The sequence below is a fragment of the Variovorax sp. 22077 genome (assembly GCF_052044195.1).
GTDB classification, from domain to species: Bacteria; Pseudomonadota; Gammaproteobacteria; order Burkholderiales; family Burkholderiaceae_C; genus Variovorax; species Variovorax atrisoli.
In genome coordinates this window covers 1-110,734 of the sequence record NZ_JBQEQC010000026.1, presented here as the reverse complement: position 1 = coordinate 110,734, position 110,734 = coordinate 1, and the positions used below count along the sequence as shown (strand labels likewise).

Annotated in this window: 105 protein-coding genes and 3 pseudogenes; 44 read left to right on the top strand and 64 right to left on the bottom strand. The window is 63.7% G+C overall.

Annotation, left to right across the window (positions count from 1 at the left end):
* Positions 1-125: 125 nt before the first annotated feature.
* The 3 genes from ACTJLF_RS29200 to ACTJLF_RS29190 form a co-directional block, all read right to left on the bottom strand.
* Positions 126-1,382 carry an MFS transporter gene (locus tag ACTJLF_RS29200; RefSeq protein ID WP_440884435.1) on the bottom strand — a complete coding sequence of 419 codons (1,257 nt, stop codon included), beginning with the start codon at positions 1,380-1,382 and terminating at the stop codon, positions 126-128.
* 11 nt (positions 1,383-1,393) lie between these two features.
* Entirely contained in the window at positions 1,394-2,188 is a 795-nt protein-coding gene (locus tag ACTJLF_RS29195) for a hypothetical protein (RefSeq protein ID WP_440884434.1), read from the bottom strand.
* Positions 2,189-2,412: 224 nt separating this feature from the next.
* Entirely contained in the window at positions 2,413-3,195 is a 783-nt protein-coding gene (locus ACTJLF_RS29190) for an aminoglycoside adenylyltransferase family protein (RefSeq protein WP_440884433.1), read from the bottom strand.
* Between the two features lie 545 nt (positions 3,196-3,740).
* Here ACTJLF_RS29190 and ACTJLF_RS29185 point away from each other — a divergent pair.
* A complete protein-coding gene (locus tag ACTJLF_RS29185) occupies positions 3,741-4,739 on the top strand; it encodes an AAA family ATPase (RefSeq protein ID WP_440884432.1) in 999 nt (332 codons plus the stop codon).
* A gap of 13 nt (positions 4,740-4,752) precedes the next feature.
* Positions 4,753-7,278, top strand: a complete 2,526-nt coding sequence (locus tag ACTJLF_RS29180; protein WP_440884431.1) for a S8 family peptidase — start codon at positions 4,753-4,755, stop codon at positions 7,276-7,278.
* A gap of 96 nt (positions 7,279-7,374) precedes the next feature.
* Here the strand turns inward: ACTJLF_RS29180 and ACTJLF_RS29175 are convergent, their stop codons facing one another.
* The 3 genes from ACTJLF_RS29175 to ACTJLF_RS29165 form a co-directional block, all read right to left on the bottom strand.
* Positions 7,375-7,722 carry an isochorismatase family protein gene (locus tag ACTJLF_RS29175; RefSeq protein WP_440884436.1) on the bottom strand — a complete coding sequence of 116 codons (348 nt, stop codon included), beginning with the start codon at positions 7,720-7,722 and terminating at the stop codon, positions 7,375-7,377.
* Positions 7,723-7,800: 78 nt separating this feature from the next.
* On the bottom strand, positions 7,801-7,983 hold the full coding sequence (locus ACTJLF_RS29170; RefSeq protein ID WP_440884430.1) for a hypothetical protein: 183 nt from the start codon (positions 7,981-7,983) through the stop codon (positions 7,801-7,803).
* Positions 7,984-8,003: 20 nt separating this feature from the next.
* On the bottom strand, positions 8,004-9,845 hold the full coding sequence (locus ACTJLF_RS29165) for a hypothetical protein (protein ID WP_440884429.1): 1,842 nt from the start codon (positions 9,843-9,845) through the stop codon (positions 8,004-8,006).
* A gap of 118 nt (positions 9,846-9,963) precedes the next feature.
* Between ACTJLF_RS29165 and ACTJLF_RS29160 the strand changes: the two genes are divergently transcribed.
* The 3 genes from ACTJLF_RS29160 (at position 9,964) to ACTJLF_RS29150 (ending at position 12,769) form a co-directional block, all read left to right on the top strand.
* Positions 9,964-11,292: a phosphoribosyltransferase-like protein gene (locus ACTJLF_RS29160; protein WP_440884428.1), complete on the top strand. Its 1,329-nt coding sequence runs from the start codon at positions 9,964-9,966 to the stop codon at positions 11,290-11,292.
* Between the two features lie 181 nt (positions 11,293-11,473).
* Entirely contained in the window at positions 11,474-12,622 is a 1,149-nt protein-coding gene (locus tag ACTJLF_RS29155) for a reverse transcriptase family protein (protein ID WP_440884427.1), read from the top strand.
* 12 nt (positions 12,623-12,634) lie between these two features.
* The gene (locus ACTJLF_RS29150; RefSeq protein WP_440884426.1) at positions 12,635-12,769 is read left to right on the top strand and encodes a hypothetical protein; all 135 of its coding nucleotides are present in this window, start codon (positions 12,635-12,637) and stop codon (positions 12,767-12,769) included.
* Positions 12,770-12,797: 28 nt separating this feature from the next.
* Here the strand turns inward: ACTJLF_RS29150 and ACTJLF_RS29145 are convergent, their stop codons facing one another.
* Entirely contained in the window at positions 12,798-14,375 is a 1,578-nt protein-coding gene (locus ACTJLF_RS29145) for a hypothetical protein (RefSeq protein WP_440884425.1), read from the bottom strand.
* Positions 14,376-14,671: 296 nt separating this feature from the next.
* The gene (locus tag ACTJLF_RS29140; protein ID WP_440884424.1) at positions 14,672-15,448 is read right to left on the bottom strand and encodes an HNH endonuclease; all 777 of its coding nucleotides are present in this window, start codon (positions 15,446-15,448) and stop codon (positions 14,672-14,674) included.
* Between the two features lie 202 nt (positions 15,449-15,650).
* Between ACTJLF_RS29140 and ACTJLF_RS29135 the strand changes: the two genes are divergently transcribed.
* Entirely contained in the window at positions 15,651-16,406 is a 756-nt protein-coding gene (locus ACTJLF_RS29135; protein ID WP_440884423.1) for a hypothetical protein, read from the top strand.
* Here the strand turns inward: ACTJLF_RS29135 and ACTJLF_RS29130 are convergent.
* From ACTJLF_RS29130 to ACTJLF_RS29105, 6 genes are all read right to left on the bottom strand, one after another.
* Entirely contained in the window at positions 16,363-16,851 is a 489-nt protein-coding gene (locus ACTJLF_RS29130) for a DUF488 domain-containing protein (protein WP_440884422.1), read from the bottom strand. The genes ACTJLF_RS29135 and ACTJLF_RS29130 overlap by 44 nt on opposite strands.
* 355 nt (positions 16,852-17,206) lie before the next feature.
* Positions 17,207-17,977: an NYN domain-containing protein gene (locus tag ACTJLF_RS29125; RefSeq protein ID WP_440884421.1), complete on the bottom strand. Its 771-nt coding sequence runs from the start codon at positions 17,975-17,977 to the stop codon at positions 17,207-17,209.
* A 109-nt stretch (positions 17,978-18,086) separates the two neighbouring features.
* The gene (locus ACTJLF_RS29120) at positions 18,087-18,755 is read right to left on the bottom strand and encodes a hypothetical protein (protein WP_440884420.1); all 669 of its coding nucleotides are present in this window, start codon (positions 18,753-18,755) and stop codon (positions 18,087-18,089) included.
* A gap of 136 nt (positions 18,756-18,891) precedes the next feature.
* Complete coding sequence (locus ACTJLF_RS29115) at positions 18,892-19,797, bottom strand: NAD(P)-dependent oxidoreductase (RefSeq protein ID WP_440884419.1); 906 nt, start codon at positions 19,795-19,797, stop codon at positions 18,892-18,894.
* 217 nt (positions 19,798-20,014) lie between these two features.
* On the bottom strand, positions 20,015-21,730 hold the full coding sequence (locus ACTJLF_RS29110) for a hypothetical protein (protein WP_440884418.1): 1,716 nt from the start codon (positions 21,728-21,730) through the stop codon (positions 20,015-20,017).
* Positions 21,727-22,344 carry a lytic transglycosylase domain-containing protein gene (locus ACTJLF_RS29105; protein ID WP_440884417.1) on the bottom strand — a complete coding sequence of 206 codons (618 nt, stop codon included), beginning with the start codon at positions 22,342-22,344 and terminating at the stop codon, positions 21,727-21,729. The genes ACTJLF_RS29110 and ACTJLF_RS29105 overlap by 4 nt, the downstream gene beginning before the upstream one ends.
* A 460-nt stretch (positions 22,345-22,804) precedes the next feature.
* On the opposite strand from ACTJLF_RS29105, the gene ACTJLF_RS29100 reads away from it, so the two are divergent.
* The 3 genes from ACTJLF_RS29100 (at position 22,805) to ACTJLF_RS29090 (ending at position 24,390) form a co-directional block, all read left to right on the top strand.
* Complete coding sequence (locus tag ACTJLF_RS29100) at positions 22,805-23,566, top strand: hypothetical protein (protein ID WP_440884416.1); 762 nt, start codon at positions 22,805-22,807, stop codon at positions 23,564-23,566.
* An 80-nt stretch (positions 23,567-23,646) separates the two neighbouring features.
* Positions 23,647-24,090 carry a hypothetical protein gene (locus ACTJLF_RS29095; protein ID WP_440884415.1) on the top strand — a complete coding sequence of 148 codons (444 nt, stop codon included), beginning with the start codon at positions 23,647-23,649 and terminating at the stop codon, positions 24,088-24,090.
* Positions 24,091-24,168: 78 nt separating this feature from the next.
* Positions 24,169-24,390 (top strand): hypothetical protein, encoded by a 222-nt coding sequence (locus tag ACTJLF_RS29090; protein ID WP_440884414.1) that lies wholly within the window; start codon positions 24,169-24,171, stop codon positions 24,388-24,390.
* Between the two features lie 335 nt (positions 24,391-24,725).
* On the opposite strand, the gene ACTJLF_RS29085 is transcribed toward ACTJLF_RS29090, so the two are convergent.
* The gene (locus ACTJLF_RS29085) at positions 24,726-25,088 is read right to left on the bottom strand and encodes a winged helix-turn-helix transcriptional regulator (RefSeq protein WP_440884413.1); all 363 of its coding nucleotides are present in this window, start codon (positions 25,086-25,088) and stop codon (positions 24,726-24,728) included.
* A 101-nt stretch (positions 25,089-25,189) separates the two neighbouring features.
* Here ACTJLF_RS29085 and ACTJLF_RS29080 point away from each other — a divergent pair, with 101 nt between their 5' ends.
* Positions 25,190-25,918 carry an SDR family NAD(P)-dependent oxidoreductase gene (locus ACTJLF_RS29080; protein ID WP_440884412.1) on the top strand — a complete coding sequence of 243 codons (729 nt, stop codon included), beginning with the start codon at positions 25,190-25,192 and terminating at the stop codon, positions 25,916-25,918.
* 242 nt (positions 25,919-26,160) lie between these two features.
* Here ACTJLF_RS29080 and ACTJLF_RS29075 read toward each other — a convergent pair whose 3' ends face one another.
* Positions 26,161-27,135 carry a GlxA family transcriptional regulator gene (locus tag ACTJLF_RS29075; RefSeq protein ID WP_440884411.1) on the bottom strand — a complete coding sequence of 325 codons (975 nt, stop codon included), beginning with the start codon at positions 27,133-27,135 and terminating at the stop codon, positions 26,161-26,163.
* On the opposite strand from ACTJLF_RS29075, the gene ACTJLF_RS29070 reads away from it, so the two are divergent.
* The 3 genes and pseudogenes from ACTJLF_RS29070 to ACTJLF_RS29060 all read left to right on the top strand — a co-directional run.
* Complete coding sequence (locus tag ACTJLF_RS29070) at positions 27,134-27,829, top strand: DJ-1/PfpI family protein (RefSeq protein WP_440884410.1); 696 nt, start codon at positions 27,134-27,136, stop codon at positions 27,827-27,829. The two genes, ACTJLF_RS29075 and ACTJLF_RS29070, sit on opposite strands and share 2 nt — an antisense overlap.
* 15 nt (positions 27,830-27,844) lie before the next feature.
* The gene (locus ACTJLF_RS29065; protein ID WP_440884409.1) at positions 27,845-28,816 is read left to right on the top strand and encodes a tripartite tricarboxylate transporter substrate-binding protein; all 972 of its coding nucleotides are present in this window, start codon (positions 27,845-27,847) and stop codon (positions 28,814-28,816) included.
* Positions 28,817-28,949: 133 nt separating this feature from the next.
* Positions 28,950-29,259, top strand: a pseudogene (locus tag ACTJLF_RS29060) (ABC transporter ATP-binding protein); the annotation flags it as partial.
* Between the two features lie 28 nt (positions 29,260-29,287).
* Here ACTJLF_RS29060 and ACTJLF_RS29055 read toward each other — a convergent pair.
* From ACTJLF_RS29055 to ACTJLF_RS29030, 6 genes are all read right to left on the bottom strand, one after another.
* Entirely contained in the window at positions 29,288-30,190 is a 903-nt protein-coding gene (locus tag ACTJLF_RS29055) for a hypothetical protein (protein ID WP_440884408.1), read from the bottom strand.
* A 248-nt stretch (positions 30,191-30,438) separates the two neighbouring features.
* The gene (locus ACTJLF_RS29050) at positions 30,439-30,678 is read right to left on the bottom strand and encodes a hypothetical protein (RefSeq protein ID WP_440884407.1); all 240 of its coding nucleotides are present in this window, start codon (positions 30,676-30,678) and stop codon (positions 30,439-30,441) included.
* Between the two features lie 417 nt (positions 30,679-31,095).
* Complete coding sequence (locus ACTJLF_RS29045) at positions 31,096-32,076, bottom strand: PDR/VanB family oxidoreductase (RefSeq protein WP_440884406.1); 981 nt, start codon at positions 32,074-32,076, stop codon at positions 31,096-31,098.
* 29 nt (positions 32,077-32,105) lie between these two features.
* The gene (locus ACTJLF_RS29040; RefSeq protein ID WP_440884405.1) at positions 32,106-33,131 is read right to left on the bottom strand and encodes a Bug family tripartite tricarboxylate transporter substrate binding protein; all 1,026 of its coding nucleotides are present in this window, start codon (positions 33,129-33,131) and stop codon (positions 32,106-32,108) included.
* Between the two features lie 91 nt (positions 33,132-33,222).
* Positions 33,223-34,503 carry a Rieske 2Fe-2S domain-containing protein gene (locus tag ACTJLF_RS29035; protein ID WP_440884404.1) on the bottom strand — a complete coding sequence of 427 codons (1,281 nt, stop codon included), beginning with the start codon at positions 34,501-34,503 and terminating at the stop codon, positions 33,223-33,225.
* Between the two features lie 34 nt (positions 34,504-34,537).
* Complete coding sequence (locus tag ACTJLF_RS29030) at positions 34,538-35,107, bottom strand: MarR family transcriptional regulator (protein WP_440884403.1); 570 nt, start codon at positions 35,105-35,107, stop codon at positions 34,538-34,540.
* Positions 35,108-35,413: 306 nt separating this feature from the next.
* Between ACTJLF_RS29030 and ACTJLF_RS29025 the strand changes: the two genes are divergently transcribed.
* The gene (locus ACTJLF_RS29025; protein ID WP_440884402.1) at positions 35,414-36,067 is read left to right on the top strand and encodes a helix-turn-helix domain-containing protein; all 654 of its coding nucleotides are present in this window, start codon (positions 35,414-35,416) and stop codon (positions 36,065-36,067) included.
* Between the two features lie 256 nt (positions 36,068-36,323).
* Here the strand turns inward: ACTJLF_RS29025 and ACTJLF_RS29020 are convergent, their stop codons facing one another.
* Positions 36,324-37,241 carry a LysR family transcriptional regulator gene (locus ACTJLF_RS29020; RefSeq protein WP_440884401.1) on the bottom strand — a complete coding sequence of 306 codons (918 nt, stop codon included), beginning with the start codon at positions 37,239-37,241 and terminating at the stop codon, positions 36,324-36,326.
* A gap of 96 nt (positions 37,242-37,337) precedes the next feature.
* On the opposite strand from ACTJLF_RS29020, the gene ACTJLF_RS29015 reads away from it, so the two are divergent.
* Positions 37,338-38,366 (top strand): Kelch repeat-containing protein, encoded by a 1,029-nt coding sequence (locus ACTJLF_RS29015; RefSeq protein ID WP_440884400.1) that lies wholly within the window; start codon positions 37,338-37,340, stop codon positions 38,364-38,366.
* A 43-nt stretch (positions 38,367-38,409) separates the two neighbouring features.
* On the top strand, positions 38,410-39,510 hold the full coding sequence (locus ACTJLF_RS29010) for an aldo/keto reductase (RefSeq protein ID WP_440884399.1): 1,101 nt from the start codon (positions 38,410-38,412) through the stop codon (positions 39,508-39,510).
* A gap of 186 nt (positions 39,511-39,696) precedes the next feature.
* Here ACTJLF_RS29010 and ACTJLF_RS29005 read toward each other — a convergent pair whose 3' ends face one another.
* Positions 39,697-40,308: a TetR/AcrR family transcriptional regulator gene (locus ACTJLF_RS29005; protein WP_440884398.1), complete on the bottom strand. Its 612-nt coding sequence runs from the start codon at positions 40,306-40,308 to the stop codon at positions 39,697-39,699.
* A gap of 104 nt (positions 40,309-40,412) precedes the next feature.
* Here ACTJLF_RS29005 and ACTJLF_RS29000 point away from each other — a divergent pair, with 104 nt between their 5' ends.
* From ACTJLF_RS29000 to ACTJLF_RS28985, 4 genes are all read left to right on the top strand, one after another.
* A complete protein-coding gene (locus ACTJLF_RS29000) occupies positions 40,413-41,378 on the top strand; it encodes an SDR family oxidoreductase (RefSeq protein WP_440884397.1) in 966 nt (321 codons plus the stop codon).
* A complete protein-coding gene (locus tag ACTJLF_RS28995; protein WP_440884396.1) occupies positions 41,378-42,430 on the top strand; it encodes an alpha/beta hydrolase family protein in 1,053 nt (350 codons plus the stop codon). The genes ACTJLF_RS29000 and ACTJLF_RS28995 overlap by 1 nt, the downstream gene beginning before the upstream one ends.
* Before the next feature lie 493 nt (positions 42,431-42,923).
* Positions 42,924-43,181 (top strand): helix-turn-helix domain-containing protein, encoded by a 258-nt coding sequence (locus ACTJLF_RS28990; RefSeq protein ID WP_354413398.1) that lies wholly within the window; start codon positions 42,924-42,926, stop codon positions 43,179-43,181.
* A 42-nt stretch (positions 43,182-43,223) separates the two neighbouring features.
* Entirely contained in the window at positions 43,224-43,601 is a 378-nt protein-coding gene (locus tag ACTJLF_RS28985) for a VOC family protein (RefSeq protein ID WP_440884395.1), read from the top strand.
* 530 nt (positions 43,602-44,131) lie between these two features.
* Here the strand turns inward: ACTJLF_RS28985 and ACTJLF_RS28980 are convergent.
* Entirely contained in the window at positions 44,132-44,257 is a 126-nt protein-coding gene (locus tag ACTJLF_RS28980) for a hypothetical protein (RefSeq protein WP_354413397.1), read from the bottom strand.
* Positions 44,258-44,358: 101 nt separating this feature from the next.
* On the opposite strand from ACTJLF_RS28980, the gene ACTJLF_RS28975 reads away from it, so the two are divergent.
* Entirely contained in the window at positions 44,359-44,583 is a 225-nt protein-coding gene (locus ACTJLF_RS28975) for a helix-turn-helix domain-containing protein (RefSeq protein WP_354413395.1), read from the top strand.
* A gap of 84 nt (positions 44,584-44,667) precedes the next feature.
* On the opposite strand, the gene ACTJLF_RS28970 is transcribed toward ACTJLF_RS28975, so the two are convergent.
* From ACTJLF_RS28970 to ACTJLF_RS28930, 9 genes are read right to left on the bottom strand one after another with little or no spacing between them, the layout of a single operon-like run.
* Positions 44,668-45,657: a Bug family tripartite tricarboxylate transporter substrate binding protein gene (locus ACTJLF_RS28970; RefSeq protein ID WP_440884394.1), complete on the bottom strand. Its 990-nt coding sequence runs from the start codon at positions 45,655-45,657 to the stop codon at positions 44,668-44,670.
* Positions 45,658-45,670: 13 nt separating this feature from the next.
* Complete coding sequence (locus ACTJLF_RS28965) at positions 45,671-46,072, bottom strand: nuclear transport factor 2 family protein (RefSeq protein ID WP_440884393.1); 402 nt, start codon at positions 46,070-46,072, stop codon at positions 45,671-45,673.
* Complete coding sequence (locus ACTJLF_RS28960) at positions 46,069-46,860, bottom strand: fumarylacetoacetate hydrolase family protein (RefSeq protein WP_440884392.1); 792 nt, start codon at positions 46,858-46,860, stop codon at positions 46,069-46,071. The genes ACTJLF_RS28965 and ACTJLF_RS28960 overlap by 4 nt, the downstream gene beginning before the upstream one ends.
* Before the next feature lie 3 nt (positions 46,861-46,863).
* On the bottom strand, positions 46,864-47,619 hold the full coding sequence (locus tag ACTJLF_RS28955; RefSeq protein WP_440884391.1) for an ABC transporter permease: 756 nt from the start codon (positions 47,617-47,619) through the stop codon (positions 46,864-46,866).
* Positions 47,616-48,485: an ABC transporter ATP-binding protein gene (locus tag ACTJLF_RS28950; protein WP_080647981.1), complete on the bottom strand. Its 870-nt coding sequence runs from the start codon at positions 48,483-48,485 to the stop codon at positions 47,616-47,618. Before ACTJLF_RS28950 ends, ACTJLF_RS28955 begins: the two co-directional genes overlap by 4 nt.
* Positions 48,437-49,213: an ABC transporter permease gene (locus ACTJLF_RS28945; RefSeq protein ID WP_019658606.1), complete on the bottom strand. Its 777-nt coding sequence runs from the start codon at positions 49,211-49,213 to the stop codon at positions 48,437-48,439. Before ACTJLF_RS28945 ends, ACTJLF_RS28950 begins: the two co-directional genes overlap by 49 nt.
* Positions 49,214-49,225: 12 nt before the next feature.
* Positions 49,226-50,242, bottom strand: coding sequence for an ABC transporter substrate-binding protein (locus ACTJLF_RS28940; RefSeq protein ID WP_354413385.1), 1,017 nt, complete (start codon positions 50,240-50,242; stop codon positions 49,226-49,228).
* A gap of 30 nt (positions 50,243-50,272) precedes the next feature.
* The gene (locus ACTJLF_RS28935; RefSeq protein WP_440884390.1) at positions 50,273-50,818 is read right to left on the bottom strand and encodes a VOC family protein; all 546 of its coding nucleotides are present in this window, start codon (positions 50,816-50,818) and stop codon (positions 50,273-50,275) included.
* A gap of 24 nt (positions 50,819-50,842) precedes the next feature.
* Positions 50,843-52,573 (bottom strand): FAD-dependent monooxygenase, encoded by a 1,731-nt coding sequence (locus ACTJLF_RS28930; protein WP_440884389.1) that lies wholly within the window; start codon positions 52,571-52,573, stop codon positions 50,843-50,845.
* A 122-nt stretch (positions 52,574-52,695) separates the two neighbouring features.
* Between ACTJLF_RS28930 and ACTJLF_RS28925 the strand changes: the two genes are divergently transcribed.
* From ACTJLF_RS28925 to ACTJLF_RS28915, 3 genes and pseudogenes are all read left to right on the top strand, one after another.
* Positions 52,696-53,343 (top strand): TetR/AcrR family transcriptional regulator, encoded by a 648-nt coding sequence (locus tag ACTJLF_RS28925; protein WP_440884388.1) that lies wholly within the window; start codon positions 52,696-52,698, stop codon positions 53,341-53,343.
* Between the two features lie 322 nt (positions 53,344-53,665).
* A pseudogene (locus ACTJLF_RS28920) lies at positions 53,666-54,019 on the top strand (IS21 family transposase); the annotation flags it as partial.
* Between the two features lie 474 nt (positions 54,020-54,493).
* Complete coding sequence (locus tag ACTJLF_RS28915; protein ID WP_440884387.1) at positions 54,494-55,345, top strand: AraC family transcriptional regulator; 852 nt, start codon at positions 54,494-54,496, stop codon at positions 55,343-55,345.
* 68 nt (positions 55,346-55,413) lie between these two features.
* Here ACTJLF_RS28915 and ACTJLF_RS28910 read toward each other — a convergent pair whose 3' ends face one another.
* From ACTJLF_RS28910 to ACTJLF_RS28895, 4 genes are all read right to left on the bottom strand, one after another.
* Positions 55,414-55,965: a Fur family transcriptional regulator gene (locus ACTJLF_RS28910; RefSeq protein WP_440884386.1), complete on the bottom strand. Its 552-nt coding sequence runs from the start codon at positions 55,963-55,965 to the stop codon at positions 55,414-55,416.
* Between the two features lie 121 nt (positions 55,966-56,086).
* Entirely contained in the window at positions 56,087-57,556 is a 1,470-nt protein-coding gene (locus ACTJLF_RS28905) for an efflux transporter outer membrane subunit (protein ID WP_440884385.1), read from the bottom strand.
* On the bottom strand, positions 57,543-60,635 hold the full coding sequence (locus ACTJLF_RS28900) for an efflux RND transporter permease subunit (RefSeq protein WP_440884384.1): 3,093 nt from the start codon (positions 60,633-60,635) through the stop codon (positions 57,543-57,545). The genes ACTJLF_RS28905 and ACTJLF_RS28900 overlap by 14 nt, the downstream gene beginning before the upstream one ends.
* 11 nt (positions 60,636-60,646) lie before the next feature.
* Positions 60,647-61,789 (bottom strand): efflux RND transporter periplasmic adaptor subunit, encoded by a 1,143-nt coding sequence (locus ACTJLF_RS28895; RefSeq protein ID WP_440884383.1) that lies wholly within the window; start codon positions 61,787-61,789, stop codon positions 60,647-60,649.
* A gap of 347 nt (positions 61,790-62,136) precedes the next feature.
* On the opposite strand from ACTJLF_RS28895, the gene ACTJLF_RS28890 reads away from it, so the two are divergent.
* From ACTJLF_RS28890 to ACTJLF_RS28860, 7 genes are all read left to right on the top strand, one after another.
* Positions 62,137-64,449, top strand: a complete 2,313-nt coding sequence (locus ACTJLF_RS28890) for a TonB-dependent siderophore receptor (RefSeq protein WP_440884382.1) — start codon at positions 62,137-62,139, stop codon at positions 64,447-64,449.
* Between the two features lies 1 nt (position 64,450).
* Positions 64,451-64,981: a hypothetical protein gene (locus ACTJLF_RS28885; RefSeq protein WP_440884381.1), complete on the top strand. Its 531-nt coding sequence runs from the start codon at positions 64,451-64,453 to the stop codon at positions 64,979-64,981.
* The gene (locus ACTJLF_RS28880) at positions 64,962-65,363 is read left to right on the top strand and encodes a hypothetical protein (protein WP_440884380.1); all 402 of its coding nucleotides are present in this window, start codon (positions 64,962-64,964) and stop codon (positions 65,361-65,363) included. The genes ACTJLF_RS28885 and ACTJLF_RS28880 overlap by 20 nt, the downstream gene beginning before the upstream one ends.
* A gap of 509 nt (positions 65,364-65,872) precedes the next feature.
* Positions 65,873-66,403 (top strand): sigma-70 family RNA polymerase sigma factor, encoded by a 531-nt coding sequence (locus ACTJLF_RS28875; protein WP_440884379.1) that lies wholly within the window; start codon positions 65,873-65,875, stop codon positions 66,401-66,403.
* On the top strand, positions 66,382-67,380 hold the full coding sequence (locus ACTJLF_RS28870) for a FecR domain-containing protein (protein WP_354426284.1): 999 nt from the start codon (positions 66,382-66,384) through the stop codon (positions 67,378-67,380). Before ACTJLF_RS28875 ends, ACTJLF_RS28870 begins: the two co-directional genes overlap by 22 nt.
* Before the next feature lie 228 nt (positions 67,381-67,608).
* The gene (locus ACTJLF_RS28865; protein ID WP_440884378.1) at positions 67,609-70,038 is read left to right on the top strand and encodes a TonB-dependent siderophore receptor; all 2,430 of its coding nucleotides are present in this window, start codon (positions 67,609-67,611) and stop codon (positions 70,036-70,038) included.
* A 27-nt stretch (positions 70,039-70,065) separates the two neighbouring features.
* Positions 70,066-71,208 carry a PepSY-associated TM helix domain-containing protein gene (locus ACTJLF_RS28860; protein ID WP_440884377.1) on the top strand — a complete coding sequence of 381 codons (1,143 nt, stop codon included), beginning with the start codon at positions 70,066-70,068 and terminating at the stop codon, positions 71,206-71,208.
* A gap of 567 nt (positions 71,209-71,775) precedes the next feature.
* Here the strand turns inward: ACTJLF_RS28860 and ACTJLF_RS28855 are convergent.
* Positions 71,776-72,507 carry a GNAT family N-acetyltransferase gene (locus tag ACTJLF_RS28855; protein WP_354413358.1) on the bottom strand — a complete coding sequence of 244 codons (732 nt, stop codon included), beginning with the start codon at positions 72,505-72,507 and terminating at the stop codon, positions 71,776-71,778.
* 14 nt (positions 72,508-72,521) lie between these two features.
* On the bottom strand, positions 72,522-72,938 hold the full coding sequence (locus ACTJLF_RS28850) for an MAPEG family protein (RefSeq protein ID WP_354413355.1): 417 nt from the start codon (positions 72,936-72,938) through the stop codon (positions 72,522-72,524).
* Positions 72,939-73,032: 94 nt separating this feature from the next.
* Between ACTJLF_RS28850 and ACTJLF_RS28845 the strand changes: the two genes are divergently transcribed.
* Entirely contained in the window at positions 73,033-74,010 is a 978-nt protein-coding gene (locus tag ACTJLF_RS28845; RefSeq protein WP_354413353.1) for a GlxA family transcriptional regulator, read from the top strand.
* A gap of 162 nt (positions 74,011-74,172) precedes the next feature.
* Here the strand turns inward: ACTJLF_RS28845 and ACTJLF_RS28840 are convergent, their stop codons facing one another.
* Positions 74,173-75,072: a DapH/DapD/GlmU-related protein gene (locus ACTJLF_RS28840; protein ID WP_440884376.1), complete on the bottom strand. Its 900-nt coding sequence runs from the start codon at positions 75,070-75,072 to the stop codon at positions 74,173-74,175.
* Positions 75,073-75,392: 320 nt separating this feature from the next.
* A complete protein-coding gene (locus tag ACTJLF_RS28835) occupies positions 75,393-76,055 on the bottom strand; it encodes a winged helix-turn-helix transcriptional regulator (RefSeq protein WP_440884375.1) in 663 nt (220 codons plus the stop codon).
* Between the two features lie 163 nt (positions 76,056-76,218).
* On the opposite strand from ACTJLF_RS28835, the gene ACTJLF_RS28830 reads away from it, so the two are divergent.
* Both ACTJLF_RS28830 and ACTJLF_RS28825 read left to right on the top strand, forming a co-directional pair.
* Positions 76,219-77,079: a hypothetical protein gene (locus ACTJLF_RS28830; protein WP_440884374.1), complete on the top strand. Its 861-nt coding sequence runs from the start codon at positions 76,219-76,221 to the stop codon at positions 77,077-77,079.
* A gap of 84 nt (positions 77,080-77,163) precedes the next feature.
* Positions 77,164-78,258: an NmrA family NAD(P)-binding protein gene (locus ACTJLF_RS28825; RefSeq protein ID WP_440884373.1), complete on the top strand. Its 1,095-nt coding sequence runs from the start codon at positions 77,164-77,166 to the stop codon at positions 78,256-78,258.
* A gap of 73 nt (positions 78,259-78,331) precedes the next feature.
* Here the strand turns inward: ACTJLF_RS28825 and ACTJLF_RS28820 are convergent, their stop codons facing one another.
* The 4 genes from ACTJLF_RS28820 to ACTJLF_RS28805 form a co-directional block, all read right to left on the bottom strand.
* Positions 78,332-79,906: a hypothetical protein gene (locus tag ACTJLF_RS28820; RefSeq protein ID WP_440884372.1), complete on the bottom strand. Its 1,575-nt coding sequence runs from the start codon at positions 79,904-79,906 to the stop codon at positions 78,332-78,334.
* Between the two features lie 73 nt (positions 79,907-79,979).
* A complete protein-coding gene (locus ACTJLF_RS28815) occupies positions 79,980-80,144 on the bottom strand; it encodes a hypothetical protein (RefSeq protein WP_440884371.1) in 165 nt (54 codons plus the stop codon).
* Between the two features lie 287 nt (positions 80,145-80,431).
* Positions 80,432-81,778 carry a sigma-54-dependent transcriptional regulator gene (locus tag ACTJLF_RS28810; RefSeq protein WP_440884370.1) on the bottom strand — a complete coding sequence of 449 codons (1,347 nt, stop codon included), beginning with the start codon at positions 81,776-81,778 and terminating at the stop codon, positions 80,432-80,434.
* Entirely contained in the window at positions 81,763-83,229 is a 1,467-nt protein-coding gene (locus ACTJLF_RS28805) for a sensor histidine kinase (protein ID WP_440884369.1), read from the bottom strand. The genes ACTJLF_RS28810 and ACTJLF_RS28805 overlap by 16 nt, the downstream gene beginning before the upstream one ends.
* 423 nt (positions 83,230-83,652) lie before the next feature.
* Between ACTJLF_RS28805 and ACTJLF_RS28800 the strand changes: the two genes are divergently transcribed.
* The 3 genes from ACTJLF_RS28800 (at position 83,653) to ACTJLF_RS28790 (ending at position 86,507) form a co-directional block, all read left to right on the top strand.
* Positions 83,653-85,401 (top strand): hypothetical protein, encoded by a 1,749-nt coding sequence (locus ACTJLF_RS28800; RefSeq protein WP_440884368.1) that lies wholly within the window; start codon positions 83,653-83,655, stop codon positions 85,399-85,401.
* A 119-nt stretch (positions 85,402-85,520) separates the two neighbouring features.
* The gene (locus ACTJLF_RS28795) at positions 85,521-85,739 is read left to right on the top strand and encodes a hypothetical protein (RefSeq protein ID WP_080647974.1); all 219 of its coding nucleotides are present in this window, start codon (positions 85,521-85,523) and stop codon (positions 85,737-85,739) included.
* 252 nt (positions 85,740-85,991) lie between these two features.
* On the top strand, positions 85,992-86,507 hold the full coding sequence (locus tag ACTJLF_RS28790; RefSeq protein WP_126186137.1) for a DUF2867 domain-containing protein: 516 nt from the start codon (positions 85,992-85,994) through the stop codon (positions 86,505-86,507).
* Positions 86,508-86,593: 86 nt separating this feature from the next.
* On the opposite strand, the gene ACTJLF_RS28785 is transcribed toward ACTJLF_RS28790, so the two are convergent.
* The 9 genes from ACTJLF_RS28785 to ACTJLF_RS28745 all read right to left on the bottom strand — a co-directional run bounded on the left by ACTJLF_RS28785 (position 86,594) and on the right by ACTJLF_RS28745 (position 95,054).
* The gene (locus tag ACTJLF_RS28785) at positions 86,594-87,007 is read right to left on the bottom strand and encodes a VOC family protein (RefSeq protein ID WP_026346859.1); all 414 of its coding nucleotides are present in this window, start codon (positions 87,005-87,007) and stop codon (positions 86,594-86,596) included.
* 90 nt (positions 87,008-87,097) lie between these two features.
* Complete coding sequence (locus ACTJLF_RS28780; RefSeq protein WP_440884367.1) at positions 87,098-88,165, bottom strand: threonine ammonia-lyase; 1,068 nt, start codon at positions 88,163-88,165, stop codon at positions 87,098-87,100.
* Positions 88,165-89,148 carry an N-carbamoyl-D-amino-acid hydrolase gene (locus ACTJLF_RS28775; RefSeq protein WP_019658533.1) on the bottom strand — a complete coding sequence of 328 codons (984 nt, stop codon included), beginning with the start codon at positions 89,146-89,148 and terminating at the stop codon, positions 88,165-88,167. Before ACTJLF_RS28775 ends, ACTJLF_RS28780 begins: the two co-directional genes overlap by 1 nt.
* A gap of 157 nt (positions 89,149-89,305) precedes the next feature.
* The gene (locus ACTJLF_RS28770; RefSeq protein WP_019658534.1) at positions 89,306-89,986 is read right to left on the bottom strand and encodes an amino acid ABC transporter permease; all 681 of its coding nucleotides are present in this window, start codon (positions 89,984-89,986) and stop codon (positions 89,306-89,308) included.
* 12 nt (positions 89,987-89,998) lie between these two features.
* Positions 89,999-90,682 (bottom strand): amino acid ABC transporter permease, encoded by a 684-nt coding sequence (locus ACTJLF_RS28765; RefSeq protein ID WP_440884366.1) that lies wholly within the window; start codon positions 90,680-90,682, stop codon positions 89,999-90,001.
* Entirely contained in the window at positions 90,679-91,437 is a 759-nt protein-coding gene (locus tag ACTJLF_RS28760) for an amino acid ABC transporter ATP-binding protein (protein WP_019658536.1), read from the bottom strand. Before ACTJLF_RS28760 ends, ACTJLF_RS28765 begins: the two co-directional genes overlap by 4 nt.
* Before the next feature lie 30 nt (positions 91,438-91,467).
* The gene (locus ACTJLF_RS28755; protein ID WP_440884365.1) at positions 91,468-92,325 is read right to left on the bottom strand and encodes a transporter substrate-binding domain-containing protein; all 858 of its coding nucleotides are present in this window, start codon (positions 92,323-92,325) and stop codon (positions 91,468-91,470) included.
* 62 nt (positions 92,326-92,387) lie between these two features.
* Positions 92,388-93,875, bottom strand: a complete 1,488-nt coding sequence (gene hydA / locus ACTJLF_RS28750; protein ID WP_440884364.1) for a dihydropyrimidinase — start codon at positions 93,873-93,875, stop codon at positions 92,388-92,390.
* Positions 93,876-94,136: 261 nt separating this feature from the next.
* Positions 94,137-95,054, bottom strand: coding sequence for a LysR family transcriptional regulator (locus ACTJLF_RS28745; protein WP_020723448.1), 918 nt, complete (start codon positions 95,052-95,054; stop codon positions 94,137-94,139).
* Positions 95,055-95,190: 136 nt separating this feature from the next.
* On the opposite strand from ACTJLF_RS28745, the gene ACTJLF_RS28740 reads away from it, so the two are divergent.
* The 4 genes from ACTJLF_RS28740 to ACTJLF_RS28725 all read left to right on the top strand — a co-directional run bounded on the left by ACTJLF_RS28740 (position 95,191) and on the right by ACTJLF_RS28725 (position 99,068).
* The gene (locus tag ACTJLF_RS28740) at positions 95,191-95,850 is read left to right on the top strand and encodes an aspartate/glutamate racemase family protein (protein ID WP_019658540.1); all 660 of its coding nucleotides are present in this window, start codon (positions 95,191-95,193) and stop codon (positions 95,848-95,850) included.
* A 31-nt stretch (positions 95,851-95,881) separates the two neighbouring features.
* Positions 95,882-97,330 carry an FAD-binding oxidoreductase gene (locus tag ACTJLF_RS28735; RefSeq protein WP_440884363.1) on the top strand — a complete coding sequence of 483 codons (1,449 nt, stop codon included), beginning with the start codon at positions 95,882-95,884 and terminating at the stop codon, positions 97,328-97,330.
* A gap of 105 nt (positions 97,331-97,435) precedes the next feature.
* Positions 97,436-98,368 carry a 2-hydroxyacid dehydrogenase gene (locus tag ACTJLF_RS28730; protein WP_354327533.1) on the top strand — a complete coding sequence of 311 codons (933 nt, stop codon included), beginning with the start codon at positions 97,436-97,438 and terminating at the stop codon, positions 98,366-98,368.
* 148 nt (positions 98,369-98,516) lie between these two features.
* Positions 98,517-99,068 carry a hypothetical protein gene (locus ACTJLF_RS28725; protein ID WP_440884362.1) on the top strand — a complete coding sequence of 184 codons (552 nt, stop codon included), beginning with the start codon at positions 98,517-98,519 and terminating at the stop codon, positions 99,066-99,068.
* A gap of 154 nt (positions 99,069-99,222) precedes the next feature.
* Here the strand turns inward: ACTJLF_RS28725 and ACTJLF_RS28720 are convergent, their stop codons facing one another.
* Both ACTJLF_RS28720 and ACTJLF_RS28715 read right to left on the bottom strand, forming a co-directional pair.
* Positions 99,223-99,549 (bottom strand): EthD family reductase, encoded by a 327-nt coding sequence (locus ACTJLF_RS28720; protein ID WP_440884361.1) that lies wholly within the window; start codon positions 99,547-99,549, stop codon positions 99,223-99,225.
* A gap of 60 nt (positions 99,550-99,609) precedes the next feature.
* Entirely contained in the window at positions 99,610-100,152 is a 543-nt protein-coding gene (locus tag ACTJLF_RS28715; RefSeq protein WP_440884360.1) for a carboxymuconolactone decarboxylase family protein, read from the bottom strand.
* Between the two features lie 58 nt (positions 100,153-100,210).
* Between ACTJLF_RS28715 and ACTJLF_RS28710 the strand changes: the two genes are divergently transcribed.
* On the top strand, positions 100,211-100,534 hold the full coding sequence (locus ACTJLF_RS28710; RefSeq protein WP_440884359.1) for a winged helix-turn-helix transcriptional regulator: 324 nt from the start codon (positions 100,211-100,213) through the stop codon (positions 100,532-100,534).
* Positions 100,535-100,934: 400 nt separating this feature from the next.
* On the opposite strand, the gene ACTJLF_RS28705 is transcribed toward ACTJLF_RS28710, so the two are convergent.
* Positions 100,935-101,732, bottom strand: coding sequence for an AraC family transcriptional regulator (locus ACTJLF_RS28705; RefSeq protein WP_440884358.1), 798 nt, complete (start codon positions 101,730-101,732; stop codon positions 100,935-100,937).
* Positions 101,733-101,834: 102 nt separating this feature from the next.
* Between ACTJLF_RS28705 and ACTJLF_RS28700 the strand changes: the two genes are divergently transcribed.
* Positions 101,835-102,647 (top strand): sulfite exporter TauE/SafE family protein, encoded by an 813-nt coding sequence (locus tag ACTJLF_RS28700; RefSeq protein ID WP_440884357.1) that lies wholly within the window; start codon positions 101,835-101,837, stop codon positions 102,645-102,647.
* A gap of 50 nt (positions 102,648-102,697) precedes the next feature.
* Here ACTJLF_RS28700 and gcvA read toward each other — a convergent pair whose 3' ends face one another.
* Complete coding sequence (gcvA, locus tag ACTJLF_RS28695; RefSeq protein ID WP_440884356.1) at positions 102,698-103,633, bottom strand: transcriptional regulator GcvA; 936 nt, start codon at positions 103,631-103,633, stop codon at positions 102,698-102,700.
* A gap of 127 nt (positions 103,634-103,760) precedes the next feature.
* Here gcvA and ACTJLF_RS28690 point away from each other — a divergent pair, with 127 nt between their 5' ends.
* Complete coding sequence (locus ACTJLF_RS28690) at positions 103,761-105,107, top strand: aminotransferase class III-fold pyridoxal phosphate-dependent enzyme (protein WP_440884355.1); 1,347 nt, start codon at positions 103,761-103,763, stop codon at positions 105,105-105,107.
* 93 nt (positions 105,108-105,200) lie between these two features.
* Here the strand turns inward: ACTJLF_RS28690 and ACTJLF_RS28685 are convergent, their stop codons facing one another.
* The 5 genes and pseudogenes from ACTJLF_RS28685 to ACTJLF_RS28665 all read right to left on the bottom strand — a co-directional run.
* Positions 105,201-106,094 (bottom strand): NAD(P)-dependent oxidoreductase, encoded by an 894-nt coding sequence (locus tag ACTJLF_RS28685; protein WP_019658551.1) that lies wholly within the window; start codon positions 106,092-106,094, stop codon positions 105,201-105,203.
* Positions 106,095-106,103: 9 nt separating this feature from the next.
* Positions 106,104-107,555 carry an aldehyde dehydrogenase family protein gene (locus tag ACTJLF_RS28680; RefSeq protein WP_440884354.1) on the bottom strand — a complete coding sequence of 484 codons (1,452 nt, stop codon included), beginning with the start codon at positions 107,553-107,555 and terminating at the stop codon, positions 106,104-106,106.
* 24 nt (positions 107,556-107,579) lie between these two features.
* On the bottom strand, positions 107,580-109,001 hold the full coding sequence (locus tag ACTJLF_RS28675) for an amidase (protein ID WP_440884353.1): 1,422 nt from the start codon (positions 108,999-109,001) through the stop codon (positions 107,580-107,582).
* Positions 109,002-109,005: 4 nt separating this feature from the next.
* The gene (locus ACTJLF_RS28670; RefSeq protein ID WP_019658554.1) at positions 109,006-110,499 is read right to left on the bottom strand and encodes an ABC transporter substrate-binding protein; all 1,494 of its coding nucleotides are present in this window, start codon (positions 110,497-110,499) and stop codon (positions 109,006-109,008) included.
* Positions 110,500-110,553: 54 nt separating this feature from the next.
* Positions 110,554-110,734: pseudogene (locus tag ACTJLF_RS28665) on the bottom strand (peptide ABC transporter ATP-binding protein); the annotation flags it as partial.

Genomic DNA, 110,734 nt, shown 5'->3' with positions numbered 1-110,734 from the left:
GAACAGCACCGCCACGGCGACCAGCACCCACAGCAGGCCGTTGCCGCCGCCGCCGCCATTCTCCACGGTGGCGTGCGCATCGCCGGGCAGCGGCGCGTGGAGCGTGGCGGACACGGAATCCCTGTTCATGCGGCGGCTCCCTCGAGTGCGGCGGCGCCGGCTGCGGTGGCCTGGCCGGGATGACGCGTCTCCGGCATCGCGATCGCGAACAGTGCGAGCGCGGCCGCCGCGATGCCCGCGAGCAGGACGAAGGCTGTGCCATAACCTGCAGCATTGGCGACCGTGCCCGCCACGAGGTTGCTGAGCGCGGCGCCCAGACCCACGCAGGCCGCGCCGATGCCCAGCGCGAAGTTGAAGTGTCCGCTGCCGCGCGTCAGGTCGCTGATCATGAGCGTGAGCATCACGCCGAAGATGCCCGCGCCGACGCCGTCGAGCACCTGCAGCGCCAGCAGCGCCGCAGGGCTGTCGGCCAGCAGGTAGAGCAGGCCGCGCAGCGGCAGCACCGCGAAGCCCACGAGGAAGATAGGCTTGCGCGCGAGGCGCGGCGCCCAGCGGCCCACGGCCAGGCCGATCGGGATGGTGACCAGCTGCGTGACGATCACGCCCGCGGACATCCATAGCGCCGCCGATGCGCCGGCGCGCGAACTGACCTTCTGCGCCACCAGCGTGAGCATCGCGGCGTTGGCCAGGTGGAACAGGAAGGCGCAGGCCAGCAGCACGACCAGGCGCCGGTCGTACCAGCGCGCGGTGCGCACGCCCGCAGCGGCGGGCGTCGCGTCCTGCGCGTCGGCGCCACGCGCGAGCTGCGGATCGATGTCGCGGTCGCGGATGAGCAGGGCCGCCGCGATGGTCGGCACGGCCATCGCCGTCGCATAGAAGAACATCGCATGCGCGCCGTACAGGTGGCTCACCGCCCCCGTGCCCAGCGCCCACAGAACCGTGCCCGCGGCCGTGATGGCGGCGTTGCGGCCGATGCGGCTGTCCAGCCCCGCGCGGCCCACCATGCCCAGGCTCGTGGCCGCGAGCGCGGGCGCGACCAGCGTGCCTGCCGCGCCGATCTGCGACTGGCCCGCGAGGATCACCCCATAGCCCGGCCAGTTCGCCATCGCCACCAGCGTCAGCGCGATGAGTGCCACCGCCCCCGCGATCCAGCGCGGCTTGTGCCGCACGCTGTCGATCAGCGCCCCGGCGGGCGCCTGTGCCGCCAGGCCCACCAGGGCCGAGACGAACATCACGCTGCCGATGCGCTGGGGATCCCAGGCCAGCGTGCCGGCCATGAAGATCACCAGGAACGGCCCCACGCCGCCCTGGATGTCGGGCGCGAAGAAGGCGAGGGCGTCGAGCGCGCGCACGCTGCGCGAGGAGGGAGCGGGGGAGGTCATCGCTCAGGGCCTCAGGAGTTGGCGGGAGGCTGCGTTGCGAACTGCGGTGCAGGCGGCACCGGCGGCACGGGAGCCATCGGGCGCTGGTGGCGCGGGCCGCGCGGACCCACTTGACCGGCGGGTCCCATGGGGCCGACAGGCCCGCTCACGAGTTCGCGCACGCTGTCGGCGCTCTGGCCGAGGCTGGTCGCCTCGATCGCGCTGCCGTTGGCTCCGCGCGTTCCCCAGCCGCGTGCGAAGAGCTGCGCGCCGGGCTGGAGGATCGCGCCATAGGCCGCGCCGATGTGCGGCGGGAAGCGCACGATGGACTTGTCGGCCAGGATCACGCCGTGCACGTCGCCGCGGTCGGTGTAGAGCAGCCGCTCGATGCGTCCGCCGGCCGACATGGCCGACAGCGCGGCCAGATCGCGCGGGCCGGGCGGGAACATGCCCGGGGCGGGCGGCTGGTCGATCACGCTGCGGCCGTTGGCTTCGAGCGTCTGTGCGCGCACCACCGGCACGTTGGGCGCGCGCCAGCCGGCGACGCGCACCGTGTCGCCGGGCCGCAGCATCTGCATCACCGAGGCCGACAGGTGCGGCGGGAAGGCGACCTGCGTGCCGTCGGCCAGCAGCAGGCCGTCGGCCTCGCCGTTGGGGTTGACCAGCCATTGCGAGACGCGGCCTTGCGTCGTCATGCCGGACTCCGGCGCGGCGGCCAGGGGCGGCGGTGGCACGACACCCGCGGGCGGCGGGGGCGGCATCTGCGCGAAGGCGGCGCTGCCGGACAGCAGGCCGGCGATGGCGATCAGGGTGAAGCGGGGTGTCATGAAAGGCTCCTTTGAAGTGTCAGGTGCCTGAGATGAACCACACATCGTGCCAGTGTGTATTTCCTTTTAAATCAATGACTTGCGTGACCCGGGCTGCGGCCGGACGTACGGTCTGGGGACAGCAGGTGTCCGGTTTGCGGACACGTCGGCGGCTGCAGGTGTCCGGATCGGAGGTGCGGCAGCCGCCCCTCAGCAGCCTTCGCGATGGCGTATCACTGCGCCCGCTACAGCACTCGCTCGATCTCGCCTTTGCAGAAATGAATGGTCTCGGCGACGGGCATCCGGGCCCAGGCCGGCTCGTCCTCCCCGCCCACGAGATAGGCCGCCGCCGCACGTTCCATCAGCGAGCGACAGGTCGGTGGCAGGCGTTGCGCTGCCCACGCCGCAGCGACGTCCTTGGACACGATGTCGCCGGTACAGGCGCTGAACCAGATGCGCGCGAGTGCCAGGAGGATGTTTCTTTCCTCACCCAGCCAATCAGGCTCCTCGTTCCATTGCGCAATGGTGTCGAGCAGCGATCTCCTGAAGTCGGAACGCGGCACCTCCTCGAACAGTTCAGCGGCCGCCGGCCCGAGCAAGGCCGAGCTGTGACGGCGCAGTTTGGTGATCAGGATGGCAAGGTCGTGATCGACCATGGCGGGCTCGAAGCGCCCGGCCTCGATGTCCTCACGCAGCCATTCGCCGAACTGCATCTCGCGCCGCGGCGGATACCGCCAGGGAACGATCTCGCCCAGCGCGACGACCGTCACTTCGAGCGCCCTGAGCGTGTCGGAGCTGCCCGGCCACGCCGAATGCGCCAGCAGATCGGTCATCAAAGCGCGCCGGACCGGTTCCGGTAGCGGATCATTGATCGACACCATCAGGTCGATGTCGCTGCCGTGCTTCAAGCCGCCGTCCACAGCCGAGCCGAAGAGATGGATCGCCCGAAGGTTGCGGCCCAGGTGCGACTTCAGGACGGCCTGGACGGAGGAGACTTGAGGGATGATTTCTTGAGGTAACGCGGTCATGAGGGGGACTAACTACAAGGCCGGGCACTTCCAAAGGAGTCCGGCTTTTTGTTTTCTCCTCTGGGAAAGGCTATTCAGTTGTCCGATTGAGTCCAATGCAGTATCCCCCAATCCGACGCGTTTTGGGGGTATCTCGAGGGGTATCGAAATACGGAATGGGGGTACGTGAAAACCAGCTTCATACCCCATGGAGCGGAGGCCGGCGCAAGCGCACGGTGGGGTCGGAGTCCTAGTCGTTCTCGGCCGGCGTGCCTGCCGAGTGCATCAGAACGCGCTGGCGTGAAGCCAATGCAGACGTCTCGCTCAGTTGGGTTGAAAGGCTCTGCAGTAGATGCAACTGCTCGGTATGATGCGCGTTACTCGATGCCGAGTTGCTGAACTAGGCGATGGCCGTTTCAAACAGCTCGAGAGCATCCAGCAAATCGAAGCGTAGTTGCTCGCCCAAGTGCGCTCGGCTACCTATGCGCTGGTGGCTGAAGTCGCCCCAAGAACAAACCCGCAGAGATGCCTGTAAACCGGGCCACGTGCTCGATAATCGAAAGCATATGGCAAACGGTGATCAGCTCAAAGCCTTGTTCCGCTCATATGCGGAGGGTGATGATCGCCATTTTTACTCCGTGGCCATGCAGATGGCTGCCCATGAGGCGAAGCAAGGCCATGGGAAATTGGCGGAGGAGTTGCGAGGCCTGATTGACGCGGCGAAGTCGCGTCGGAGTGCAGGAGCCAACGAGGCCGCGGTTCCTTTGGCGCGTCCCAAGGGAGAGCTTGCCTCGCTGCTGAGTGTTTCCTATCCGTCCAAGCGCCTCTCGGACATGGTGCTGGCACCACCAGTTCTTGGTGGTCTACAGCAGGTTCTAAAAGAACAGCGTCACCTGAGCAAGCTGCGTAGCCATGGTCTACATCCGCGGCGAAAGTTGCTGTTGGTCGGCCCGTCCGGCACCGGCAAGACGATGACTGCCGCTGCGTTGGCGGGGGAGCTCGGGATTCCGTTGTTCATCGTGCGGTTGGACGCACTCATTACGAAGTTCATGGGAGAGTCCGCGGTCAAGCTGCGCCAAGTCTTCGACGCAGTGGCCTCGACGCGGGGGGTGTACTTTTTTGACGAGTTCGACGCGATCGGCAGTCAGCGTGGCATGACGAATGACGTCGGCGAGATCCGCCGCATCCTCAACAGCTTTCTGTTGATGATCGAGCAAGACGAGTCAAACAGCGTGATCGTTGCCGCGACCAACCACGTAGATATCCTCGACGAAGCGCTCTTCAGGCGATTTGACGATATGGTGGAGTACAACGTCCCGTCTGCCGACGAAATCCGAGCGCTGCTGCGCATGCGACTGGGGAGTTATCTCAAGTCCACAAGATCCGTCGCTATGTTGGCGACGGACGCCATCGGCCTAAGCCACGCAGAGATCACGCGTGCTGTTGGCGACGCGGTAAAAGAAGCCGTCATGCACGATCAGGAAAGTGTTCCGGCCGAGGCCGTGAAGCTTCTTTTGCAACAACGACACGCAGTGCGCCGCCGCACTCCAGTCGCCATGGTCTAAGCGCTGTCGAGGCATGGCGACCGGGCATCCACAATATCGTCCGCATCTGTTCCCTCGGGACACGCGAAGCACTGAGGGCTACACCGCCAAATCGCAGGCACGCGATCCGGAGCCTGGCGTACCTGAAAAGGACAGGGCGCAGCATGCGAGCGCACTGCGTGCCCAATTGGTGCAGGTGGCCGTGGCGCAGCAGCAGCGCGTGGCAGAACTCCAAGCAGCCAATGTGCGCAGCGCGATTGGCATCCAGGTCGAGTTCCAGAGCGAACAGAACGTCGCACTCGCCGCCGCAAGCCTTGCGCGTGAACGTCAAGGCATCGAATTGATGAACGTGCGCAGGCAAGGAAACCAAGTGCTGGCCACGGTCTTTGTGCCCGAAGGTAAGCTGACCCACTTCGAGAAGCTGATTGCCGAGTACGCCAATCACAGGACAGGCAAGAACGGGAAACGCCTGGATCACCAAACGCTGATCGACGCCATCAGCGCGCTGCGTGTGGCAGCCTTCGAATCGATTTGGACTGACACAGCCGAGGCCTTGCCAATTGACGATGCCGAGGCCATCTGGTGGGAAGCTTGGTTGCCACTGGGCCATGATGTGGAACTGACGCTGAGGGACTTTAGGACGGTGGCGGACATGGCGGGCCTGCAGGTCAGCGAGCGCGTGCTGCTCTTCCCCGAGCGGACCGTCGCGCAGGTCTATGGCAGTAAGGCGCAGCTACTGCAATCGTCGCTGGTGCTCAACATGATCGCGGAGCTTCGCCGCGCCAAGACGACCGCGGAGTTCTTTTCCGGCCTGCCGCTGGATGAGCAGGCGCAGTGGCGCGGCGAACTGCAAGAGCGCTTGGTGCCTCAGCCCGCCGGCAACGCTTACGTCACCTTGCTCGATACCGGTGTAAATCATGGCCATCCGCTGCTTGCGCCCTTCGTGATCGACGAGGACCGCCACAGTGTGGACCCAGCCTGGGGCGAAGACGATGTCAATGGCCACGGAACAGAACTGGCAGGCCTTGCCTTGATGGGTGACCTTACGCATTCGCTTGCGCAGGACGCTCCGCTGCAGGTGCCTCATCGCTTGGAGTCGGTGAAAGTCCTGCGATGGCCCGGAGACAACGAAGGCGAGTCGTTCGGCGCCATCACTGCTGAAGCGGTAGCGCGTGTCGAGATCACCGACACCGAGCGCAGGCGCGTGTTTGCAATGGCGGTGTCGTCGACGGATGGTCGCGACCGTGGCAGGCCATCGTCCTGGTCGGCTGAAGTGGATCGCTTGGCCTGTGACTACGATGGACAAGGGGAGGCGCCGAGGCTCTTCGTTCTGTGTGCAGGCAATACCAACGACAACCATGCCTGGGCCGAGTACCCGCACAGCCTAGTAACGAGTTCAGTGCACGACCCTGGTCAGGCGTGGAACGCGCTAACGGTCGGAGCTTGTTCAGAGCTCACGACGATCTCGGAAGAGAATGCACCGCACTACACCGCCGTCGCTGGCGCGGGCAGCCTGAGCCCCTACACGACGACGTCCGTGACTTGGCAGAACGGGTGGCCGTTCAAGCCAGACATCGTAATGGAGGGGGGCAACGCCGCAATCGAGCCGATGGGATTTGCATGCTCGATGGACAGCTTGTCGCTTCTGACGACGGGCCATGAGCCACATGAGCGGTTGTTCACACTGAGTTGGGCCACCAGCGCGGCAACGGCGTTGGCTGCAGGCATGAGCGCGCGGATTACCGCGGCGTATCCCAGCTTCTGGCCGGAAACAATCCGCGGGTTGATGGTGCATTCGGCCAGGTGGACCCAGCCGATGCTGGACACCTACACACCTGGTGGTGTGCGTAATCGGGACACGCTGAGGCTGCTGCTGCGCCACTGCGGCTACGGTGTGCCGAGCCTGGAGCGCGCCATACACAGTGCCAGCAATTCGCTGACGATGATTGTGCAGGACGAGATCCAGCCGTACTACAAGGACAGTACTGGGGTGAAGACGCGCGACATGCACCTGCACGCCATGCCCTGGCCGACTGACATGTTGATGGCGCTGGGCAATACGCCGGTCACCTTGCGTGTCACGTTGTCGTACTTCATCGAGCCTAACCCAGGCGAGCGCGGCGGCATCGACAAATATGCCTACCAGTCGCACGCCCTGCGTTTCGCCGTGCGCCGCCCGCTGGAGAGCGAGGCGGCGTTCAGGGGGCGCATCAACGCTCAGGCAGCCGCGGAAGAGCAGGGCTCGGCGGTCGGCGGTGGTGCAGGGGACGGCGGCTGGACCATTGGCGAGAAGCTGCGCGCGCGTGGGTCGCTGCTGTCCGACAGTTGGACGGGAACAGCCGTGCAACTGGCCAACCGGGGGCAATTGGCGATCTTTCCGGCGATGGGCTGGTGGCGCAACCGCCCGTCCCATGGCCGATTCGATCGTTCGGCCCGGTACAGCCTCTTGATCTCTATTGAAGCGCCAGCGGTCGAGCAGGATTTGTATGCTCAGGTGGCCTTGCAGATCGACGCAGCCCTAGAGGTGCCTGTCGTAGTCGGGGTCCCTGCCGGAAGGTAGCCGTCATGCCTGCCCGCTCGAATACTTTTCAACGACTGATCCGTGCGATACAAGGTCATATGTCGACGGCGGGTACAGTGAACGAGTCGCGTATGCTCACGGACCGCCATCGGTCATCGCGTCGGCGGCGAGCGTGACGTTGGCATCCGGTTCATGCGTCTGGCGCGCGGTGGACTCGACGCCTACGCCCGTCGAGATTCCCGCCAGGACCATTTGCGTCACCGCCCGATCGCGCAGGATCTGCTCCAGCGGCGTCGCGGTGAACGCCCCAACGTGCGTTTCGTGATAGCGATCTCGCTTGCCGAGAGTTCCAACTCCGGAACGAGCCGTCCGGTCGGCGCTCAACCCGCCCGCGACATTCACGACTACAACCGGCAATCCTTGGTGCCGGAACGCGTCGGCGAGCGCGCGGGCCTTCACGACGACCGGGCCCGAACCTGCGATGCGTTGGGGTCGACCACGCCCCTTGCAGGTCGATGACCAGAAGAGCCGCTCGGCTGTCGAACAAGGTCGCTCTCATGATCAGCGGATCCTCGCGTTCTTCGTTTCGGGCGCGACCCACAGGATCACGGTAGCGGCAGCCGTCGCTGCGACGGTCAACAGCATCCCGTTTGCGAATCCCTCGTTGCTCGTCGCCGCAACAGCTTCAATTAGCACCCTCCGAGACTGCGCTGCGATCGGCATCGAGATGTCGGCCTTGCTCAAGGGGAAGCCTTGAAGAATCCCTACTTCGAGGGTAGCTGGGCGCGACATCTACTCACGATGACTGCATCCAAGCTTGGTGCCAATACGAGGCCACGCATGATTGTCGCAATCTCGTCGCACGAGTCTTTGAGACGCTGCGGGGCATAAGCCGACAAGTAAGCGTACAGAATGGATGCGCCCACCGAAGCCCAGTTTCCGAATCCCTCATCGATGGCGTCGCCCACAAGCTTCCCGGTGATGCCTGCGGAAATGGTATCCAGCTTCCACTTTTTGAGCCGTTCCCGGCGACGCTCGAACTTCTGTGTCTCGACGTTGATCTGCGCGACGACCTCTTGCATCGCGGCTTGCGTAGTCGCTTCCTTCATCAGGCGAGCGGCAACCGTACGAAACCGGCGAGCGGATTCTCCCTTGAAGTTTCTTGCAACCTCCATCACAGGTACATCAGCAAGCGCCAAGAGGCCATCTGTCAGGGTGTGCATGCGTTGCGCGACAGGGTCCATTGGTCTGGATCTGGTCCGGCTCATGAAGCTTGCAACCGTATGGCAGTTGCCAGTCTCGTCATACCCTCCAGCAAAGCTGCGCGGAATGAGCGCGGCCCCTAGGCCCAGAGCCCACTCCACCGCAGCACCGGCAGTACCCAACTCCAGCCGTGCGTCCTGGTCTTTCAGCAGAAAGATGAGCTCGCCGAGATACGCACCTATCCCTCCGTTCAGGCAAGCAGCGGCTCCCTGCATCATGAAGGCTTGGTGCTGTCCTCGAAGAATCGCCGAATAGCTTTTTCCCGAGATGTTGTGAGCATCGCCACTGGCTCGGGTCATTTCATGGAGCAGCGAGAGGATCGCGGATCTCTGCGAGACCGTGAACGGCCCGTAGAGTAGGGGATCCTTGGACTGCCCCGCGATGATCACCCGTCTGGCCAGCGATCTGGAGAGCACCAAGGCATCATGGTCCACTTCGGCAACTGCTGCGAGCAGCTTGGGTTCATAGCGAGTGATCGAGAACGGCAAGATCAACCTGCAACGCCCGGCCATAACCAGTTCCTGGAGATCAGCAAGCTCTATTCCATGGCGTTTCAGCCAGAGAGGGTCCGAAGGGTCGGGGATCAAACTGACACGTTCATACAAGGTCAGGAGCTCCGAAAGACGAACATCGCTCTTGTCTGAAGCGTCGAAGAGGCAATCTGCACGCTCGTCCTCGAGCAAGGTTTGTAGCGGTACATGCGCGCCCCTTTGCCTGAGAAAGGTGCGCCATTCGTCTTCGTCCTGCGCCAGCAGATGGCGAACGGCACTGTCAAGGTGCGTCTGCTGCCGGGAAGTTGCGAGCGAGAGATCCGGGAGGATTCTCCGGGCGGCCGCCTGAAGATCGGTTTCCGCAGGGCGATCAGCCGTCTGAAACTGGACCTCCCCGACGACCCCCAGTGTCCTCATAGCGGCCCGGACTCGGTCGCGCTGTTCGTCGTCGACCGGTTCAAAGCTCTTGAAAACCCAACTGTCGAGATCGAAGGCGTAGTCAATCCCTCCGTCAGGGATGGCTGGGTCGACCAATCCCAGCAGCCGGTTGATGTCCGGCGTCGATAGCGGGGCGTCGTTGAGCCACAGCTCCCGATCATAGGTCTGTGCGTCCTGGAGGAGGAGGGCGTCGGGGGGAACAATGTTGATCAGCTGAAGAGGGCAGGTAACCGGACGGACTTGCTCGTCGACGATTTTCCGCATGGTCGCAAGCTCGTCGTCCGGGATGTTGCTGTAAAGGACAAAGTTCGCCGGGTATTCATAAAGTCGAGCTTCGTATTGCGGGTAGCGAATCCTGTAGGCCCGAGTCGCCCAGCGTGCCCATCCTCGGCGGATTTCATGTCCTGTGTTCATTGATGGCTCATGGTCCGTACGTTTGAATCCTGGAGATCTTGCCCTAACCCGAGCGGTGCCAAAAGCTACGGGAAAGGCTCTCCTCTTTAAAGTGGAACTAAGGCACACTTGATCCACCATGATCACCGACGGCGAAAGAGAAAGGCTCTGGCTATCTCAGTTCAAGTCAGGAGACGAACAAGCTCTGGCTAGGAAACTCTTGTCGAGTTTCATGCTGGTCGACTACAGCACTCTGTCGAATCGGCTGGTTCGAGAGATCCGAAGTTATGGCAAACGAGAGACGATCGGCGTCTTTATCGAGCGGGAGATAGCTCATAGGTGGACCGTGAGCAGGTACTCTGCTCCTCGCTGGTCCATGAAGCCGGCCCGACGCCAGATGGAGTTCAGGTTCTTTTCGAAGCGCTTTCTCGCGCCGGTGCGGATGTACAAGGAAGAGGCCATCAAGATCGCGCGCGGGGTGCCACCCAAATTGCGAGCGATCGGAGCCGCATTGCCTATCGTCCAACCGAAACGCCTTGATCAGCAGGCGATCGGCAGCGAGGGCGTGCTCGCCACGATTGCATCAACCGCGGCCAAGACGCAGGGCAACGTTCTTGTCCATCCATCGGCGAACGTCATCCGTGGCAAGAAGATCAGGCATCTTGTTGTCCTGACGGATTTTATAGGCTCGGGGACGCGGCTCAATACTGTCTTGGACTCACTTTGGCGGGTCAGATCGGTAAGAAGCTGGTGTTCTGGCGGACTGCTGCGGATCTCTGTGCTGGCTTATAGCGGCACCACGAACGGAATCGACTTGGTCGAAAAGCACCGCTGCAAACCGACTGTAAGAGCTCTGGTTTCGTGCCCTACGATCAACACATCGTTTGGGGGAGCCGCAATGGCCGCGATCAGGGAGCTGTGCATGCAGCATGCCCCTACTGGCTCGTTGCCATTGGGTTTCAAGGAAACGGGGGCGCTCATCGCGTTCGAGCATTCTTGTCCTAACAACGTCCCGGCCATCTTCACGGAAACCAGCAAGAGCCGCCGTCGCCCATGGCATCCGCTCTTTCCTGCCAAGTCGACCACTGAGGTGTTTGGGCAGGTCGGACTGTTATCCCGTCGAGACCGGGAAAGACTGGCCCTCGAAGCTCTGGATCTGGCTCCGATCAGCGAAAGATCGGCATTCAGACGCGCGACAGAAGAGGAGCGCGAAATGATTCTGCTGCTTGGAGCGGTGCACAGAGGGCGACGGGCCGCGGATGAGATCGCAACAACTACTCTTTTGGGGCTGCCGGAGATCGCCGCCGCTATCGCAAAGGCTTCTGCCGACGGCTATCTTGGAAGCGAACTGCGGCTTTCTGCTGCGGGGCTGAGTCTACTTCGGCGGCTGAATCGAATGCAAAGACAGGGGCGTCCGCTGCCTGACAAACCCCTGTACTATCCGAAATCGCTGAGGGACCCGGTGTAGATTTTCTAGTGTCCCCTGGTTCTACTAGGGGGGCGAGTTCGAGCAATCGAGCTTGCAGGCCGCGGATTCCGCGTGTTTTCGGAGGAACTGTCGCTTTACTGGAGAACCAGTGCCACCGCCACTCGCCGCGTAGCCTTGCGGCTCAGGTGGCACTGGTTCGCCAGGGCGACTTCAAAGGTAGATGACTTCCTGGGACTCTCAGCGCTATCTTTTGCAGGGGCAAGCGGAAGGTGTCGACCCGACGATCCTCCTGCGTGCCGAACAGACTGCCAGTCGCATATTGGCCGTCAATCCCCGCTTGACGGTTGTTTTGTCGCTACGGCATCTTGCGCACATGTGCGACGTCCCCTACGAGTACCTCCGGAGAGTCGCGCGCACGGACAAGGACTTTGAGCCATACCGTGTCTTCAGTCTCAAGAAGAACATTGCGAACTCTGGTCGGTCGCCGCGAACCATCTACGCGCCGGAGCCGTTGTTGCTACGGGTGCAGCGCTGGATTCATCGGAACATCCTGGCCAAGGCGGACATGCATGATGCGAGCACGGCTTATGGAGAGGACTGCAGCTTGATAGAGGCTGCGCGACCCCATTGCCGGGCATCGTGGGTTATCAAGCTGGATGTCTCGAATTTCTTCGAGTCGATTCTTGAACCGAAGGTCTATCGGGTTTTTCGCCGTCTTGGCTATCAGCCGCTTGTCGCATTCGAACTCACCAGGCTCTGCACCTGGGTACGTGCCGAAGGCAACGTGGCGGCGCGTCGCGATACAGGCTCTGGACCGTACTTTCACCCGTATGTCGGGCATCTGCCTCAGGGGGCACCCACAAGCCCGATGCTGGCCAACTTGGTGTCTGTCGAACTCGACAGCGAAATCAGCAGATTGGCCAAGTCGGAAGGGCTTTCCTATACGCGCTATGCCGACGACATCACCCTTTCGTTCGTCGGCGCTGGTTTCAGTCGCCAGAGAGCGCGAGCCGTGATCGGGCAGTGCCAGGCTCTCATGATTGCGAGATCACTATGGCCGAACCGCACCAAGACCCGTGTCATCCCACCAGGCGCCAGAAAGATCGTTCTGGGATTGCTCGTTGATGGTGCTCGACCTGCATTGACCAGAGAGTTTCGCGCGCAGATGCGCCAGCACCTCTACTATCTAGAGGTGCTGGGGCCCGTCACTCATGCGGCAAACCGCGGGTTCGACTCGGTCATCGGCCTGCAGAATCATCTCTTTGGATTGGCTGCATATGCCCTGGGCATCGACAAAAGATGGGCGCGAGAGGTGCTTGGCCGGCTTCGGGCGCTCCCGTGGCCTACTGCCTTCGAGATGCCTGCCTAGCTGGACCGGTTCATGCGCAAGCCATCCAACTGGCTGTTTGACGAAGTTCTGCGCACGGTCGGCCAGCCGCAGCCATCACGAGTCGGCGCACTCGGCGCGCCTTACATCGCCAAGACGTCACTGCGGGGCAGCTCACGCCGCAACTGAGCGTACTGTCGTCTAATAGGTCTGACCGCTAATTGACAAGCAGACTCCATATCGCGCTCATATTGGCTATCCATTTTTCGGGAAGCGCAGCGAGAAGCGAACCGAGAGCAACCAAGAGCGCCGCGACCGTCAGGAACTCCATGCGACGCTGGGTTCGGATGCTTTCTTGAATGCTCAAGATGGTTGAGACCTGCTCGAAGTGTTCTCTCGTCGAGGACTCATCTACGATGATCCCGGAAGCTAGGGAGTGCACTCTTTCCTGCAATACTTCCGCTATCTGAACGTCTGGTTTGCCTTCCTCCCATGAGGGGGTAGTGAAGTGCTCGCAGTCGTGGCGATATTGGCCTTTCAATTTCGAGCCTTCAACAAGCTCACGAGCCGCGGCGGGGATGCCTAGGTTTTGATCGAAGAATTGTTGAATCTCTTGAATCTTTCGGAATACTCGGCCCTTGTTTTGAGAAACATTCAACCCCTCGCGAGCGACTTTCAGATCCCTGGACACTTCAGTAAGGTATGCAGTGACTGCAAAGTAGCTCAGAAGGCCCTCTAGCCTCTCGTGGCAGATGTGCATGTATGCGCTTTGCCCGCCGCCGTAGATCTCCAGTTTCTTCTCGGACAACTTCGTCGTTATCAGATGAGCAGTCAGCCAGAAGCGACGCTCATTGGGCCATCGCGCCCTTTCCTCAGTGAACTGCAGGCTTGGAATTTCTTGACAGGTCCATACCTCGTCTCGTCCGCCGTTGGCCAAAATTCGCTGCCAGCCAAAGAACCCACTTCCGGGGTCTCGAGAGAAGAGTGCCTGCGACTTCGTAGTTAGAAATTCAGCTGCTGGATGTCGTTCAGGTCGGTTGGTTCCAGCAAAAAACCCAGGAAGATGATCGCAAAACCATCTATGGGCCATGAAAAGTACATCGTCCCTTGCGCGAGCCATCGCGCGTTGCTTCAGATGCACGGGGTCAAGCTCACCTACGGTCCAGTTGGGTAGTCGTTGGCGCTGCGAGACTCGGTCCTCGTTGAGTTCGCGTTCGTATCTGGCGGCCGTCTCTGGGCTCATGACGAAGCACACAACAACGCAGGTTACTGAGGGCACTACCTGGTGAAGCCTAACTAGCAGGTGATCCACCTCATCCGGAAGCGGCGCATAATTTCCTTTGAGAAGGTATTTCCCCCGGTCGGCGCGCTTGGTCACGTGGCCGACGTTGTACATACCCCCAAAGCCATAGGTTCGTTGCTGCTGAACCCACTCAAGTGCACCTCCCTCATCGTGCGATCTGAAACCAGCGGACCAGCCTAGGGTTTCCAGGGCGGAATACAGCCGGTCGCTTTCAGTTGGACCGAAGATTTCCATCGCCCAGAACGCGCCAAGACGCAAACTCTCCTCTACAGGGACGCGACTTTTCTCGTTCGCCTCCAGATCGTGCTTAAGCTGATAGTCCCGGTCTTGTTGAGGAGGTGGCAGCAAATTGGGCAACAGCCAATGTGCCCTCCACCACATCGATCGAGAGAGTCGTCTGAGGGGGCCTTGCGATGAAGGTTTGGTCGCATTCGTTTTCGCTGCAGGTTCTGGTTCTCCTTCCGGACCTGCAGGAATCTCTTGTTGTGGCATGGAGCTTCTTGATTTGCGATATCCGTACACTGTAGCGCTTCCGATCCAGGCAGATTCGGGAGGCATTTGGCATATAGCTTGGCAAGATCCCTGATCTCACCGTTACCTTGAATCTGTCGCCAACGGCTTGCTGACGGTCGGATCAGCGTCGAGCAGCCGCCTAAGGTACGGACACAGCGTTGCCGCACAACGATGGCGACCTCGTTGTACAGCTCCAGGGCTTCAACCTTGAACGGCGCTTGCCGCGTAAGGAGAGGGGACTTATGGATGCCTAGCTCGACGTATGGATTGGTCTCTCAATACAGAGGACTTCTGTCGCTGTTTTGCGCCAGCCATTTTGAGTAGGAGGAGATGTCGGGCCCGCCGAGATTGAGGGCGAACTCTTCGCCAAAGATGGCTACCACGATGAAGTACTCCTTCTCGGGTGTGAGCAGAATCTGGTATTCGTGAAGAACCTGCCAGACATTTGCGCCTTCGACGAAGTCGAGATCGGATGGGTAGATCTGCCGGCGAGCTATCGGCCAGACTAGCTTGGCGCTACCGCGCCGGACATATGTCCTCAGTTCATCGAGCTCGGGCTTGTCAACGATTTCGTCGAGCCCACCGGGCACTTCCAGGGCGCATTGCGCCATTACCTCAAGTCCGATCTTGCCGATGAATCGAGAAAGAGGATAGTCGCCAAGGGGGGCACTCATTGGAAGAATCAACGTTCCCCTGCGGTTGGTGCGCATCGATTCGATCCATCGTGACTCATCTGCGTCGGGATGCGCGCCGACGAAAACTCCATAGGAAAGTGAGTTGCTCAGCTGGATTCTCGATTGAGACTCAAGGTGAACTCCATCCAGCAAGGGGGTCCGACCGCGTTTACTCTGCACTGCCATCTGGAATCTGCGTTCCTGGAAGTAGCGCGAATCAAGGATCGGCTTCTCAATCTTGCGTGCGATGTAGTTATTGCAGCCGTCGCAAACCACCCCCTTCGGGAGAACGTGGTCAGTGTTGCCGAGCGATTCCGGAAGGATGTGTTCTCGAGATTGCGATCCCGATGAGTCGTGTTTGCAGAATATGCAGCGCATCGAGTCTCGCTTTCTCATGAGCAACCATACCGAGTCGGCACAGGGCCCCGTTGTCGAAAATCCCTCTGTCCCTCAAAATTTGACTACGGCGTTGCCCCACAGATGCCGGGAGGGTAAGTATTTGGCGACCTTCACTGAGCGTGTGCTCGTATTGTGCAAGACCTATCCGTCTCCTAGTGCAGGCTACTCCGAGACCTCTTGCGTGGCTGGGATCACCGAGGCAGAGAGGCTCATTCGTCTGTTTCCCGTCCCGTTTCGACTCATAGCCGATGATCAGCAGTTCAGGAAGTGGCAATGGATAACCGCCTTGGTCGAGAAAGCCCCTGCTGACCATCGGCCCGAGAGTCATCGGATCTACGTAGACAAGATCCAGATTGACTCCGAGCCGCTCAAGGCCGGCAAGGACGGCTGGCCGCGGAGGATGGAGCTTCTCAGCAAGTTGCCCGTCTACTCGGATTTTGGAGCCATCGAGAAGGATCGCCAAAGCTCGGGCGGCACCCTTGCGCTGCTGCGCCCAGACCGTATAGTCAAACTGGAGATCAAGGCGAGCCGGCATCCAGAATGGACCACGGAGGAGCTCGCCAAGCTGCAGCAGATGCATGACCAGGCAAGCCTGTTCGACTCCGATGAGCACCGCAAGTCGGTCCAGCTGCTGGAGAAGATGCCCTTCGACTTCTACTACCACTACGAGTGTCTGGTGGGCGGGAGCCCCGTCGTCTACAAACACAAGCTCGTTGACTGGGAAGTTGGTGCCCTATATCGGCGGTTGCGGAGAGAATATGGCGCCTCCGGCTGGGAGGCGCCGTTTCGGGAAAAATACGAGCTGGCTCTGCCTTCGAAGGACGTCCACCTGCTGCTGGGTACGATCCATCGCTTCAAGGATCAGTGGCTTGCTGTCAGTGTGATCTATCCGCCTAAGCCGCAGCCCGATGGGGAGAATCAGCAAGCACTGTTCTAGCAGTGAGGTGCATCACAGGCAGTCCCCCTTGCTTCAGCGCCGCGCGGGCAACATAGGTGCGGTGGCACATTTCGTAGTCGGCTTCGAAGCAAACCAGGCAGGTTGTCGCCGTCTTCGATAGCTTGACAAGTTCGCGGGTTGTCTTTTCCTGACCGCTGATGTAGGCAAGAAAAGCGCGGGTGTATTCGGCCCAGTCGGCGTCTTTACGGTAACGGTCGCGAATGGGCTTGGGACAGCCCAGTGTGGGGGCATGTAGATAGGCCACATCCGCGCTGGCAAGTCGCTCGCGGAACGACGATTTGGAGAAGCCTTTCTTCCGGGAGAGAGGAAGCTCGCGAACGTCCAGTACGAGTTGGACCCCGATTTCGCGGATGCGCGCGATGAACGTGTCGATATTGAACCCCTCGTAACCGAGGGTGTAAAGGTGGGATGGGTTTTTGACCATGGTGCGGCCGGGAGTGTAGCCCCGGCTGACGTCCGCCTCCGTACGACTGACCCTGTACCTGAATCAGTACCGCTCCGCGCAGGCCGCCAGTACCCGCTGCTTCAGGTCTTCCGCGTGGCGCCGACGGCTTACGCGTTTGGAGTCTTCCATGGTGTCCACCTAAATCCTTGGTGGACACCATCGTTATGGACACAAGGCCCGCGCTCCAGACGGGATCACCGCGCGCTTACCTATCGAGGTCCAGAGGAATGGGTGCTTCTGCAGGTGCAAATCCTGCCCGCATATCAAGGGCAGGGTGACCTCCCCCCCGACAGGGGCCCATGCCGGCAGATGCTTCTGTTTGGCAATGTCCCAGCTACTTCGTTTCATCAACCGTGGCCAAGCTCACAGACCAAAGTCCCTCGGCCTCCTGCCGCAGTACCAGAAGGTCATAGGTCCGCACCATGTCGAGCAGCCCTGAATGACCATAGAGCTTTGGCGAGAAGGCAGGATCGGTGCGCTTGAGATACTGCCCGAGGGCCCCGAGACCGACTTTGCCTTCGGAAGTATCGCTGGCGAGCAGGCTGACTGCATCGATGAGGAAACGTGGCCTACGCTTGGCTGCCGGCTTCGTTGCTTCCGGCTTCACCATCGCTGCCTTCACGAATGCTTTTTCGGCCGTGTCCGGTGGCAGTTCAGACGCTTCTGGCTTCACCCACTCGAAGAATTGGTCGCTGGCATTGCGCAATGCGTCTGGTGTCTTGGCTTCGCCAACGATACAGACGGTCGCGCCGCGTTCGCGTAACTTGCGGCACAGGTACGCAAAGTCGGAGTCACTGGTGACCAAGCAGAAGGTGTCGGCCCGATGATCAAACATGGCCTCCATCGCATCGAGAGCCAGCGCGATGTCTGCGGTGTTCTTGCCGGCCGCGTACTGATACTGCAGGCAAGGGGTGAATGCCAAACGAACCAGCGCATCCTGCCATTTGTGCGCCAGAGTGCCATGATTCCCGTAGCCACGACGCAAGACAACACGACCGAACTGCGCGATCACGCGCAATGCATACTCGAGAATCTCAGGTGTGACGTTGTCGCAGTCAACGAGGACCGCAACGCGCGTCTCACCGCTCGTGGATGACGAATTCATTCGCAAGCTTCTTCAGCAAGAGACGGTGCAGATGCCTTGAGACCGCTTTGCATTGCATGCTCTTCGACCTAGCGTCCCAGCTGCAAAAGCCTGACGTGTAGTGAGTTAATCAGCTGTATCTGGCAAGGATCGCCTGCAGGCGGTCCTTGGCTGCAGGCTTCAGCCGTTCTGATCCCGTAAGCTCACGGGCTTTGGCGAGGATGCTGTTCTTCGCATCGGTTTGAGATGCCTTGTAGAACTGGAGAAGTTGCTGGGCGTTGTCGAAAGCGGGCGGGGGGACAGCTTTTGACGCCCCGCGATAGATCATGCGCTCCGGACCTGGCAGAACGTTGGAAAGCTTAGGCTGAAGCACAGTCAGCATTGCAAGCTGGATGCCGATCGTCTCGACATACTCGTCCTGATACCACTTGCCTTGGCTCCGCTCGAATGCTGTTTCGTAGCGCTGCAAGATCGGCGGCAGGCTGTTGAGAACCTCGTTCGTGACCTTTTCGCTGCCGAGACCCGCCTGCGCAAGGCCATAGAAGATCATTGCTGCGTTGTCCGCGTTCAGGACCGTATCGACGCTCCTGCCACCTTCATCGCGCAGCCACAACGGTTCGTCAGGGTAGGCAATCTGTCGCTTCTCCATCGCGCGAAGCGCGAGCACGTACTGACTCAAAAGACTTGAACTCTGCACGGCAGGGTAGGGAAGCACTGGAAGAGTTGCCCGACCGCAGGCCGCCAGCATAACGATTGCACAAAGAGCGAGTACGAATCGAGTTCGGAGCAGCAGGTTCATGCGGCACGAATGTAATCTCCGGTTACCCTTGGGGCATCCCATATTTAGGCTATAGAGGCCCCCGGCTGTGCAGCTAGCTGGTGATCACATTGGCATGCACGCCGGGTTTGGCGTTCATATGTGCGAAGTCCCGCTTTCAGCGGCTGGGAAGTGCTTCGCCGGTTACCTGGGCGCTGCGCTGCGAGAGCGCATGGATCACCGCCACCATGTCCAGCCCGCCGTACCCCATCGTTTCGGTTTCGCCATAGAGCGCATGGCTCGCATCCAGCAGCGGCGATGCGATGCCGGTGCTGCGTGCCGCCTCCGCCACTAGGCGGCTGTTCTTGAGAACGTCGGTGATAGCGGCCTGCACGGAGAAATCCTGCGTCACCAGCTTGTCCAGCTTGATGCGGGAGACGTCGCTGGCCATCGGCCCCGCATTCAGGGCGCGTGCAAACTGCGCCAGGTCGATGCCGTGGCGCTGGGCGAAATGCGTGGCCTCGGCCAGGCCGGTGACCATGGTGATGAGAAATAGATTCACCGCGAGCTTCATCGTCAGCGCGGCCGGCACGTCGCCGCAAACGAGGCTGTCCCGGCACATGGGCTGGACCAGGTGCTGCGCCCGCTCGACCTCTTCAGGCTGGCCCGCCAGCATGACGACAAGCTGGCCGGCTTCAGCGGGCTTGCGCGAACCCGACACGGGGGCTTCGACATACCGCCCCCGGCATGCGCCGATCTCATCGGCCAGCGAGCGTGAATAGCCGGGCGACGTGGTGCTCATGTTCACGATCAACCGCTGTGCCACCCTCTGTGCAAACAGCGGCGTGCGGCGGCCGAGAACCTCGTCGATCGCCTCTTCGTGCGCCAGCATCAGCACGGCAGTCTCGCACCTTGAGAAAAGCGCGTCCGGGCTTTCGGCCACGATGGCCCCTGCGTTGCGCAGGGTGTCGTAATGCGTGGTGGAGCGACTCCAGACGACGAGCGGCACGCCGCTGCGCGCGAGATTGAGAGCCATCGGCGTACCCATCACCCCCAGGCCGACGAAGCCGATCGATGTACTCATGAGGTTCAGTTCCTTTCAGGACCTGGAATTGGTGATTTCGTGATCGCGCGCAGCGCAATGTACCGGACTATCCCGGTAAGCGTGTACCGGCGCTACCGGTTCATAGGTCTCAGGTAAAGCATCGCTCGGTCAGCGAGGAGGCATCCTCCGCGCGCTGCAATCCGCAAAGGCCGCTTCAACATCATCTTGGAACGCTCCTCGCTGCTTTGAGCGCCTCTCACCGCGTTGCCAGTCCGTGCACCAAGCACCACAGATTTTGCGACACATAGCGTCCGTGTGACTCGATTAGGTTAGGGTGGACGCCTACGTTCCAGTAAGGATCGTGGACATCACCTAGTCGCGGGACTTGACGCCCGCCCGAGATATCGGCACATCCCGCTTCGATCTGCGATGCTGAGCTGGCGGCGCAGCGCCCGCGCGCAGCCTCGTGCTTTACATTCAGTTGAAGAACTTGTCTTCCGCGATCGAGCCAGAGATCTTCCTGGTTCCAGCCACGGCCTCGCGAGGCTGGGTTGGCAATACGCGCAGCATGCACGGCATCTTGAATCGATGCTTGAATCAAGCGTTGATTTGCTTCACAAAATCCGCGATTCGCCTCGGCGTCGCGCAATACTTCTCCATAGCGTGCGGCAACCTTGGCGCTGCGGTTGACCTCCATTTCATGAGTGACCCCATAAAGCCGGTTGCCAGGGGCCGCGTGATCGACGCGGCCATCGGCTCCAAAAGCCCGTACCGGCAGAGCATGCCCCAATGCCACCAAATCACTAGACTCGCGTGGCCATCTGAAAAGGCGTTGAGACATCGGGAAGGCAATGCTCGTAGCTAGATCCGTAGCTCCGGTAGTGCTACTCACCTTCTTGAAGTGCTCTGACGCAGTGAAGCTCACAACCACTGGCAATTGCTCGGGCGGATAGATCCAAGCGGTGCCTTCGTTTGCGCACCGACGCTTGGATTCCGCACTGGCTTCTGCTGAGAGTCCCTCGCATTCGTTGGGCGTTAGATACGAGTTTCGATCGGGATCAGCGATGTCCGCATGCAACCGCGAGGCGCGTTGGAGCGCCATCCACTCGGTCAGTTCGCTGGCTGGGTTCAGCAGTACGACAAGCGACCCGAGGCCGGGTATCTTTTCGCCTTGGCGGGCCTTCTGCAGTCGGTCTATCAGTGTCGGCCGAGTGGCACGCAGGACCATGTTGCCACCAAGGCTGTGGCCGATAACTACCAATTGAGACACTTCGCCAGCTGAAATGCGGGCGTTTAGTTGCGATTCGAGATCGAGAAGCAATGTCTCCAGGCGCTGGGCATTCTGGTCGGACTGCGACTTTCGTCCCGGAAAGGAAGGGATGGCGACGACTGTATCCATCGCTTCACCCCAGCCGGGTTCAGAGACGGCTAAGCCGCGCCACCCTACGTATACGCCAAGCACCTTTCGATCTCGTTGGCCAGCCTGGTTCCAATAGGACTTCATCAAGGCCAATATGGTGTGGAATCGGGCTACGTCTTCATCTCCGAGCGCCGCATTGTGTCGCCAGCCGTGGACGAAAACGTAGACCGACAGCGGCTGCTTTGACTGAGCATCAAGGTAGGCGTGAAGATCAGCCTGTTGGGAGGCCTCGACCGGCGTGCGCCCCCTGTCCAGCAATTCGACGAACGCCATGTCATACGCTATCGGGTGCCCCTTGTTGTACGACTGCACAGAGCACTTTAGGGCATCTGCTGGGTGTGATTGTTCGAAACTGTGGAAGGCCGCGGTAACTGCTCTGGCGTCGATCAGCGCCGGGGCTGATGGCGTACCGCAATGCCCTTGCTCGAAAGTACTCCCCCGATAGTGAACATCTGCCGTGGTGCAACTGGCTGTCACCAGCAGGGCGACTATCGCTGTACCGAAGGCAAGCCATCGCACGATTTGCGCAAAATCAAACTCCCTTTTTTTCATTTCATCCCCTTGGACCTGCACCCAGCGAGAGATGTCGTGAAACTCGTGATTTCGGGAATATGAGGGCGCCAACCGCGCAGAACTGACCAGTAGCGGGCTCCTCCGCGGGCCGGCTTTGAGATCGCTGCGATACGGCCATCGCGTTTGACCCAATACGCCAGGATCTTTGCTCCACAGCGCAGGTTGATCGCAGGATCGTGAAGATCCTGAGCTCTCACAATGCCGCACGAGTATGCCTTCGAGTTAGCACTCTCCTGGGAGATCTGAAGGAGGCCTCGGCTGATGACGTTGGCGCCTGCGCTGTCTTTGATATCGGGTTCTACATAGGTTGCAGCGGGATCAAAGTTGCTCTCTGGCCTAGCCATGATCGAAAAGAGACCTGCCCAGAAGTGAGTTCGCTCTGTCTCACTCGCTTGCCCGTAGTTTGGGCAAAAGGTGGTGACATCTGAAGGATGTAATGCGAGCAACCCGGCGGCAGTGACTGCGGCTTCCGCTTCTTGAGTCCATTTGCCCGCGGGGTCGGCGTCTCGCCACGCCGCGTAGTCTGGCTCGGCCGCTTGCGCAGTGGCGATATGGATCGTGGCGGCAAGGGCTGCCAATGACACTGTGCGCATGAAAGCTCCTCCAATGAAGGGCGGGCGCATGGGTCGAGCATGATCGAAGCCTCAAGTTCGCATAGCTTCGCCCGACTCATCTGCATTCTCCGCATCACCGGCTCCGTAAGGCACACCATACGAGCAGAGACCGCTATTGCACATCCCCAATTTTTGGGAGGGCGAGTTGCAAGAGGCCTTTGCAATTGGGTGCTCGCTAGGATTGTCTGGTGCGTATGGGAAGTCCATCGCATCGAATGAACGCGGTAGTCCGACGCCCCGTGGCGTTTTCCAGCATCCTTGGGTGGCTCAGGGCAATAGCCCTGTTAGTGGCATATCGGAGAGCGTAGGTCAACCCTCGTTCGAGGGATTGCCATTCGCAGCGGCGCCATTCGACGATACACAGGAGTAGCCCTATCGAAAGAAATTCCATGTCTGTGTTGGCGCCGGCAGCGGCGCATACCCAACGAAGGAGCTCACGATGTCAGCAATTCTGGTTCCGATCGACGTGCCATCTATCTATCTGCACGCGGGCCACAAGGTTTCCTTGCCGAAACGCATGGCACTGTGCACGCCAGACATGAAGATGGCGATCTTCAGGTTAGGTGAAGCCGTCCGGGAGAAAGGGGGGCTCTTCGCTCTCTCGGATCTCTTCCGGAGCTACGAGATGCAGCTTCAAGCGGCCCTCGACTACGAGTCGAAGAAGAAGTCGGCATACAGTCCAAGACCCGGCAGCAGTCTTCACGAGTCTGGGCGTGCTTTTGATGTCGATCTTGGTGGACTGAAGATGGGGTTGGACAAGTTCTGGACCCTCGCTGCAAGCGTCGGAGTCGTTCCGATCAATGCCGAACCGGATCCAAAGTTGAGCGAGGCTTGGCACTTTGAGTGCAGAGGAAGTCATCAGCTCGTCTATGACTACTACAAGAGCGGAAAGGGTAAGAACTTCAAGACTCCCTATGCCGCCATGGCTGCGAGCGCAATCCTCGCAGTCGGGATCCGCCATGATCGTTTCCTGGAGAACGCTTCAGCGGCTAGGCTCCAGTCGGGCCTCATCCGCCTCGGATACGAAATAGGCAACCTTGACGGCGCTATCGGACCCCGCTCGATCATGGCGCTGCAGGACATGGGGCTCGCCGATACAGAACTGGATCAGCAACTGAAAGGGGTGGAGACGAAGCTCCAGCTGAGATTTGCCGAGGAGTACTTCGACTCGGTTCCGGAGGAAGTCGCGCTGGCACCTTGAGAGTAGAGACGGAGTATCGGATCAGCTTGCCAACTCAGTTCATCCGACAACCGTTCCGGGCCACTACAGGGAGAAAGGCGATGGCAGCGGAGGTCTATTCGGTCGCAAATGCGATGGAGCAATATCGCTATGCCTCAGGAGCTGTACATGTTTTCTGGAATTACTTCCAGGTCGTCTCAGTCGGCGCCGCAGGGTTCGTTTGGTCGCGAAAACGTACCGATGGCTTAACGGGTGCGCTGGCGTGGGCAATAGGCTTGTTGTATATCGCGTTCGCGATTGCACGCAACTATGCTGTTTATGCGGCTCAGCTGGAGTTGGTGGTGACGGCAAGCAGCATCAAGGAATTCTCGAAAAACAGTTCCGAAGTTCGCGGCGAACTGATAGATCTCATCAACGCGTTGAAGCCGTTTGATGCGACCACAGTTCGGATCTGGCATGGTGCTTTGTCGAGCTTCACCTTGATCGCAATAGCGGCAACGCATCCGCGAGTTCTCGCCTGGGTTCGGCACCTGCTTTGCAGATGACCCTGTCCCAGGTTTCCGTACCGTTCGGTAACAGAACGACCGGCATGATAAAGGGGTGGCTGGGCGGCAATGAGTCTGATGACCACTACGGACATGTTCAAGTCTGGCATCGCGCTGGCAGGTATCTCAAATTTGATCAGCTATCACGGGGCGTGCGATCCGCGCATGCGCTATGAGTCCCCGTCGACCCACGGCTTCGGGCTGGCCGATCTGTGCGAACGCGTTTTTCACCTCGGAGGGCCACCGTGGACGGATGCGGATCGCTACATCCGCAACAGATCTTTTCCGCGGATCGGATGAAAGCACCCCTGATGGTCGTGCAGGGCGATCAAGACTATGTCCCTATCTCTCAGGGACAGGAAATGTTCTCGGCGCTTTCCCACTTGGGAAGGAAGGCTCGATTTATTCGCTATTGGGGGAGGGGCATGTGCTGGGCAAGGCGGCCAACATTGAAGTTCTCTGGAACAACATTGGCGAGTGGCTGGATGAACACTGGGTTCGGTGGAAACGCCGGTCACCGGTCCTAGTGGTAAATTGCGCCTTGACGTCCAAGAGGTGGTTGTCGCCAGCCCGGAGAGCCTTCTGCTGGTAAAGCTGTTTCCTGGCAGCCTGTTATCCCGGCAAAGGTCGAGATTTCATTGGCGCCGTTGCGCTGACTGGGCGGCGATCAGCTCCTCGCCGTGCTGCTGGGCCCAGCGGATCAGGCTCTCGAACGGCCGCTGCAGCGTGCGTCCCAACGGGGTAATCGAATACACCACGGCAATTGGCGAACTTGCGATGACCTGTCTGTTAATCAAGCCGTTCCTTTCCAGTCGGCGCAGAGCTTCTGTCAGCGCCTTGTGGGTGATCGGATCGAGGCGGCGCTTGATCGCATTGAAGCGCGCCGGCTCCTCGCAAAGAACAGCCAGGACAAGGACCGACCACTTGCTGGCGATCTGTTCGAGCACCGGCTTTGTGCTGTTGATTTCGGCGAGCATGGTCGCGACGTCTTGAGGCATGACGCTTTCCTTTCGTATATCTAGCATAGATCAAGTGCGTAATTGACACTAGATATACAAAATGCATCATGCGTGGTTCATTCACTTAAGCAAAGCGACGCATGTCAAGACTTACTGGAAAGACTGCCCTCGTCACTGGCGGCAGCAGCGGCATCGGCCTGGCCGTCGCGCGCCGCTTCGCGACGGAGGGCGCAAAGGTCTTTGTTGCCGGCCGCAAGCAGAGGCAGCTCGACCAAGCGCTCTCCCAGATCGGCAACGGTGCCGAGGGGATCCAGGCAGACGTCACCCAAACCGCCGACCTCGACCGGCTTTTTGCAACCCTGTCCAAACGCGCCGGTCGGCTCGACGTGCTGGTCACGTCGTCCGGGATCGCCGAGTACGCGACCCTTGCAGACACAACCGAGGAGCACATCGACCGCGCCTTCGACCTGAACGTCCGTGCGATGGTCTTGACAGTCCAGCGCGCAACGCAATTGATGACGGATGGCGGATCAATCGTGCTGGTCGGCTCGATCGCCAGCAGCATCGCCAACCCCGGCTATGCCACCTACTCGGCCTCCAAGGCAGCGGTGCGTTCGTACGCCCGGACCTGGACCCACGAGCTGGCCGGCCGGGGCATCCGCGTGAACACGCTCAGCCCGGGACCTACCGACACGCCGATGTTTGATGGGGTGGGAGAGGACGTACGCCGGGCTTTGACGAACCGGATTCCGTTCGGGCGCCTTGGCCAGCCGGACGAGATCGCGGCCGCCGCTCTGTTCCTCGCAAGCGAAGACAGCCGCTATGTCGGCGGCGCAGACCTGCATGTCGATGGCGGCATGGTGGCGTGATGCAGGCACTTCGCGGGGACGCCTTCACCACTCGGATCGATCCACCTTCTAAGCTAGCGCGCTTCTTCTGTCTTCTCGTTGGCAGGCATGCGGAACGCCGCCTCGGCCTCGTCGTCTGTCATCCCGGCCTATTTTCTGGGCTTGCTGCGCGAGGTGATCATCAGACGATCGACCGCGGGCCTTCCTGACTTTTCAGGTCAAGCTCGCAACCGACCGAAAGCCAGAGATACGGAGTGGCCCGTTCAATCGACTCGCGGACGACCGGTTGTGGTTCCAATCATCCGGGCCAATTCCTTCTTGGGCAGATGGCCTGCTTTCGATAGCTGCTGTTCTCGCTCGGAGCGCAGAATCTTCAGCACATCGGATGGGCCCACGCCAAAGCTTTCCTTAAATTTGCGTTGAAAGCTGCGCCGTGACATGTGGCACAGCGCCGCCATGTCGTCCACGGTCCAGCGCAAAGACAGTTGCGCCTCGATCTCTTCGATCAGCTTCGCAAACGGTGCCCCCGCCCGGTCCTGCAGCCGCAGCGTCTGGCTGTACTGTCGCTGGTCGCCGGTGCGGCGCAGGTAGACAACAAGGCGGCGCGCGACGCGCTGTGCGATCAGGGCACCGCAGTCGCGCTCTACCAATACAAGTGCGAGATCGATGCCGGCAGTCACGCCTGCTGTGGTCCAGAACTTTCCACTCTCGCAGAAGATCTGTTCGTCCGCCACGTCCAGTCGAGGAAACTCGCGGCGCAGCCGCTCTGCGGTACGCCAATGGGTGGTTACACGATGGCTGTCCAGCAATCCCGTGGCGGCCAGCAGGAAAGCGCCGGTACAGACGCTGCAGGTTCGCTCGGTCGTGCTGTCCTGCGCCCGCAGGCATTCCAGCAGCGCCAGGTCCTCGCTCGCTGCATACACACCTTCTCCGCCGGGAACGACAAGCGTGTGGGGCTGCCACTTCACCGATTCCGCAAGCGAATGGCCGACTAGTATGCGAAGCCCTCCATCAGGGGTGGACGCCGTTGCTTCAGGACCGAATGTGGCGAGCTCGTAGCGCACGTATCCCAGCTCTTCGTTGGCCGTGGTGAATGCCTGCCAGGGGCCACTCAGGTCAAGAGGCTGGAAGTTCGGAAAGACCAGAAACGCCACGCGTATTGGCGCGCCGCCACCCATTTTTGGCACACCTGGAAGGGGCCCGACTTCTAGAGTTCTCGTTTTAAGGAGCGTCTTCATGCAAGTGAACTTTCTGCTATTTCCGGCGTTGACACAACTGGATCTAACCGGCCCATTCGAGGTGCTCGCACGCGCACCAGGCTTCAAGATTGACTTCGTCTCGCCGACCATGGACCCCATCCGCTCAGATCGGGGCTTGTCGATGATCCCGACAGCCACCTTCGCGACCGCCGGCCCTTGCGACATCCTGGTGGTGCCGGGTGGCCCCGGCACGGATGACGCCCTGGTGGACCCGGCCTGGGTGGAATTCACGGCTAGCCAGGCCGCCAACGCACAATTCATCCTCGGCGTGTGCACCGGTTCGCTCCTCCTGGGCGCAGCAGGACTGCTGCACGGCAAGCGGGCAGCGTGCCATTGGCAAGCGAGAGAGTTCCTGGCTTCGTTCGGAGCAATTCCCGATGACGCGCGCACCTGCATCGACGGAAACATCATCACGTCTGGCGGCGTGACGTCCGGGATTGACATGGCCCTTCGGGCGGTGGCGATGATGCTGGACGAAGACGCCGCAAAGCAGATCCAGCTCCAGATCGAATACGACCCGGAGCCGCCATTCGAGGGCGGCACTCCCCGCACGTCGCCCGACTACATCGTGAAGCGGTGCCTCGAGGCCACGCGCGAGCGACACGCCCTGCGCAGCCAGGCAGTCGCACGCGCCGCAGCGGCCATGGGCGCCACGGGAATCCCGAGTGCGTGAACGAGGGAGCGCGACATGTCTTCGCTTCTACGCTCAATGGCCGTTTTGATGGTTGCTGTCCTCTTCGGAAATTGCCACGCTGGTTTTCCGGACAGGCCCATCAACATCATCGTTCCCTACGCTGCGGGGGGGCCGATGGACAAGCTCGCCCGCCAGCTTGCGCCCCAGGTGAGCAGTTTGCTCGGTCAACCCGTGATCGTGCAAAACCAGGGTGGGGCGGGCGGAAACATCGGCGTGGCCATGGCCAAGCGCGCTGCGCCCGATGGCTACACTCTGTTGCTCGATCACGTGCACATGGCCACGGCCCCTTCGCTGTATCGCAAGCTCGACTTTGCGCCCGCAATCGACTTCGAGCCGCTGGGCGTGGTTGCCGAGTCGCCGCTGATTCTCATCAGCAGACCTGACGTTCCCAACGTCTTCGGCGACCTGTTGCGCTGGATGGCGCGGCAGCCTCAAGTGACCCTGGCAAATGCCGGAATCGGATCGGCCTCCCACCTGTGTGGCCTGCTGCTGCAGTCCTCGCTGAAGCTGCGCATGACCACTGTCCCGTACAAAGGAACCGGCCCGGCCATGATCGACTTGATGAGTGGCCAGGTCGACCTGATGTGCGACCTGACAGCCAATGCGCTGCCGCAGATTCAAGCTGGCAAGGTGCGTCCGATTGCTGTCACGGTGCGCGAGCCGGCGACCGGTACGCCGCTGGAGGCCGTCCCATCGATGGAGAAGCTGGGCATTGCCCAAGGCCCCCTCGCCATCTGGTACGGCTTGTACGCTCCTCGCGGCACGCCGACGCCGGTCATTCAACAGTTGTCAGCCGCACTGACCACAGTGACGAACAGCGCTGCCTTTCGCAAACAGCAGATGGACTCCGGCTTGAACCCGGTCAACGACTGGCGCCTGACCCCGGCTGGGCATCGCAAGTATCTGCACGAAGAGATCAATCGTTGGGCTGGACCTATCAAGGCGGCCGGCGAGTATGCCGATTGATACTCGGGCGTGTACATCTTCGACGATGAGCGTAGACGACGCGCCGGTCCCACAGGCGCACCTTCAGCGAAATCGGTGGCCTCACCCAAAGCGCAGCGCTACATATGCGGAGTACAGCGCCTGTGCTGGGAGGCTGGTTCGCGCGCTGGTGCTGATGCCCTCACTGGCGGTGCTCGACGAGCCCGCGTCGGCGCTCGACGTGTCGGTGCAGGCGCAGATCCTGAATCTGCTGGGGGAGCGGAAGGAGGACTCCGGGCTCGCGTACCTGTTCATTTGCTCGACCTCTCAGTGGTGCGCTAGGTCGCGGATCGCGTGAGGGTAATGAACCAGGGAACATCGTAGAGACCGGCAGCCGCCGGGACATCTGGGATCGACCGCAGCATCCGTATACGCGCAGCCTGATCGCGACTGTGCCGGGGACGGAGCAGCGAAAGGTCGACTGAGCCTCTACGTCCAGACGCTCAACGCGGATCAGATCCACCGCCTGACGTCGACATTGGGCAGGCCTTCGAGCAACGCGATACCTTGCTGGGCCACGCCGACCGAAAGGGTTCTGGCCTGATTGGCCAGGGCAATCGACCGTTGATTCACCCTGGCGAGCAGGTCTCTGGCTGCCTGCTTTTCCTCTCTTGCCATGGACATCAGAGTCCCTCTGGCGGGACCATTCAGTCTTGGCGCCACCATTTCGAAGACGGCAGCCCGGTTGTTCAGGTGAAGGGCATGACCTCTCATCTGAGGTGCAGCGACGGACTGGAACCGGACCTGCCGGTCGGCCGCATCGGCGATCTGTCGCTCCCGGGCGCTCATGAGCCGGTCGACGCTAAAGCCGCCAATAGGGACGTAGCTCGTCGCGTCCGAGCCGTTCAGCGAAAGGAATGCGATACGCCATTCGATCTGTCTGCCCTTCGACTGAACGAACTCGGAGAGCTTCGAGGAGCAGCCGACTGGCATGTACCTCGGCGCGTTGGCGAGGCGCAGCAGCGAAGACCCCGAGTTGCCATAGCAGGGGCTTTTGGAAAGTGCGAGTTCGACACAGTGCAACTGGTTTTCCTGCAAGTCGGCACCTCGCAGCAAGGCGGGCCAGCAGGCGATGAATATCTCCTCAGCGTGATAGCCGCGGACGTCGCCGACCTTGTTTGCACGGCGCGATCCTCCTCCCGGTAGGTCGCAGCGCCACATCTCGGGCCGATCCGCAGCATGGGGGTTGTACTTGTGCTTCGGGGCATTGGAACCCTCCGACCAAAGGTCGCGAAGCGTGCTGTCGTCCTCGTTGAAGCGCATGACCAGGCCCACCGTGTTCGGCCCTGCCTTGGCTTGCATGTCCTCCACCGCCTGCCGGAAGGCCGGAGTCGGCTGGATTGCGCGTTTGGGCATGTCTGACCTCTCTTTATTACCGACAGCGCGGATCGTAGGGACGCGATAGCGCCTCGGCCATACCTGAAAACGGGTAGGCGAGGGAGTATCGAGCAGCGTGACGTCCACGTGGCGGGCGATCGACATGCGGTGCGCCGGCGGAAGGCCGTGCATCACCGCGACCACCTCCTCGATGTGGGGGCATGGCCTGAATGCCCTGAGTCTTGCATGTTCAACTCGAAGTCGTGGGTGGCCGAAAGATCGGCCTGCTATTTTGGGTGCTTCGGATGCACGCCTGAGGCGGAGGCCGGTGCAAGAAGGGAATGTCTCAAGCTCCATATGCACGCAGCAAGTCGGAGCAGCCGCTCGACGTTCTGGTCATGATCCTCGTCCTGGGCATCCTCCAGCCCAATCAGGTCGCAAATGAAGTCCAGCCCCGCTGCGGGAGTGAAACCCAGGCCGGCGCGCGCCATCTCGATCGTCGCTATCAAGACGTCCGTTTTTTTCATGTCGAGTGCCCCAGATCAGTAGACGTCTCCGCTGATTTGCAGCGAAGACGCAATGCTGTGGTAGCCGGCAGGCATCCATGGGCATTGGATGGCAGTGGCACCTTGGACCGAGGAAGACGGACCGGGCTGCGCGAGTGAATGCCGATGAAGAAGTCGCGCTGCTTGTGGCTCTTGCAGGCCGGATCTCATCTTCGATCTTCGGAAGAGCCCTGTGCCAAGCAGATCCAAATCACAGCAAGAATTTGCCGAGGCAAGGCGAAAAGATGACGACGCTGCGCACATCATGCGTACTTTGTAGCGGTGGTCAGCGAGGCTCGGACGAGAGCAAGATGGGGTCGCGCTGCATCGAGAGGCGTGCGCATTGGTCGAGCACCGATAGCCATATCGATCATCTGCTCAAGATGAAGTCAGCCTTTCCTAGAGGTCGAGCACCAATGTCCGGCTGCGTGCGCGGGAACAGCAGACCATCATCGTCTTGTTGCTCGATCGCTCGGCATCGGTCAGGATTTCGTCTCGATGATCCGCGACGCCTTCAAGAACGCGAACCTCGCAGACACCGCAGATGCCTTGGCGGCAGGAGTAATCCACGTTCACGCCCGACTGCAGCAGTGCATCGAGGATGCTGATGTCAGATCCGACGACGATCCGCTGCGCGCTCTTGGCCAACTGCACTTCGAAGCTCGACGAGTCTGCGGGTAGTGCGGCGGGACCGAAGCGCTCCGTATGCACGCGAGCCGGTTCCACGGCGCGAGTCGCCTCGGCGAAATCGTCGAGCATGCTTGCGGGACCGCAGCAATAAAAATGGGTTTCTGGTTCCGCGTTCGCCACGAGCTTTGCCAGATCGAGCCGTCCAGCGGTCTGGCTGCAGTGCATGATGACCCGCTCCCCCAGCTGGCGTAGCTCGCGCGCGAAGGGCGCCTTCGCGATGTCCTTGGCCGCATAGTGAAGGCGCCAGGGGCGGCCTGCGCGTTCGAGCGCACGCACCATTGGTAGCAGGGGGGTGATGCCGATACCTCCTGCAATCAGCACGCAGGGGCCGGTGCCCTCGGCCAGGGCGAAATGGTTGTGCGGCTTCGAGACCTGGATCACATCGCCCACGCGAAGCCGTTCGTGCACATGGGCGGAGCCGCCCCGGCTCGATGATTCGCGCTTGACGGCCAGCACGTAGGTTCCCTTGTCACCGCGCACCACGGAATAGGGGCGTGTCAATCCCTCTCGGAGGCTCACGTCGATGTGGGAGCCTGGGGGCGCGGGGGGAAGTTCGAGGCCATGGAAGTCGCGCAGCTCCATGCTGAGCACATCGGGTGACTCCAGGCGCATTGCGCTGACCTGTACCCGCATGAATTCGCCGGCTTGGGAGGGATTGCAGGTACTCATTTCTCGCATTTCCAGGCGCATCGGATGTCGTCTCTCTCTTGCCTTCTTTGTTACTGCTGCGCAGTCAGGCCCGCCGCCTTGATCACTTTGCTGAACTTGGCGACGTCTTTCTCCAGCCATTTGCGCGCCTCGCTGGCGCTGACGAAGGTGGGCTGCACATCAAGGTCGTCCAGCTTCTTCACGACGTCGGGATCCTTCATCGTGGCTTGGAGCGCGGCTTCGAGTTTGGCGATCACCGGCGCGGGCGTGCCCGCCGGGGCCGACAGGGTCACGAGTTGTTCGTTGTCGTCCATCTCCGCGTAGCCCTGTTCTCCGGTGGTGCCCACCTGTGGCATGGCTTTCAAGCGTTCATGGCGCTGCACCGCGATGTTGTGAATGCCGTTGCCCTCGAAGTTGCGCACGATCGTGCTGTAGGGCAGGGCGCATGCTTGGACCTCACCAGCTTTGAGGGCCGTGAGTGCGGGCGCCACGCCGTTGTAGGGCACGTGGATCACATTGAGCGCCGCTCCCGTCTTCGACTTGACCAGTCCTTTGAACATCTCCAGTTGCAGATGATTCAGACCGCTCACGCCGGTGGTGCAGAAGCTGATGCCGCCAGGCTTGTCGCGGGACAACTTCACGAGCTCAGGCAGCGTCCTGGCTTGCACCGAGGAGTTGGTCGCAAAAAGCGACGTGTAGATGGCTACGCCTCCCAGGGGGGCGTAGTCCTTCAGCCGATATTCGAAGTTCGGAACGATCAGATTCAAAAAGCCAAAGGCAGAGCCGGAGGCGATGAGCAGCGTGTAGCCGTCGGGCTTGGCTTGGGCGACGTAGCGGGCTCCCAGAGCGCTGCCAGCACCGGGACGGTTGACCACCAGAACCGGCTGGCCGAGCAGATCGCGCAGCTTTTCGGCGAGCACGCGCGCTGTCGCATCCAGGCTGCCGCCGGGTGCGAAGGGTACGATGATGTTGACCGGCTGCTTGGGAAAGTCGGTTTCTACTGCGTGGCTTTGAGCTGGCCCGAGCGCGACGACGCCGGCAAGCAGGACGGAACGCATCAGCGCTCGCGTCCCGAGGGGGACGTGGGGAAGTTTCATCGCGAGTCTCCTGGTGTTGTATGAAAACGATGCGCAGTGAATCCCGAAGCGCAGGCCCTTCAACCGCGGCTGCGGGGATTCAGTGAGGGGCTCAGGCGGCAGTGGGCAGATCTTTGGGGCGAGCCGTTCCCATGAGCTCATCCGAATCGGTGGGGTCGAGCCCCTCGGGCAGTACCGTCTGCGTCGCTCGAACGCTGTAGAGGGACGGATGGTCTGCACCGACAGGTCGCTGACCGGCGACACAGGCCAGTGCCGCATCCATGAGGGCACGGCGCATCGCGACGACCGCACGATCGCTGGTGCCCAGGTGTTCGCGTGTGCGGTCCACGATCGGCCCCGCCGATTCCGCGACCATCGCATCCTGCGCGCGAATGCCTGCGATTCCGGTGAAAGAGATGGTTTTTTGCTGCTGCCGGTCGATCAGGTAGTCGTTGTCCAGTCGCTCGGTCGGACGCGTGGTGCCGGGAATGACTCTGCGGTGCGCATAGTCACCGTTGCGCCATGCCGTGAGTTCCTTCTCTTCCAGTGGCCTGTCTGGGCGGAAAGTGACACACAGCACCCAGCAGCGCTCGTCGTTCATCGGCACCCACATGCGCACGAGTCGAGCTTCGGCAGGATGAGGGGGAATCATCGTGTAGAAAGGCAGCAGGAATTGGTTCAAGCGCCAATAGCGCTGACTCTCATCGACGCGGCGGCCGTTACAAGCCATGAAGCCGGAGGGCGTCGGCACGATCTTCCACAATGGTGCCTTGTCGTTTTTGAAGAAGCGCCCCGTGAGCGCGCGGTCATCGTCGTTGGTTTTGTCCACGAGGCTATGCAAGAAGCCGACGTGCGCGCTATCGAGTTCTCCCTCCATCGCCTGGGCATAGTTGCAGTCTTGTTCCCATCGTGAAACGTACACGTGGGAGGAAGGAAGTCCGAGCCACTCGAATTCGGGCAGGGGTGGCATCATGTCGCGTTCGCCCATGTACACCCAGAGCACACCACCAGCGAGGCGCGCAGGGTACGCGCGGGCGCGCACCTTGCATCGCATGGGGCTGTCGGACGCCTCCGTGGGCATGTCCAGGCACTGGCCATCTACGCCGAATTTCCAGCCGTGGTACACACAGCGAATGCCGCCTTCCTCGTTGCGTCCGAAGAACAGGCTGGCACCGCGATGGGGGCAGTGCTGGTCAAGCACGCCGATCCGGCCTTCTGTGTCACGGAACACCACGAGCGCTTCCCCTAGAAGCTGCATGCGCACCGGCGCTTCGTCGGCAGCCGGCACTTCGGCCTCGGTCATGGCCGGCGTCCAGAAACACCGCATCAGTTTGCCCATGGGAGTTTCGGGGCCGGTTCGGGTCAAGAGATCGTTGTTTTCAGTGCTGAGCATGATTCGCGTGGGGGAGTGAAGGTGTGGAAAGGGATCAATCAGCTGGATCGGCGTCGAAGCTGCCGTCGCTCATCCGCGGGAGGTTCTCAATCAGTTGGTGCAGGTCGGCGCGCAGACGCTTGACTTGAGAGGCACTCATGCCCTGCGTGAGAATCGTCTCGCGCTCCAACGAAGCCGCGTAAAGCTCCTTGGAAAGGGATCGCCCGGTATCCGTCAGGCTGATCCTCATCTCGCGGCCGTATCGGGCCAGAGTCACCAAGCCTTGCTGGCTCAGAACCTGAAGGCTGCGGCTGGCTGCAGCCTTGTCAACGTCAGCGGCGGCAGCCACCGACGCGGCGCTACATTCGTGCTCGACCCCGAGTGCCAGCAGCAGCCGATATTCCGTGGTGCCAATGTCCCAGCGCTGCATGTAATAGCTCGAAGCGCTGCGACTCAGGCGTACCGAAAGACTGGTGACCAGCCACCCGATGAAGTCTGTCGCGAGTGCAGGGACCGGTCGTTCCACGACCGGGTCATGACCATTGGGGCTGCGCTGCGGTGTCTTCGCGGCAGAGCTGGAATGCGCAGCGCGTTGAGGCGAGTCTGGTTTCTTCTTGGACGGCATCGGGCGAGCGGTGATGTCACGAAAAGCAGATTGTTGATCTATCAACGTTGAGGTGTCAACTTTCGGGTGTTCCCTTGCTCAGTAACCATTGCGCTTGGTCCGGCGAGTCCTTTCATCAATAGGAAGAAGTTGCCGCAGAAACTGCTGATGTTCTGCGTGGACGAACGTCAGACCTCCGTGCAGTGCTGCCCGGCCCTCGCACGACAGAGGCCCCCAGAAGGGCCTATCCTTTCGCGGCATTAGGCGCCAGCGCGCTCTCCCTGCACGAGATCGACCGCGACATGCGCGGCACCCCTGGTGCCGCGCTTGGAAACTCAGATCGTCGTTCGTTTCGGCTCGATGGCTCGGAGCGGACTTGATGCGCACGTGCTCGGTGCGCGGCAGCAGGTGCACCGCAAGCTGATTTTCGGCGGCCAGCGGATCGTGGTGGCGCGTCTTCGCCTGGGCACGCACGAGGCGGTTCTCGGCGCGCCCGCTTCCGCCATCGCCGGGCACACCATCGAACTTGGGGATCTGTGGGGCGACAGTGCGCGGCTGTTCGATCGGCTCGCCGGCGCGCGCAGCATGGCCGAGGCAGCCGCGGCACTGGAGGTCGCCATCTCCGAGCGCCACGGCGCCGCGCAGGGACGCAGTGTCCATCCGCGTTTCGCGCTCGAAGCCGCAAGGAGGCTTCAGAGCGCCAGCGTGGACGCCGTCGCCGCAGACCTCGGCGTGAGCGCCCGACACCTGCGCCGTGTTTCGCGAGGCCCTGGGCACCAGCCCCAAGGCGTTCGCCAGGCTCACGCGCTTCCATCGCGCGCTAGGCGCTGCGCGCCAGAACGCCCGCCCGGGCTGGGCGGGCATCGCCGCTGTCGCAGGTTACTACGACCAGGCGCACCTCATTGCGAGTTCCGCGCGATTGCCGGCGTGACACCGCGCGCACTCATCGACGAACTCCGTGTGGGGCCGGGGATCGGCTGAAGTCAAGTCACTACGCTGGCGCGCGGAGCGAAACGGGCGTGGCACTCGGCCGCAGGAGCGAGGGAAGGCCATCGACGAGATGCCACCGCCGGCCCTGAGCGTCATGTGCCTGGACATGCGCGCGCCGGCAGTGTTACGGCGGCTCGGGCGCCCGATGGTCGAGTCCAGATGCAATCAAAGGCCGGGCATCCGGCCGCAGGCGCGATGGGCGCATCGGAACACCGACACGGGACGAGCAAGTTCCTAGGACAAGCGTTCAGTCGGGGTGGGCCGAGCCCGGCGTCTGCATAGCCGCCGATCGGCAAAATTCCACGAAGGCCTTCATGGCAGCAGAAATGTGGCGCTGGCGTGGATAGTAGAGATAAGGCGGACCGATCCCAGGCGACCAGTTCTCCAGCACCCGCACCAACTCTCCTGCAGCCAGCTCGCGTTCCACATACTTCTGGTGAACATACGCCAGGCCCCCGCCTGCCACCGCCGCATTCACCGCGACCTGCGCATCGTTGACCACCAGCCGTGAAGGCCCTGTGTTCGCCGCCGCGTGGCGCCGCTGGAAGTCCCAGGTCTGGAGTCCTCCACCCGGGAATCGTCGCTGGATGCAATGGTGTTCAGCAAGATCGCGCGGGGACCTTGGCACGGGACGGTGTGAAAAGTAGGCGGGGGATCCCACCACCGCGTAGCGTTGTGGTGCACCGATGCGCACGGCCACCATGTCCTGCTGTAGATCCTTGTCGATACGCACGCCTGCGTCGAAGCCATCGCGCACGATATCGGTCATTGCGGCGTCAGCGGTGATCTCGATGGAAACGCCCGGATGCATCGCCACGAAGCGAGCGGCCAAGCCGGCCAGCAGGAACTGGGCGACCGGTGCGGGGGCATTGATCCTGAGGGTGCCAAAGGGGGAGTCGCGGTGCTGGTTGAGCCGCTCCACCGCCCTGTGAATCGACGCCAGGCTCGGCTCCAGCTCCCTGAGCAGCTCCCACCCGGCAGCGGTGGGGGTGACGCTGCGCGTGGTTCTTGTCAGAAGCGTGACCCCCATCTGCTCCTCCAGACGGCGGATCGTCTGGCTGATCAGCGACACGGACACATCGCGCTGGGTCGCTGCGGCGCGGAAGCTCCTGTGCTTTGCAACGGATGCGAAGACATCGAGATCAGGCAGGACGGATCGGGACATTGTTTAGTCCTGTTGAACAGCTCATGCAGGATTATCCACCTAGTCCCATTCGACACCGGCTCTTACGATCTGGCCATTCGCAAAGGACAAGACGCCATGAGAACGAGCTCCAGGATCGCCCACCTCGCACTGGTCGCAGCCGCATTCGTGTCCACGCAGTCTCAAGCCCAGCGGCTCCCGCGCTGGGAGCAGGCAGCACCGACCGGCGTGGCCCGCCAGGAGCTGTATGCCGAGGTGCTGGACGGCAAGATCTATGTGGCGGGAGGCCTCCTGAGCCCGAACACGGGGTATTCGGCGCACTTCGAGTCCTGGGACGAGAGCCAGGCGCGCTGGACCCGCAGGGCCACGCTTCCTGAGGCTCGACACCATATCGCCCTGGCCGCGGCGAATGGTCGCCTGTGGGGCGTCGGGGGGTTCAGTGGCGGGTTTCCGAACTGGCGCGCCCAATCCAGCGTGTTCTGGTATGAGCCCGGAGCCGACCGCTGGCACCAAGGGCCCGACCTACCTCGACCTCGAGCGGAGGGTGTCGCTGCGGCGGTTCTAGGGAAGGTCTATGTGATCGGCGGCCGGGTGCCCGCGTTCGCAGGCGCCAGCCACTTCAACGACCACCAGGATACCGCTGCAGTGGAAGTCCTCGATACGGCGAGCGGACGCTGGCGGCGGCTGCCCGATGCGCCTACGGCCCGCAACAGCGCTGCCTCCGCGGTCATCGACGGGCGCATCTACGTCGTCGGAGGCCGCAGCGCACGCAAGCAGGCCGACGGCACGCTTAGCCAGATCAATGTCTCGACGCTCGAGGTGTTCGACCCAGTGCTCGACACCTGGACGACGCGAAAGCCGATGCCGCAGGCGCGCGGCGGGCTGGCGGCGGCCGCGCATCGCGGCAAGCTCTATGTCTTCGGTGGCGAGCAGTGGGTCCCCGAGCAGAAGGTGTTCGCCGACAGCTGGGTCTATGACCCCGCCACCGACGATTGGGAGGCACTGCCGCCCATGCCCACTGCACGTCACGGCCTGGGCGCGGCCACGTTGAATGACCGCATCCATGTGTTCGGCGGCGGTCTGAAGACGGGAGGCAACGCGGCCAGCGATATCCACGAAGTGCTGGTGCTCGACGACACCCGATGAGCAATCGCCTCCACTGAGTCTGAACCATCTGCACAGGCCTGTCATGCCCCTTAAAAACACCTCGTTCTCCGAGAATCGTCGCCAGTTGCTGCAACACGGGATCGGCGTTGCGGCAGCCCTTCCGCTGGCATGGGCCGCCAAGTCTAGCGGCGCACAAACCGGGACGTCGGCACCCCGGTCGAGCGCGCCTCCTGCGGGGGTGTTGACGAGGACGATTCCGCGCACCGGCGAATCGGTCTCGGCACTGGGGCTGGGTACGTTTCTGACGTTCGACACGTTGCCGGGGCAACCTCGTTCGAATCTGCGCGAGGTCGTCAAGACTTACTGGGAGGGAGGCGTGCGGGTGCTCGACACGTCACCGCTGTACGGCAGCGCCGAGAACACAGTCGGCGATTTCGTGACCGCTCTGGACATCAACGATCAGCTCTTCATTGCGAACAAGCTGTGGACGACGGGCGAGTACCTGACCGATGAAAGCCACGCCTTGCGCAGCCTGGAGCAATCGCAACTGCGTCTGTGGCGCCAACGCTTCGACTTGATGCAATGCCACAGCCTGGTGAACGCCGACGCCGTGGTGCCGCTGCTGAACGCGTGGAAGAAGGAAGGGCACACGCGGCTTGTGGGGGTCACCCACCACGAGAGCGGCCATCAGGACCTGCTGGCCCAATGGATCGATCGCGGCGCAGTCGACTTCGTCCAGGTGAACTATTCGATCTTCAACCGCCATGCTGAAAAGCGCGTGTTCCCGCCGGCCCAGGCGCATGGCGTCGGCGTTCTGGTCAACATGGCGATGGAAAAGGGGCGGCTCCACAAGGTCGTCGAGGGCCATCCGCTGCCGGCGTTTGCGCGCGAGTACGGCATTGAGAACTGGGCGCAATACTTCCTGAAATTCGTGATGTCGCATCCGGCCGTCACATGCTGTCTGAGCTCGACGGCGAATCCCGATCATGCCGCGGAGAATGTGGGTGCGTTGAGAGGCCCCCTGCCAGACGCGGCCACGCGTGCAAATATGCTGCGATATCTGGAACACCTCCCAGGGTTCAATCAGATTGCCTCGATGCCGTGGTATCCCGGCAAGGACAAGCACTACCCAGGCTTCATTCGACGCGGGCAAGCCTCGTTGAGGTTGCGCAACGCCCTGTAGTTCAAAACAGCAAGCCCAAACACGAGAAAGCAGGGTGACCGTACAGCGTGTTGACGACTGTTTCGGCTTTTGGCCTGGGCGTAGTAAAGCGGGGTAGCAGTTCGATCGACGGTGGCAACGCGTCGCAGTCTCGATCTGGGCGCGGCAATGATCAGATGTCTTGCTTTGCCTCATCCCCAATGCAAGTCAAAGCCCCGTTCGAAGTCTTTCGAACGCGTCTCGTAAGAATTGGGCCGCCGGCTTTCGCTGGCCTACCTGCTCTCGCCAGGCTTGTAGCGCCAGCCTCAGGGCACCGACGGACACCATGGCCACCATCCGAAGTGCGCTCTGCCGTTCGGGCTGTCGCCAGACCTCGCGCAGCGCAAGAAACAGCGCCTGCTCCTGCTTCGCGTAGAACGCCTGCTTGCGTGCGAGCAGCGACTCGCTCGACAGCATGAGGTTGTCGATGGCCGTCATCTCTTCAGTCGTGTGCCGTGCAATGCGCTTGACCAGCAGATCCTGGACCGCATCGAGCGGCCGTACGTCGGGCGATGTCTTGAGCAGTTCGGCTATCAACTCCGCCGAATCGGCCTCCATCCCAAACAGGATGATGTCGTCCTTCGACTTGAAGTACGAGAAGAAGGTGCGTCGGGAAATTCCCGCGGCGGCCGCGATCGCATCGAGCGTCGTGCTTTCGTAGCCATCGGTCAGGAACAGGCGCAGCGCAACCTCTGCGATGCGCTGTCGCGTCTCACGTTGCTTTCGCTCCCGCAAGCTCCCGGATAGCGGAGCGCCCGTCGTATCCAAATTCCCTTGCATTTTTAGGGTCCATTCTCCAATGCTGCACTCAGTGCAATAATATTTGCACTGAGTAAAGTTATGCGTGCACCCAGTGTAGCCCCCATCTTCTTCAGGCAAGAACCATGACCCATTGGAAAGCTTCCGACATCCCCTCCCAACATGGCCGCACGGCGGTTGTCACGGGCACCGGTGGCCTGGGATTCCAGGACGCGCTGGCACTGGCCCGTGCGGGTGCGAATGTGATCATTGCAGGACGAAATCCCTCCAGAGGGGTGGCCGCCGTGAACCAGATCCGCCAGGAAGTCCCGGGAGCAGATGTGGTGTTCGGCCTGCTGGACCTTGCCAGCCTCAATTCCGTGCGGTCGTTCGTGCAAGGCCTGCGCAGTTCGCGAAGCAGCCTGGATTTATTGATCAACAACGCGGCGGTGATGACCCCGCCCCAACGTCAATCCACGGTCGACGGCTTCGAACTGCAGTTCGGCACGAACTACCTGGGGCACTTCGCCTTGACGGCACAACTCTTGCCCCTTCTGCGCAAGGGCAACCAGGCGCGCGTCGTAACCCTGTCAAGCATTGCAGCCCGCAACGGCGTGATCGACTTCGATGATCTGCAGGCCCAGCGTGTCTACAAGCCGATGCGCGCGTACAGCCAATCGAAGCTCGCCTGCCTGATGTTCGCGCTTGAGCTGCAGCGCCGCAGTGATGCGGCCGGATGGGGCATCCAGAGCATTGCAGCCCATCCCGGCATTTCGCGCACGGACCTGCTGCCCAATGGTGCAGGGGAATGGAGCGTCGCAGGCATGCTTCGCCGCTTCATGTGGTTCCTGTTCCAACCGGCCGAGCAGGGCGCGTTGCCGACCCTGTTCGCGGCGACTTCGCCACAGGCGCGCGGCGGGACCTACTATGGCCCGGACAGGCTCGGTGAGACCCGGGGCTACCCCGCTTCCGCCGCGTTTCCCCCGTTGGCATTGGATTCGACGGCTGCAGCGCGACTTTGGTCAGCCTCCGAGGAGCTGACAGGCACGGTCTTCCCTTGGGATTTGATGCCCTCGGACTCATTCCAAGGTGTCCACCACCTGCGTGCGTGATGAAAGACCGGATCTCAAAGGTGGAGCGTCGTCGGCCGCAGGACACGCACGTCGACATGTGGCGGCGAAAAGTGAGTGCCATGCTGCTTGGAGCTCCTCTGGCGCTGGGGTGGCCGCGGACGAGGGCGCAGACCGCCGGGCGGACCTACCAGGTGATCGATTACGACTGGGTCGATTCAACCCGGTCACGTCCGGTGCCGGCGCGCCTGTACTGGCCAATGGGGCCATCGCTCGAGGGTACTGTGCCATTGGTGGTTTTCTCGCACGGTATCGGTGGTTCGAGACAGGGCTACAGCTATCTTGGAAGGCACTGGTCGAGTCATGGCATCGCCAGCCTGCATGTCCAGCACGTGGGCAGTGATGCGAGGCTCTGGTCGGGCAACCCGTTCGGTGTAGTCGGTCGCCTGCAGGCGGCGGCCCAGGAGCAGGAGGCCATTGCACGTGCTGCTGACGTGCGGTTCGCGCTCGATCGAATGCTCTTGGACGAGACCGGCAATCGGGCTGGCGCAGTGAACCGGCAGCGACTGATCGCGGCGGGCCACTCGTACGGCGCGAACACCACGCTGCTGACGGTTGGCGCGGAGGTCGTCAGAGACGGTCAGACGATCAGCTGCCACGATTCGCGCTTCACTGCCGGAATCATCATCTCGACGCCGCCGTTCTACAACGAGCCCGATTTGACAGCCGTGCTGAGCAAGGTCGCTGTCCCGACTATCCACGTGACAGCCACCGAGGATGTCATCGAGATTCCGGGCTATCGCTCCGGCGTGGCGGATCGATTGGCCGTCTTTGAGGCCATTCCCAACCCACACAAGCTGCTGGCAGTGTTTCGCGGCGGCTCCCACAGCATGTTCACCGACCGTCCGCTGACCGGTGGGCCTGCGCTGAACGCCAAGGTCAAGATCGCCACGGCGGATCTTGCCCTGGCGTTCTTCGATCTGGTCTTTGAACGCGATGGCAATGCGCTCGCACGGTGGCAGACGAATTGGATGTCCATCCTCGCGCACCCCTCATTTCTCAGACCTCACCTGCCAAAAGCTCGTCTGCCATGAGGATGACGCGTGGCAGTACAAGCACGCGACGTGCCTCATTGGAATTCCCGTCAACTCCCATTCAGCGAGCCAACTGAGACGAAGCCGATCCTTTCCCTCGCCTTGTCTCCTCGCCATGCTCGTCGGCTTGGCAGCCTGTACGACGCGGGGGACGCGGATCCTTTGCTTTCGCCGGCGCAGCGGGATCAGGCGCACGGCACATGCCAGCACCTACGGTAGAAGCCGACACCACCTACGAATCCGTCATGGTCGAATCCGACATCCCTGTCGCCGCGGAGGCGTTCACGCGGTGGTTCCAAGAGCCAGGTGCGCTTCCAGTGACCTCTCGGGAACGCCGACCGCGCTCGGCCTTGTTCGCACGGCCCTTTGTCGGCGTCTGGCAAGTGCCCGGCGACCGCCGAGGGGTCGTCGGGGTGCTGATAAAAACTTGGACTGGTTTTATGCCGTAAGTCCAAAACTCCCTCGGTATTCGATGGGGCCACGACACCCAGCTGTGAGCCTGCTGAATCGGCTGTGGCCGGGCCGTAAGGGCCTCTGCCGCTGTTGGGGGCTGACGAAGGGTCAGTCCGCCAAGCGCCAGCTGCTGCTCGAATCTGCATTGACGGTCGCGGAAGTGGCAATGGCCGCCGGCTATTCGAACACCGCCAACTTCTCCACCTCGTTTCGCGCCAGCTTCGGGGCCACGCCTAATTGGCTGCGTGACAAAGACGTGCGAACACCGACCCGGGCTGATGGCATGCGTGCCACGTGACCTGGCAATATCTGGTTGAAGCAACGCGAGCGAGGGCTTCTTATGTTCGATCATTTCGGAATACGCGCCAGCAACGTCGATGCCAGTGAACGCTTCTTTCTGCAGGCTCTGGCGCCGCTGGGCGTCGGCATCGCAATGAAGGGGCCGTATGGCGCGGGCCTGGGTAAGCATGGCAAACCTTCGCTGTGGATCTACCAGGCTGAAGGCGAAGGCGCCTCACCCACGCCGCTACATCTGGCGTTTGCTGCGGACAGCCGCAGCCAGGTCGATGCGTTCCACCGCGCGGCAATGGATGCCGGCGGCAGGGACAACGGCGCTCCTGGATTGCGCCGCGACTACCACCCCAACTACTACGCCGCCTTCGTCATTGCGCCCGATGGCCATAACGTCGAGGTTGTGTGCCATCAGCCTGAGGGTTGAGCTCGGCGCACCGCCGCTCAGTCTCAGATCAGGGCGCGCGTCGCGCACCGGCGAGCATCGTGATCTCTCTCAGTAGTCCAGCCAGCGCGGCGCCCACGAAATCCAGCGTGACTGTGGCCGGGTCCACTAGCCGCCTTCCTGGATGCGCGAGGCCATCGCCGGCAACGGCCACGTGCGGGCGCACCAGTGGGCGAGCGAGCGTGACGGCCAGTGCATCGCGGATCGGCGCCCGCGCGCGCAAACCGCCAGCGGCGCTGGCCGATGCGGGCGGGACAGGGTGCCAGAGCCGAGAAGGTCGCCCAGCCGCTGGTTGCGACCGCGACTGGCTATGTAGGCCTGCGGTTGCGCCGCGGCCAGAACGATGCCTGCGCCGCGGCGACTCTGGAAAGCTACAGGCCTTGTTGCACGCTGCGCGCATCGTCGAGAGTTCGACCCAGACATCGGGCAAATGCCGCCTTTCATCCGACCGGCAGTCTCTTTACACGAAGACGAGCTTCGCTCTCGTCGTCGAGCATCTGCACGTCGATGACTCAATCGGCATACTCGCCAGCTGCCTTGATGGAAGCAGCCCAGCGACTGATCTCCTCCAGCAGGTATTTTCGGTGCCCGGCGGGCGTCAGGCGCGCGTCGGTAACTGGGTTCAGGCCGGAGTCCATCTGTTGTTTGTGAAAGGCCGCGCTAGTCGTCACCGCCGTCAGCGCAGTCGACAACTGCTGGATGACTGTCGTCGGCGCGCGGTCATTTCCATCGCATCTCGGTGCTTCCGGCGGAAGACTCGGTGCTGGGTGTGCTGCAGCAACTGATGCGGCTCGCGCCCGCAGGCGAACGGGGCTACGACCGGAGGATCACGCAATCGGTGCTCGCCTCGTATTCAGGTCTTTCGCGCGAAGTGCTCAACAAGACCATGCGCGATTTCGAGCAGTGTGGGCTGGTGTGCCGCGACAACGACGCGGTGCGTGTCGCCAACGATCGCGACGACTGATTTCGCATAGATTCCACGGCCTTGGCCAAAGGCGTCGCGTCAGGGACGAGGAGGGCGCCTCGTCAACGTCATTTGCTGCAGTCGTCATTGCGAGGGTCGAATGCCGCGCGCCTTGACCACCTCGGCCCATGTGCGTGTTTCCCGGCGCGCATGGTCCGCGAGTGCCTCCGCGCTGCTGCCAACGGGCTCGGCGCCGAGCTTTTCGAGGCGGGCGGCGACTTCTGGCATGGCCGCGACTTTCATCCATGCCTGCGAAAGCGCAAGCACAGTGGGCTTGGGAGTGCCTTGCGGCGCCCAGACGCCATACCAGGCCTCGATCACATGCCCCGGCACGAACTCGCTGACCGTGGGGAGGTCGAGCATGCCGCGCGTACGCCGCGGACCCGTCTGAGCCAAGGCGCGCACCTTACCGGTGGCGAGGAGACCTGGCACCTGCGACGCCGGGCTCATCGACAGCTGAACCTCGTTCGACAGCAGATTGGCGCTGAAGTTGTTGGCATAGTTGACGTGCAGCAGTTCGGCGCCAGTCTGCAGGCTCAGCATCTGCGCACCCAGGTAGGCCGCGGAGCCATATCCGGTGACGCCCATCGCGAGCTTGGAGGGATTCGCCTTGGCATGGCGCAGCAGCTCAGGAAAAGTCGTGACGGGGACCTGGGCATTGATGAGCCAGACGAAGGTGGATTCGGCGAAGCGCGAAATAGGCACGAGGTCCTTCTCGGGATCGTAGGGAAGGTTGGCGACCACGTGCGGGTTCATCGTGATCGTCTGGTTGAACGTGAACAGCAGCGTGTAGCCATCAGGCTTGGCGCGCACGACGCGCTGTACGCCGATGACCCCGCTGGCACCGACCACGTTCTCCACGATCACCGGCTGCCCGAGCACGTCGCCCAGGTACTGGGCGGCGATGCGCCCGAGAATGTCCACGCCCGTGCCGGCCGCAGCCGGCAGGATCAGCCTCACAGGCGCCGAGGGGTAGCGCTCCGTCTGGCCGGCGGCCAGCCCGCTCAAGCCGAGCAGGGACGTCAGTACGAGAGCCCGCAGGCCCTTGCGGCGAGAGTTCATGATGGCCTGCATGTCGGTGGGGCGCTCAGCTCTCGACGATCTTGGTGGCCTGCCAGTGGAGCATCCGCCAGCGGTGACCGTCATTGCGCCAGGCCGTGAAGAACGCGTTGTGCAGCGTCTTGCGCGAGCCGGCGACGTCCACGGTCGTGTGCACGACGCCGTTCAGCAGTGCGACGTCACCGAAGCGACGCACACGCTGGTCCTTCCGCTGCGCATCGACGAAGCGGTACTTTTCGGCGGCGATCGATGCCAGGAAAGCGGTCTTGTCGTCGGTTCTTCCGTTCGCATGGGTATGCAGGTAGGTGTCGTCCAGCATCTGCGACAGTGCCCCGGTGTCTCGCGCATACAGCGCCTGATAGCGTGCCTCGTCCGCCAGCAAGAGATCAGAGGTGGCAAAGGTGCCAGAAGTGGGTTCGGCGGTGTTCATGTGCGCTCAGGGGTGAAGGGGGCCACGGTGTTGGAAAGCCTTCCGACACCTTCGATCTCGATCTCGAACGTGTCTCCGGGCGAGAGCGGCCCGACCCCGCCCGGCGTGCCGGTCATGACGAGGTCGCCGGGCAGCAACGTGATGAACGAACTCAAGTAGGAGATCAGGTCGGCGACGTCGAACAGCAGGTCGGAGGTCTCGCAGTCCTGAACGATCTGGCCATTGAGCCGGCCCGTCATGTGCAGCCGGGTGGGATCCGCCTCGGTGTCGATCCATGGGCCGATCGGCGCGAAGGTGTCGGCGGCCTTTCCCATCGTCATCAGTCCCATGGCCATTTCCTTGCGCTGATAGGTCCGCTCGCTGACATCGTTGCCGCAGGTATAGCCGACTACATGCGCCAGGGCATCCTCACGACGAACCTCCTTCGCCCTGCGTCCGATCACCGCGACCAACTCGGTCTCGTAGTGCACGATCTGGGCGGCCCTTGGGAACACGATCTGTCCCCCATGCGGCAGGAGCGCGGTATCGGGCTTCATGAACACGGGTGGGATCTCGGGCGTGCTACGGCCGGTCTCGGCGATGTGGGAGCGATAGTTGAGGCCGATGCCGAAGACCCGGGGATGTGCGACCGTCGGAACCAGCAGGCTGACCTCGGACAGGGCAACGAAGGCGTCCGTCGGCGTGATGGGTCCTTCGAACGGCGATCCGTTCAGAATGCGAATCTGGTCCGTCCCTTGCAGGATGCCGAAGGCCTTTCGTCGGCCATCGCTGAACTTGAGAATCTTCATGGGTCAATGCTCCGGTTGGATCTTCAGGGTGAGGCGCCGCGCGAGCGCGAGCGCGGCGTTGCAGACAAGGACGATGGCGGTCGCCGCGGCAATGCCATAGAAGACGCCGACAGAATCGCGCACCTGGCGGGCTTGGTCGATGGCATGGCCCACGCCCACCTTGGCCGAGAGAAATTCCGCCACCAGCGCGGCGCTGAGCGCCCACGGCAGTGCCACTTCCAAGCCGGTCAGCACGAAGGGCCACAAGGTCGGCAGGACGATGAACCGCGTCAGCTGCAGCGCGCTGGCGCCGAACACGCGCGCCGTCATGAGCAGTTGGCGATTCACGGTGATCAGGCCGGCGTAGGCGATGGCGAAGACGATGAAGAGCACCGTCAGGACCACCAGCAGAAGTTGAGGGGCCAAGCCCGTGCCGAACCACAGGACCAGCAGCGGCACGAGGCCGAGCTTGGGCACGCTCATGAGGGCCGTGATGAACGGCTGGAGCATGCTGTCGAGGCGCGGCAGCAGCCGCAGCAGGCAGGCCAGGCCAATGCCCAGGACCGTGCCGCCCAGCGTCCCCATGAGTACCAGCCGGCCCGTGGCCCAGAGGTCGCGCAGCAGGCTGCCTGCTGTCAGTTCAGCCCAGAGCCGCTGTGCCACCTGCGCCGGCCCCGGCATCCAGTAGTCGCCCACGACCAGCCCGGCGACTTGCCAGCACGCGAGGAAGATGGCCAGGCCGGCCATCCTCGACGGCCACAGACGGCAGTCGGCGGTCATGGGTGCGGCACCTTGCGAAGGCAGTTGCGGATCGCGTCGTAGTGGGCCGCGAAATCGGGCGCCTTGAAGATCAGCTCGGGGTCGCGCGGACGTGGGATGCGGATGCGCCGCTGAAGCTCGACGCGGCCCGGGGAGCCGGCCAACACCACCACGCGGTCCGCGAGCGCGATCGCCTCGTTGATGTCGTGCGTGACGAACAGGATGGTCTTGCGCCGTATCTCCCACAGCCGCAGCAGGTCGGCCTGCAGCTGCGCACGCGTCTCCGCGTCCAGCGCGCCGAAGGGTTCGTCCATCAGAACCACCGGAGGGTCGTAGACCAGGGTGCGTGCCAACGCCGCGCGTTTGCGCATCCCGCCCGACAGCTGATGCGGGTAGTGGTCGGCCCAGCCTGCCAGGCCGACTTGCTCCAGCAGCTGGCGCGCGTGCTCCAGTTGCGCAGGTGACGGCTTGCCCGACAGCGTGAGCGGAAACAACAGGTTCTGCCATACGGTGCGCCAGGGCAGGAGGTTGTCGTCCTGCGTCACGAAGCCGATCTGCCGATGGCAGCCCGGTTGCGCCTCGTGCCCCGCGCCGGCGACGACCTGATCCTTGAAGACGACCTGTCCCGTACTCGGCGCGAGCGTTTGAGCGATCACGCTGAGCAGCGTGGACTTGCCAGCGCCCGACGCGCCCATGACCGTGACGAACTCGCCTTCCGCCACCGCCAGGTCGATGTCCTTCAGAATCCAGCGTCGTTCCGGCGCACCGGCGTCAGCGAAGGAGACGCCGAGGCTGCGCAATGCCAGCAGCGCCGGGGGATGCAGCGGCAGCGTACCGGCTAGCTGCCGATCGTCGTCGCGCTGTCTTGCGATGGTTCCGATTGCCACTGCAGAAGCCTCTTCTGTGCGAACTCGACGCCCGCGTTGATAAGCAGCACCAGCGACATGACCGTTGCCAGTGCAACGAAGATCAGCGTGGTGTCGAAGTCCATCGCACCGTACTGGGCCAGGTAGCCCAGGCCGCGGTTGGACGAGATGATTTCGCCGACGATCGCACCTGCAACGGCGTACGGGAGGGCCACCCGCAGTCCCCCGAAGACATAGGGAACTACCGACGGCCAGACCACCTGGCGCAGCACTTGGCTCTCGGTGGCGCCGAGCACACGCGCTGTCATGAGCAGGTGTGGGCTGACGGCCTTGACACCCCGCAGCGTGCTGTAGAACACGATGAAGAAGACGGCCGAGGCCACCAGTGCCACCTTGGCGCCGGGCCCGACGCCCAGCCAGAGGATGAACAGCGGGACCAGCGCGGTTTTCGGCAAGGCATAGCCGAGACCGCAGATCGCCAGCACGCCAGCTTCCGCCCGAGGGTGCCGACGCAGCAGCATCGCGAGCAGGCACGCCGGCACGGTACCCAGCGCGAAGCCGCCGAGCGCCTCGCCCACGGTGAAGCGGGCGTGAAACCACAGATCGCCCGTCGAGACCATGTCGTACCCGCGTTCGAGCACCAGCAGGGGCGAACTGATCCAGTAGGGATCCCAGGTCTGTGCGGCAAGCTGCCAGGCCGCCAGCAGTGCCGCACCCAGCAGCGTGCGATCGATCCAAGGATGGCGCATGGTTCGGACCGACTACTGCTTCTTGGCGGCCGCGACGTATTCATCGCTGTACAGGCCCTTGACCAGGGTCTTGAGCGCGCCCTTGTCGTCGGCCGGACCGAACATCGTGTCGACCGTGTGGCTGAACGACTGCGCCATCGGCATTGGGCGCGGCGGCGCGTTGCGGCGGAACGTCTCAAAGGCGTCCTGTAGCAACGCGGGGTCCATCTTGTCGAATCGCCTGGACAGCACCGCCAGTGCCTGCCCGGGCTCGTTCGCCAGCAGCGCCATTGCCCGCGCCAGTGCCGCGACGACGGCCTTGCAGGTGCCGGGCGCGGTGGTGCAGTAGCCGTCGCGTGCCACCAGCACGTTGTACGCCGTGGGGTCCAGGTCGGGGAGGTCGCCCCGCGGTCCACTGATCCACAGCTGAGCGCCGCGCCGGACCGACTCGAGCGTGAACGGGCTGGAGAAAACGAACCCGTCGATCTCCTTGCGCTGCAGGGCGGCATCCATCCCGGTGGGCGCCATGAAGACGAGCCGGACGTCCCGGTCGGCGTCCAAGCCTCCCTGACGGGCGGCATAGCGAAGGAAGGCGTGCGGCAGGCCGTTGGCTGCATCGACCGCCAGCGTCAGGCCCTTGAGCGCCTTGGCACGCTCCGTGGGCGTGCGTGCGCCGGCCAGTTTCTCGGCCGTGCTCGCACCGAGCACGATCTCGGTGGTGGCTTTTTCCTGCAGGCCCGCGATCGCCAGGGTTTTCTGGCCGCGTTGTGCGGCGCGGACCTGGATCAGGCCAGCAAGGGTCGTGAAGTCGGCGCTGCCGCCTATGAGCGCGTTGAGGGCGGTCGGACCCGCCAGCAATCCGAGCTCGACGTCCACGCCTGCTTCCTTGAAGTACCCAGCGTCCTGGGCAATGTAGACCGGTGCGAACAGCACCGACACGGCCGGCAGGATCATGGTCGTCCTGGCCTGTTGCGCGGTGGCGGGCGCCGCACAACAGGCGAGGGCCAGCAGGCTACAGCCTGCCATTCGCCTGATCACAGGTTTCAGCATCTCTTTGTCTCCATGTTGGTCGGGACCTACTTACACACTGTCAGGACGGCGCATCAACTCCACTTCCGGTACGCCTGCGCGCAGCTTGGCGAGCATCTCTTCGGCGTCGAACTCGATGCCGATCGGATTGCGGCTGAAGGCCTCGCTGCGCATCCACGCATTGGTGGCTTCGGCGTCGGGAAAGCTGTCGACCTGCAGCTCGATCTGGTTGCCGTCCGGATCGAGGTAGTACAGCGACACGGTCGGCCCGTGATTGATCGTGCGGTGCGGCTCGATGCCGAGGCCCTGCAGCCGCTTGTAGGTGCCCAACAGGTCGCCGAGCGACCCGTAGGCGAAGGCCGTATGGAAGTAGCCCTCCGTGACCTGCTGCGGTCGCTGCGGATAGTCGTCCAGGGCCAGCAACGCGATGCGGTGGTGCTCGTCGTCGTAGGTCAGGAAGGCGACCTTGCCGGAGCCGTAGGCCACGTGTGCGCCCAGCACCTTGCAATACCACTGCGTCATCGCTTGCAGGCGATTGGTGCGAAGCGCGATGTGCGCCATTCGGCGCGGCGACGGGGAAGGCTGCAGAAGACTCATGGCGGTTTCCTTTGTCCTTGGAGGTCAGGACGCCAGGGGCAGTGGCGTGCCCAGGCGCTGGCTGTTGCCGACCACGGAGGCAAGCACATTGCGCAAGACGTCGTGGGGGGACTCGTGACCTCCGCAGGAGCGCCACATGACGTGCCCGTCGGGACGCACCAGCACGGCGCCGTCGGCGCTAATGCCGTACAGGTCCTGGAAGGCGCCCAGGTTGTCGATCAGGTCGCCCTGCGCCCCGACCACGAAGGCCTGCGCCGTCAGGCCCGCTTCGGAGGCGATCTGGCGGAAGGCAGCCCGCCACCGCTGGCCGAGACGGCCCGCGAGCAGCGTGAAATTCAGATCCTTGAACAGGTCGATCGTGGAGAGGTCGCTGCCTTGCGGGCGACGCAGCCAGCAGTGCGGGGCACGTGCGCCCGGCATGGCTGACGGGCGGTAGCTGTGGACCTCGGTCGGTGCGGCCACGCTGCCGTCATCGAAGACGAGCGTCGAGCGGTAGCTGTAGCCGTAGGTCTGGCCGGGATAGTCGAAGTGCTCGCGCTGCGCGGGGATCGCCTCTCGCATGCGAGCGATGTCGTCCTCCCGGAAATCCTCGTGCGTCTTGAGAATGCCGCCCAGGCCACTGGCCTCCATGTTCCTGGCGTTGCGCACGCTCTGCTCGACATTGAAGCGAATGACGGGCAGCCGTTCTTCGCCGTAGGTGTCAAGCAGTGCATCAAGGGCCACGCCGTTGACCACCAGGGCCAGCTTCCAGCACAGGTTGTGCACGTCGCCGATGGCCGTGTTCATGCCCTGGCCCCCGGTGGGGGGCAGCGGATGGGCGGCGTCGCCGGCCAGGAACACGCGCCCGGCGCGAAGCGACTCGGCCACACGCGCCTGCATGCGCCACACACGAACGTCGCGCACGCTCAGGTCGAGGTCGGCAGCGCCGACGGCGGCCTTCACAATCTGCGCGCAACGCTCGGGGGTGAAGTCCTCCGGGGCGCTCTTCGCGGGGTCGTAGCAGAAGTTGTAGGTCCAGCGGCGACGCCCGTCCAGGGCAATCAGCACGCCGACGGTCCGGGGGTTGTAGATCCACCAGAGCAGGTTGGGACGCTGCGCCACCCACCGCCAGAGATCGGCCTCGAAGTAGACGCCGATCTGATCGCCTAGCACGCCGGCGCCGCTCATGCCGATGCCGAGTTGTTCGCGCAGCGCACCGCGGGCGCCGTCGGCGGCAATGGCGTACCGCGCGTGCACCTGCCGGCGTTCGCCGTCGGGCATTTCGACGGTGACGTGCACGCCGTGCGCATCCTGGCCGAGCGCGTCCACGCGCGTGCCGAAACGCAGTGTCACCGAAGGCAGGCCCTGCGCGCCGCGCAGCAGTTCAGGCTCGAAGGCATCCTGGGGGCAGGAGGTCTTGGCGCTCGGGCCGTGCGTCTCGGCGAGCCGGTTGCGCAGCGGATCCGCGAAGGTACGGATCTCCCCGATGAGCTCGCCGACCAGGGAGCGCACGAACGCGATGCCTTGGTTGCGATCGTGAGGAATTCCCCGAGAGCGCACCGCTTCCTCCAGACCCCAGGTCCGCAGGATTTCCATGGTCCGCGCGCTCACCACGTGGCCGCGTGGATGAAACGAGGTGGAAGGATGCTTCTCGACCAGCAAGGTCTTGACGCCGCAGCGCCCCAGCGCGATGGCTGCGGCCAAGCCGCAGGGGCCACCGCCCACGACGAGCACGTCGAAGCGCTCTGAGCCGGTAGGTGATGCATCTGAAATCATCTGGATTCGAATTACATTGACTGACTGTCAATCAGTTTAGGAGACTGTCATATCTCTGGTCTTGTGGTTTTCCCGGGGGCGGTGGCGGTTTGGCCGCCAGACACGGGGATATGATTTCTTGCATGAACGAACCCCTTGATTCGCCGGGACCGCGGTCTGCGCGGCCGGGCGCGGCAAAGCCACCCACCGGCAAGCAGCGAGTGCTCGCGGCCGCCGAACGACTGTTCGCCAGCCGGGGGTTTCTGGACGTGCCGGCGTCGGAGATCGCGCGGGAAGCCGGTGTGGCTCACGGGCTTCTGTTCCATCACTTCGGTTCGATGGAAGAGCTCTATGCCGAGGTCAGCCGCGCAGCTGCGGCGCGAATGGACGAGGCACAGCTGACATCGTTTCGCGGTGACACCGCGCGCCAGCGGATCACATCGTTCCTGCGCGCGCACATGCGTGCCGTCAAGCAGAGGGAGGGGGATGCGATCTTTCGGGCTCGCTCGTCCAATGCGGCGCTCAGCAACTCCATCGCGAAGATTTGGGAAGAATCACGCGGCAAAGCCATCGATCAGGTGATGGCTGTGCTGGGCATTGCCCGGCCGACCAAACGCATGCGGGTGTCCCTGCGCGCCTGGATAGGCTTTCATGACCAGCTGGTGCTTGGCTGGCTTGCCGACAAGGCACTCAGCGAGACCGAGGTGATCGAGTGGACCATTCGACTGCTTGAACACTTGGCGGAGGATGTGCTGGGTGTGTCGATCGATCACCCAGTCGCCTCCGCGTGAAAGTGCAGCAAGGTGATCGGGATATCCGGCCTGCTGCACTGTCGATGAAAGTACTGGCCGATCCGCCGCAAGCCACCTTCGCCTCGAGGGTCGAAGTCGCCGGCACAGAAGGAGAGAAAAGGGCTGCCGTCAGCAACGGTCTTGGGCCAGATCACGACCTCGTTCTTTACTGGGATGCCAATCCGGACGCTGGCCCCGGTGAACGGCTGCACCACCCCGATGGGGATGTCAGCGTCAGCAGCGCCAGGGGAGACCGCCGCGATAGCGGCGAACTTCAACCAAAATGTGCACCGCGGGGCCCGCGGCCTTAGCGATTCCCCGAGGCGCCAGCTATGACTGGCAGCGCAATATCCTGCTGGTACAGCGCAAGCCGGAACCCTGAGGAACGGCGCACCTTCGTGGACATGCCTGAAGCGCCGCAGCTGTTGCACCGCGATCGGCTGCACCAGGTCGCCGGCGACCACTCGCTGGCGATCTTGTTGATGGCCGGGTTGGATGCAGTGATCGCGGCGGTCGAGTTGGAGAGCCGCCCGTCGTCCGGGCACGTCAGCGTGGAGCATGTCGTCAGCGCCCTGGATCGGCTCAGGGCCCATCGACGGCGCCACTGAGCGTTCGGACGGTGTTGCAGGAAGAGCGGGCCCCGCTGGCCGACACGAGACGCTACGACGGCAATCGTACTTCTTGCACCACAAGTTGCTCGAGCTTGGCATCACTCTTGGCCTTTGTGAATACCGCTTGGCTCAATTGGCTTAGCAGCCTAGAACTCGTCGATGAATCGGCGAGCTGTTGCTCTTGCATCTACAGCTAGCGGAACGGGCGACAGCGATTCGTACTTCGCTCGTCCTCTGCGCACGCGGTCACGCCACTGCTTCCTCGCATGTGTCGAGGTACTCACCATCGAATGAATTGATCGCGATCAGATATATGGGGCGCCGCTTGTATTTGTCGACGGACGCCCTCCAGCAGCTTGTGCAGAGGTGGGCATCCCTAGCGCCCGCACCACCTGCGCCCCAGTGAGCGCCCATAGCGCAAGCAAGGCGGCGGTGCGCAACCTCGCGATATCGAGTACCTAGACGAATTTGCGAAAGTTTCCCATAATGTTTTTCAAATAGGACGCCCTTCCTCTTCCTTGCAGATATCAACACGCACCATGTCGAGCGTCGCCATCGTGGATTTCACTGTGCCCAAGGATGTCGACAACGTCCCTAGACCCGTTGTTGCTCTGAGTGCCACTTCGGTGACGCAGGGCTGGGAAAACGCGAGGCATCAGCACCGCAAGGCTCAACTGATCTACTCCGTGCGCGGCATCCTCAACTGCGAGATCGAAGACGGCGTTTGGATCGTTCCGCCGCAGTGCGCCATATGGATACCGGGAGACTTGCCGCACGCGGCCCGAGGGTCGGGTGAAACGGAATGCTATTGCCTCTTCGTCGAGCCGGATGCCGCGCCAGACCTTCCGAAAACCTGCTGCACGATTTCTGTATCGCCGTTGCTACGCGAGTTGCTGCTGAAGGTGGCCGGTTTTGCTGAGCTATACGCGCTGGGGGGGCGGGAAGACCGGCTGATCGCCGCGTTGCTCGATGAGTTGGCGGCAGCGCCGGTGGAAGATCTGCATCTGCCAATGCCGCGCGACCCCCGATTGCGTCGCCTCGCGGAAATGATGCTGGCCGATCCCACGGACAAGACTTCGAAGGCCGATTGGGCTGTGCGCATTGGCATGAGCGAGCGAAGCATGAGCCGTCTTCTGCTGCACGAAATTGGAATGAGCTTCGGGCGCTGGCGTCGGCAGCTTCATGTGATCCTTGCGCTTCAACGTTTGACCAAGGGTGAGAACGTGCAAACGGTGGCGTTGGAGCTCGGGTACGAAAACGCCAGCGGATTCGTGACGATGTTCCGCAAGGCGGTGGGCAAGCCTCCAGCACGATACCTCTCGGATCGCATGAGCGGCGCCGAGCTTGCGTCCGTGCCCGGCATCATGCTTCCTGATGAAATCTCATCCTGACCGGATCAGGCTGACTTGGCCCGGGACGACCGCCTAACCTCCATCGCATGCGATCCCGCCTTGCGGAGTTACCGACATTTCGCACACGTCGTGGTGATCGTGAAGATTGAACCTTCGTCGACAGCGAAGCCCTCGCCGAATGCCCGTGATCGCAGGTGTTCACGTAGCGCCAGGTCTTCAATGAAAACCAGCCGTTCGCCACATTGGCATCGCAGTGTGTCGGACTGGTCGTTTAGCGCCTCTGGTTTGATTGCGTAGAACGCGCGCCTGCGCGCGCCCTCCGTGCGGACCAACAATCCAGCAGTCCATAAATCATGCAGTGCCCGGTAGATCGATCCTGCCGAGAGCCTGTCGAATTGCGTGCTGAGGATGCGATACATCCGGCTGGCGTCCAGACAGCTCGGGGCGACTTTCTCCAATGTGCTCAACACGCTGGCACGAGCCTTCGTCGGTCGCAGCCCCTTCGCCGTCAAACGTCTTTCCTGAGACGAGGTCGGCGATCCGGCCTCCGCACGGGCTGCCGCAAAGTGCTTGATCTTGTGCTTGCCTGATGGCGGCTTCTTGCTGCCGAATGACGCAATCAAGTCGACGATCGGAGGTGAGTGATCGTAGGGCTCCATCTATTGTTCCTTCGCTATGGCAGACATCGGTCGTTTTTCGCGACGCGAAAGCGGCGTGGCTCATGGCTAGCTCGGTCCCGGCGAGATGGTGGAGGCACCACCTCGCCGGTTCCCCTCGAAGCTAACGCGCCGCGGCCAGTTCCCATCCGCCACCAAGCGCCTTGAACACGCCGACCCGTGCGGACCCTACGCGCTGGTCGGCGGCGGCCAACTGCGATCTTGCGTCGATCAAAGTGCCCTGTGCCACGATCACGTCAAGGTAGCTGATCGATCCGGCGCGGTAGCGCTGATCTGCCAACTGGAAGGCCCGATCAGCCCGGTCACGAGCTTCGATCAGCGCCTGACGCTGCTGCATGGCGGCACCGTAAGTGCTCAAGGATTGCTCGGACTCCTTCAGCGCATTCAGCACTGCGCCATCGAAAGTGGCCAACGACGCAGCGGCTTGCGCCTTGGCCTGCGCGACACGGCTGCGTGCGACCATCGTGTTGGGGAAGCTCCAGGAGATCAACGGCCCTAAAGAGAACGACAAGGTGCGATTGCCTTTCAGATAGTCGTTGCGCAGGTAATTTCCCGACGCGCCCAGTGTGACGCGCGGATAGAGATCAGCCACGGCCACGCCAATGCGTGCGGTATCGGCGGCCAACCGGCGCTCGGCCTGGCGCACGTCCGGGCGGCGACGCAGCAGTGCAGTGCCATCGCCGATCGGCAGTGCTTGCGCGATCTCGGGCGCCTTTGTACAGGTGCGCGCGGATTCGGGCACTTGCGAGGGCGCGCGGCCGGTCAGCGCGGCCAGTTCGAACAACGCGGCATCTCGCTGCCCCTGTAAAGGCGACAAGTTGGACTGGGCCCGGGCCAGCGCGACGCCGGCCCGCTCCACGTCCAGATGCGACGCCGAGCCGGCGTGTTCCTGTCGGTTGACCAGATCCAGGCTGCGCCGAGCCAGCTCAATGGACGAGCGCGCGACATCGATGGATTCGCCATAGGTGCAGGCGTCTATATAAGCCCTCGTCGTCTCGGCGACGACGACGACCTTGGCTGCCTCATGGGCGGCGGCGACCGCATCGGTATCGCTGCGTGCGGCCTCGATGTCGCGCTTGACTCGGCCGAACAGGTCGACTTCGTAAGCGATTTCGAGCCCGCCGCTGTAGCTCCATTGCGTCGGCGCCCGATCGGTTCCAGTCCATGTTGTCTGGTCGCGGCCGTAGCCCACGCCGGCGGACACGTTGGTTGAGGGGAACAGGCCGCCTCGCGCTTCCGTGTAGATGGCCCGTGCACGGTCGAGGTTGGCCAGCGTCACGCGCAGACTGGTATTCGCCGACAAAGCGTCCTGCACCAGATTGCCGAGCGCCGCGTCGTTGTATAGCTTCCACCAGTCCGGCTGCGGCGATGCAGCGGCGTTCGTATCCGCTGGCTGGCTGACGAAGGAGCCCGCCGCGGTCAGCCGCGTGGCTGGAGGGTGATAGTCAGGGCCGCTGGCGCAGCCTGTGTTGACCGCGGTAGCGACGACCGCCATCAAGGCCACGCGGCCAAGGAGAAACGTGGGTGCACGCGAAGCAGCAGGCACGGGAAGGATCGGTTCAGAACGCGACATTGGGAGCCTCCGCAGTAGCGAGTTCGCGAGCGCGGGGACTTTCCGCCGCTGCACGGTGGTCCTTTGCGATGAAGCTGTAGATGGTGGGCAACACGAACAGCGTAAAGAAGGTGCCGACCAACATGCCCATCACCACCACGATGCCGATCGAGAAGCGGCTGGCCGAACCCGCGCCGTCTGCGAACAGCAAGGGCACCAGACCTGCGACCATCGCCGCCGTTGTCATCAGTACGGGACGCATGCGCACCGCCGCAGCCTTCTCGATCGCCTCCACGCGGCTCAGGTTTTCGTGGTGCTGGATATGGTTCGCAAATGTGACCATCAGAATGCCGTGCTTTGAAATCAACCCGATCAGCGTGACCAGTCCGATCTGGGTGTAGATGTTGAGCGTCGCATAACCCAGCCACAGGGGGACCAGTGCGCCGCAGACCGCCAGCGGCACCGTCACAAGGATCACCAGCGGATCACGCAGGCTTTCGAACTGGGCCGCGAGCACCAGGAAGATGACCACCAGTGCGAAGCAGAACGACACCAGCAGGCGGTTGCCTTCCTGCACAAATTGGCGGCTGTCGCTGAGCCAATCCACGCTGGTGCCAGGTGGCAACGGCTGCGATTGCAGGAACGCAATCGCTTCGCCCATGCTCACGCCCGGTGCCGGCAGCATTTCCAGCGTGGCCGAATTCATCTGCCCGAACTGGGTGAGTTGGTTGGCTTGCGGACGCATCTCGACGTGGGTGACGGTCGATAGCGGCACCAGCGCGCCGGAAGTCGCCTTGACGTAGAAGCGCCCGAGGTCGTCCGGCGTCATGCGTTCGATACCTCGCACCTGTGGGATGACGTCGTAAGAGCGGTCGTGGAAGTTAAAGCGGTTGACGTAGTTTTCGCCGACAAGCACGGCCAGGGTATCGGCGATCGATTGCATGGTCACGCCCATTTCACTGGCCTTCGCATTGTCGATCGTGATGTGCGCCTGTGGGCTGTCGTACGACAGGTCGTTCTGCACATAGAGGAACAGGCCGCTGGCATAGGCCGCGGTCTTGATCTTCTCGCCGGTCTCGTAGAGCGTCTTGAAGCCGTCGGGCGAGCGCAGCACCATCTGCACCGGCAGGCCGCCACTGGAACCCGGCAGCGGCGGCAACTGCACGGCTGTCAGAGTCTCGCCGTCGATGGCGCCGCCGGCGGCCTGGATCTGGCCCTGTATTTCGGCGGCCGAGCGCTTGCGCTGTGACCAGTCCTTCAGGATCGCACCGCCAATCATCATGTTCTGGCCCCCGGCGTAGTCGCCGATGTTCATGAAGCTGCTATCGAACTCCGGGATCGACTCGAATAGCTTTTCAATCTGTTGGGCGTAGCGTGCGGTGTAGCTCACGCCGGCATACTGCGGCGCCTTGGTAACGACGATGATCGCGCCCTGGTCTTCGGTGGGCGCCAGTTCGTGGCGAGTGCCGGTGAACAACACCACGATCGCCGCCAACACCACCGCGCCGACCAGCAAGACCGCGCCGCGGGCTGCCAGGGTGTGGGCCAGCATGCGTCCATAGAATGCCGTCAGAGCACACATGTAGTGTTCGAGACGCTTCGCCAGCCGTCCCTCGCCTTGCTTGGAACTGAGCAGCATCGAACTCATCACCGGCGAGAGCGTCAGCGCGACGACGCCCGAGACGATCACCGAGCCGGCCAGCGTGAAAGCAAATTCCTTGAACAGCGCGCCGGTCAGCCCGCCCATCATGCCGATGGGCGCATAGACCGCCGCCAGCGTGATCGTCATCGCGATCACTGGTCCGACGATTTCGCGCGCGCCGAGCAATGCTGCGCGCACGGGAGTCAGTCCTTCCTCGATGTGGCGATGGATGTTCTCCACGACGACGATCGCATCGTCCACCACGAGGCCGATCGCCAGCACCATTGCCAGCAGTGTCAGCAGATTGATCGAGAAGCCGCAGGCGAGCATCAGTGCCGCCGTTCCTATAAGCGACAGTGGAATGGTGACCACCGGAATGATGACCGCCCGGAAGGTCCCGAGGAACAGGAAGATCACCACGATCACGATCGCGACAGCCTCGATCAGCGTGTGCTTCACTTCATCAATCGAGGCATTGACGAATCGTGCGACGTCGTAGTTCGGAGCGACGGTGAGCCCCGGAGGCGCCATCGCTCGGATCTTGGGCAGCAGTTCGTTGGCCTGTTTGACGATCTCTAATGGATTGCCGTCGGGAGTGGGTTGGATGGCAACGAAGATCGCAGGCACGCCCGTGGCAAACGACAGGTTGTTGTAGTTCTGACCACCGACTTCCATCGTGGCGACATCAGAGAGCCGCACCACGCCGCCGCCAGGGCTGGACTTGACGACCATCTGGCGGAAGTCCTCCACACCACGCAGGTCGGTAGCCGCACTGATGTTGGTGACAGTCAATGAACTCTTGAGCTGGCCTGGAGCGGCTTGCACATTGTTGGCACGCAGCGCGGCCGAAATCTCGCCTGCCGACAGCCCGTGAGCGGCAAGCCTTACCGGGTCGATCCAGATGCGCATGGCCAGCGACTGGCCTCCAAAGACGTCGGCCGAGGCCACCCCGGGAATGCTGGTGAAAAGCGGTTGCGCCACCCGTGATGCGAAATCCGTCACCTGCGGGATCGAAAGGGTCTTGCTGTAGAAGGCAACGTACTGCACCGCAGTGCCGCCTTCGGTGGACTTGCTGATGACCGGATCGGTGACGCCCGCCGGCAACTGATACTTGACCTGCTGCACCTTGGCGAGGACCTCCGTCATCGTTCGATCGGCGTTGGCGTTGAGTACCAGGCGCGCCTTGATCTCGCTTGTGCCCTGTCTGGTGGTCGAAGTGAGGTATTCGATGCCGCTGGCCGTGGCGATGGACTGTGCGATTGGCGTGGTGACGAAACCCTGCATCACGTCCTGCGTCGCCCCCGGAAGCGTGGTGTTGACAGTGATGGTGGCGTTTTCCAGATAGGGGTACTGCCGTACGGGTAGTAGGAACAGCGCGGTGGCCCCGATCAGCAGGATCAACAGGCTGACGACCAGTGCCAGGATGGGGCGGCGGATGAAGATGTCGGTGAAATGCATGGCGACGTCCTCTACCGTGCGTTAGCGGCGGGAGTGGCAGCCGGAGCTGCACGCGGCGTTGCGGCAGCCACCTCCGCGTTGATCTTCACCGTCGCACCGGGCGGCAACCGATTTTGGCCGGCCATCACCACAATGTCGCCAGCCTTGACGCCTTGGCTCACGACGACTTCTTCGCCTAGCCGGCGACCCGCAATGACAGGCACGGCGACCGCCTTGCCGATTCCCTGCGCGTCAACATCTTGCACGAGCACCACGCTGTCGCCGGAAGCGGACGTCTGGATGGCGGTCAACGGCAGCACGATGCCGTCGGCCGTGGCTGGCAGGCTCAGCCGCGCCGTCGCGTACATCCCGGATTTCAGGAGTCGGTCGGCGTTGGGCAACAGCGCCTGCACGGCCACATTGCGGGTTTCGTCATTGATGCGTGGTTCGATGCTGCTGATCCTGCCGGTGAACACCTTGCCAGGCGCGGCGTCCACTGTGACCTGCACCGAGGCGCCCGAAGGCAGTTTGGGCAAGTCCTGCTGAGGAAGCGTGAAGTTCACGTAGAGTGGGTCGAGCTGGGTCAGGGTGGCGATCACATCGCCGGCGTTGAGGTACTGTCCGGGATTGATGCGTCGGAGGCCGATCTGGCCAGAGAACGGCGCACGTATGCTTTTCTGCTGGATCCGTGCGTCCAACTGTCGGACTGCCGCCGCCGCCTGGGCGGCCTCTGCCTTGCGTTGTTCGAGCAATTCGCGCGGCTCGGCGCCGGTAGGTGCCAGTTCCTGAGAGCGCCGTAGTTGAGCTTGGGCGAATTCGGCCTTGGCCACCGCAGCGGCACGATCCGCCTGTTCGGGAGCGTCGTATAGCTGCACCAGGACCGTGCCCTCCTTGACAGTCTGGCCGGCATCGAAATGGATGGAGGTCACGCGGCCCGACGTGTCGGGAGCCAGCAGCACCTCCCGCACGGCCTGCAAACTGCCGACGGCCTGCAACTCATCGGCCACGCTGCGAGTTTGGGCGCGGATCGTCGAAACCGGCAGCGGCGGCGTGGTGTGGAGTTCAGCACCACCGCCGCGAGTGGTGCGCCATGCATAGAGCAGGCCGAAGACCACGACAAGTCCGACGACGCTTATGGCAACGGGTTTGGCCCGAAAAATGGTGGCGGTACTCATGCGTTTCTCTCAACGACTACCCGTGTCAGGGAGGCGCCCGACTGGCTGCGCAGAGTCCGCATACAACGGCAAAAGGGGGACATAAGGGCTTCCTCGATAAGAACAAAGCGTTTGTTCGGCCGGCCGTGGACGCGGAGCTGAGCCATGGCAAACCACGATCGGCAGCAGCGTAACCATGCCTATTGGATGCTTCATTGCGAAATCAGGTCAGAATATTTTTCATTACGGCCATTCCGTAGGGAGTCATCGCACTTGGCCTAAGTGAATAACAATCTGGCCCAGTTTCGCCATCGATCCTTTTGTCTTCATCGTTAAATACGGCATCTAAATGCAAATGAGTCTTGTTGATGTCCGTTTTCAGAACTGCTGGAAAGCCCCGTTGGCCAGTCGATGTGCGCACAGAGGGCGCCGCCCATCCTCATCTGAATGTGCTTTGCAAGCCCGCCCAGAGGAGCTCGCCCCGCACCGTGCTGGGCTCGGCAGTCGCGGCGGCGGTTTTTATTAGCGCGCAGGGCGCATCCGCCGCTGAGCCAGGGCAAATCCAAACCAAGGCGGGGGGAACGTCTCAGGATGAGGCTGCCTTGCCGGCCATTACCGTGACGGGCCGCATGGATGCGGCGACGACCGAAGGTACTGGCTCCTACACCACGGGCGAAACCGCAGCGGCGACGCACCTGCCGCTGTCCCTGCAGGAGACCCCGCAGGCGGTGACGGTGATCACGCGCCAGCGCATGGACGATCAGCAGTTGAATTCCGTGCAGGGCGTGCTGGAGAACACTACAGGCGTTTCGGCGTATCAGTCCGACAGCGAACGAACGAGTTTCTACTCACGCGGTTTCTTGATCAACAACGTTCAGTACGACGGCATACTTACCGACGTCGGCAACATCGTCAACGGAAGCGGCATCGGTTCCGTAGATACCGCGTTCTACGATCGTGTCGAGGTAGTGCGCGGCGGCGCTGGTTTGCTGACCGGCACTGGTAATCCCTCGGCCGCAATCAACCTGGTGCGCAAACGACCGACCCGTGACTTCTCGGCGTCTGCCTCGATCGGTGCAGGGAGTTGGGACACCTACCGGGGCATGGCAGACATCTCCACGCCGTTGACCGGGGACGGCCGCATCCGCGCGCGCATGGTAGGAACTTACCAGGACGGGCACTCGTACGTCGACGGCTACAAGCCGCAGAGAAAGTCTTTCTACGGCATCGTCGAGGCAGATCTGACGCCAGACACGACGGTGAGCCTAGGCTATGACTACCAGGACATCACGCCGAAGGGCTCCACCTGGGGAGGGTTGCCGCTATGGTTCAGCGACGGCACGCAGGCGGAATACTCGCGCTCCAGGAACTACGCGCAGGACTGGAGCCATTGGAACAACACCCTCAAGACGGCGTTCGCGGAGATCGAGCACCGCTTCGACAACGGCTGGAAACTCCGAGCCGTCGCCAACCAATACCGTACTGGATACGATGCCGAACTGCTCGGCCTGATCGGCCGCCCCGATCGCGCCACGGGACTGGGCTCCTACCCTTACGGTGCTTATCCGGTAGCGCTGGCATCCGAAGGTCGCAGCCGTCAAAACACCTTCGATGTGATGGCGAGCGGTTCGTTCGAACTGCTTGGCCGTCAGCATGACTTGGTGGTAGGGGCGACGAGTTCGCGCCGCACGGTTAGCCAAGAGGATATCGCTCCGTTCTATCCAGGCTTTGCGCCTGTGAATGTCTATGAACTGAGCCCAGCCTTTCCCCGCCCCAACTTCGACGCCATGGCTTCGATACCGACCCGCACACGAATCAAGCAGAGCGGTGTCTTTGGCGCAGCCCGGTTCTCGCTGGCAGAGCCTCTGAAACTCGTCGTCGGCGGCCGCTTCAGCAACTACGAAATCGACGACGACGTCGGTGGCTCGTCGTTGCACTACAAAAAAAGCGGTGAATTCACTCCGTATGCGGGCCTGATCTACGACATCGACAAGACCTATTCGGCCTATGTGAGCTACACAGGCATATTCAATCCGCAAACTGACTATCGGGACAGCAAGGGCAACGTGCTCACGCCGTCGAAGGGAAAAACCAAGGAAATCGGCCTCAAGGGCGCGTACATGGACGGGCGTCTGAATGCGTCGGTTGCTTTGTTCGAGACCGAGCTGGACAACGCGGCGCAGATGATTGCAGGCACCTATACGCCGGGAGGCGCCCAAGCCTATAGAGGTGCTGATGGAACGAAGTCGCGCGGAATCGAACTGGACTTGCAGGGCGAGCTGGCGCGTGGCTGGAACATCTACGCAGGCATCACCCATTTCACTGCGCAAGATGGCAATGGCGTCCGCTTGAATTCGCAAATACCTCGGACCACGGTCCAGCTTTTCACTATCTACCAGCTGCCCGGCGAATGGAGCAAGTTGACGCTAGGCGGAGGCGTCCGGTGGCAAAGCCGCTTCTACCAGGCGCCCAACACGGGAACCAGTTCGCTCGGCGGAGAACAGGGATCCTATGCCTTGGTGTCGCTCGTGGCGCGTTACGCCCTCACCGAAAAGATGAACGTCGCCGTCAACATCAACAACGTGTTCGACAAGAAATACGCGCTACAGAAGGGCGATTTCGACACCGTGAGTTATGGCGCACCGCGCAACGTGATGGTGACGCTGAACTACAGGTACTGATTTGTTCGCAGCCGATGCTTCAGGCCGTGGGATCGCAGACACACAGTCATTGATGATCGAGAAAGCTCCGATGCTCCTTCAATCCCCCCTACGCCACGACCAGGACTTGGCCACGAACAATCCGAACAAGATCGCCTTGTGCTGGTTGACGACAGCCGCTGGTGCCGTGCTTTTTGTCGCCTTCCAGTTGTTCTTTTACGTGAACGACTTCGTGAGAGCACAGGGAGCGCAACCGGAGATCACGTTCGAGCCAGGAGTACTGTGGGTGTTTCCCGCGATCTATGGCTGTTGGATCGTCACGGTGCTTCTCTCGCTGATCGGAACCCGTAAGGCCCAGTGGGCTGCGCTGGTCCTCGGCAGCCTGCTCGTCGTCCTGAATACCCTCGGTGGAATCTCCGACGGATTGCGCGACGGTTGGCACATTGCCTTTTCGGCAGTGTTCTTCATTACGTTGCCCGGTGTCTCCGCGATCGTGGTCACCTGGCGTCGCATTAAGAGCAAAGGAAACAGCAATGTCGATGAACAGTTCTGACTTCCCCTTGGTCTGGATGAGCCTTACCCAAGAAGTCGGTTATGACCACCAGAAGGACTTCGACGAATTCGAAGCAAATTTGCAGCGCGGAGAGCCATTCGTTATCTTGACCGACACCGTGCCTGCCGAAGACCACGAGCACTCGCCGGAACAAAAGAAGCGTACCGCGCTCTGGATGAAAAAGCACAAGGCCGAATTGCGCAGGTTGGTTCTGGCAATGATCCTGGTCGAACCCAATTCGGCAAAACGTCTTGGATTGAAGGCATTTGCGGTGCTTTTTGCCAAGTTCTGGGGCCACCCTCTACTTCTTGCTACTTCACGTGAGCATGCGATAGAGATGGCGAGAGAACTGCTCTCAAAGGGCGGAAACTCATCCCACTGATGACCCGCGACGCGTCCGATTTGCCAGAAAACTCTGTTGCGTCGCACCGTTGCAGCGATGTCCTGCCCTGACCGTTCCTCGTCGGTACCAGGGTGAACCCCGTGCCGTCATCGCGCACCGCAGAGCGTCCACTGTCTACACGACACTACGTCGATACACGCCAGCATGCGCTGCCGACGTCAGCGGCCATCCCTGTGGGCGCATCTTAGAGATTGGCTCATTGTTTTCGAGGTTTCGAAGTTCGCGGAATGTCACATGGACCCGCAGGGCACCCGTATCGCAAGTGCACGGTGAAGTTGTCTTGATTCCCTGAGAGTCGTCAAGCAGCGCGTCCGCGATGACTTATGTGGACGCGTGCCGGCGTCCGGATGCTTCTGCCGCGGCAATCGCGAGGCTTTACAAGCTGAACGCGGACGTGGTGCACCAGGCGGCACCCGCCTCTTTCTCTTGCATCGATATAATGAGAACAATTCTCATTTTTGGGTAAGCCATGTCATGGTGATCGCTCCATGCCCATCGCACTCTCATCCTCTGAAACAGCTGAGCACAACGGCCTAGAGCAGCTCTACCGCGATCACCACGGGTGGCTGCAGTCATTGCTGCAGCGCAAGCTGGGCGATGTCCAGCATGCGGCAGATCTGGCGCAGGATGCGTTCATGGCATTCATGCGCCCTCGTACAGCCACGGTGGCGCCAGGGGGCCTGCGCGAGCCCAGGGCCTATCTGCGTGCAGTGGCGCATGGGTTGCTGGTGGACCATTTCCGTCGGCAGACACTGGAGCGCGCCTATCTGGAAGCGCTGGCGCATCAGCCGGAACCCTTGGCCTGTTCACCCGAAGACCGCCACATGGTGCTGCAGGCGCTGCAGCGCATCGACAAGATGCTGGACGCACTGGGTGCGCGTGCGCGCGAGGTGTTCCTGCTATCGCAGCTGGAATGCCTTACCTACGATGAGATCGCGCGTCGCATGAACATCTCTGTACGCACCGTCAAGCGCGACATGCAGTCAGGATTCGCGCTTTGCATCGCGGCAATGATGTGAACGCGCACGCACTCGAGGACACGCAGCGGACCCTGCTGGCCCAGGAAGCAGCACACTGGATGGTGCTACAGCACGCCGGCGAGCTGGATGAGAGCCATCTGCGCGCCTTGAAGCTTTGGCGTGATCGCAGTCCCGATCACGAACGAGCGTGGCAGGCTGCGCAGGAGTTGCGTCTGCTCTTGGCGCAGGTGCCACAGGACGTGGGTCTCAAAACGCTGAGCGCTGCAGGCCGCACAAGGCGCCAGGCGGTTCGTGGTGTGGTTACCGCGACCTTGGCCACACCCCTCGCATGGTGGATGTGGCACACCTTCGGTCGCGAATGGGCAGCCGAATACCGCACCGCCGTGGGCGAGCGCCGCACCGAAACGTTGGCTGACGGTAGCCGTATCTGGCTCAACACGGGCAGCGCCGTCAACGTGCGGTTCACCGCCACCGAGCGCGCGTTGGAGCTGGTCGCCGGTGAAGTCCTGGTGGAGACGGCGCATTCCGCTCTGCCATTGCCTCCACTGGAAGTAGTGGTTAATGCGGGCCGTGTGCGTGCATTGGGTACACGCTTCTTGGTGAGAGAACTGCGAGACGCGCGCTGGCGCGTGGCCGTTCTGCAGCATGCAGTGCGCATCCGGCCAGCTCGTTCGGACGCCAGCCAGGCAGTGGAATTGCACGCTGGCATGCAGACCGATTTCGATGCGCACCGTACAGGTGGCACACGGGCTGCGGATGACAACGCCGCCGCCTGGCGTGATGGTGTGTTGGTGGCGCGCGATATGCGGCTGGTCGATTTGACGGCGGAAATTGCCCGCTACCGCCGTGGCTTTCTAGGCTGCGCGCCGGAAGTGGCGAACCTGCGCATCTCTGGCGTGTTCCAGCTCGACGATACAGACCGCACACTGCGAGCGCTTGCGGAATCCCTTTCCCTCGCGATTCGCGAACGCACCCGGTACTGGGTCACGCTGACCGCGAAGTCGCAAGGCACCTGAAAACAGGCGCCTCTCCCATCGCCAGGTGGGTTTCCTGCATGACCGATTTTGAAGTCGGCAAGACGTTGAACCTGCCGCCTCAACGGGAAGACGGGATCTGAAGTGAGGCGTCGCCGCCGCTGACGTATCTCTTGGCAGACTTGCATGGCCCCTTTCCGGAGCTGCTTCGACAAGGGAATGAAGCGCTGATTTTTAAAGCGCGTCTCCAATCCCTGAAGCAACGTTCTCATGCATACCTCACCGCGCAAGGCTTCGGCCCATGCCCCCGTTCGCCTGAAGCAGGCTTTCAACACCATTTCACTGTCCGCTGCGCTATGCGCGTTGTCCAGCCTGAGCGCGGCAGCGCAGACGGCGGTCGCACCGGCACAGAGTGCCGCCCAGGATGCGGCGCAGGCTTTCAACCTACCCGCCGGTCCGCTTGACGCTGCGCTCTATGCCTTTGCCACCCAGTCCGGAATCACGCTCAGCTTCGAGCGCGCGCTGGTGGAGGGCCTCAGCACGGCAGGTCTTCAAGGCCGTTTCGACACCGAGCATGGCCTGGCGATGCTGCTGGGCAACACCGGCCTCAAGGCGGTGCGTGGTGTCAGCGGCGCATGGCAGCTGCAGCGCATGGCTCAGCCCGCCCTGGCGTACGGCGACGCCTACACCCTGAAAACCGTTGTGGTGCAGGGGAGTGCCGAAGCAAGCGCTACTACGGAGGGAACGGGCAGCTACGCACCGCGTCAAGTGACCGTCGGTACCAAGATCCCCGTGCCGTGGAAGGAGGTGCCTGCGTCAGTCTCCGTGGTCACACGCCAGCAGATTGAAGACCAGAACCTGATGACCGTAGAAGACGCGCTGCGTCAAGTGGTGGGTGTGACAACGTTTCCGTATGGCGACGGCACGGCTTACTTTCAGGCGCGTGGCTACCAGTCGGACGTGCAATATGACGGCATTCCCGCCAACAACGGCCTACAGTATCTCAGCCAGTTCGATCTGGCCATGTACGACCGTATCGAAGTGCTGCGTGGTCCTGCTGGCGTGTTGCAGGGCGCAGGCAGTCCTGCCGGCACGGTGAATATGGTGCGTAAGCGTCCTACCGCAGAGCCCAGCATGGGAGTCACGCTGTCGGCTGGTTCATGGGGCCGCGGCCGCTCGGAGTTGGACATCTCTCGTCCACTCAACGAGAGCGGCAGCGTGCGCGGACGCGTCGTGTTGGCCGGCCAGAGCTATGGCACTTTTCTGGACAAGGGTCGTGACCGCAGCCTCATGGGCTACGGTGTGATCGAAGCCGATCTCACGCCGGACACATTGCTCACCCTCTCAGCCACAGCACAGAAAAGACATGACCGCGGCATCGACTACGGCGTGGGCGTCCATGCGGACGGCTCATTTGTTCGCCTGCCTCGTTCCACTTTCTTCGGCACGGACTGGAGCGGCGCTGATAACACCACCAGGGAGTACTTTGCCGAGCTGAGCCACCGCTTCAACAGCAACTGGCAAGCCAAGGTGGTATATCTCGACCGGAGCGTAGACGGGAACTCACGCTATGGCTACGTGAACCCCGGCCCGGGCTTCAACTATCACTCCCGCTACACACTACAGGCGCAGGACGGCGACACGCTCTGGCGCGGTCTCGATGCCAACATCTCGGGCAAGTTCGATCTGGCGGGCATGAAACACGAAGTCGTGCTTGGCTTCAACCAGGCCTGGCGCCGCCAGACCTCGCTCAGCGGCAATGTGCAGATCCCTGACGTGGACCTGCACAACATCCAAGTGCCGGAACGGCCTATCCCATTCAAGTTTGGGTCCAACAGCCGCAGTGAGCAGTCCGGCATCTACGGCCAGTTGCGTACGCACCTCACCGATCGGCTGACCCTGACGTTGGGCGGGCGGCTCAGCCGTTATGAGAGCCGTTCTCAGAACATCCTGCCCACGGTCGGCCAGTGGCAGAAGGATCCGGGCGTTGGCACTCAGTTCACACCGCAGGTCGCCTTGGTATATGACGTGCAGCCGAACATCTCTGTATACGGCAGCTATACGGAAATCTTCCAGCCGCAGACGCAACTTGCGTTGGGCAACGCTGCACTCAAGCCGCGCGAGGGCAAGCAATTCGAAGTTGGTTCCAAGGGCGTGTTCCTGAACGGGCAACTGAACGCCTCGATTGCCGCCTTCCAGATCAATGATGAAAACCGCGCCATCGCTGATCCAAACAACCCGACCTTCTATGTGGCAAGCGGCAAGGTGCGCAGCCAGGGCTGGGAAGTGGAAGTGGCCGGCCGCATCCGTCCGGGCTGGGACATCTATGCCGGTTACACCCGCCTGCTCACCCGCTACATCGACGACCCCACTCAACTCGGCGCCATCTACTCGGCCGAGGAGCCGCGCAACAGCTTCAAGCTGTGGACGCGCTACGAGTTCCAAAACAAGGATCTGCGGGGCTGGTTCCTGGGCGCGGGTGTGCGTGCACAGAGCACCACCAACCGTGGCGCGGATCCACAGCGCGGCTACGCGGTGTTCGATGCGCAAGTGGGCTACCGCATCAACAGGAATCTGCTCGCCACCGTCAACGTGAACAACCTCTTCGACAAGGCCTACTACGCCCGCGTTCCTTCACGCTTCTACAGCGTTTGGGGCGAGCCGCGCAATGTCATGGTCACTCTTCGTGCCAGCTATTGATGCTGGTAGACAGTAAGGCCTGACCACGTGGCTACGATAACCGCCAAAGCGCTTCAAGGCTGGTCCTGGATCCACAAGGTCTCCAGTCTGATCTGCACAATGACCATGCTGCTGGTGTGTCTCACCGGCTTTCCCCTCGTGTTCTCGGACGAGATCGATGACTGGCTTCATCCTGTGCCGCAGGAAGTGGCCGGGCGCAGTCGTGTGGACATCGACACCATTGTGGCCGATGCATTGCGCCGCCATCCGGGTGGGTGGCCCGAATATGTGGTGCGCGATGATGAAGCGCCGGTCGTTCTCATCGGCATGAAAAGCTCGCTGGAGGCCGCGGGCAGCCGCGTGCGTAAGCTGCGTTATGCCGCCTACAGCGGCGAACTCATCGGCCAGGCGGCGGCTGCCGGTGAAGGCCGATTCGGCATCGGTATGCTCATGCAGATCATGCGCGGACTGCACACCGACCTGTTCGCGGGCCTCGCTGGCGGCATCTTCATGGGTGTCATGGCGTTGCTCTTCATTCTGGCGAATGTCTCCGGACTGCTGCTGTACGCACCCTTCATGAAGGGCCGCAGGTTCGGTACCGTGCGCCGGGAGCGCAGCGCGCGCATCGCCTGGCTGGATCTGCACAACCTTCTCGGCATAGTGCTGCTTGCCTGGGCATTGCTGGTGGGCGTGACAGGCGCCTTCAACCAATTCTCCAAGCCTTTGTTCTCCCAATGGACGGCCACTCAGGTGCGACCGCTGGCGCTGCGGCTGAGCGCCGATGCGCCGGATGGACCACCGATCCCGGGCCATTGGGCTTCGCTCAATGCTGCCATCCACATCGCCGAAAAGGCCCTGCCGGGAACCCATGTGAGCACCATGCTCATGCCCGGCAGCCAGTACGGCAGCGCGCATCATTACCTGATCTGGGCCGCGGGCGATACGCCGCTCACCTCGCGCATGTTGCAGCCCATCCTGGTGGATGCCCGCACGGGGACGCTCAGCGCCATCGTCCACATGCCATGGTATCTGCGCACGCTGGAGCTCTCGCGCCCACTGCATTTCGGTGACTATGGGGGCCTGCCGCTGAAGCTGCTGTGGGCGATGCTGGATGGCGTCACTGTCATCGTGTTGAGCAGCGGCCTGTGGCTCTGGAGGGACAGGGCGCGGCGCGCGAGTATGAAACGGTGATCCGCGCCGCGCCGCGCCGCGCGGCTTCGGTGGTCTCGCCCCCGAACGCCAAATGTCTAACGACTGTGTCAGTGCATCACGTCGTAGGTCGATGCCCTTGGGCATGGACCAAGGAGTGCAACTCAAGTAGGGGAGGGACCGAGCCCATGGGTCTATGGCTTTCGCAGGTCGGAAGGAACCGGGTAGCGTGCGCGCTCCACCGAACGAGCTCCAGCTCGACCTGGATGAGGGCGTCATGTTCGTGAAGGTGGTTCGCTTGGTCCGCCGCGTGTGCGGTCAACCGACTTGTTGGGCGGGCCCAAGGATCGATGGAGCCTTGCTTCGGGCGAGGATTGCTCTTGATTGCCGACCGCGCCTGCAGCTTGCAGCGACCGCTTTTCCGCGTGGCGACAGACGGCAAAAGGCCCGTACAGACAATCGCGCCCTGAAATTTGCCTCTCAAATCCGGTCGCCGGGACAGTCATGGCTGAAGTGACTGCTGCTCACACCACTGCCAACGCTCGCGCGTGCGCCGATAAATATCACCCGCTTTGATGATTGCGTTGCGGATCCATTCCTCTGGCGAGCTCAGGCCTGGTCGCGCGAACCGTTCTTAAAGATCGCGAGATGAAGCTCGCGGCGTGTCACAAAGCCCAGCCGCCGATAGAGCGCGATCGCATTGACGTTCTCCTTCACAACATGCAGGAAAGGGACTGCACCACGATCGAGAATGTCTCGCGCTAGCCGTGCAACGAGCGCGCCCGCGTAGCCCCGTCCGCGACATGCTGGATCCACGCACACCGCGCTGATTTCGGAGAATCCGGGCATGCGCTGACGCTCTCCCGCCATGGCGGCCAATGCACCATCGACGCGAATTCCGAGGTAGGTGCCCATTTCGATGGTGCGCGGCCCAAACGGGCCGGGCCGCGTCGCTTGCGCAAGGCAGAGCATCTCCGGCACATCATTCCCGGACAGCGTTCCGATGTCGACCTGCGTCGGATCGCCAAGAGCTGCCGCGTCGACAAGCACCATCTGCAACAGCATCGCACGCATCACTGTGACCGCGCCGTCTACCTCGCCAAGCGGCGCCAAAGTTGCGAACGCCAGGGAGTCCGCGGCAGCCGTTCGACTTACCATCGCCGCGACCAGCGTGGCATCCTCGTCCCGAACGGCCGCGAAGGGTGCTACCTCCGGCGCGTACCGCCGCCCATCCGCGTCGAGTTGCGCAAGATGGGCCTGCGGGCCGCCGAGCGCTGCCCACGTCACTCGGTCGAGCACCGACGAGGCTGTTGCAATACCGTGATTTCCAGAAACGTTCATGGCGCTACCCTCCATCACGCAGCCATGCAGAGAATTCGCCAACCAACAACCAGCGTAGCTGTGAAGCCGCACAGGAAGGCCAGCGTGCGCACGATGGGGATGCCGAGCACGTAGACCACGTAGTGCACAGCACGCGCAGCCAGATAGGCCTGTGCTGCAAGGACGATCATTGCGTCGGCCGCGCCGGCCGCTGACGCGATGAGCACGAGCGGCGCGAACACAGCCAGGTTCTCGACGGCATTTGCATGGGCGCGCTTCGCGCGATCGGCCCACGGCGGCAAGGCCGGCGGCGGATTGGCAAGCGCGGGCCATGGGCCGTGGACCAGGACTCGCGCCAGCAGATAGGGAATCCACATCAGCGACGTAGTCAGCGCGACTAGGGCGAGGCTGTGGAGTTCGGGCGGGAGTCTTGAAGCGAGATCGTGTGGCATCGGCGGTGATGGAGCTGAAGAATGCACGAACTCTAGGCTTGGCCAAGCCAATAAAAATACGGTCAAAAATGACTACTTTGGCATCGATTTTGACATGCGCATCGCGATACTAACGTTGGACGGCGTGTTCGACTCCGGGCTCTCCGTGCTGCTCGATACGTTCTCCACGGCCAACGAACTGGCCGCGCTGCAAGGCGCGCGCAGAGCGCCGATCACCGTGAGCGCAATAGGCGTGCGGCGACGCGTGCGGACCGCGCATGGACTGACGCTCACCACCGAAGTGGCTCCGACGCTACCGCGCGTGGACTGGGTGGTAGTGCCGGCACTCAATGCAAAATTGCCGGAACTGCTGGAGCGCGCGTTATCGCGGACCGACGTTCGGAAAGCCATCGGCTTGCTCCGCACCTGGAGCAACGCGGGCGTCAAGATCGCAGCGGCATGCGGCGGCACCTTTCTGCTGGGGGAGGCAGGCGTGCTTGACGGACATCAAGCCACGACCACATGGTCGTTGGCATCGATGTTTCGCAAGCGCTACTCGGCTGTGAAACTGGACGACAAGCGCATGGTCGTGCCCTCCGGGGCGGTTGTGACGGCCGGTGCCGCAATGGCGCACCTCGATCTCGCACTGTGGATGGTGCGCCAGCGCAGCCCTGAGCTTGCACAGCGCGTGGCGAGCTTCCTGCTGATAGACAAGCGCTCGTCCCAGGCAACCTACATGATTCAGGATCACCTGTCGCAGGCAGATCCGCTCATCGCGCGATTCGATTGCTGGGTGCGCGACAATCTCGCGCGCGGCTTTTCGATTCAGGAGGCTGCCGATGCGCTTTCTGTCGGTCCGCGCACCCTGCATCGACGCTTGGAAGCGGTGCTCGGTAAGACGCCCCTGTCCTTCGTGCAGGATTTGCGGGTCGAACACGCCTTGCATCTCACGTCCCTAGGCTATGGCCTCGAGGACATTGCCACTGAAGTCGGCTACGCTAACTCGGCAACGCTCAGGACCTTGCTGCGTCGCAAGCTTGGGCGCGGCGTGCGTGAGCTGAAAGACGAGATGCGAAGCGAGCGAGCGCCCTGAAGTTGGCGTCCTCGTGCGAAAAAGCGATGTGCGCTAGCGCTTGAGGTGCCTGTCTGCTCGGAGATGGCTGCACACCATCGTATACAGGGTTAAGCCAACTGCGCGAAAGCCGCCACTTGCGACCGGCGGCTTTTGGCCGCATCCTGATGACCCGGCTGCCCGTCAGTCGTTCACGTGAAGGCTGGTATTGAGCCCACCCCATCGCTCGGCATTTGTCAGAAGAACCTCGACTGCCCCGGTCTGGCTATTCCTGCGAAACAGCAGGCCTGAACGACCTGCCAATGTTTTGGCGGAGACCACTTGGCCATCTGGAAGCTTCACCTTCGTTCCTGCAGTAACGTAAAGGCCTGCTTCGACGATGCACTCGTCACCCAGCGAGATTCCAATTCCGGCGTTCGCTCCGAGCAAACTGCGCTCGCCTATGGAGTTCTTCGCCTTTCCTCCGCCAGACAAAGTGCCCATGATGGACGCGCCAGCGCCAACGTCGGAGTTCTTGCCGACAGTCACTCCGGGCGTAATACGCCCTTCGACCATCGACTCGCCGAGCGTGCCTGCATTGAAGTTGACAAACCCCTCATGCATCACCGTAGTGCCTGGGGCTAGGTGTGCGCCGAGACGGACGCGGTCCGCATCAGCGATGCGAACTCCACTTGGAACGACGTAGTCGCTCATGCGTGGAAACTTGTCAACCGACGGAACCGAGAGATGGTGATACTCCACGGCCACTAGGCTACGCAATTCGTCCACCTTCCCTGGAAGCACTGGACCCGCCGACGTCCATGCGACGTTGAGGAGCAGCCCGAAAACTCCGTCCAGATTCACCTCATTGGGCTTCACCATCCGTTCGGAAAGAAGGTGAAGACGGAGATATGCGTCCTCGGTCGAAATGGGCGGCGCACTCAGCGAATCAATCATCACCTCGACGACGTCACCCGAAATCAGTCCAACCTTCTCTGCTAGGCAACTGCGCCTGCATGAAGCCGCATTTCGCGGAAACCAGACGTCGATGGTCTTGCCGGTTTCAACATCGCGATACCTATGGCCAGTGCGCTGAAGTTTCATTGCTCGAATTCTGCCTCAGTCGAGGCTTCCTAGCTGCTACTAGCCGCGTACTGCCCGTGTAGGTGTCACGTGGTTTGAATAGGCTTCAGTTCCACAGCGAGGAAGTCGCTCAACCAGGCCGTCAAGGTCTCCAATCGCAGGAGCCTCTGGGGTGCACTCGCCAACCATCGTACTCATCAGGTTTTGCGACCAGCTTCGGAACACGCATGACGGCGTAAGGCTCGAGAATTTCGTTCATAACTTACATGCCTGGCGGTGACGCGAGCGGCCACTCGTGGTCGACTGTCGCCTGCCACTGCGTCTGCGCTAAAGGATCGAACTCAAGACTCTTTCGAGGGCGTTTCGTTCGAGGGCCTGCCGCGGTGGCGGGCATGAGATAGACGCCAACGAACGAGATCATCGGCGCCGGGGCCTGGGTTGATCTCAAGGTTGGCTGTGCTGACCACGTCCCCGGTTTCTTGATCGATGAAACTCAACCGAACCTCTGCACCGGTCTTTCGATTCACGAAAGTCATCGGAGGCGCGCCCGCGCCGGACACTCCCAAGCGGTCGCCGATCTGGGCGAGCACGGGCATCATGGGCGCCATCTGCCAGCCTTTCTGGGTCAACAGATATTCAAAGCGCTCTGGGTTTGCCTGGTAGCGCCTTCGCTCAATGAGGCCATTGGCTTCGAGGTGCTTCAGACGATCGCTCAGCGTTGCATTCGTGACGCCGGAGGACTTGCGAAAGTCCTCGTAGCGGCGGAGGCCACAGACCATATCCCGCAGGATGACCAGACCCCAGCGGTCTCCGATCGCGGCCATCACGCCAGCGATCGAGCACACCATCCCATCAAAACCCTTCGAGCGCATCTCGCTCCTTCCGACGTCTACTGCCTTGCTGGCGATGCTCTCATAAGAAGAGGCGCTGGTCTCGGCGGCGCTGAGGCATTGCCGCCGCAGCGCTTGGCCGATCAGCCTGCCTGGGCGATCGAGCGAGAGCACTGCCAAGACTCCTTTGCAAAAAACCCAAGTAACTCTTATTATAAGAGTGAATGTCGCACCGGGCGGAAAAGGCACGCATGTTCAGGGCTTCAGGGCCTGATGGCGAGCATCCGGCGCTGATCGCTGCAGCACATCATCGAATTGGTCCAATGAAGAGAGTTTCATGTTGGCGTCGAACAACTCCATGATCGGCCCCGTGCTTGCGCTTGGCGGCACGGCTGTTATGACGGCCATCTGGCTGGCGGCTCTTGTCACAGTCCCGGGCGGCCAGCAGTCCGAGGTGTCGGTCATCGTCGCGCTCCTGGCTGTTCACATCGCCACACTGGCTGGCGCCTGGCTCGGCCTGTCCCGAACCTCGTTGACGGTTTCGCAGCGGCGGACGACCTGGCTTGCGATCTCCATCCCGTTGACTCTTTGGCACGGCGCGGCCTGGGCGATCGTCGCCAACGGTCTGCTCCTGCCGGGCGCCATCCCCATTCCATTGCTCGCGTTGATGATCGTCGTGCCGACGGCCGTCGTCGTCTTTCTGGTCACGCGATCGAAGCGCATCGGCGTCCTGCTCGACGCCATGCCGGTGAATTGGCTCGTAGGGTTTCAGGTCTACCGGGTAATCGGTGGCGTGTTCCTCATCAACTGGTGGGTCGGGAACACGCCGGGCATATTCGCCGTCCCCGCCGGCACAGGGGACGTGATCACAGGCCTGTTGGCGCTGCCGACGGCCATCATGCTGGCGAACGGACGTCCCGGCAGCGGGAGGTCTGCGCTGGTGTGGAATTTCATCGGCATCTCGGATCTGGTTCTTGCGGTCATGCTGGGGGCGCTCACGTCGCCCGGGCCGCTGCAGCACCTTGCGTTCGACCATCCGAATCTGCTGACCGGCAGCCATCCGACCGCAATCATTCCGGCCTTCACCGTTCCGACCTCGCTCGTCCTGCATGCCCTTTCGCTTCGCCAGTTGCTCAGGCGCTCGCGACGAACGACCGCCCAGGCTGACGGGCGAGTGCGCCTCTTCCAGGGCAACTGAACGGGTCCATCCAACACTTTCGCCTGCCGCCCGACAAACGCTCAGCACCAATCGTGGGCCACGGCACCAGACAAGGAGATATTCATGACCTCTTACTCCACCTCCAGGATCTTCGTCGTCGGCGGCACTGGCGCTCAAGGGTTGCCGGTGATCAAGACGCTGGTCGCGGACGGGAAATACTTTGTCCGAGCCCTCACGCGCGATCGCGGCTCGCGCCGGGCGCAAGCTCTCGCCGAGCTTGGCAACGTGGAGATTGTCGAAGGCACCTTTGCGGATGAGGACACGCTGCGAGCCGGCTTCCGAGGGTGCGACGGCGCCTACATCAACATCGACGGCTTCAATACCGGCGAGAAGACCGAGATGTACTGGGCGATTCGCGCCTATGAGATCGCGATCGAGGAAGGGGTCAGGTTCTTCGTCTACGGCAATCTCGACTACGCTCTGAAGAAGGCGGGCTATGACTCCAAGTTCCGTACCGGGCACTATGACGGCAAGGGCCGCATCGGCGAATGGATTCTGTTCCAGAACGAGGCCAACTCCGACCGCATGGGCGCGGCGGTGTTCACGACCGGGCCCTACATGGAGATGGCTCTTTCGGCCATGACGCCGATGACCCCGTCGGTCGAGGACGGGGTCGTTACCTGGCGGGTCCCGCTTGGGGGAGGGCGCGTTCCTCACGTCGCGCTCGGCGACTGCGGCTACTACGCCCGATGGCTCTTCGACAATCCGGGGCGCGCCAACGGCATGAATCTCGAGGTCGCCATCGAGCAGGTCGACTACCACGAACTGGCAGCCGCCTTCGAGCGGGTCACAGGGCATCGCGCGCGCTACATCGATACCTCCCTCGAGGACTATTGGAGCGGTCCGCTCAGGATGGCCGCTGGACTTCCGGCCGGGTACAACGCAGACCCGCAGGACAAGAGCACGATGAGCTTCCGCGATAACTTCACCGGCTTCTGGAACATCTGGAAGCACGAGATCGTTCAACGCGACTACGCACTTCTCGACGAGATCCATCCGAACCGCATCAGGACGGTCGAGGAGTGGCTCCGACGTGAAGACCAACTGGGCCAAGCACTTGGCCAAGGAACCCTGTGGGAGAGGGTGCAGCCTGAAAATCAGGCCAAGCAGCCACCGATCCTCAAGCTGAGCGAAGATCGCCGCAAGGGCCGGCTCTAGGCGCTAGCATCGTGCGCCATGCACTTCAAGACGCCTTTTCTGTTTCGGGGCAAGGTTCGAGATGAATGGTGTCCTACCGCAGCATGGCCGGTCCATCGGGCAACCCCGCCATCGCGGCAGCAGCCTCCAGTGCCTGATCGCGTTGGCGTGCATCGTCGGGGTCGTCTGACATCTCTGCCCTGTCGATGATCGACAGCAGAAGGCGCAGGTCGTTCACACGCATGCCTTCTTCCGGCTGCACTGTGTCGGACTCCAGTTTGGCCATGAGGTAGCGCTGCACGTGCGTCGACTGCCGAGCGCTCTGACCGACCGATGCACGGGTGCGCGTACCGTCTTCGTAGGAAATGTCGGTCGAAGCATTGGCTTGGTCGTTGATCTGCACGAACTCGTAGAACTGAGATTCCTTCGCTGCCGTGAGCAGGAGTTGAGCGCCCGGCGACAGCGCCCGGTGAAAGCTTGCATCCAGTTCGGCTTGCCGGTCTTGATGGATGGTCCGGTTGCGCGGGTCCTTGCCCGACACGCTTGTCTTCTGCGACAGCGTGTACCTGAAGGTATCGACCTCGTCCGGGCGCATCGGGTTCGATGCATCCGGCACCTGCGTCATCGATGCATTGAAGTCGGCCAGGCCACTGAGCAAGCCATGGTCGCCAGCATTGAGCGAAATCGCTGTCGGCGCCTCGCGGCCCGGCGGCGCAGTCTTCTCGCCGTAGTTGCTGTTCAGTTGCGAGAACGCATCCTTGAACATCGAGACCAGGGCAGCGTCACCCCGGCCGCGGCTGCCTGCCATGTTCACTTGCTGCAAATACCGTGCGATGGCTCGCGCTTGCTGCGGGGCACTGCCGAGGATGGCCGGCTGCGATAAGTCGACGTCGACCTTCACTGTGCCGGAATGTCCGGACGCGCTCAGGGCGCGCGTTCTCGAGTCGGCATGAAAATCCACTGCCTGTATCGCGCCCTTGCCATCAGTCTTCAAGCTCGCCTTGAAATCAATGGACAGCAGCTCTTTGGTATTGAAATTGGTCAAGCCTTCGAGGGCGAGCTTTGGGGGCAGGGCATTCAAGCCGTCGATGGCCTCCTGGAACGCGCCCGAGAGGTCTGCGAGAGCCTTGCGCTCGGACTCATTGAGCTCGCCGCCGGAAACCGCTACCTGTACCGCCATGCCGTCGGCCTGGCTGGCCAGGCTCAGCTCGACAGTGGCACCGCCGGCAGTCTTGATCGACAAATTGATCTGATTGTCGGCTGCGGCCAGCAGGTCTGCCGGCGCTACGGCGGACGCACCTGGTGTCGCAAACGTCACCGATTGCGAGAAGTCGTCGACATCGGTCTCGAAGCGCTTCAGCATTGCCGCGCCCAGGCCGTTGAAACGCGCCGTGAGAGAGGGCAGGCCGAAGTTGCCGGCCATCAAGGACGAAACGGCGTCGTCGGTGGGCCGCGACCAAGCGGTTGTGGTGGATCCGAAGATTGTGTAGGTCTGAATGTCAGCCGGTGTGGGTGCTCGACTCAGGCTGACCAATACTGCCGACGCAGGGGACTTCGGTGTCACTTGCGCTGACGAAGTCTTCGCGAGCGTCGACAGCGGCGTGGCTCGCGAAACGCTTACAGCGGCGGGCGCTGCATAAAGGCCGGATGCGCTCGGGGTGACGTTCACTCTGGATTCCATTCAAAGGAGAAGCAGCCCGTGGCTGCAGGCAATCTTCCTTATCGGCAGTGGCGCGCATTTCTTAAGAGCCGAGAACTCGATTGAAGAAGGTCTGAACAGCGTTTGCGATGGCCGGTGCCACGCCCGCCATCGCCACCTCACCCAGTCCTTTGGCGCCCAGCGCGTTGAAGCGTGTGTCGGGCTTGCCGACGAAGTCGACCTGAATGCTTCCGATGTCTGCAGCCACGGGCAGCATGTATTCGGCAAGGTCGGTGTTGAGAAAGCCTCCGTAGCGCGGGTCGACCTCGCTGACCTCGCTAGCGGCTCTAGCCGAGCAAGGACCGGGAACAAAACGCGGAACAAATAGGCGAGGGGCTCGACGGCGAAGGCTTGAAGAGCGATTTCTTGAGGTGGCGCGGTAAAGCAGCTGAATGGAGGCACGGCAACCCCTTGCCGACGAGCCAGCAGCTTCTATTGCAGACACACGATCGTTCGGCCCATTCGACGGTGTTCGCCGCGGTCTCCAGCCGATGCCTACTCAATGCCGTACTGCGTCAGCTTCCGGTACAGCAGCTGGCGGTGGATGCCGAGGCGCCGCGCCGCTTCGGCGCGATTGCCCTGTGCCTGGGCGAGCGCGTTCTCGATCAGCAGCCGCTCGAGCCGTTCGACTGTGCCCGGCAGGTCGCCTTCCAGCCAGTCGGCCGGCAGGGTCTGCGCGCCCTGCGTCGGACGTGCCTGGCCGAGCACCAGGTCCAGGTCGGCGCTGCCGATCACCCGATGCCGCACCAGCGCCTGGCAGCGCTCCATCACGTTGCGCAGCTCGCGCACGTTGCCCGGCCAGGGCTGGCGCAGCAGCGACTGCGCGGCCTCGGCGGACAGGGCCTTGGGCGCATCGGGCGCGGCCGCGCGGCGCAGGAAATGCTCGGCCAGCGGAATGACGTCGGCGAGCCGCTCGCGCAGCGGCGGCAGCCGGATCGACAGTACGTCGAGCCGGTACATCAAATCTTCGCGAAAGCTGCCCTCGCGCACCGCGAGGGCCAGGTCGCGGTGCGTGGCCGCGACCACGCGCACATCGACCTTCACTGTCTTGTGGCTGCCCAGCGGCGTGACCTCGCCCTCCTGCAGCACGCGCAGGATCTTCGCCTGCACGGCCAGCGCCATGTCGCCGATCTCGTCGAGGAGCAGCACGCCGCCGTCGGCCGCGCGGAAGCACCCCGCGCGCTCGCCGGTGGCACCGGTGAACGCGCCGCGCACGTGGCCGAAGAGTTCGCTCTCCAGGAGCTCCTTCGGAATGGCCGCGCAGTTGATCGCCACGAACGGCTTGTCCGCGCGGTCCGAATGCCGGTGCAGCGCGCGCGCCACCATCTCCTTGCCGGTCCCCGTCTCGCCGAGCACCAGCACGGGCATCGCGTTCGCCGATGCGAGGCCGATGCGCTTCTGCACCTCGCGCATCGCCTGGCTGGCACCGATGAAGTCGTCGTCCGCGTCCGCCGCCGCGGCGGTGGTTGCCGCGCCGGGCCGCTGCTGCAGCGCGCGGTCGAGCACCTCGCGCACCGCCTCGCGGCTGATCGGCTTGGCCAGGTGGTCGAAGGCGCCGAGGCGCATCGCCTCGATGGTGTTGCCCGCGCTCGCGAAGGCCGTGAGCACGATCACCGGCGGCACGCGCGCGAGGCGGGCGCGCATGGCTTCGAGCGTCTGCAGGCCGTCCATGCCGGGCATGCGGTGGTCAAGGAACACCGCGTCGAAGCGCGTGCGCGCCATCGCCTCGAGCGCCTCGGCGCCGCTCGCGATTTCGGTGGCCTCATGGCCCAGGCCCTGCAGCGTCTCGGCCAGCGTGTCGCGGAACGCGTCGTCGTCGTCGATGATCAGGAGGCGCGCCATGGAAGCTCCAGTTCGAATCGTGTGCCGGGTTCGAGCGCCCGATGGCGCAGGTCGCCGCCGTGCGCGAGAGCCACTTCGCGCGCGAGGGCCAGGCCCAGGCCGGTGCCGTCGGCGCGTCCCGTGGCGAAGGGCTCGAAGAGGTTGGCCTGCAGCGCTTCCGGCACGCCGGCGCCGTCGTCGTCGACGCGGATGCAGAGCATCTGCGTCTCGTTCGTCGAGGCCGACAGCGTGACGTGCCCGCCGCGCGGCGCATGGCGCACGGCGTTGTCGAGCAGGTTGTCGATCGCGCGCGCTAGGTGCACGGGATCGAACACGGCCCTGGCGGGGCCTTCATGCTGCAGCACGAGCTGTACGCCTGCCGCGGCGGCCTTGTCGCCGATGGCTGCCGTGCGCTCTTCCAGCCAGCGATGCAGGTCCACCTGCACCGGTGCCAGGGTCACGGGCTGCACGAGTGCGAGCAGGCTCTGGACCAGTCCCTCCAGCCGATCGATCTGCCCGACGATCATGCGCAGCGCATCGGACTGCTTCTCGGGCGCGGCTGCCAGGGCGTTCTCGGCCTTCAGCCGCATCGTGGCGATCGGGTTGCGGATCTCGTGCGCGATGCCGCCGGTCATGCGCCCGAGGGCGGCCAGGCGCTGGTCGCGGCTGCGCTGCTGCGCGGCCTCCCGCAGGCGCACGCGGGCTTCGTCGAAGCGCGTGCGGTAGTGGTTGAAACCGTCGACGATGCGGTCGAGCTCGCGCACGCCGGTGCGCGGCAGCTCGGGCATCGCGCCGTCGCTGGCATCCGCCTGCGCGAGCCGCGTCTCGAGCCGCTGCACGTGGCGCAGCCCGCGAAACAGGATGAAGCCCAGCCACAGCCCAGAGGCGAGCACCGCCGCGAGCAGGACGCCCAGCCCCACGCGCAGGCTGCCCAGGGCGGCCAGGGCGCCGCCGTTGGTGCGTGTCATGGTCCAGGCCGCAAGGTCCTTGGACGCCGAGGCCAGCGGGCAGGCCGAGACGATCAATGCCTCGCGGCTTCCGCGCACCACGTCGGTCTGCGGCGCCTGGGCGCGGGCGGCGAGCTGCGAGAGCTCGACGATGAGGGGCTGTTCGGCCGCGGGCACGTCGCGCTTGACGCCGCTGCCTTCATATGTGGGGTACGCATAGGCCAGCAGCCCCGAGTTCGCTCTCGCCCCGGCCTGCCACACGCCGCCCTCGACGTGCGGCACCTCGGTCAGCACCAGCTGGAGCACGACCTGCAGGAGGTCGATCTTCGGCTCGGATGCGTCGGTCGCGGCCTTGGCATAGCGCGCGGCGATCGCGCGGCACGACTGCTCCGTGGCCGTGCGCCCCGCATCGATCTGCGCCCCGGCGCTTGCGCGGTAGAGCGTGAGCATCACCACCGCCAGCGCCGCACACACGCTGAACAGCAGGACCCAGAAAAAGACAAGTTGACTGCGTAATGACTTCATTCGCCCTGGAACGCGTGGACACGTTTTCTGGTGAAAGCGCTCGACAGGATGGCCCCGAGGCCGCCGCGGCGCAGCCCGAGTATGCCCTGGGGGCTTCTCTCCTGGCTCTGCGCAGCACGCGCCGCCGACCGAAGAAGAGCGGCGATGCGGGGGCGGCAATCCCCAATGCCTGAAGGCTGGAGCGAAGTCACGTCGAATGCGGAGCTCGTCGACGAACAGGAAGTACGACGGCATGTTCAATGCCCACAGCCAGACCACCTGCAAGGCGCCGCGTCGCGCAGCGCGACGCTCATGGTGAAGTACTGGTTCTCGGGGCCGTCCCTCGCTGCAGTAGCATGGCCGCAGGTGCGTTCGGCGCGCCGTTGCCCCGGTGCAATGGCGCAACGGCCGCTTGCTTGCCACACTGCCGTGAAGGGACAGGCCATGGCGACTGCCAGAACCTCCACCGCGAAGACGCGCCCGCCGGCCAAGGGGTCGGTGCGGGTCAAGATGCTGCCCAAGGATCCGCTGGTCGCGCGCCGGGACAACCTGTGGCCGGTCGATGTGGACATCGAAGCCGCGACGGCGGGCGACGGGCCCTCCAGCGCGCGGGTCTGCGTGGTCGACTACAACGCCGAGCTCGATGTGCTCTTCGAGCCCGCGAAGCTGCTCAAGGACCGCACGGGCTATGCCGGCATCGCGAGGATTCGACCGAACGAGAGGAGCCTCGACGATTTCACCTTCCACCAGGTCAATGTCTGGGCCATCGTCGAGCAGACGCTGAGCTGGCTGGAGGATGCACAGGCGCTGGCGCGTCCCATCCCCTGGGCCTCGGGCCTGGGGCGGCTGCTGGTGATCCCGCATGCCGGCTACGACGAGAACGCCTTCTACGACCGGTCGACCGGGGCGCTGCACTTCTTCTATTTCCAAGGGCCCTCGGGCGAGCCGGTCTACACCTGCCTGTCGCGCGACATCGTCGCGCACGAGCTGGGACATGCGGTGCTTGACGGCCTGAAGCCCGGCTACAACGAGGTGACCTCCCCCCAGACCGCCGGCTTCCACGAGTACTTCGGCGACGCCATCGCGATGATGGCCAGCCTGAGGACGCGGGAGATCGCGCTGCGGCTGACGGCCGATGCGCCCGCGCGGCTGGCAGCGAGGAACATCGTCTCGGCGATCGCCTCCGAGTTCGGAGCGGCCGTCCACGGCCTTGCCGACCACGACTACCTGCGCGGCGCCTGGCGCAGGCGGACGATGAGCCAGATGGCCGGCCGCTACGAGCCGCACGACTGGTCGGAGGTGCTGACCGGCGTCTACTACGAGCTGCTGCAGTTCCTCTACGTCAAGAACCTGGACGAGATCCTGGGGAGCATCGCCCGGGAGTCGAAAGTGCCGCGACGTGCGGTCGTGCGCAACCAGCAGCACTGCATGCGCGCCGTGATCCGGGCGGCCGGGCAGACTGCGAACGTCATGCTGCGTGCCCTGGACTACTGCCCGCCCGTGGACCTGCGCTATGACGAGTACGCCCGTGCGCTGCTTCGCGCGCACGAGGTCGCGTACCCCGTCGACAGCTACGGCATCCGGGCCGCGCTGCAGCGGTCGTTTGCCGTTCGCGACCTGGTGCCGGCCCCCGAAGTGGAGGGCTTCAACTCGCAGGTGACCTACGCGCTGCGCGATGCGGGCCATATCGAAGCGATCACCGCGACCCCGGGCGACGCCTACCGCTTCGTGGACCGGTACCGCGGCATGTTCGGCGTGCCGCACGAGGCGAACCTGCGCATCGTCGCCGTGTACGCGACGCGCAAGAGCACGGCCGGAGGTTTCCGGCCGCCGCGCGAACGCATCATCGAGTTCACCTGGACAGAGGATGTCGAGCTCAGGGGCCCGGGCTTCGGCCCCTTGAATGGAACCCGGGTGAACATGCACTGCGGCGGGACGCTGGTCTTCGACAGCAACGGCAACTTCCTGCATTCGTCGCTGGTTCCCGCGACTCCCAGGCGGCGCAGAGAACTTCAGGACTACATTGCACACCTGGTGCGTGACGGCAGCATCGGCATCACCGAAGGCGTGCAGGACCCCGGCGTGCCGGATGGCGGGGGCTTCCGCATCTCCGCCACGGTCGTCCGAGGGCGGCTGCGACTGTCGCTCAACGCCGCGATGCGCCATGCCGGGACCGAGCGCCACAGGCACTGAGGTGGTCGCGTCCCGGCTGCCGAAACAACCTCGGGTGCGGCGTTTCGAGTCAACAGCCGCGGAATGCCATCCGTTTTGTGAACGGGAGATGGTCTCCCTCACTTCTGGATGGACATCACATGAAAAAACTCCTCATCCCCCTGGCCGTCCTGCTCGGCGCCGCTGGCGCATGGGCGCAGTCCGACAACGGCGTCACCGTCAGCACGGATCCTGCCCGCGCGGCAGCGGTGGAGCGCCATGCGCAGGAACTGCAATCGCGTCCCGCGCCGAAGCCGATGGCGACTCACGCCAAGGCCACCAAGCATTCGCCGCGTCACCACCGTCCCGCCAAGCACTGAAGCACGCAGGCGGTTCCCGCCCTGGCATCGCGGATCGTTTTGCTGCCAGGGCGTTTGCAGGCGCCGAGTCGGGAACGTGGCCCGCGCAGGAACAGTGCTGCCAGAGCGGCAGAATCGGGTGACAGCCGGCGCGGCGCTTGCAGCGCTAATGGCCGCACCCTGTCGAAAGCAAGACGGTGTTCGATCCCGGATCGGACACTGCGAACTTCGGCGAAGACCACCCTCTCACCAAGACCTGCGTCGAAACGGGACATGACATCGATCAAAGCGCGCGCCGTACCGATGCCCAGCAACAGCGTTCTGGCGCCGCTGTACCCGGGTGCGGACCTTCTGGACGCCTATGCAATTCGCCTGCCTTCGCAAGCCAGCAACGATGTGGAGGTCCTAGCGCGCATCGCATTCGAGCGGCAGGCGGGGTGGATCCGCGCACTCACGCTCGTTCGTGACGTGGCGATGGCGCCGTTCGGCATCAAATCGTCAAGTGCCGTCGGGCGTGCCGGCAAGGCGGCGGGGCCGGTCATCGGCTTCTTCCCACTGTTGTCGAAGAGCCCGACGGAGGTGGTCGTGGGCGCGGACGATCGGCACCTCGACTTCCGCGTCAGCATCCAGCTCTGCGTCGATGCGGCAGATGGACGCGAGCTGCTGGCGGCGACCGTCGTGCATTGCCACAACGGCTTCGGGCGCGCCTATCTTGCGACGATCGCGCCGTTCCACCGCCTGATCGTGCAGGCGAGCCTGGAGCGGGCCGTCAGAGAAATGAAGCTCTGAGCGTGCATGGCGGCACGTGCGCCGCAAGTGCGACGGGCAGCCCCGCTGCACTCCCGCAGCCGAGTCAGGTGCAGACGCGACGGGAGTCACGCTGCATAGATCGCCTCCACCGATCGGAAACCCTTGATCTCGATCGGATTGCCGAAAGGATCGCGGAAGAACATCGTCCATTGCTCGCCGGGCTCGCCTTCGAATCGAACCTGCGGGGGCAGCACGAACGCCGTGCCCGCGGCGCTCAGCCGCTCGGCCAGCGCCTTCCAGGCGGGCAGCAGCAGGATGGCACCGAAGTGCGGCATCGGCACCATGTGCGCGCCGACATGGCCCGTATCGGCCGTGGCGAACGGCGTTCCAAGGTGCAGCGAGATCTGGTGGCCGAAGAAATCGAAATCGACCCAGGTGTCGGTGCTGCGCCCTTCGGAGCAGCCGAGCACGCCGCCGTAGAAGGCGCGCGCCTGGTCGAGGTCCGTGACGTTGAACGCCAGGTGGAAGGCGGAGGGCAGTGAAAGCGTGGAGTTCATGCGAAGAAGGAAAAGGGTTGATGGAAGCGGCTGCGGGGGCCGCCGGCATCGACGTGCCGTGCGGCAGCCCGCTCAATGCCCGGCGAGCACGGACTGGAGCAGCGGCAGATCCACGTTGCCGCCCGACACCACGATCACGGCGCTGCGCCCGTCCAGCTGCAGGCAGCCGGCCAGCAACGCGGCCAGGGCCACGCTGCCGCCGGGCTCCGCCACGATGCGCAGCTCTTCGAGCGCGAAGCGCATGGCTTGGCCGACCTGCGCGTCGGTGACTGCGAGCGCACTGCTGAGCAGCGGCTGGTTGATCGCGAAGGGCAGCTCGGCCGGGGTCGCGGCCTGCAGCGCATCGCACAGCGTGCGCGCAGCGGGGTCGTTGCTTTCACGTCGTCCGCTGCGCAGCGAGCGCACCGTGTCGTCGTAGCCGGCCGGCTCCACCGCCACCCGCTGCGCACCGGGGCTGAGCGCATCCAGCACCAGATTGCAGCCCGCCATCAGGCCGCCGCCGCCGCAGGGCGCGGCGAAGACTCCGAGGCTCTCGCGCTCGTCCGCCGGCAGGTCCTCGAGCGCCTCGAGGGCCACCGTGCCCTGCGCGGCCAGCACGTCAGGATGGTCGCCCGGAGGCACCAGCGTTGCGCCCGTCTCGGCGAGCAGCTGCATGCCGATGGCTTCGCGGCTTTCGTGGCGGCGGTCGTAGTGGACGACGCGCGCGCCTTGCGCCACCGCCTTCGCGACCTTGTTGCGGGGTGCATCCACGGGCATCACGATGGTCGCGGGAATGTCGAGCTGAGCGGCAGCCCAGGCGATCGCCTGGCCGTGGTTACCGGTCGAATAGGCCACGACGCCGCGGCGGCGTTGCGCCGGGTCCAGGTTCAGAAGCGCATTGAAGGCGCCGCGCAGCTTGAAAGAGCCGGTGAGCTGGAGGTTCTCCAGCTTGAGCCACACCGGACCGCCCGCGCGTGCATCCAGCGCGGGCCAGCGCAGCAGCGGCGTGCGGCGAACATGCGGGGCGATGGCTTGCGCGGCCCGCTGCACGTCCGCGAAGCGCGGCACCCTGAGGGTTCCGAGCATCTCGTGCGCGATGGTGTCGGGCAGCAGCGCGGCGCTGCGGGCTTCGGGTTCGGCGTTCACGACGGCGGCTTCCATCAGGCGGGGTTCCAGACGGAAGGCGCGACGCTGCCGGTCTGGCTCGTGATGCGGGTGTAGGCCTCCAGCCGGCGATGCTGCGCGAAGTTGAAGATGGTGTTGCGGCCCAGCTCGCACATCTCCAGGTTGCAGTCGGCGACGATCAGCTCGTCGTCCCAGGTGGAGGCCAGGGCCATGACTTCGCCTTGCGGGTTGACGATCACGGAGTGGCCCAGCAATTCGCAGCCGTCCTCGTTGCCGGCCTTGGCCACGCCCACGCCGAAGGTGGCGTTCTGGTAGCAGCCGGCCTGGATGGAGAGCTGCGAATGGAACTGACGCTGGTAGGGCGCCTCGAAGCCCCGGTTCTCCTGGTTCACGGCCGGCGTGTTGTAGCCGAGCATGACCAGCTCGACCTGCTGCAGGCCGAGTTCGCGCCACGACTCGGGCCAGCGGCGGTCGTTGCAGATCAGCATGCCCATGTTCACGTCCACGCCGGCCACCGGTGCCCGCACCACCGGGAACCCCAGGTTGCCCACTTCGAAGTAGCGCTTCTCCAGGTGCTGCACCTTGCGGATCGTGGAGAACTCCTTGTGGCCCGGCAGATGGACCTTGCGGTACTTGAGCACGATCTCGCCCGAGGGGGCGATCACCACCGAGGTGTTGAACCGGCGCTTGCGCATCACGCCTTGCTCGTCCGGCTCGTGGGCGATCTCGGCATAGCCGAGGTAGCAGGTCAGGCCATAGCGCCGGATGGCGTCGAACAGCGGCTGGGTCGCCGGCGAGGGCAGGGTCTCTTCGTACCAGCCGTCGGCTTCGTCCAGGTTCTCGACGTACCAGCGCGGAAAGAAGGTGGTCAGGGCGAGTTCGGGAAAGACGACCACGTTGGCGCCGCGCTGGTGGGCGCGTTCGAGCAGGCGGACCATGCGCGCGACGACGACGTCGCGGCCCTCGGCACGTTGGATGGGGCCCAGCTGGGCGGCGGCGACGGTGATGAGACGTTTCATGGCTGATGGCTAAGGAATAAATGCACAAGCAATGCGAGCGCCGATGTACGGCAGACACGGGACTGCGACCTGCGGTCGGAGGCAGCCCCTCCCAGGTGAAGATTCGAGTCGATTGAGTGGCCGGTGCCCGCCGATGCCGCAGGCGCCGGGCGGAGGATCAGTGGCCGGCCATGCCGGTGCGGCGTTTCTCGAGGCTGGCGAGCACGCGCGTCAGCGGCCAGAGCATGACCAGGTAGAGCAGTGCGGCCAGCACGATGGGCGACGGGTTGTAGACCAGCGACTGCGTATCGCGCGCGGCCCTGAGCAGCTCCGGCATGCCCACGACGCTGGCGATCGTCGTCAGCTTCACGACCTCGATGCAGTTGCCCAGCAGGTCGGGCATGACGTTTCGCACCGCCTGCGGCAGGACCACGTAGCGCAGTGCCTGCATGCGGGTCAGTCCCGTCGAACGTGCCGCCTCCATCTGGCCCTTGTGCACCGCCTGGATGCCGGCCCGGAACACTTCGCAGAAGTAGCTCGCGTTGTTGAGCACGAAGGCGATGACCACGGCCGCGAGCTTGGGCACGTCGCCGCCGAGGAAGGGCAGGCCGAAATACAGGAAGATCAGCAGGACCAGGGGCGGAAACGCACGGAAGAAGTCGACGTATGCGATCACGGTCCAGCGCACCCAGCGCGAGCCCGACTGCGTCTGGCCCAGCGCCAGCAGCAGTCCGGCGATGGCCCCGAGCGGGATGACGATCACCGACAACCAGATGGTCGTCCACAGACCGTTCAGCAGATAGGGAAGGACCTGGCGATAGATCTCCAGGTTGAAGAAGTTCTCGATGATCGAGTCCATGGCTGGCCTGGCTTAGTTCCTGTTGGATGAGCGGTGTTCGAGCGTTCTTGCCGCGAAGACGAGGGGCAGGAACACCAGCAGGTAGAGGAAGGCGCCCACCGTGAGCGGCGTCGGATTGCCCGCCACGGCTGCAGATGCCTGCGCCGTGCTGAGGATCTCGCTCAACGCCACCACCGAGCCCAGCGCGGTGTTCTTGGTCGTGGCGATCACCCGGTTCGTCAGCGGCGGCACAGCGCGCCGCAGGGCCTGGGGAAGCAGCACCCAGCGCATCGCCTGCCACCAGCCGAGGCCGGTGGAGCGGGCGGCCTCCATCTGCCCCTTCGGCAGGGAGGACAGGCCGGCCCAGATGCTTTCCTGGGCATAGGCCGCGAGCACCAGCGACAGGGACAGCCATGTCGAGGTGAAGGACGACAGCGGCATCCCCAGCGCGGGCAGGCCGAAGTACAGCAGGATGATGATGACCAGCGGCGGCAGCGAACGCGTGATGTCCGAGAACAGCACGACGGGCAGGCGCAGCCAGGCGCGGCCGGTGGCCCGGGCCAGCGCCAGCACCAGGCCGGCCGCCACGCCCGTCACCACCGTGGCCGCGCCGACGCCGATCGTGACCACCATTCCCCGTGCGATCTCGTGCCAATACTGGGCCGCGACCGCGGGATTGAAGAAGGTGAAGAGGAACCCGGAATTGGCTTCGTTCATGCCGGGCTCGCGCTCTTCGCGTCCATGTAGCGGCCGATGAAGCTGCGCGTGCGCGCTTCCCTGGGGTTCTCGAACACCTCGGCCGGCGTGCCCTGTTCCGCCACGACGCCGCCGTCCATGAACACCACCCGGTCGGCCACCGCATGCGCGAACGCCATTTCGTGGGTCACGACCAGCATCGTCATGCCGCCCTCGCGCAGGGCGCGCATCACGCGCAGCACTTCGTCGACGAGTTCGGGGTCGAGCGCGCTGGTCGGCTCGTCGAACAGCATCACCTTGGGCTTCAAGGCAATCGCCCGGGCGATCCCGACGCGCTGCTGCTGTCCGCCGGAGAGCTGGGCCGGAAAGGCATCGGCCTTGTGGCCCAGCCCCACTTGGGTCAACGCGTCGCGTGCGATCGCCTCGGCCTGCGCGCGGTCCTTCTTCTGCACGCGGCGCAGCGCCAGCGTGACGTTCTCCAGCGCACTGAGGTGCGGGTAGAGGTTGAAATGCTGGAACACCATGCCCACGCTCTGGCGTACGCGGTTGATGTCCGTGTCGGGCCGCGTGATGTCCTGGCCATCGACGACCACCTGGCCGGAGCTGGGCTCCTCGAGCCGATTGCAGCAGCGCAGCATGGTGCTCTTGCCTGAACCGGAGGGCCCGATCACGCATACCAGCTCGGCAGGTCGGACGCGGAGTTCGACTCCGCGCAAGACCTCCTGCGAGCCGTAGGACTTCTTCAGTCCGACTAGTTCTAGGATGGGGGCGCTCATGGGCTGCGTTTCTTCCGTTGAACCCGGCGATCAGGCGCAGTTGGGCTTGACCGGGGTGGGGTCGTAGTTCTCGGTGCCGGGCACGCCGTGGCCGGGCGCCACGGTGCGCTCGACGCTTCCCGCTGCGGGCTCGATGCCGTACCACTTGGTGGCCAGGCGCGCGATGGTGCCGTCGAGCTTCATGCACTTGAGGGCGTTGGAGACCAGGTCGCGGCCGGCCTTGTCGTTCAGGCGGAAGGGAATCGCCCAGACCAGCCCGGTCTTCACCGTGTAGGTGGTCTGCAGGGCGGAGTTCTGCTTGGCGGCCCAGCCGGCCACCGTGTTGCCTGCCAGGTTGAAGTCGGCCCGGCTCGACATGACGGCCTGGATCGCATCAGCGTTGGTGCCGTACACGTCGTACTTGAAGCCGTACTTCTCGGCGTTCTCCTTGGCCCAGCCCTCGTAGTTCGAGCCCTTGTTCACTGCCACGGTCTTGCCCTTCAGACCTTCCAGTGATTCCAGCTTCGTGCCGTTCTTGCGCGCCAGGAAGGTGTAGTTCGTCTCGGTGTAGCCCTCGGTGAAGAGCAGGGCGCGCGCACGCTCTGGGTTGACCGTCACCGGCGCCAGCAGGAAGTCGTACTTGCCGCTGTTGAGGCCCGGGATCAGCCCGGAGAACTCGGTCGCCTCGATCTCGACCTTGCGGCGCAGCCGCTTGCCCAGCTCTTCGGCCAGATCGACGTTGAAGCCCTGGATGCCGCCGCCGAGCTTGACCATGGCCTGGGGAGCGAAGGTCGGGTCGAGTGCGGTGCGCAGCGGCGCGCCTTCGTCGGCCTGGGCCAGGGGGCCGAATGCAGCGGCGCCGACGGCCAGGAGGGCGGCGAATCGGCGGGAGATATGGAGCTTGGACATGATCGCGTGTGTGGGATGAAGTTGGCAGAAGAGGGAGGAAGAGGAAAGAAGATGGAAGAGCTTCAGCGGCCGCGCAGACCTTCAGGCTGATCCAGTCCGACCAGCGCGCTGAATGCGCCCCGGCTCGCCGAGCGGGCGGGTGCAGCACCGAGCGGCCGGGACGGGCCGCGGCGCAGGTATTGGCCGGAGCCGCGCTCCGCGCGCAGTTCGCCTGCGCGCACGACGCTGCGCCCGCGGCTGAACACGTCTTCCGGCCAGCCGGTCAGGCGCATGCCTTCGTAGGGCGTGTAGCCGACGTTGTCGTGCAGCATTGCGGCGGACACGTCCACGACGCGCTGCGGATTCCAGATGGCGATGTCGGCATCGGCACCGATGGCGATCGCGCCCTTGCGGGGCGCCAGGCCGTACATGTGCGCGTGGTTGGTGGCCGTGAGCGCCACGAACTGCTCGATGCTCATGCGGCCCTTCATGACGCCTTCGGAGAACAGCAGCGGCATGCGCAGCTCGATGCCCGGCACGCCGTTGGCCATCTCCTTGAAGGTCGTCGCATCGCCCTTGGGCAACTTGCCGGATTCGTCGAAGCGGAAGGGAGAGTGGTCCGACGAGTAGACGCCGAGCGTGCCGTCCAGCAGACCGGCCCATACGGCCTCCTGCGAGGCCTTGTCACGCGGCGGCGGGCTGCAGCAGAACTTGGCACCTTCCACGCCCGGAAGGTCGATGTTGGAGGCCTCGAGGAAGAGGTACTGGGGGCAGCTCTCGGCATGCACCTGCGCACCCAGGCGGCGCGCCTGGCGAAGCACCTCGACCGTCTCGGCGCCTGCGACGTGCACGATCAGGATCGGCACGTCCACCAGACGCGACAACTGGATCGCGCGGTTGGTGGCCTCCGCCTCGGCGAGCGGGTCGTGCGACACGCCGTGGAACTTCGGCGCCGTGTGGCCCCGCTCGAGCAGGCGCCGCGCGATCCAGCGGATCATGTCGTGGTTCTCGGCGTGGACCATGACCATCGCGCCCTCCTGGCCGGCCGTGGACATGACGTCCAGCAGCGCGTGGTCGTCGAGCTTGAGCAGGTCGTAGGTCATGTAGACCTTCAGCGACGTGATGCCGTCGCGGATCGCCTGCGGCAGGTGCACCGCCAGGGCCTCCTCGTCGGGACGCGTCAGGATCAGGTGGAAGCCGTAGTCGATGACGGCCTTCTCGCTCGCCCGCCGGGCGTAGTCGGCGAGGACCTGCGGAATGCTGTCCTTGCGGTGCTGGGCGGCGAACGAGAGGACGGTGGTCGTGCCGCCGAAGGCGGCGGACACCGTGCCCGAATAGAAGTCGTCGGCGCACATCAGCCCCATGCCCGAGAGCTGCTCGATGTGGCAGTGGCTGTCGATCCCGCCGGGCAGCACCCATCGCCCGCGTGCGTCGATGTCTTCCCGTCCGGGAGCCAGGCCGGTGCCGATGGCGGCGATGCGGCCGTCGGTCACGCCGATGTCGCCTTCGATGCAGCCGGTGGCATTGCAGATCCGGCCGCCCCGGATGGTCAGGTCAAATGAAGAGGTCATGTTTCTTGTGTGCTGGCGTCGGCGAAGCGGGGAGTGCTCTTGCGCCGGAGCGTGGAGACGGGTTGTTGTTGCCGACCCGGCGGACGTCACTGGCGTCCTGCGGCAGCAGGCGTATTGCGGCGAGTCGGGCGGTGGTGATTCATGACGAAGGCCTGCACGGGTGAAGCGATGAAAGAAATTATTTCGATCGCGTCAGGCCTTGTCGCGTGCCTTTTTATGCAGCAGCCATAACCTGCTGTTAAGTGATTGCACCTGGTGCGCCTATGCACCTTCCTGGGGCGTCGATGTCTCCTGGCCATCCATCAGGGCGCGCAGGTCGGTGATGAACGACTGGGCGATCTGCGACAGCGGTTCGAAGCGCAGATGCATCAGCGTTGCATGCACCAGAGGCGTCCCGTGGACCGGCCGCACGACGAGGCGATGGTTCGTCCAGCTGCGCACCGAGAACTCGTCGACCAGCGCGATGCCGGCCCCCGCCTGCACCATCGCATAGGCGTTCTGCGGCGACCCGACCTCCACGGCCGCGCGCACCGTCTGTCCCGCCGACTCAAACAGCTGGGCCACCATGCGGCCGAAGTACGTGCTCCGTTCGTAAGACACCAGCGGCCAAGGCAGCAGGTCCTCCACAGACAAGGTGGCAAGGCGCGCCAGTGGGTGGTCGTACGGGCAGACGCACACCAGCCGGGCCGAGCCGAGCGGCGCGGCGATCAGGTTGGGATGGTCGACCGGCCGAAGCGTCACCGCCAGGTCGGCCTGCTGGTTGAGCACGCGCTCCATGAGTGGTGCGGGGCCCAGGTACTGGAACGTGACCTTGACATTGGCATGCCGCTGGCGGAAGCGCGTCACGGCCTGCGGAATGATCATCTGGCCCACGCTGGGGCTCGAGACGATGTTCAGGATCCCGTCGCTGTTGTCGCGCAGTTCCTGCGCCAGTTCGTTCACGCGGTTGACGCCGGCATACACCTGCTCGACCTCGCGGATCAGCTTCTTCGCCTCCGGCGTCGGGTACAGCCGCCCCTTGATGCGCTCGAAGAGCGGAAACCCGACGCGGCTTTCGGTGTGCGACAGCAGCCGGCTCACCGCCGGCTGGGAAACGCAGAGAAGTTCGGAGGCGCCGGTGATGGAGCCGGTGGTCATCACGGCGCGGAAAACCTCGATCTGGCGGAGATTCAGGGACATGGCATGCAAGCTGCAAAGCCGGGTGAGCGGATAACAGAAGGTTAAGGGTGACCGACAACTTAGCAAGTGCCATGCCCCAGCTCGCGGCCTAGACTTTCCTCACGCCGCAACCCGCTGTCCGCCACCACTGCACGCCATGTCACGCACCCTCTACGTCATCAACCCCAACAGCAACGCAGACGTCACCGCGCAGCTCAGCGCAGCCGTCGAGCCGTTGCGGCGCGCGGGCGGGCCCGAGATTCGGTGCGTGACCCTGGAAGCCGGCCCGCCCGGCGTGGAAACCCAGGCGCACGTGGACGGCGCGGCCCTGGCCGTCAACGACTTTGCCGTGCGGCATGAGGCCGACGCGGCCGGCTTCGTGGTGGCCTGCTTCAGCGATCCGGGTGTGGCACAACTGCGCGAGCGCGTCGCCGTGCCGGTGCTCGGCATCAGCGAGTCGGCCGTGCTCACGGCGCTCACCCTGGGCCACCACTTCGGCGTGATCGCCATCCTGCCGGGCTCCATCCCGCGTCACTTGCGTGCGTGGGGGGCCATGGGCATCTCACAGCGCTGCGTGGGGGAGATCGCGATCGGGCGGGGCGTGTCCGCGCTTGCCGACCGCGAAGCCACGCTGGCGGCCATGATCGACGCAGGCCGGCGGCTGCGCGACGAACGCGGCGCGCACGTGCTGGTGATGGGCTGCGCCGGCATGGCCGGATTCCGGGCGCCACTGGCCGAGGCCTGCGGCCTGCCCGTGGTCGAGCCCACGCAGGCGGCCACCGCGATGGCATTGGGCCGTGTCCTGCTTGGTTGGTGAGCGCGCGCAGCCATCCGGGACAGCGCCGGCGATGAATTCGGTTCTCCTCGAGCCGCGGGCAAGGACTGCCGCGCCGCATCCCGACCTGCACCGGCGGCTGCACGCCATCCTGGGCGACGAAGGCCTGGTGCAGGACGCCCAGGCGCAGTCGCCCTACCTGAGCGATTGGCTCGGCAAATGGCACGGGCGTGCCTCGCTCGTCGCTCGCCCGGCCGACACGGCGCAGACGGCGGCCGTGATGCGGGTGTGCCACGAGACGCACACGCCGGTCGTCACGCAGGGCGGCAACACCGGCATGAGCGGCGGCGCGACGCCTGACGCCAGCGGGGCACAGGTCATCCTGAGCACGGGTCGCATGAATCGCATCCGTGTAGTCGATCCGCTCAACAACACGCTGGTGGCCGAAGCGGGCGTGCTGCTGGCCCAGGTCCGGCAAGCCGCGCAGGACGCCAACCGCTTCTTCCCGCTGAGCCTGGGTTCCGAAGGCAGCTGCACCATCGGCGGCAACCTGGCCACCAATGCGGGCGGCATTGCCGCGCTGCGCTACGGGAACATGCGCGAGCTTGCGCTGGGCCTGGAAGTGGTGCTGCCCGATGGCCGGATCTGGAACGGCTTGCGCGGGCTGCGAAAGGACAACAGCGGCTTCGATCTGCGGCAGATCATGATCGGCTCCGAAGGAACGCTGGGCGTGATCACGGCCGCCGTTCTGAAGCTGCTGCCACGGCCGAGATCGACGGCGACGGCGTGGGTGGGCGCGGACCGCCTGGGTTCGTTGGTCAAGCTCCTGGCCGCGCTGCGCGAGCGGTGCGGGGAACGTCTGGCGGCCTTCGAGATGATGTCCGAAGCATCCCTGTCGCTGGTGCTCGCGCATGTGCCCGGCACACGCGCACCGCTGGCTGGCCGTCATGGGTTCCATGCGCTTGTCGAGCTGTCCGATACCTGCGCCTCGGGTCTGGACGCGCAACTGGAAGAAGTGCTGGGCGACGCGCTGCAGGCCGGGCTGGTCAGCGGTGTCGCGCTCAGCGCCGCGCACGCGCAGACTCGGGACTTCTGGAATCTGCGCGATGGCATCTCGCAGGCGCAGGTGCGGGCGGGCTGGGCGATCAAGCACGACATCTCCCTGCCGATTTCCGCGGTGGCCGACTTCGTGCCTCGTGCCGACGAAGCCCTGCGCCGGCTCGCGCCCGATGTGCGCATCGTCAACTTCGGCCACCTGGGCGACGGGAACCTGCACTACAACGTGCTGCTGCCGCCCGACACCCCCAGTGCGGCCCGCGATGCCCGCCTGGTCGAATTCAATCGCGTGGTGCACGACCTGGTCGACCAGTACGAGGGAAGCATCAGTGCCGAGCACGGCGTGGGACAGCTTCGGCGCGACGAGTTGCGGCGCTACAAGCCCGCCGTCGAGTACGAACTGATGATGCGGATCAAGCAGGCGCTCGACCCCAACCACCTGATGAACCCCGGAAAGATTTTCTGAGCCCGGCCTCCGCGCGGGTGCATGCCGCTCGACGCCACCGATCGGTGAGCAGCCACCGCGGCAGCCGTGATCCGCCTTTCGACAAGATCCACCATTCGCAGCACCATGAAAGTTCTTTTCTGCAGCACGCATCCGCTTCACACGGCGGATTTCCTCGCTGATTTCCAGGCCGCGCTTCCGGCCGTGGAGTTCATCCACTGGCGGGAGGACATGCCCACGCAGGGCGCGGAACTGGCGGTGATCTTCCAGCCCCCGGACGCCCTGTACGCCCGCGAGCCGGGCCTGCGCGCTGTCTTCAACCTGGGCGCCGGCGTCGATGCGCTGCTGCGCAACCCGGCCTTCCCCAGTTCATTGGCGCTGTACCGCCTGGAAGACGGCGGCATGTCGGCCCAGATCGCCGAATATGTGGTGCATGCCGTCTCCAGGATCGTGCGCCAGCTCGACCGGTATGCCGAGCAGGAGGCGGACCGCCACTGGCATCAACTGACGGCCATCGATCGGCGCGAGTTTCCGGTCGGCGTGCTGGGCATGGGCGTCATCGGCCGAAAGATCGCGACCACGCTTGCGCAGCTGGACTATGCCGTGGCGGGATGGTCGCGCAGCGGGCAGCCGCTGGAGGGGGTCGAGGTGTTCGGCGGTCAGTCGCAGATGGATGCCTTCCTTGCGCGCAGCCGCATCGTGGTGAACATCCTTCCGCTGACATCGGAAACCTCGGGCATCCTCAATGCGCGGACGCTGGGCCGACTGAAGGCACCCGCCCACCTGATCAATGTGGGGCGCGGCGAGCACCTGGTCGAGGAGGACCTGCTGGAGGTGATGGCATCCGGCCACGTGGAAAGCGCCGTGCTGGACGTGTTCCGGACGGAGCCGCTGCCCAAGGATCACCCCTTCTGGAGCCATCCGCGCATCAGCGTCACCCCGCACATCGCGGCGCAGACCGGTCGTCGCGAGACCGTGGCTCAGATCGCATCCAAGATCGAAGCCTACCTTGCGGGTCGCGCCGTGTCCGGGCTGGTGTCCCGCGAACTCGGCTACTGAGGTGCTGGCGCTTCGTGCGCAGGTGAAGGCCTTGAGGGCATGAACCGCGCCGATGGAGAGCAAGGGATTCCATGCGTCTCCATCCACTATGATCCCGCGCCATCTCCTGGCCGCCGGCCAATCGCAGCGTACGAAGCAGAGGTCTCGCGTGAAAGAAATATCAGAGCAGCTGGTCGCAATGATCGGCCAGCCTTTCGACAGCAGGAAGGTCCGAGATGTGCTGGGCGCCCTGGGCGTCAAGAGGGTTTCCGGCCCCGGCGCCTTCTCCTCGAGCGAGGAGGTCATCTGGATACCCAAGGCATCCGTGCGCATCGATATCTACCAGGCGCAGAAACTGAACGGGCTGACGGGATCGAACTACCCGGATGAAGAGGGATGGTTCATCGGGTCCGTGCAGTTCCTCGCGCCCGGATCGGACGACAGGATCAAGACGCCATTTCCGGGCCCGCTCCCGATGGGCCTCGCCATCGGCTCTACACCGCAGGATTGCATCGACGCGCATGGCCGGCCGGACCTGGACGAGGAGCATGACCGGCCCGGTTTCTCAGGCAGGGTTCTGGCCTGGCGCAAGCAGCACCAGAACATCGCGGTCATGTTCGCCGGCCAGGGGCGCGAGAGCACGATGATCAGCCACACCGTTTGCCTGATCGGTTGCGTCGGTGCCTGGCGCTATACCCATCCCGAGGTCTTCGCTCCATGAATCCGAATCGGATGTCTGGGGCCAGCATGCCGACGGCCATACGTCGCTGCACCCGATGTCCCGGCAAGACGCTGCCGCCAAGGCAAGCCGCTCGAACGCTCCATTACACGAATCGTTCGCTTGGATGCGGTGCCTGGCGACATTGGCTCCTCGATCAAGCTTCCGAGCGCTCGACCACCACTTCGCTGATCTGCACGACCGGCCGAATGTCCGTGTACTTGGGGATGTCATCGATGATCTCCTGCTGGTGCTCGCCGGAGGCCGCTCGGTAAGCTTCGGCGGAAGTGCAGATGAAATCGCACTTCGCTGCGTAGACAGGGTCGCTGCCGGGAGCACGCCCCGAGATGCCCTTGTCCATCGTGTAGTAGAGGCACGCATCGCCGAGCAGCCGCTTCATCATCGGCATATGGCTCTCGCGGTAGTAGGCGTGATCGAACCGTGCACCGACGGCGTACGGGTACATGACACTGACCTTGATCATCGAGATTTCTCCTGTTGTTGCACGTTGGTCCATACGGCCGCGGCTCGGCCAGAAGCAGCCTCAAGCCGGGAATCGTGCGCCCGTCTCTTCCGGTGGCAGGCGCAGGCCGTTCGTGAGATAGCTGACGGTGCGATAGAAGCCGGCCAGCATCAGCAGCTCGATGACGGCTTCTTCGGCGAAGTACTTTCGCAACTCGCTCCAGAGTCCGTCGTCGATGTCGGAGTGCTCGTGCAGGGAGTCGCACAGGCGCAGAAGAACCCGTTCCTCGACCGACCAGCAGGCTTCGTTCGCCGAACCCGTGACGGTCGCCTGAACCTGCTCCGGCGTCAGGCCCGCAAGCTTCGAGAAGACCGTGACGTGGATGCCCCATTCATATTCGGATCTGCACAGCGCCGTTGTTCGGTGGATCACGATCTCGCGCTGCCGGACGCTCAAGTTGCCCTTGTCCAGCAGCCCGCCGGCAAAGAACTTCTGAAACAGACGAGGGTCGCGCGCCAACGTCGTGAACAGCCGTAGAGGGGGCTGTCCCTTCATCAGCCTGTCGAGCGGCCCGGAAATGTGCTCGGCAAATGGCGGCGTTGCTGGATCGATGCGTGCGGGCATGCAGGTTCCTGACTCCAAGACGGCGTCATCGTAGGCTTCTTGCTGTATAAAGTAAAGCATGACGACACCTCGCATCGGTCAACCTGTTCGCGGTTCCACCACCGGCCGCCCCCTCATGGTCGCCCTGGACCTGCTGGGTCGACGCACCGCGCTGCGCGTGCTCTGGGAGCTTCGCCGAGACCCGCTGACCTTCAGGGCGTTGCAGGATGCTTGCGAGACAAACACCCGGTTGCTCAACACGCGGCTCACCGAGCTGAGGGAGGCCGGCCTTGTCGAGCATGCCGAGGGGGGCTATCGGCTGACGGACGAGGGGAGACGGCTTTCGAAGGCTTTGAAGCCGCTGGCGGATTGGGCCGAGAAGTGGGGAGATGGAAAGCGATGAGCAGGTGACTTGGACCATGCGGCCGGCGCGCCACCCGGCAGGGCGGCCAGCCAGTCGCGAAGCCGCCCCGTCGGCACCAGCTCCGGCGGGGCGCCTGTGCTCGAGGCATCGGGCAAGGCGAGCGCTTCTCGAGATGTGGAGCGAGCTTTGTTCAAGCCGCTGCGCTGGGGCGCATCGAGACAGCGTCGTACCAGCGACGCAGCGCACGGAAGCCGATCCAACGCTTCACCGATCCTCAAGCTGTTCTTGTCCCGGCTGAGCGAGCTGGCTCCGAAGGACTCCGGACGCGCAACGCCGTCGAGAACCTCGTAGGCGCGAGAGGCATTGCGGCAGCCTAGCGTGGTGGCCATACGGCCGGCTGCAAGCAAGGTCGAAGGATGCGGATGGCGAAGAAACTGCTTCATCCAGCTGGCTCGGATGTCGAATCTCCCATCATCGAATGCGAAATGCTCGACGGACTGAAGCCCAGGCGGCGCCGGAACATCGTCGAGAACGCGCCAGGACTGTCGTAGCCGAGTTCGAGCGCGACGGCTGTGACCGGTTGCCCCTCGGCCAATCTGGAAAGCGCCGAGATCAGGCAGGCATGCTGGCGCCACTCTCCAAAGGGCATGCCCGTCTCGGCGCGGAAGAACCGCGTGAAGGTGCGCTCGCTCCGGTGCAGCTGCACCGCCCAATCGCCGGCAGTCGCGCGGATGCTGGGTGCGTAGAGAAACTCCACGCACAACCGATGGAGCATGCGGTCCTTGGGCAAGGGCGCGAAGATCGGTAGCGTGGCCGCGCGCGCGATCTCCGCGAGTGCGAGCCGCATGACCAGGCCGTCCCTGTCGTGCTCTCCATAGAGGGCCTGCACTTGCGTCGCCTCCAGCAGCAACTGCCGCAAGAGGGGCGAGACGAGCAGCACTTCGCAGCGAGATCCCTCGCGCGGCGCCGCACTCGGTTCGATGTAGAGGCTGCGAGTGCTGACCCCAACCATGCGCACGCGGTGCGGCTTGTTCGCAGGGATCCAGACTCCGCAGTGCGGGGGGACGACCCACGCGCCGTCATCCGTGCCGACTTCCATCAGGCCCGTCGCGCCATAGAGGAACTGCGCTCGCCGATGGTGATGCATCTCCAGAAGCGTCCCAGGCGCGTAGTCGGTGCCTATCGCAAGCACATCGCGCTCGATCGCATCGACGCTGTCCAACGGTACGTTTCTCATCGACGGTCATTATTGGCTGAAACGCAAACATCGTTGTCCAAGCTTCGAAAGCCAGACAGAACGGGGTTCCGTAGCCTCACTGATCTTGAAGGACGGATTGCGATGGAACTCTATTTCTGGCTTGCCGCCTGCGGCACGCTCGCCGGCGTGACCACGGTGCTCTTCGGTTTCGGCGGCGGCTTCGTGGTGGTTCCGCTGCTCTATCAGGCGCTGACGCACCTGCGCGGGCCCGAAGCACAGACGGCGTCCCATGCAATGCAGATTGCGGTTGCGACCTCGACGTGCGTGATGATCTTCGGGTCGGCGATGGCAACGGCGAAGCACCAGCGCGCAGGATCGCTGGACTGGACGGCCATCAAGCCGCTGCTCGTCTCCATCGCCATCGGCAGCGCGCTCGGCGCAGCGACCGCGGCGGCAGTGCAGGGCAGCTGGCTGCGCTGGGCTTTCGTCGTCTACGTGGGGTTGACCATCGTGGACTGCTGGCTTCGGCCCGGCTTTCTTTCACAACCGGCGCAAGCGGCCCGACCTGCGCAGGCACGGACGGCATGGGTGGGCGTCGCCATCGGCTGGGTCGCGGCCTTGCTTGGCGTAGGGGGTAGCGTCATGACGGTTCCCTTGCTCCGCCGCAGAGGGGCAAGCATGACCGGCGCGACGGCCATGGCCAGCCCGCTGTCGCTTCCCGTTGCCTTGGCGGGGACTGCGACCTACGTGGCCCTTTCCTGGGGCGGGATGACGAACCTGGGTCGCGGGTATGTCGGCTATGTGGATCTGCGCGCATTCCTCGCCCTGGTCTCCGGCTCGTACGTCGGGATTCGTTTGGCGACCCCGTATATCGGGCGGATTCCCGATCAGGTGCACGCCAGGGTGTATGTCGGGCTGCTGATCGCCGTCGAGGTGTCCATGTTGCTTGGCTAGATGCGCGTGCGGGCGGACCGGGTCACGGCGACCGGTGCGCATGATCGGGTTCAAGGCGGATGTCGAGGCCAGCCTGCTTCCGAAAATTCCTTCGCCTGCACGCGCAGCCAGTCGCAAAAAGACTTGACCTGCGGTCGCATGGCAGACGTCCGCGGCGTCAGCAGGTGATAGGCATAGGGGCCGGGCACCGGCTCGCCGGGCGCCATGGCAAGCCGCCCAGTGCGCACTGCGTCGGCCGCCAGAACGTCGGAAGCCACCGCCACGCCTTCGGCCCCGGTCGCGGCGTCGATCGTGAGATAGGTGTGCGAGAAGCGCAGCCCCTGCCTGATGCGGCGCTCGGACAAGGGGCGTGCGTCCTGCGCGGTCCACCAGCGGGACCAGTCCACCTGAAGTGGAATCCGCGGCTCGTACTCGTCATGAAGCAAGGTGGCTTGCAGGATGTCACCGATCTTCTTCCAGCCGCGACACACATCCGGTTGCGCAATGGCGCAGAAGGATTCGCGCAGCAGGAGCTCGCTGTGCAACTCGGGGTAGGAGCCGCTGCCGAGGCGTATCGCGACGTCCACGCGGTCCCGTGCAAAGTCCACCGGCGGGACCGACGCGAGAAGCCTGACTTCGACCTCCGGATGCTTCTGCCGGAAGTCTCCCAGCCGTGGCATGAGCCAGCGGGTCACGAATGACGGCATGGCCGTCACGGTGACCTCCTTCGCATCGCCGGCGCCGCGCACCGCAAGGGAGACGCGCTCCAGTTCCTCGAGCATGCGCGAAATCTCCCGCTGGTAGCGCCGGCCCGTCTCGGTGATCTGCACCGACCTTGGACCTCGGACGAACAACGCCGTCCCCAGCCATTCCTCAAGAAGCCGCACCTGATGGCCCACCGCGCCGGCAGTGACGAAGAGCTCTTCACCGGCACGCACGAAGCTGGCGTGGCGTGCGGCCGCCTCGAATGCACGCAACGTCGAAAGGGGGGGAAGTTCGTACGGCATGCCTCAATCCTACTGAGCCTTAGCCGCCAAATGTTTGATTTGTACCCTTGGAGTGCAATCCTTAGTCTCTGGATTCCTCAACCAACCAGGCTCAGGCATGCTGAGCCAAACCCACAGGAATCTCATCATGGATCTGCGCATCCACGGACAGGCGAACGAGACGCTGGCCCCATCTTTCCGCAAGGTGCTGGTGCCCTGGGCCGTGCAGGGCGGCCTGAATCCGCCGGTGGTCACGCGCGCCAAGGGCTGCCATTTCTACGACGCGACCGGCAAACGCTATCTCGACCTCACGAGCGGGTATGTGGCCGTCTCCCTCGGTCATGGCCATCCGAAGGTGATCAGGGCGATTCAGGATCAGGCCGAACGCATGTGCTGGGTGGCTTCGAGCTACTTCAACGACGTGCGGGCGGAGTACGCGGAACTCCTCGACACGGTTTCGCCGTGGGCCGAGGGGATGCGCGTGCACTTCGCGTGCGGCGGCGCCGAGGCGAACGACGACGCGGTGAGGATCGCCAGGCTCGTCACCCGGCGCTCGAAGATCCTGACCGCCTACCGCTCCTACCACGGAGGAACCATCGCCGCGGCCTCCATGACCGGCATCGATCGCTGGCGAGATCCGTTTCCGGCGATGCCGGGCATGGTCAAGTTCTTCACGCCCTACCCGTATCGCAGCCCCTTCTTCACCACAGACCCTGCCGAGGAGACGCGGCGCGCGCTGGACCATCTCACGCGGGTGCTTTCCCACGAAGGTGCGCAGAACGTTGCCGCGATCCTCATGGAGCCGATGACGGGCTCCAGCGGCGTGGTGGTCTATCCACCCGGCTATCTCGAAGGGGTCAGGGCCTTGTGCGACAGGCATGCGATCCTGCTCGTCTTCGACGAGGTCATGACGGGCTTCGGACGCACGGGCGCGCCGTTCTGCTCACAGCGCGTCGGCGTGCAGCCGGATCTCATCTCCTTTGCGAAGGGGGCCAGTTCCTCGTACACCCCGCTCGGTGGCGTGATGGTTCGTGAAAGCGTGGCGCGCCACTTCGATTCGGAGCTGTTCGATGTCGGCCACACCCACGCGGGCCATGTTCTCTCGGTGGCGGGCGGGCTTGCCGCGCTGAAGGTCTACATCGAGGAAGGCCTGTTCGAGCGCGCCCGTGAGATCGAGGGGTGGCTGCGCGATGGCCTCGGCGAACTGGCCCGGCGGCACGCGTGCATCGGCGACATCCGCGGCATGGGGGCGCAGTTCGGCATCGAACTGGTCCAGGACCGTGAAAGCCGCGAACCCCTGGTGGAATGGCATCACCCCGGCGGTTCGCTGCCGATGAAGGCCTTCTACGCAGAACTGCTCGCCCGGGGCGTGCATGCCTATGGGCGCTACAACGTGGTGATCGTCGCGCCGCCGCTGGTGATCTCCAAAGCCGAACTCGACGAGGGCCTTGCCGGGCTTGACGCCGCCCTCACCGCATTGGAGGGTGCGCGATGAACTACCAAGACCTTGCCGTCATCGCGCTCAAACGAAAGCGGCCCTCGACCGCTCCGAACAACGGCGGCGGCGGGGCCAGGCAGACGCAAAGAATCAGCGCAACGCTTCAACGAGGTCAAGAACCATCCGGTCTCCGCCGAACTTCTCGACCCCATGCGTCAGCAGCGCATCCACGGCCTGCGCGATGCCATGGCTCGACGAAGACTGCTGCGCCATGTCGTTGTAGTAGCCCAGGTCCTTCTTCGCATTCGCCATCGAGAACTTCAGCGAATCGGTGCTGCCGGTCAGCAGCTTGGGCTTGACGCGTTCCAGCGCCACGCCGTTGCCGCCGCCCTTGGCCAGCACGTCGACGAACACGTCGGGCTTCACGCCGGCGCGTTCGGCACAGGCAGCGGCCTCGCACAGCAGCGCCACGGTGCCCAGCGACACGAAGTTGTGCAGCAGCTTCATCGCGTGGCCGGCGCCGATGCCGCCCACATGGGTGATGTTCTCGGCGAAGCAGCGCAGCAGCGGCAGGCACGAGGCCAGCACCTGCTCGTCGCCGCCCACCAGCAGGTTCAGGCGGCCTTCGGCGGCTTCCTTGGCGGTGCGGGTCATGGGGGCGTCGATGAACTTGCCGCCCTTGGCGCTCACCGCCTCGGCCACCTTCGCGGTGGAGGCGGGTACCGCCGTCGAGCAGTCGATGACCACGGTGCCGGGGCGCAGCGTGGTGAGCGCGCCGCTGTCGCCCAGCATCACGGCCTCGACCTGAGGCGTGCCCGTGACGCACAGGATCAGCACGTCGACCTGCGCGGCCAGCGAGGCCACGTCCTTCACCGAGGTGGCGCCGGCCTTCAGCAGGCCGTCGATGGGCTGGTTACCCGCGTGCTCCAGCACGGTGAGCTGGTGGCCGTGCTTGACGATGTTGCTGGCGATGCCGTGGCCCATCAGGCCCACGCCGACGAGGCCGACCTTGCGCGGCGCTTGCTGCTGTTCAGTGGTTGTCATGTGTTGTCTTCATCCGTGCTTGATGGCGATGGTCTTGAGGGTCGTGAAGCCGAGCAGGGCCTCGAAGCCCTTCTCGCGGCCGAAGCCGCTGGATTTCACGCCGCCGAATGGCAGTTCTACACCACCCGCCGCACCGTAATTGTTGACGAAGACCTGGCCGCAATGCAGCTTGTGCGCCATGCGCAGCTGGCGCGCGCCGTCGCGGGTCCACACGCCGGCCACCAGGCCGAAGTCCGTGCCGTTGGCCAGGCGAACCGCCTCGGCCTCGTCGGCGAAGGGCGTCAGGGCCAGCACCGGGCCGAAGATCTCGCGCTGCGCGATGTCGCTGTCGTGCGGCACGTCGCGGAACAGCACGGCCTCCTGGTAGTAGCCGGTGGAAGAGGCGTTGGGCGACACCGTGCCGCGCGCCGCCACCTTCAGGCCGGCGGCCTCTGCGGTCGCGACCATGTCGCGCACCTGGCGGAACTGCTTTTCGTTGATGAGCGGACCCATGTCCAGGTCTTCGGCGGGCGTGCCCGCGCGCACGGCGGCGAAGCGCCTGGCGAGGCGCTGCACCACTTCTTCATAGACCGACTGCTCCACCAGCACGCGGCTGCCTGCCGAGCAGGTCTGGCCTGCGTTCTGGATGATGGCGTTGAGCAGCACCGGCTCGGCCGCGTCGAGGTCGGCATCCGCGAACACGATCTGCGGCGACTTGCCGCCCAGCTCCAGCGTCACCGGGCAGTGGCGCTCGGCCGCGGCCAGGCCCACGCTGCGGCCGGTCATGGTCGAGCCGGTGAACGAGATGTGGTCGATGCCCGGGTGTGCGCACAGCGCGGCGCCGGCTTCCTTGCCGTAGCCGGTCACCACGTTGAGCGCGCCGGCCGGAAAGCCCACTTCGGTCGCGATCTCGGCCAGGCGCAGCAGCGACAGGCTCGCGTCTTCCGCCGGCTTCACCACGCAGGCGTTGCCCGCGGCGAGCGAGGCGCCCACGCTGCGGCCCGCGATCTGCATCGGGTAGTTCCAGGGAATGATGTGGCCCGTCACGCCGTGCGGCACGCGCACCGTCAGCACGGTGTAGCCGCGCTCGTAGGGCAGGGTGTCGCCGTGCAGCTTGTCGCAGGCGCCGGCGTAGTACTCCATGTAGCGGGCCAGCGCGGTGGCGTCGTTGCGCGCCACGCGCAGCGCCTTGCCGGTGTCGCGCGCCTCGAGTTGGGCCAGCTCCTCGTGGTGCTCCAGCACCGCGGCGCCGAGCTTGGCCAGCAGGCGGCCACGCTGCAGCGCGGTCAGGCCGCCCCAGGGGCCGTCGAAGTTCTCGCCCATGGCCTGGCGTGCGGCGCGCACGGCGGTGTCCACGTCGGCGGCGGTGCCGCGCGCGATCTCGCCGAACTTGCTGCCGTCGCTCGGGTCGATCACGTCGATGGTGGCGTTGCCTTCGGACTGCACGTGGCGTCCGTCGATGTAGTGGGCTGCTGCGTTCATGATGTCTTGTCTCCTGTGGGCCGGTCAGCGGGACGTGCTGGGTTCCGGCCAGGGTTTCTGCGGTTCGCGGATCTGCTCGAAGGCGCGGCTGAACTGCAGCACGCCCAGGTCGTCGAAGCGGCGCCCCGCGATCTGCAGCCCGATGGGCATGCCCTCGGCCGAATAGCCGCAGTTGATCGAGGCAGCGGGCTGCTCCGACATGTTGTAGGGCACCGTGAAGCCGATGTGCTCCAGAGGCAGCATCGGGTCGTTGGTCGGCGATGCGTGGTCGGCCGGTGCGGGCATGTTGGGCGACACCGGCGAGATCACGAAGTCGTAGGCCTTGGTCGCCGCGATCGTCGCCGCGCGCGCGGCGATGAACTGGCTGTAGGCATCGAAGATGTGCGCGCCCGAGAAGCCGGCCGCGCTCTCGGCCCATTCGCGGATGTACGGCAGGATCTTCGCGCGCTTCTCCGGCGCCATCGCCTGGATGTCGATGCACGACCGCATGCGCCAGAAGTGGTCCATGCCCTGCAGCATCTTCGGCGTCATGAAGGCCGGGATCTCTTCGATCACCGCGCCGGCCGCCTCGATGAGCTTCGCTGCGCGGCGCACGGCTTCGGCGATCTGCGGGTCGAGCGGCAGGCCGCAGCCCGCGTCCATGTGCAGCGCGACGCGCTTGCCCTTGATGAACGAAGGATCGACCTCGAAGGCCGTCCAGTCGATGACGGGCGGCGGCAGTTCCGAATAGTCGCGGTCGTCGGGCTGCGCGACCGAGGCCATCATCAGCGCCGAATCGGCCACGGTGCGGGTCATCGGGCCGGCGCAGCGGCCCATGTAGGGCGAACTCAGAGGAATGCGGCCGAAGCTGGGCTTGAGCGTGTAGATGCCGCACCAGCTCGCAGGCAGGCGCAGCGAGCCGCCGATGTCGGTGCCGACGTGCAGCGGGCCGTAGCCGGCAGCGGCTGCGGCGCCGGCGCCTGCGCTCGAGCCGCCGGGCGTGCGCGACAGATCCCACGGATTGCGCGAGAGCTCGTGGAAGCTCGACAGCCCCGAGGACAGCATGCCCAGGTCGGGCATGGTGGTCTTGGCGACCAGCACCGTGCCGTCTTCCTTCAGGCGCGCGGCCGGCGGCGAGTCATAGGTCATCGGCACGAGGTCGTAGGCGGCGGTGCCCAGCGGCATCGGGTCTCCCTCGGTCGCGAGGTTGTCCTTGATGGTCACGGGCACGCCGTCGAGCGTGCCCAGCGGCTTGCCGGCCAGCCAGCGCGCTTCGGACGCGCGGGCCTGCTCCAGCGCCAGCTCGGGGCGGAACAGCCAGGTCGCGTGCAGGTCGGGCTCGTAGGCCGCGGTGCGCTCGTTCACCGAGCGCGCCACTTCCACCGGCGAGAGTTCCCTGGCCGCGTAGGCGGCGTGCAGTTCCTGCACACCCAGGGCATACAGGGGCTTCGATGTCGACGTGCTCATCGCATCAGCCCCACGAGATCGCTGCCAGGTCGTTCACCACGATCGGCATGCTCGGCCAGAGGCCCTTCACTTCCTTGCGCGCGATGGTCGGGAACACCGCCTGGTAGAGGAAGCCGTTGACGGCGTCGGTCGCCAGCATCCGCTGCGCGTCGGCCAGCAGGTCGGCGCGGCGCTTCTTGTTCTCCTCGTTCTGGATGGCCACGAACAGGTCGCGGAACTTCTTCGAGTCGTAGCCCCAGTAGTAGTCGGGCTCGGTGTACTTCACCAGGTCGAAGGGCTCCACGTGGGCGACCATGGTCAGGTCGAAGTCGTGCGCGCCGCCGAAGGTGCCGCTGAGCCACTGGGCCCATTCCACGTTCTGGATCTTCACGTTGATGCCGATCTGCGCGAGCTGCGCGGCGATCACCTCGCCGCCCTGGCGGGCGTAGGAGGGCGGCGGCAGCTGCAGGCGCAGCTCCAGCGGCGTCTTCACGCCGGCCTCGGCCAGCAGCTTCTTCGCCTTCTCCACGTCGAAGGGGTTCATCGCGGTGGTGTCGATGAAGCCCGGCGCGCCCAGCGCATAGTGGCTGCCGATGGGCTTGCCGAAGCCGTCTGCCGCGCCCTGGATGATCGCGTTGCGGTCGATGGCTGCCAGGATCGCGCGGCGCACGCGCACGTCGTCCAGCGGCTTCTTGCGGTTGTTGATGGTCAGGATCACCTTGCCGCGCGTGCCCACTTCCAGCACCTGGAAGCGCGCGTTCCCCTTGAACTGGCTCACCGAGCGCGTGCCTGCGCGCGGGAAGATGTCGATGTCGTTCGACAGCAGCGCGGCGGTCTGAGCGGCCGTGTCCGACATGAAGCGGAAGACGAACTTCTCGGTCTTCGCGAGGTTCGGGTCGCGATAGGTCGGCGACTTCACCAGCGTGCACGAGGCGCCGCGCTGCCATGCGCTCAGCTTGTAGGGGCCGGTGCCCACGGGTGCGGTGGCGTTGGTCTCGGCGCTCTTGGGCTCCACGATGCAGGCGGTCGACTGGCCGAGCATGAAGGGCAGGTCGGGGTTGGACAGCGTGCTGTTGACGCCCACCGTGTACTCGTCGAGCACGACCGTGCCGATCTCGCTGAAGAAGCGCTTGTCCTTGTTCGTGCTCTTGGCGCCGCCCGCGCGGTCGAACGAGAACTTCACCGTGTTCGCGTTGAAGGGCTGCCCGTTCTCGAAGCGCACGCCCTTGCGCAGCTTGAAGACGAACGTCTTCATGTCGGGCGAGGACGACCAGCTCTCCGCCAGCATCGGCGTGACCGAGCCGTCGGCGTTCACCTTGGTGAGCGTCTCGAAGATGTTGTACTGCGTGATCTCCGCGATGGCCGATGCGGCGCCGCTGGTCGGGTCCAGGCCCGGCGGTTCGAGCGGCATGCCGATCGTGAGCGTGTTCTTGCCGGCCTGCGCACGGGCCTGCGGCAGGAAGACACCCGGGATCGCCGCGGCCATGGCGGAAGTCATGAGTGTGCGTCGCTTCAACATTCGATAGTTCCTGGAGGTGAGTGTGGAAAGGGAAGAAGGAAAAGCCCGCCCCGGCTAGCGGGAGGGCGTGTGCAGCACGGCGGAAAGCAGGGTGCGCGTGTACTCGTGCTGCGCGTGCTCGAACAGGTCGGCCGGCCGGCCGCGTTCGACGATGCGACCCTTGAAGACGACGCAGATCTCGTCGCAGAGGTGGTTGACCACCGCGAGGTCGTGGCTGATGAGCAGGTAGCTGATG

Excerpts from the sequence above, each read along its gene's own strand:
- ACTJLF_RS29115 (WP_440884419.1), bottom strand. The coding sequence starts at position 19,797 with ATGAGTACATCGATCGGCTTCGTCGGCCTGGGGGTGATGGGTACGCCG.
- ACTJLF_RS28890 (WP_440884382.1), top strand. The coding sequence starts at position 62,137 with ATGTCCGTTTTCAGAACTGCTGGAAAGCCCCGTTGGCCAGTCGATGTG.
- ACTJLF_RS28765 (WP_440884366.1), bottom strand. The coding sequence starts at position 90,682 with ATGAACGAAGCCAATTCCGGGTTCCTCTTCACCTTCTTCAATCCCGCG.
- ACTJLF_RS28805 (WP_440884369.1), bottom strand. The coding sequence starts at position 83,229 with ATGAAGTCATTACGCAGTCAACTTGTCTTTTTCTGGGTCCTGCTGTTC.
- ACTJLF_RS28675 (WP_440884353.1), bottom strand. The coding sequence starts at position 109,001 with ATGAGCACGTCGACATCGAAGCCCCTGTATGCCCTGGGTGTGCAGGAA.
- ACTJLF_RS28720 (WP_440884361.1), bottom strand. The coding sequence starts at position 99,549 with ATGATCAAGGTCAGTGTCATGTACCCGTACGCCGTCGGTGCACGGTTC.
- ACTJLF_RS28965 (WP_440884393.1), bottom strand. The coding sequence starts at position 46,072 with ATGAACACCGCCGAACCCACTTCTGGCACCTTTGCCACCTCTGATCTC.
- ACTJLF_RS28800 (WP_440884368.1), top strand. The coding sequence starts at position 83,653 with ATGGCGACTGCCAGAACCTCCACCGCGAAGACGCGCCCGCCGGCCAAG.
- ACTJLF_RS28775 (WP_019658533.1), bottom strand. The coding sequence starts at position 89,148 with ATGAAACGTCTCATCACCGTCGCCGCCGCCCAGCTGGGCCCCATCCAA.
- ACTJLF_RS28855 (WP_354413358.1), bottom strand. The coding sequence starts at position 72,507 with ATGAACGTTTCTGGAAATCACGGTATTGCAACAGCCTCGTCGGTGCTC.
- ACTJLF_RS28670 (WP_019658554.1), bottom strand. The coding sequence starts at position 110,499 with ATGTTGAAGCGACGCACACTCATGACTTCCGCCATGGCCGCGGCGATC.
- ACTJLF_RS29030 (WP_440884403.1), bottom strand. The coding sequence starts at position 35,107 with ATGCCGTCCAAGAAGAAACCAGACTCGCCTCAACGCGCTGCGCATTCC.
- ACTJLF_RS29150 (WP_440884426.1), top strand. The coding sequence starts at position 12,635 with ATGCGCAAGCCATCCAACTGGCTGTTTGACGAAGTTCTGCGCACGGTC.
- ACTJLF_RS28955 (WP_440884391.1), bottom strand. The coding sequence starts at position 47,619 with ATGACCGCCGACTGCCGTCTGTGGCCGTCGAGGATGGCCGGCCTGGCC.
- ACTJLF_RS28735 (WP_440884363.1), top strand. The coding sequence starts at position 95,882 with ATGAATTCGGTTCTCCTCGAGCCGCGGGCAAGGACTGCCGCGCCGCAT.
- ACTJLF_RS29000 (WP_440884397.1), top strand. The coding sequence starts at position 40,413 with ATGACCCATTGGAAAGCTTCCGACATCCCCTCCCAACATGGCCGCACG.
- ACTJLF_RS29095 (WP_440884415.1), top strand. The coding sequence starts at position 23,647 with ATGGCAGCGGAGGTCTATTCGGTCGCAAATGCGATGGAGCAATATCGC.
- ACTJLF_RS29065 (WP_440884409.1), top strand. The coding sequence starts at position 27,845 with ATGTCTTCGCTTCTACGCTCAATGGCCGTTTTGATGGTTGCTGTCCTC.
- ACTJLF_RS28910 (WP_440884386.1), bottom strand. The coding sequence starts at position 55,965 with ATGGAGCCCTACGATCACTCACCTCCGATCGTCGACTTGATTGCGTCA.
- ACTJLF_RS28745 (WP_020723448.1), bottom strand. The coding sequence starts at position 95,054 with ATGTCCCTGAATCTCCGCCAGATCGAGGTTTTCCGCGCCGTGATGACC.
- ACTJLF_RS28760 (WP_019658536.1), bottom strand. The coding sequence starts at position 91,437 with ATGAGCGCCCCCATCCTAGAACTAGTCGGACTGAAGAAGTCCTACGGC.
- ACTJLF_RS28925 (WP_440884388.1), top strand. The coding sequence starts at position 52,696 with ATGAACGAACCCCTTGATTCGCCGGGACCGCGGTCTGCGCGGCCGGGC.
- ACTJLF_RS29120 (WP_440884420.1), bottom strand. The coding sequence starts at position 18,755 with ATGAACCTGCTGCTCCGAACTCGATTCGTACTCGCTCTTTGTGCAATC.
- ACTJLF_RS29075 (WP_440884411.1), bottom strand. The coding sequence starts at position 27,135 with ATGAAGACGCTCCTTAAAACGAGAACTCTAGAAGTCGGGCCCCTTCCA.
- ACTJLF_RS28880 (WP_440884380.1), top strand. The coding sequence starts at position 64,962 with ATGTCGATGAACAGTTCTGACTTCCCCTTGGTCTGGATGAGCCTTACC.
- ACTJLF_RS28995 (WP_440884396.1), top strand. The coding sequence starts at position 41,378 with ATGAAAGACCGGATCTCAAAGGTGGAGCGTCGTCGGCCGCAGGACACG.
- ACTJLF_RS29190 (WP_440884433.1), bottom strand. The coding sequence starts at position 3,195 with ATGACCGCGTTACCTCAAGAAATCATCCCTCAAGTCTCCTCCGTCCAG.
- ACTJLF_RS28795 (WP_080647974.1), top strand. The coding sequence starts at position 85,521 with ATGAAAAAACTCCTCATCCCCCTGGCCGTCCTGCTCGGCGCCGCTGGC.
- ACTJLF_RS29195 (WP_440884434.1), bottom strand. The coding sequence starts at position 2,188 with ATGACACCCCGCTTCACCCTGATCGCCATCGCCGGCCTGCTGTCCGGC.
- ACTJLF_RS28900 (WP_440884384.1), bottom strand. The coding sequence starts at position 60,635 with ATGCATTTCACCGACATCTTCATCCGCCGCCCCATCCTGGCACTGGTC.
- ACTJLF_RS28705 (WP_440884358.1), bottom strand. The coding sequence starts at position 101,732 with ATGAGAAACGTACCGTTGGACAGCGTCGATGCGATCGAGCGCGATGTG.
- ACTJLF_RS28840 (WP_440884376.1), bottom strand. The coding sequence starts at position 75,072 with ATGAAACTTCAGCGCACTGGCCATAGGTATCGCGATGTTGAAACCGGC.
- ACTJLF_RS28810 (WP_440884370.1), bottom strand. The coding sequence starts at position 81,778 with ATGGCGCGCCTCCTGATCATCGACGACGACGACGCGTTCCGCGACACG.
- ACTJLF_RS28790 (WP_126186137.1), top strand. The coding sequence starts at position 85,992 with ATGACATCGATCAAAGCGCGCGCCGTACCGATGCCCAGCAACAGCGTT.
- ACTJLF_RS28985 (WP_440884395.1), top strand. The coding sequence starts at position 43,224 with ATGTTCGATCATTTCGGAATACGCGCCAGCAACGTCGATGCCAGTGAA.
- ACTJLF_RS28935 (WP_440884390.1), bottom strand. The coding sequence starts at position 50,818 with ATGAGTCTTCTGCAGCCTTCCCCGTCGCCGCGCCGAATGGCGCACATC.
- ACTJLF_RS28830 (WP_440884374.1), top strand. The coding sequence starts at position 76,219 with ATGTTGGCGTCGAACAACTCCATGATCGGCCCCGTGCTTGCGCTTGGC.
- ACTJLF_RS28980 (WP_354413397.1), bottom strand. The coding sequence starts at position 44,257 with ATGGACTCCGGCCTGAACCCAGTTACCGACGCGCGCCTGACGCCCGCC.
- ACTJLF_RS28845 (WP_354413353.1), top strand. The coding sequence starts at position 73,033 with ATGCGCATCGCGATACTAACGTTGGACGGCGTGTTCGACTCCGGGCTC.
- ACTJLF_RS28895 (WP_440884383.1), bottom strand. The coding sequence starts at position 61,789 with ATGAGTACCGCCACCATTTTTCGGGCCAAACCCGTTGCCATAAGCGTC.
- ACTJLF_RS29200 (WP_440884435.1), bottom strand. The coding sequence starts at position 1,382 with ATGACCTCCCCCGCTCCCTCCTCGCGCAGCGTGCGCGCGCTCGACGCC.
- ACTJLF_RS28930 (WP_440884389.1), bottom strand. The coding sequence starts at position 52,573 with ATGATTTCAGATGCATCACCTACCGGCTCAGAGCGCTTCGACGTGCTC.
- ACTJLF_RS29160 (WP_440884428.1), top strand. The coding sequence starts at position 9,964 with ATGATCACCGACGGCGAAAGAGAAAGGCTCTGGCTATCTCAGTTCAAG.
- ACTJLF_RS29035 (WP_440884404.1), bottom strand. The coding sequence starts at position 34,503 with ATGCTCAGCACTGAAAACAACGATCTCTTGACCCGAACCGGCCCCGAA.
- ACTJLF_RS28945 (WP_019658606.1), bottom strand. The coding sequence starts at position 49,213 with ATGCGCCATCCTTGGATCGATCGCACGCTGCTGGGTGCGGCACTGCTG.
- ACTJLF_RS28710 (WP_440884359.1), top strand. The coding sequence starts at position 100,211 with ATGACGACACCTCGCATCGGTCAACCTGTTCGCGGTTCCACCACCGGC.
- ACTJLF_RS28715 (WP_440884360.1), bottom strand. The coding sequence starts at position 100,152 with ATGCCCGCACGCATCGATCCAGCAACGCCGCCATTTGCCGAGCACATT.
- ACTJLF_RS29130 (WP_440884422.1), bottom strand. The coding sequence starts at position 16,851 with ATGGTCAAAAACCCATCCCACCTTTACACCCTCGGTTACGAGGGGTTC.
- ACTJLF_RS29100 (WP_440884416.1), top strand. The coding sequence starts at position 22,805 with ATGTCAGCAATTCTGGTTCCGATCGACGTGCCATCTATCTATCTGCAC.
- ACTJLF_RS29020 (WP_440884401.1), bottom strand. The coding sequence starts at position 37,241 with ATGTCCCGATCCGTCCTGCCTGATCTCGATGTCTTCGCATCCGTTGCA.
- ACTJLF_RS29145 (WP_440884425.1), bottom strand. The coding sequence starts at position 14,375 with ATGCCACAACAAGAGATTCCTGCAGGTCCGGAAGGAGAACCAGAACCT.
- ACTJLF_RS28755 (WP_440884365.1), bottom strand. The coding sequence starts at position 92,325 with ATGTCCAAGCTCCATATCTCCCGCCGATTCGCCGCCCTCCTGGCCGTC.
- ACTJLF_RS28970 (WP_440884394.1), bottom strand. The coding sequence starts at position 45,657 with ATGCAGGCCATCATGAACTCTCGCCGCAAGGGCCTGCGGGCTCTCGTA.
- ACTJLF_RS29070 (WP_440884410.1), top strand. The coding sequence starts at position 27,134 with ATGCAAGTGAACTTTCTGCTATTTCCGGCGTTGACACAACTGGATCTA.
- ACTJLF_RS29050 (WP_440884407.1), bottom strand. The coding sequence starts at position 30,678 with ATGAAAAAAACGGACGTCTTGATAGCGACGATCGAGATGGCGCGCGCC.
- ACTJLF_RS29085 (WP_440884413.1), bottom strand. The coding sequence starts at position 25,088 with ATGCCTCAAGACGTCGCGACCATGCTCGCCGAAATCAACAGCACAAAG.
- gcvA (WP_440884356.1), bottom strand. The coding sequence starts at position 103,633 with ATGCCGTACGAACTTCCCCCCCTTTCGACGTTGCGTGCATTCGAGGCG.
- ACTJLF_RS28905 (WP_440884385.1), bottom strand. The coding sequence starts at position 57,556 with ATGTCGCGTTCTGAACCGATCCTTCCCGTGCCTGCTGCTTCGCGTGCA.
- ACTJLF_RS29105 (WP_440884417.1), bottom strand. The coding sequence starts at position 22,344 with ATGCGCACAGTGTCATTGGCAGCCCTTGCCGCCACGATCCATATCGCC.
- ACTJLF_RS29005 (WP_440884398.1), bottom strand. The coding sequence starts at position 40,308 with ATGCAAGGGAATTTGGATACGACGGGCGCTCCGCTATCCGGGAGCTTG.
- ACTJLF_RS28780 (WP_440884367.1), bottom strand. The coding sequence starts at position 88,165 with ATGGAAGCCGCCGTCGTGAACGCCGAACCCGAAGCCCGCAGCGCCGCG.
- ACTJLF_RS29110 (WP_440884418.1), bottom strand. The coding sequence starts at position 21,730 with ATGAAAAAAAGGGAGTTTGATTTTGCGCAAATCGTGCGATGGCTTGCC.
- ACTJLF_RS28690 (WP_440884355.1), top strand. The coding sequence starts at position 103,761 with ATGGATCTGCGCATCCACGGACAGGCGAACGAGACGCTGGCCCCATCT.
- ACTJLF_RS29045 (WP_440884406.1), bottom strand. The coding sequence starts at position 32,076 with ATGCGCCTGGAAATGCGAGAAATGAGTACCTGCAATCCCTCCCAAGCC.
- ACTJLF_RS28680 (WP_440884354.1), bottom strand. The coding sequence starts at position 107,555 with ATGAACGCAGCAGCCCACTACATCGACGGACGCCACGTGCAGTCCGAA.
- ACTJLF_RS29185 (WP_440884432.1), top strand. The coding sequence starts at position 3,741 with ATGGCAAACGGTGATCAGCTCAAAGCCTTGTTCCGCTCATATGCGGAG.
- ACTJLF_RS28865 (WP_440884378.1), top strand. The coding sequence starts at position 67,609 with ATGCATACCTCACCGCGCAAGGCTTCGGCCCATGCCCCCGTTCGCCTG.
- ACTJLF_RS29015 (WP_440884400.1), top strand. The coding sequence starts at position 37,338 with ATGAGAACGAGCTCCAGGATCGCCCACCTCGCACTGGTCGCAGCCGCA.
- ACTJLF_RS29040 (WP_440884405.1), bottom strand. The coding sequence starts at position 33,131 with ATGAAACTTCCCCACGTCCCCCTCGGGACGCGAGCGCTGATGCGTTCC.
- ACTJLF_RS29125 (WP_440884421.1), bottom strand. The coding sequence starts at position 17,977 with ATGAATTCGTCATCCACGAGCGGTGAGACGCGCGTTGCGGTCCTCGTT.
- ACTJLF_RS29055 (WP_440884408.1), bottom strand. The coding sequence starts at position 30,190 with ATGCCCAAACGCGCAATCCAGCCGACTCCGGCCTTCCGGCAGGCGGTG.
- ACTJLF_RS29090 (WP_440884414.1), top strand. The coding sequence starts at position 24,169 with ATGACCACTACGGACATGTTCAAGTCTGGCATCGCGCTGGCAGGTATC.
- ACTJLF_RS28730 (WP_354327533.1), top strand. The coding sequence starts at position 97,436 with ATGAAAGTTCTTTTCTGCAGCACGCATCCGCTTCACACGGCGGATTTC.
- ACTJLF_RS29165 (WP_440884429.1), bottom strand. The coding sequence starts at position 9,845 with ATGAACACAGGACATGAAATCCGCCGAGGATGGGCACGCTGGGCGACT.
- ACTJLF_RS28960 (WP_440884392.1), bottom strand. The coding sequence starts at position 46,860 with ATGAAGATTCTCAAGTTCAGCGATGGCCGACGAAAGGCCTTCGGCATC.
- hydA (WP_440884364.1), bottom strand. The coding sequence starts at position 93,875 with ATGACCTCTTCATTTGACCTGACCATCCGGGGCGGCCGGATCTGCAAT.
- ACTJLF_RS28850 (WP_354413355.1), bottom strand. The coding sequence starts at position 72,938 with ATGCCACACGATCTCGCTTCAAGACTCCCGCCCGAACTCCACAGCCTC.
- ACTJLF_RS29010 (WP_440884399.1), top strand. The coding sequence starts at position 38,410 with ATGCCCCTTAAAAACACCTCGTTCTCCGAGAATCGTCGCCAGTTGCTG.
- ACTJLF_RS28685 (WP_019658551.1), bottom strand. The coding sequence starts at position 106,094 with ATGACAACCACTGAACAGCAGCAAGCGCCGCGCAAGGTCGGCCTCGTC.
- ACTJLF_RS28740 (WP_019658540.1), top strand. The coding sequence starts at position 95,191 with ATGTCACGCACCCTCTACGTCATCAACCCCAACAGCAACGCAGACGTC.
- ACTJLF_RS29155 (WP_440884427.1), top strand. The coding sequence starts at position 11,474 with ATGACTTCCTGGGACTCTCAGCGCTATCTTTTGCAGGGGCAAGCGGAA.
- ACTJLF_RS28940 (WP_354413385.1), bottom strand. The coding sequence starts at position 50,242 with ATGCTGAAACCTGTGATCAGGCGAATGGCAGGCTGTAGCCTGCTGGCC.
- ACTJLF_RS28825 (WP_440884373.1), top strand. The coding sequence starts at position 77,164 with ATGACCTCTTACTCCACCTCCAGGATCTTCGTCGTCGGCGGCACTGGC.
- ACTJLF_RS28915 (WP_440884387.1), top strand. The coding sequence starts at position 54,494 with ATGTCGAGCGTCGCCATCGTGGATTTCACTGTGCCCAAGGATGTCGAC.
- ACTJLF_RS28700 (WP_440884357.1), top strand. The coding sequence starts at position 101,835 with ATGGAACTCTATTTCTGGCTTGCCGCCTGCGGCACGCTCGCCGGCGTG.
- ACTJLF_RS29140 (WP_440884424.1), bottom strand. The coding sequence starts at position 15,448 with ATGCGCTGCATATTCTGCAAACACGACTCATCGGGATCGCAATCTCGA.
- ACTJLF_RS28770 (WP_019658534.1), bottom strand. The coding sequence starts at position 89,986 with ATGGACTCGATCATCGAGAACTTCTTCAACCTGGAGATCTATCGCCAG.
- ACTJLF_RS28875 (WP_440884379.1), top strand. The coding sequence starts at position 65,873 with ATGCCCATCGCACTCTCATCCTCTGAAACAGCTGAGCACAACGGCCTA.
- ACTJLF_RS29180 (WP_440884431.1), top strand. The coding sequence starts at position 4,753 with ATGGCGACCGGGCATCCACAATATCGTCCGCATCTGTTCCCTCGGGAC.
- ACTJLF_RS29080 (WP_440884412.1), top strand. The coding sequence starts at position 25,190 with ATGTCAAGACTTACTGGAAAGACTGCCCTCGTCACTGGCGGCAGCAGC.